This is a genomic window from Shewanella sp. GD04112, assembly GCF_029835735.1.
Taxonomy (GTDB): domain Bacteria; phylum Pseudomonadota; class Gammaproteobacteria; order Enterobacterales; family Shewanellaceae; genus Shewanella.
Genome location: NZ_JAOEAL010000001.1, coordinates 516,863 through 632,205, shown reverse-complemented (window position 1 = coordinate 632,205; position 115,343 = coordinate 516,863). Strand labels below are relative to the sequence as shown.

Genomic DNA, 115,343 nt, shown 5'->3' with positions numbered 1-115,343 from the left:
ATCAGAAACGCGCGAAATTCAGCAAAGGCATAATCGGAATCACAGCCAGTGATGATATAAGCCGCTCCCCATACCGACCATAAGTAGCTACGACGCATCTGTTGGCCAAACAATTTATCGAAGGCTTTTAACTCCTCGTCACTCAGCTCTGCCAACTTTTGCTTTAATGCCTGCGCTAAAGATTCCTGGGATTGCGCGGGTTCACTGCGGGTCACTAAGTCCCAAAATTCTACTTCTGTCATCACTTAACCTAATATTGAATGCCTAAGCAAAGGCGTATTCTACATGATAATACGGTTATGCTGGACTCAGTTCAGGGCTTTTCCTACACTTGCTCCACTTAAAATCAGCCATAAACGCTAACCCTATGCCTAAACGCCTTATTCTACTGATTGCCCTCTACACCCTGTTTGCTGTGGCAGCACTACTACGTGCCGTTGCTACCGGTTCATTCGACCTCTTTAGCTTAGGTGTATTGCCGGTTTTGTTTGGCATACTCACACAGGCACCTTGGTCTAGCTTAGTGCTGAAAATTTATATTGGATTACAAACCTTAGGCCTGTCGGCATTGGGGATTACCGCGATTATCGCCTATCAAATTACCCCGCAAGACGTCAAAGTAGTGGTTGAAGGTCACAACATCCCTATGTTGCCCTTAGTCTTAAGCATCATCGCCTTATTGTTAGTACAGTATTGGGTAGCCTTTTCCCGCATCACCCATCATTATTTAACCGCAAAGGTAAAAGCGTAAGCTTGTTTATTGCTAAGCCCTTGTTTCTAGCCTAAGTTAACGGCTCCCTAAAAGACCTGATAAAGCCAGCCACTATGACTCATTTATCGCCTAGCGAACTCTCGATTCTCATTGTTGAGCCATCGGAAACCCAGCGCCGCATTATCATCAAGCGTTTACAGCAAGAAGGCATTATCAGCATCCAAAATGCCGCAAGTTTGACCCAAGCAAGGGAGTTGATTGCCCGCCACAAGCCGGATCTCATCGCCAGTGCCATGTATTTTGAAGATGGCACCGCGACCGAGTTTTTAAGCTACCTGCGCACCAACAGCGAATATAAAGACATTCAATTTATGTTGGTTTCGAGCGAATGTCGCCGCGAGCAATTAGAAATTTTCCGCCAGTCTGGCGTGGTCGCGATTCTGCCAAAACCTTTTAATGCCGAACACTTAGGTAAGGCGCTGAATGCGACCATCGATTTGCTCAGCCACGATGAACTCGACCTAAGTCACTTCGATGTGCATGACGTGCGTGTGCTCGTGGTCGATGACAGCCGCATGGCGCGCAATGTGATTAAACGTACCATTGGCAACCTTGGGATCAAGCAGATCACCGAAGCGGAAGATGGCGCTCAAGCCATTGAGTTAATGCGTAATAATATGTTTGACCTGATCATTACCGATTACAATATGCCCAGTGTTGATGGCCTAGCACTCACTCAATTTATCCGTAATGAAAGCCAGCAATCCCATGTGCCTATCCTAATGGTGTCTTCGGAAGCGAATGATGCTCACCTGAGCAATGTCTCTCAGGCGGGAGTCAATGCCCTGTGCGATAAACCCTTCGAACCCAAATTGGTGAAGCAGCTCTTATATCAACTGCTCGAAGAATAAAACCTAAGTCACGAATGGGGTAAATATTCTGCATTTTTGTTACTTATAGGACACAAGCCCGCAGCAAAGGGCTTTCCAACGGCTAAACCTTGTGGCATGTTAGGCACGCTGACTTAATAAATCTACGGAAAGAAGAGACAATAAAGATGAACAAAACTGAACTTATTGCCAAGATTGCAGAAAATGCCGATATCACTAAAGCTGAAGCAGCACGTGCATTGAAATCTTTCGAAGCAGCTATTACTGAATCAATGAAAAACGGTGACAAGATCTCTATCGTTGGATTTGGCTCTTTTGAAACCACGACTCGCGCAGCTCGTACTGGCCGTAACCCACAGACAGGTAAAGAAATCCAGATCGCTGAAGCCACTGTGCCTAAGTTTAAAGCGGGTAAAACCTTGCGTGATAGTGTGAACTAATTCGCTCGACATCATTCTATAAAACGCCTCCTTTGTGGGGCGTTTTTTTGCCCGGCGAAAAGCATGAAAGATGATTATTTGCACAAATACAGTGCGCGCACCGCTCCATTTTTGAGCATTTTAAAACATTTTATTAACAATGATTTTGTAACCATTTGTTTTTAATGATGTTCAAATAATGGCATGTGATTAGCAATTCCCTTATCAGAAAAAACCATGATGCACCAATGTCACCCGCTCGGTGGTGACATGAGTGAATCGATAAATAAGTCAATCGAGGGGATGAGAATGAGAAAATCACTGTACAGCGTTTTGGCATTATCGACGGGATTGTTACTAACCACCAACGCCTTTGCGGCCGTGTCCGGCAATATTGGCGGCACGTCTAACTATCTATGGCGCGGGGTCACTCAAACCAATGATTCGGTCGCTATCCAAGGAGGCATAGACTACAGCCATGACTCCGGATTCTATGCTGGCACTTGGGCATCGAATGTCGACTTTGGCGACGATACAAGCTATGAGTTGGATCTCTACGCAGGCTACGGCGGCAACATCACCGAAGACCTCAGCTACGATATTGGTTACCTCTACTACGCTTATCCCGATGCCGAAGGCAGCATCGATTTTGGTGAACTGCACGGCGCTATCACCTGGAAATGGTTTGAACTCAGTTACTCACAGGTGATCAATGCGGGTGATGATGTCGCAGCCGAGCCATTAGATAACAAGGATATGAGTTACCTTGCGGCCACAGCATCTTTCCCGCTGACGGATAAACTCAGCCTGTCTTTGCACTACGGCTACTCCAGTGGCGATGTGGTTGAATCTTGGTTTGGCGAAGATAACTACGCAGATTACAACGTTACTCTGAGTGCCGATACCAGCATGGGAACCGTGTCATTTATGGTGTCAGATACAGATCTGCAGGGTGATGATGCCAAGGTAGTTTTAGGCTATTCCTACGGCTTTGATTTATAAGATTAAGCGCGAGTAAAACAAAAACGTCGCGATAATCGCGGCGTTTTTTATTAGGCAATCACGGCGCGATTCGATTTACGCGCCGATACCATCTTCTCAATGTACTCTACGATGGGTTCAGTGACCGAGATCCCCGTGGTCTGTTCAATCCCTTCAATACCGGGCGCCGAGTTCACCTCAAGGATCAACGGACCGCGATTCGAGCGTAAAATATCGACGCCCGCCACCACTAAGCCCATGGCTTTCACTGCGGCGACCGCCATCTTGCGCTCCGCAGGGGTGATTTTCACTTTTTCACCGCAGCCACCTAAGTGCAGGTTAGAGCGAAAATCTCCTTCGGGTCCTTGGCGCTTCATCGAAGCCACCACTTTATCGCCGACCACAAAACAGCGAATATCGCTGCCGTTGGACTCCTTAATATATTCCTGCACCATAATATTGGCTTTCAGCCCTAAAAAGGCTTCGATCACGCTCTCGGCAGCGGTTTTAGTTTCGGCCAATACCACGCCAATCCCTTGTGTGCCTTCCAGCAACTTAATCACTAAGGGCGCGCCGCCCACCATGTTAATCAAATCGGGAATATCATTAGGTTTATTGGCAAATCCAGTAATAGGCATGCCAATGCCTTTGCGAGAAAGTAATTGCAGCGCGCGTAACTTGTCCCGTGAACGCGCGATTGAAATAGAGTCATTGGCGGCAAATACCCCCATCATTTCGAACTGGCGCACTACCGCGCAGCCATAAAAGGTCACGCTGGCGTGAATGCGCGGGATAATGGCATCGAACCCCGTTAATTCTTGGCCTTGGTAATGAATGCTCGGCTTGATGGAGTTGATATTCATGTAGCAATTCAAGGTATTAATAACCACAGCCTCATGACCACGGCTCTCGCAGGCCGCCACTAGGCGTCGGGTGGAATACAACTCAGGGAACTGGGATAAGATACCTATTTTCATTGCCAAATGACCAAATTAAACACTGTGATTGAAGCTCTGTGCACACTGCATCAGAAAGGGGCGCTGATATTTGTCTATTGCTGAGTGTAAAGCAAGAAAATATTCCTCACCAGACGAAAACCTCAGCCTTAGCCAAACGTAAGATAATCTTCACAATTTAGGGTCATTATTTTGTAAGTAGTGGAGTAATGTACTTGGCCTCAAATTCGCTCGCTTCTAAGGGCCGCGAAAATAAATACCCTTGGAGCACATTGCAATTTCGTGCGGTGCAAAACTCGGCTTGTTCAGCCGTTTCAATGCCTTCGGCAACCGATGTCACGTTAAAACCATAGGCGAAATTGAGTAATGCCGCGAGTAACCGCGTATCTTTGTCATCCTTATCGTAGGAGGCAATAAAGCTCTTATCAATTTTTAATACACTGATTGGAAAGAGTTTTATATGTTCTAGGGATGAAAAGCCTGTACCGAAGTCATCGAGTGCAAATCGCACTCCAAGTTGCGCAATTCTATCGAGCACCTTGGCATGTTCATGGGGTTCTTCAATTAAGCTGTTTTCGGTAATCTCAAGCTCTAGCGCTTTCGCATCTAATCCGGTCACCTCGAGGGCATGGACAATTTTTTCATATAGATCAATGTGTCCAATTTGCGATGCCGACAAATTCACTGCAATGGTAAAGCTATGTCCAACGGGGATTAACCGCGTGAGCCATTCCTGTGCTTGACGGCAAGCTTCGATAAGCACCCAGTCACCGATTTCTTCCATCAGACCAATTTCCTCTGCAATGGATAGGAATTGATCCGGTGCAATCAAACCATCTTGGGGATGCAACCAACGGATTAACGCCTCCATCCCTATCATTTGATGGGTTTGAGAATCTACTTGTGCCTGATAATAAACCTTGAATTCATTCTGCTTTAGCGCCATGCGTAAGCTGGATTCGATATGATTACGGTAACGGACTTCTTTATCTAAGGCCTCAGAATAAAACTGAATTTGGTTGCGCCCCATTTTTTTGGCGCGATACATGGCAATATCGGCGCATTTCATCAACTCAGAACTATCGGAGGCGGCCTCATTATAAAAAGCCAGGCCGATACTGGCGCCAATCATCACATCGTTTTCACCCAGGCAGAAAACCTCCTCAAAGGCCTTAAGCAGGCGATTGGCGACTATCATAGGGAAATATTTGTAGTCATTGTCGGTCACGAGTACCACAAACTCATCGCCACCTAAGCGGGCGATCACATCACCATCTCGCAGCACTGAGCTTAATCGCGAGGCGACTTTGACGAGTAAGATATCGCCAGTTTGATGACCTAAAGTATCGTTAATTGCTTTAAAATCATCTAGATCGAGCAAGATAACTGCGAGAAAGTCATTGCTGCGTTTTGCCCTTGCTATAGCGCGGTTCAAACACAGTTCAAACCCGTAGCGGTTCACTAATTTGGTTAGAGAATCATGCTCAGCCAACTCTTTGAGTTTTTGATGGCTATTTCTTAGGGCCAAGGCCATGGAGGAACGTTGTTTGGCGTAACGAATCGCACGGCTTAAGATCCGTGAATTGACTTCATCTTTTAACAGAAAATCCTGCGCGCCCAGCTCGATACAGCGCTGCGCCAGTTTCTCATCCTCATAACGACTCAACATCACCACCACAGTTTGGTCTTGAGTCATCGAATTGAGTTTGATCAGCACCTCTAAACCATTGGCATCGGGTAATAGATAATCCAACAAAATACCGTCGAAATGCCTTTCGAGAGCCAAGTTAAGGCCATCGAAAGCACAATTTGCCTCAACCACATTGAAGGCTAATTTGGACTGTCGCAGTGCCCGAATAATCGCAGTTCTATCGACTTCATCATCATCGATCAGTAGTAAATCCATATACACACCCTATACGGTTGGAAGCTCCACTATGCGCCAATAACCTTCCAACATATTGAAAATGTTGTTGAAACCATCCTTAATATCCGTTTTCACCATATAGCCTGCGACATGGTGACTATAAGCCTTCATCCGATCTTCATCGGTACTCGAAGTCGTGAGCATAAATACCACGGAGGAAGACAGGGTTGGGTCGGAGCGAATATGTTCAAGGAATTCAAACCCATTCATTCTGGGCATATTAAGATCGAGCAAAATAAGGTAGGAACCTTTTATCGTTTCACTGCGGGTCAAAATACTTAATGCTTCTAGGCCATCTCGTGCACGTACTAAGGGGTTGAGCAATCTCAGTTGCTTCATCGCCCGCTGCACCGCCATATAATCCACATCATCGTCGTCGACCAATAAAATCGTCACTTGTTTATAGTTATTGGTGCTGCTCATATCCCCTCCTTGTTGACTATGCGCATCGGCCAGCTAAATCGAAAACAACAACCGCGTCCCTCTGATTCTAGTTGAATTTTTCCACCAAGACTTTCTACCGTCTTTTTGACTAGCGACAAACCTAAACCGCTCCCCTCCACTTCATCTCTCGGCCTAAGCGTTTGGAACATCTCAAATACCTTGCCATGGTATTTAGTGGATATGCCAGGACCATCATCGATGACACTAAACCAGTAATGGGTGTTGGAGGCACTACACACCACTTTAATCACACCTTCAGCCTGATCATGGTGTTTAATCGCATTACTGAATAAATTCCTTATCACTAATTCGAGCAGAGTTTTTACGGTTTTAAATTGTGGGAAATTCCCTTCGAGCTCGAGGGAAAAGCCCTGCGGCGGTGCGACTAAGGCGAACATATCCTCAATCAGTTGCCGTGAATCGACATCGACAATCTCCGCATCGACTCGCCCAATCCGCGAAAACATCAGCAAACCATCGAGTAGCAATACCATACGTTGGATGCGACTTTGGATTAACCCTAAGTATTTTTGAACGTTTTCGTCCATGTTCTCGGACAAATCTTCACTTAACCAACTCGTTAGCTGTTCAATGCCCCGCAATGGCGACTTAAGATCGTGGGAAGCGATATAAGCAAACTGGTCGAGTTCCTTGTTGATCCGCTCAAGTTCAGCCGTATGCTCAATCCGCTGCGCTTCGATGCGTTTACGCTCCGACACATTGTTTATCGTTGCCAATATCGACACGCCATTGCTGAAGTGGATGGGTGTTAGCCCCACTTCAATCGCCAAGCGAGTTCCATCTTTGCAACAACCGAACAAGTCGTCTCGCAGTGACATGTTTTTCGCAATCGGTTGGGCGAGGTAACTGCCCATATGCCGCTGATGTATCTCCCTTAATCCCTCGGGTAATAACATATTGATTGAACGCCCGAGTAACTCATCCCGTGCGTAACCAAATAGGCGTTCGGCATGGGTATTCACTAAGGTGATAATGCCTTTTCTATCCACCATAAAGAGCGCACTAGGTGAAGCTTCAATCACGAGGCGGAAGCGTTTTTCATTGGCAATTAACTCTGCGGTTAACCTCGACTCTTGATAACGATTTCGCGCCATCGTCAGCACTGAGTAAAACAAGGCTAAGATAAACGCACTCCCAATCACCTGTAGCCATACACTCTGGGTTTGTTCCGCGCTTGAGATAAAGCGTGACTCGGAGGACACCTCTAAACGCCAAACTTGACCCTCCATGGTTTCTAGCTGGGATTGATAAAACACATCATTTGTAGAGGGCAAGGCTTTATGACTGCTAAACATCAGGCTCTCGTTATTGGCCTCCATGCCATCGTAAATCGCCAGTTTTAATCCCGAAAAACGTTTTCCCATAATGCCTTGCATCAGATCATTCATACGAAATGGGGCGTACACCACGCCGATGGCCTGCTGCTTACGCTCTTCCTCCGTCATCGGCTGACCACGGTATAAAGGGACATACATTAAAATGCCAGCCTGAGCATCATCCGGGGTTTCTTGCACTAAGGTGACCTTACCCGATGCGGTGGGAAGCCCTGTGGCAATGGCATGTAAGATGGCTGTTCTGCGGGTAGGCTCTGAGCACATGTCAAAACCAAATGCCCTTTGATTGCGCCAGTCAAATGGCTCTAGGTATTTGATGGCGCAGTAGAACTCCCGCTCACCTGTGGGAGTGACTCGATAATCGCTAAAACCTTCCTGTTGCACCTCTTGCGTAAAGGAATCTAAGTTGGCTGGAGTTAAGAGCTGCGCGAAGCCTAAACCTTGAATTCCTGGGTAATACTCGGTTAAGCGGGCATTAGAAACATAGAGTTGCCATTCATGGCGCGTCACCCCATCAGAGGCCAGAAATAATCCAACTCCGCCGCGTAATACTTGCTCATAGGCGGTCATGCGACTGCTGACGGCAGCAATAAGATCTTGAACATTATTGTTAAAACGCTCTTCACCCCGGTCTCGTAAATATTCTTCGAGGACATACCAGGATATCCCCATAAAAAAAACGGCGGCGAGTAACATCAACCAACTGGAACTGATTACGCTGGCATAAACATTTTTTGAGGGGCTGAAAGAATCGGGGAAACTATCCATGTCCATACACGCTAAATCCCTAGCACCAAATTGATGATAATGACTTCTCCAAGTGTTGTTGGTGTTTTAGGCAAATTCAAGTCAATCCGACCATTTAAGTAGGAATTAACTTAGAAAATAAAAATAATGAGTTATGCGCTTAATCACAAAATTCAGCACTCGCTGAAATAGCCCAAAATAGCGCGATAATATGACAAGCCTACGACGTCGCGTTTCGGCACCACGGGAAGAAAATTTTACGTTGACTCGCAAAATTTTTTGCTTTTCTGCCACACTCTTTTTAGATAGAAAGGCGTTAGGAACAACATGAGGAATTCGTTATGGCTCATATTACTGAAGTCGTGCCCAACGATACTGAAATTGAGGCAATGACCACCCCTAGAAACAGCAAAGCAGCCGAGGCAATGCAACATAAGCGCGAAATTAAGAAGCGCTTAGAAGATTACCTCGAACGCGCCGAGTTAAGACGTGCATTAGGAGATGACGACTTTTTCTAAGCTGCCCGTTCCCTTAAGGCGTTAGGTGACTCAAACCCGACGTTTTTCTAAAAGCCTCACCCAGCTCCTAGGGGCTGGGTGTACAATTTACTATTCTTTTGATGCTACTTTTTGCCACTCTTATAAGCCTGAGTTTTAATCAGCAGCCATTCTGCTTTTGCCCCGAGATACACATAAGCCCCTAAACCGACTAATAACCCTACCACGGCCAACATCATCCAAATCGCTGGCTCGATATATTGTTTCTCGCCCAGTGACGCCTTAAACATGGTCAATAACGCCTCAATCGAAATGGCGATCAAAATCGTTGAAACAAAGCGAGTGATGGTTCGGCGGGTGGAGCTGTGGCGAAAAATATCCTTATGCATTAACACTTCTTCCTCCAGAATGGTTTTCCCAAGGTCGAAGATCGCTAACGCTAGAGTCATAAAGATTATGATCCCAAAAGGTTGCAATGGATCTTGCCCGACATGATCCACCACAAATAACCCATAAATATCCCTAAGCGCCGTCCAAAGTAGCGCCATCACCAGCACAAAAAGCCCTGCGACTATCAAGCCATACACGGCTTTAAAGGCTGGCGTTACTCGCCGACGAGCACTGTCGCCCATCATAAACTCAATCATTCGTGTCAAATCCACATCGACGACCAGATAACCCAGCTTTTGCTCCTGCTGCACAATCGCTAAGGAGGCTGATAAACATAAGTTCCCGCTGGCATTGGATAAATAAGGGCGAGTGATATTGACGCCATCGGACTCATCCCGATTAGTAAAATAGGGCCGCTGACTGCGGTCGCGATTCCCCCCAAGGGGCACTAACTTGATCTGCTGATCGACCACTGTGATATTTTGGCTTATTTGCACTCCTTGGGTATCGAGCAAATACATCAGCTCGACAAAGGGGTAACTGCCCGCAATGCCTTTCATGGCCTTGATATCGACTTTAGGTTGGTGAAATAAGTCCGCATCGGCAATCCCCGTTAAAATGGACTCCATCAGCTCATGCACTGTGGTCTCGTATTCGTGATAACGCTCAATCACACTCAAATAGCTCATTGCAGCCATAACTCTCTCCCATCGACGTTATCCCATTGCTCAAACACCCAAAGCAGCTTTGATGCCAGCTAAATAAGTTAATGTTTAACAGTGGGTTATGAGATTAAGTTAACGCTATCTCGCGCTAAAATAAGCCGTATTGCACCAAAATGATTCATCAAATCGATAGTGTTTAAGGTATTTAATCGACAATATTCAATTGCTTGGGGGAAGAAACCTATAAATACAGCGGCTTTACCGCTATGATTAAGCTAATTTTTATCGTCCAAGTAGCAACAGGATTACGGGAATGTCAGAGTCGTTAGCCCAGTATCAAGAAGATTTACGCCGCCTTTCCGATGAGCTTATCCGCATCCAAACGCCGATTAAAATTTTAGATGCCATCAAATGGCCACGGGAAATGGAAGAGCGCTTTCTCTCCAGTAAAGGCACTGTTCTGCCAGCGATTAGCCAAGATTTTTATCAAAAAATTGCCTTGCCCTTCGATCCCGTTAAAACCCAAGCAGAGCTGCTTGCCTTAAAACAAGAAATCCACCGCCGTTTGGGTAAAAAAGACAAGCTGGGTAAGATCTTAGTTGCTAACGTCGACCAATATCGCTTAGTTGTCGATATGCTGGGTCATCGAGGAACCCCTGTCTTTGGTCAGCTGAGCCAAGAACTCTACGGCAGCGCCAGCCACAGATTACATGGCGATCGCCACACCCTGCGCCAATTGGGCGATAAACTCAGTTATATCTTCTCCCTGCCCGCCGCGCGGCATATGAATAAGCATCACCCCAAAATCATCAGTGCCCCCGAAGCCGTGAATGTACTGAGCCAGCGATTGGAAAAGTACTTTCACAGTGATGATATGCGGGTGCGGCTGAGTGACGGGATTGTGTCTGACGCCGCAGTGGGTGGCGATACGGTCAAACTCAACAGCAAAGCCATGTTCAGCGAGTCAGATCTCAATGTGTACGAAGTACATGAAGGTTGGGTGCATGTGGGTACCACCCTCAATGGTCGAGCTCAACCCCATGCGACTTGGCTCAGCGTCGGTTCTCCCCGCGTAGCCGCCACCCAAGAAGGGCTTGCCGTCTTACTCGAAATGCTCACCCTAAGTTCTAACCCAGGCCGCGCCCGCCGTATTAGCGATCGTGTCGCTGCGGTAGATATGGCGGAAAATGGGGCAAACTTTATTGAAGTATTTAACTATTTTAGAGAGTTAAATCTTAGCGCTAAGGACAGTTATCGAGTCACACAAAGGGTGTTTCGTGGCGGCATGGTCGAAGGCGGCAGCTTTTTTACCAAAGATATTTCCTATGTGCGTGGTTATGTCGAAAACATCAACTTTATCCGCAGCGCCATCACATCGGGTTTACCCGAACTGATCCCTATGCTGTTTTTAGGCAAACTCGCCATTGAGGACATCCCCGTGCTCTATCAAGCTTGCCAAGAAGGAATTCTGACGCCGCCTAAGTATTTGCCGCCGATGTTCGACAACTTCAGCGGCTTGTATGCTTGGTTTGGTTTTGCCTCAGGATTAGCAGGTATCGATCTGAAAGGGGTGCAACGTCACTTCACCCGCTTATTTAAAGACGTGCCCAGTATCGACCCAAGCCTCGAGTTACTCGACGACACTGAATTTGATAATAACTCGGACTAAACCCCCATTAACATTGAAGGCTCACAAACAATGTGAGCCTTCAATGTTAAGACTGAGTTTCTAAGGCTTAGTTTTCGATTTCGAATCCTTCGCCATTGCACTCTAAATACTGCTGGCAAGCAGGATAGATCCCCTTGCCACACTCGTAGAAAATAATCGCATTACCACCTAATTTCTGTACTTGAAGCTTTAAATCCTTTTTCAAATCATCAATATCAACTTTTACCGTTGGGTCGATCTCACTTTTACAATAGGTTGCAGACACTTCACCCAATCCTACGTATTTATGTCGCGATAACTCCGCCATTGTGTACACTTCCACAGTGCCAGCAATCGCATTATTTAACGCCACAGATCCGACATTGGTTCTAAACGTTGCCCCGCTACATCCGGCAAGTAAAAGAATACATACGAGCAAATAGCTTTTTCGAATTATCATTATTTCATTCCATTGAGCCTGTCTATCACAGCGAGATACAGTAGCTATAACTAAAGTGCTTAAAGGTGTAAACCAAGCATGCTTCAATGTCAATAATGCAACAAAATTAACTAATTAAGAACGTTATCTTGTCTAGTTAGTCACCCAAACTAATTTGGGTAAGGCATTTAAATCCAACATATCGCCACGGGTAGCGATGGCCAGCGCTTTAGGTTTGGTTTTCGAGTCTTGATTCATCACAGCGACTAATCCCTGCTGGGCTTCGGGTTCACCGTGAACAAGCACCAAGGGCGGCTGCGCTTCAAAATGTCGATACCAACGTAATAACTCCGCCTGATCCGCGTGGGCCGATAAGCCACCGACAGTGTGTAATTTAGCGGCAACTTTGATGCTATTACCATGGATAGTGAGTTCCTCGGCGCCATCAACTAAGGCGCGTCCCGGCGTACCAAGTGCTTGATAGCCGCAGATAATCACATCGCATTCAGGGCGCCATAGATTGTGCTCTAAATGACTACGGATACGGCCACCGTTACACATGCCGCTGCCAGCAATAATGATCAACCCTTTGTGCACATCGTTAAGGGCGATAGACTCCTCAGTCGTTTGGATAAATTCTACATTCGACAATAACGGATGTTGCCCCGGATGCTGGCGGGTAAAGCGCTTAAAATCATCGTCCATTAAGGGATAATTATTGACATACACCCGCGTCGCTTCAATCGCCATAGGACTGTCGAGACAGACTTTCCAGCGGGAGAGATCCCACTCTTTGGCATATAAATGAAATAGATACAAAAGCTCCTGCGCACGCCCCACGGAGAAAGCCGGCAACAGAATATTGCCGTGGCTCTCGGTCACCGCCTTGGCGAAAATCGCCTTTAACTCGTCCAGAGTATCTGTCCAACTGCGGTGGAAACGATTACCGTAGGTGCTTTCCATTAGCACTAAATCGGCGGTGTCGACTAAGGTGGGATTACGTAATATCGGCATGCCAGCTCGGCCAAGATCGCCACTAAATACCAGTTTTTTCTGCGCTTTCCCTTCTCCCAACCAAAGCTCTACCAGTGCCGAGCCTAAAATATGCCCCGCATCCGATAAGCAAATATCCACATGGGGGATCACTTGGGTGACTTGGCCATATTCAAGCGATACAAACTGAGTGATGGCCTGCTCCGCATCTTCTACAGTAAATAGCGGCTCTAAAGGCTCCAACTCATGCTTAGCACGCTTTTTATTGGTTCTTTCGGTATCGCGCACCTGCAACATGGCGGCATCTTTCAGCATGATGGCACACAGCTCTGCCGTCGCTTTATGGGTAAAAATCGGCCCGGTATAGCCCGCCTTAACCAACAGGGGTAAGCGGCCCGAATGATCAATATGGGCGTGACTCAAGACAACGGCTGAAATCGCAAGGGGATCGAAGCTAAAAGGTTCGTGATTACGTAACTCATCGGCCTTGCCACCTTGGATGAGACCGCAATCGAGCAGCATTTGCTTACCTGCCACTGTGAGTAAGTGGCACGAGCCAGTCACTTCCTCGGTCGCGCCCAAAAACTGCAATGTCATCTGCATAGCCTGCCTCCAGCATATTTATCTCTTTTAAAGATAGACTATGCCCTTATTCCTAAAAGAAAAAGGAATAATTGGTAAAGCATGATCAAAGCCAACTTTCGATGTAAAACCTTGGGGATCAATAACCTAACAGTGGGTACAACTGGCCCTGACGAACCGCTTTATCGGCTTGTGTCAGCGTGCCGTCCCGCTGCCATTGCTCCAGCTGTTTCTGCAATATTGGCTGTACTTCGGCGGCCGTCATGCCAGCACGAATATCCTTACTGTAGAGCAGTTTCAGCAAAATATAATCCAACCCTGTGAGTAAATCCTGCGGTGTTTTATCGTTAAAAATGGAAGGAAATACTTTCACCGAATCATTTGGCAGACCCAGCACTTGGGTGATTTCTTCCACCACGCAGGCCACCAATTTGCCATGCATTTGCGCTTGGTCGACGGGGATAACCACCCAAGCACGCTCAATCTCATTCTGGGAATTAAGCGCAAATTTGCCCATACAAACAGAGCCATGAATATTACTGGCCGCACTTGCCCCCATAAGACGCATCACCACATCGGCCCATTGGGATTGACGGGTAAAGACTAAGTGTAAATTGGCCTCTTCGAGCGAATCCACTTTGACAATACTGTGGCCGGTGATTTGTGCCAGATGGCTTAAATGCATCTGCACCAATTGTGCATGCAACCCATTATCGCCCACTTGATGCTCGACAAAGACGCGCACGGGCTGACGCCATTTCCGTACCCGATGTTTATCTTTATCGTATTCATTTTTAAGGGCTATCTCATCGAAAGCTTGGATAATATAAGCGGGATTTTTCCAATCTCGAATAGGTTTTGGCACCAGCTTAAGTGTTGCATCGGAGGTTATGGCATCGCTTGGTGTCGAATCGTTCGCGGCCTTCGCGGGCACGATAACGAATGGCAAAAACAGGGCGATTAAACCAATGACACCATGATTTTTGAAACGCTTTAACCCCGAGAGCATCCTATTCCTATCCTTGTCGAGGCAGCTTGATAGAGATCAGTGCCGTCATTGCAATAAAGGCCGTCGAAATCCATAGGCAGGCCACCAACCCATAACTCTGATACACCCAGCCCGAGAGCACGGTTCCGACTAAACGCCCCATGGCATTGGCCATATAATAGAATCCCACATCGAGGGATACCGCCTCTTCACTGGCGTAACTCACGATTAAATAGCTGTGCAGTGAAGAGTTAATCGCAAACAGCCCGCCAAATAACATCAGCCCCAAGATCAGACTGAGCTGTGGTGAGAAATCCAGATACAAACAGAGCGCAATTAATGCGGGAACAAAAGCTAATAAGGTCGACCAAACTAAGGTGGTATAGCCATCGGGGATACGCTGCAAAGTGCCAGCTTCCGCTCTGCTCGCACCGGTAATCTTCGGTGCTAAGGTTTGCACTATGCCGTAACCTATCACCCATAGCGCCAAAAAGCCGCCCACGGCCCAATGATCCCAGCCCCATTGGCTTGCCAGATACACGGGCAAAGCCACCACAAACCACACATCCCTTGCGGCAAACAAAAACAGGCGCGCCGCCGAGAGAATATTTACGCTGCGGCTCTTAGAAAAAATTTCGGTAAACTTAGGTTTGTTCTTCGCTTTTCCCAGATCTTTTCTCAGCAAGGCCAGACTCATTAACCACACCAGTGCAAGCACGGCCATCATGGCGGCAATCGCCATATTGAAACCTAATCCCGCTAACAAGGCGCCACCAAGGAAAAAGCCCGCTCCTTTAAGGGCATTTTTAGACCCAGTCAACAGGGCAACCCAATGGTAAAGCTTGCCCTGCTCGCCCTTTGGAACCAGCAATTTAATCGCGCTTTTTGCGCTCATCTTGTTGAGATCTTTAGCAATGCCCGAAAGCGCCTGCGCCGCCATCACCCAGGGCACGCCCGCGAGCCACAGCGGTAAAATGGCCGCTGGCACCAATAACATCCCTAATGCCAACACCTGCATGCCAAGGCCTAGATTCATGGTGCGATTGAGCCCTAGGCGAGCGCCAAGATAACCGCCCACCAGATTGGTTCCGACACCAAAAATCTCATAGAACAAGAACAACATCGCAATCGCGAATGGCGTATAACCGAGATCGTGAAAATGCAGCACCACCAACATCCGCAGCGCACCATCGGTTAAGGTAAAACTCCAATAATTGAAGGTGATCAGCAAATATTGCCGCACAGCTGCGGGCAATTGCATCAGTTGTTCAAATAGCTTGGCGGCAGGCACAGTGCTCTCCTAACGCGGCAAATCAAGCTGGCCAACTAAGCGGGCGAGCTCTGCCGTACGGTTGGCATATCCCCACTCATTGTCGTACCACACGTAAAGTTTTAGCTGAGTACCATTCACCACCATGGTCGAGAGCGCATCGACAATGCTCGAACGGGGATCGGTTTTATAATCAACCGAGACTAACGGCCGCTCCTCATAACCTAAAATGCCCTTGAGTTCACCTTCGGCGGCGGTTTGTAGCAGTGCATTCACTTCCGCTTCGGTCACGCTGCGCTCAAGCTCAAATACACAGTCGGTGAGGGATGCGTTAGCGAGCGGCACCCGTACCGCATGGCCATTCAACTTGCCCTTAAGCTCAGGGAAAATATGGGTAATTGCCGTCGCGCTGCCCGTGGTAGTAGGGATTAAACTTAACCCACAGGCGCGGGCGCGGCGCAGATCCTTGTGCGGCGCATCCAGAATCGTTTGGGTGTTAGTAATATCATGGATAGTGGTCATGGAACCGTGCTTGATGCCAATCTGCTCATGGATCACTTTCACTACCGGTGCAAGACAGTTGGTCGTACAGGAAGCCGCGGTCACAATCGGATGAATAGCCGGATCGTATAGTTGATGATTCACGCCCATCACCACATTTAACACACCTTCCTCTTTAACTGGCGCCGTTACCACCACACGCTTCACGCCTTGATCTAAATAGGCTTGCAGTAAGGCTTTAGTTTTCATCACCCCGGAGGCTTCAATCACCACATCGCATCCCGACCAATCGGTCTCGGCAATTGTCTTATTGCCTGTGGTGCGAATGGTTTTATCTTGGATTTGAATGCCATCGTGACTCGCCGTTACCGGATAGCACCAGCGACCGTGAACTGAATCGAACTCAAGCAAATGGGCCAAGGTAGCCGCATCCCCAGCGGGATCGTTAATCTGCACAAACTCAACATCATCCCATTCCCACGCCGCGCGCAGAGCCAAACGTCCCATGCGCCCAAATCCATTAATTCCGATTTTAATTGCCATGATTTATAAATACCTAGTTAACTTATAGTTTATTGATTTTTAATGTAATTATTTAAAAACAGATTAAGTCGCAAACCAATGACGGGTGCGATTGGCAAAGTACACCAAAGACAACATCACAGGCACTTCGACCAAAACGCCCACCACGGTCGCCAGTGCCGCCCCAGAATGCAAACCAAAGAGCGAAATCGCCACGGCTACGGCTAATTCAAAGAAGTTAGAAGAACCTATCATGCTCGCGGGCGCGGCAATCGCATGGGTCAATTTGAGTTTTAACGCCAGCCAGTAGGTCAAGATAAAGATGCCATAGCTCTGAATAATCAATGGGATGGCGATTAATAGAATGTTCTGCGGTTGGCTAAGGATGGTCTTGGCCTGAAAGCCGAACAGCAGCACAACCGTCGCTAATAGCCCAATCACAGACCAAGGTTTTAGTTTAGCCAATAACTGCGGCACCGCGCTGGCACCATGGCTTGCCTCGAGGCGCTTTCGAGTCAACACGCCTGCGACTAAGGGCAATAAGACATATAACACCACTGAAAGCAGCAGGGTTTCCCATGGCACTTGAATATCACTCACACCCAGCAACAATGCAGAGAGCGGTGCAAATAAAAACACCATAATGATATCGTTTACAGAGACTTGCACTAAGGTGTAGTTAGGATCGCCCTTCGTCAGTTGGCTCCAAACAAACACCATGGCAGTACAAGGGGCGACGCCAAGGAGAATCATCCCCGCGATATATTCACCCGCCGTTTGCGGGTCGACCCAATCGGCAAACACCAGTTTAAAGAATAACCAACCGAGTAAGGCCATGGTAAAGGGTTTAATCAGCCAGTTAATGGTCAGCGTTAGCAGTAATCCCTTCGGGGTCTTACTGACATTCTTGACTGCCGAAAAGTCAATTTGCACCATCATGGGGTAGATCATCACCCAGATAAATAACGCAATAATCAAATTCACATGGGCAAATTCAATCGCCGCAACGGCAGCAAATACATTTGGAGCGAGATTACCAAGCACAACCCCAGCGAGAATACTCAAGCCAACCCAGACACTTAAATAACGTTCAAAGATCCCCATAACGACCTCTACTTATCTCATATCGAATCCATTTCTTAACTTAACAGCAAGCTTTAGCACGTTCGGGACGAGCCCCCATGCTGCACAGGTTCTGCATACTCTCAGCTAAAAACGCGCTGTTGGCCTCACAACTTTGCGCCAACACTTGCTGACACCAAGCATTAAGCTCTGGATTAATTTGATAAAACACCCATTGGCCTTGGCGCCTATCGACTAAGATCCCTGCTTTTTTTAACTGCGCTAAATGCCTCGAGATCTTAGGTTGGATCTCCGACAGCGCGGCCATTAATTCACAGACGCACAGCTCCCCTTCCCGCTGGATCAGCAATAAACATTTCAGCCGAGTCTCATCGGCAAGAGCCTTAAAAAATGCCACGGGTTGCATCGAGTGCTCCCAAAATGATCAGATTACATATGGAATAAAGCATATATGAAAAAACGTATATGTTAAGTGATTTTTTGCAGTCTTTAGATGGAGAGGACTGATTGAGCTGATCTTGAAGTGAAACTTTGTAGCCTGATAAGAATTGGAGATATCACTTATAGGCATGGAGCGACAGCACTCTTATCTCAATCCCTTTTTGGCTACTTGTTTCGCTAGCCATTATTGCGCTGTCCATTGGGTGGCTAGGTTTTTTCCTAAGTTTTCGCTTAACTTTTCTCTTAACCTTTCCATTAACTTTGGCATAGCCTGCAAGTGGCATGGATTGCCTCAATATTCAGAGCAATCCATCCACAGTAGACATGTGACGATGGCGTAAGAGAATCCTAGCGAATATATCTTCTTCCCCTTAGGCGATCTCAAATTAACTGTGAATTTAAGTCAACTTTAGACCGAGTTAAAAACAGGACTAAAACCTATCGCCGCAGAAGGAAGAAATCAGCTTCAAGCGTTAGTTGATAATATTGCACCAAAGGTAATCAGACCCACACCACAGGCCAGATTAATCCTATGCAATGAAGACAAAAGTCAAACATCGCTAGCGAGTGACAAAAAACAGGTGTCAAAATTTAGACATTGCCATTTTTATTTGACTCACACCAATAACTGGCTGTTTCTGTATTCAAAAACATTTTCAACAATAAACTAACTGCTAAATGAATGAAAAACAGTCAAAATTCAGTCTGGTTTAACCAGTATATTTTTTGAGCAATTTTATTTCTTTCATTTCAACGATATCAGCTGAAACCCGCATTTTTACTGGGTTTCAGCCTATATACATTCATTTTTCTCTGTCCTAGAATGCCCCCGCGAAACAGCTCAAAAACTGTTTGCCTTGTTAAATGGAACTTATGTCCCCTAATTGAACGTTAGTGCCCATAAGTTTCACGTTTTGCCCTAAACCTGAAGAGATAAACAATGAAATACTCTGCCATGATGCTAAGCAGTTTACTGCTCACCAACACTGTCCTCGCTGCAGATATGCGTCCTTTTGAAGGCACGCTGTCCCTCGAGGTGGAAGATTTCCCGGAGCATGCCATTGAAACGTTTCGTCTCCACGGTAAACAAGGCGGAGTACATGATTTAGCCTTAGCATCGACACCTCGTTGGTTAAAACCCGGTCAAAGCGTCCGTGTGTTTGGCCATGCTAATGGTAAACAATTGCAGGTGAGTGATAGCAGCGTCAGCTTACTGCAAACCAATGAAACAACTTCTTCGGCTCAAACCGTCAACTCGGCCATCACACCGATCAGTGGCAACAGAAGCGTATTAGTGGCGGAAGTCAACTTTGCGATCAATCCGATCGTAAAACTGACTGAAGCCGAGATCCAAGATCTGTTGTTTAATCAATCTTCGGCCTTCTACGAAGAAAACTCCTATGGCACAGTGTCCCTCTCGGGCGACACTACCAGCCCAGTTACTGTCGATGTGGATGTCTCTGTATGTAACACTGACGCCGTCGCCTTAGCCGCAGACCAAGAACTCAGTGCCCGTGGCTTTAACCTCAATAATTACGACCATGTTATGTACTTGATCCCGACTCACCCTAAGTGTACTTGGTCTGGTAAGGCCAATGTGGCAGGCAAGCGTAGTTGGATCAAACGAGTACAGTTATCCACGATTAACCATGAATTAGGGCACAACCTTGGCTTATTCCATGCCAATAAAAAGGATTGTGGTGCCGTTACCACCGCTGACAGCAGCCAATGCACTATCACTGAATATGGCGACTATCTCAGTGCAATGAGTGGTACTAATACACCTAAGCATTTCAATGCATTCCATAAGGAGCAATTAGGTTGGCTGAGTGGCGATCGCATCAAAACCGTCACAGCCGATTCTCGGGTGACCCTATCACCCGTAGAGGCTGAAGGTAACTTCCCCCTGCTGTTAAAAATTCCCAATGGCCAAGATTTTTCAGGTAACGAGCTGTTTTACTATGTTGAATATCGCCAGCCAACCGGCTTTGATAGCTCATTGGCCACCGAAGCTGCCGCTATGCTCAATGGCGTAAGATTACGCGAAGGCGCTAGCAACAATGCCGCTAGCAGCTATTTGCTTGACCCAACACCAAACAGCAGCAGCTATGATTGGGATGACATCAGCTTGGCTCCAGGACAATCCTTCGAACAACAAGGTGTCCGTATCGATGTCGTCGCATCAGACGCTTCCTCTGTCACCTTAGATGTAGTCATGCAAAACAGTACTGCTCAGTGTATCCGTGGTACTAGCAGCTTGACGGTACAAGCGGCTGTCTCACAATTGCAACAGGGGCAACAAGGTTCAGTCGATTTGCTGCTCACCAACAATGACAGTAGCGCCTGCCCAGAAACCACTTACAGCCTGACAACCCAAGCCGATGCGGGTTTATACGCAAACTTAGCAAACAACAGTGTGACACTTGCGCCACAAAGCAATCTGCATCTGACACTGTCGTTAGAAGCGCTGCAAGCAAACGGTAGCAATACTTGGAAAGTGATTAGCAGCAACCAAACTAGCTCACAGCAAGCGGTGAGTTCAGGTAGTGTACTATTAACTGCGGCAACCAGTAATACTGCGCCACTCGCTGTGAATGATGATTTCAACGATATCAGCGCCAGCACGGTATTGAATGTGCTGGCCAATGACAGCGATTTAGATGGTGACAGCCTGTTTATCAGTGGCACCACTCAAGGACTGAATGGAAAAGTGACTGTCAACGCTAACAATACCCTGACCTATGTGCCCTCTAAGCGCTTTAAAGGCAGTGATAGCTTTAGTTACACAGTGAGTGATGGCAAACTGACCACAGTCGCAACTGTCACTATCAGCCCTAGCACCACAAGCGGTGGCACGACAGATACCAGCACAGGTACTGGTGGCAAAGGTAAAAATAGATAATATGAGCAAATAAAAAGGGCCGTAATGACGGCCCTTTTTGCTAATACACAACTCAGTTAACTATTCTTGCACGGGTAATGGACACAAGTCGCAGCTCGCGGTATCCGAGTTACCAATTGTCGCTAAATCGCCCGTATCGACCACAGGGGAAGTCGCCCTCGCCGTTGCGGTGTTAGACAAAGTACCGTCGGCACCTGTAGGTAATGTGCTTGGGAAGTAATGGCTTTGGGTTAACTCACAAACATTTCCCCCAAAGTTACCTTCCACTTCACCCGCCGTATTAGTACACATTAGGCTGTTACCATCGCAGCTATAACCCGAGCCGCAATCGTTGTTGGTCAAGCACTGTTTCGCAAAATCCAAACTGAATGTGGCATTTAAACTACTGTCCACAGAGTCGGTCAGAGAGACATCCAACGGTGCGTCCCCCGTGTTACAGACGGTAATGTCGTAGTCTTTTCGCAGAGCGACCAAACCGCTGTTTTCTGCCAATGAAACGCTACAGTTTTTCACAATGGACAACATTGGACTCAACGCCAACGAATCGCAGGTTGCAGTGTAGGGATCGGCGCTAATGCTAGCAGAGCCAAAGCTCACACTGGCATCGACAGTGTTAGTACCACCATTCACATCAGAGATGTAATACCCTGTATAGGTCAGCATTTCGTTAGGAGCCCAACCATCGGCACCATTAGCAAACGCACTCAAGGCTTGGCTAATGCTAAAGGCAGTACCGTTGCTAGGTGTATCGTTGATGGTGACAGTTTCACCGGCACCAATGCTACCGACCCCAGTATTAGTGAGTTGCAAGGTGTAATCGATACGGAATTGATTACTGCCGGTCAGCTCAGTCGCACTACAGGTTTTCGCAATCGCAATACTACAGAGAGGGAAATCGCCGCCTAAAAAGTCCTTTAATTGGGCGGTTTCAGAACGAGACGACCGGGTTTCAATCAAGAAGCTGCTAAAACAAGGGATCTCATTAACACCCGCCGCCAAAAAGGCTTGGGTTACATTCAAACGACCTTCGAAGAAGGATTCATAGGGATAAGTGTTAGGTATGCCCGCTTTGTTTTCATAGGGCCACAAACCATTGGCCACGCCAGCAAGTTCGGAGTTTTCATTGGTAATGGCGCAGGCAACGCCAGTATCACCTGCGGATAAACATTTGGCTCCGGCGTCGCCAGAGGCATAGAGCAGTTCTAAATGTTCAGAGACATCACCACCCGAATTCACCCAGCGCATCACTTGTACAAAGGGCACAGAGTTCGAATCCTGAGGGTATTCCATGATGATAAATAAGTCGTTTTCTTGGTGTTGTCCGGTAAATTGGTTACCAGGGCCTGGGCCGACTTTATCTTGGAAGAACCAAAATCCCATAATAGCGTCACCATTGTTGGCATAACGCTCTGCACCAAAGTAAAACACTAAGTCATCACTACCACTGCCGTTATTGATAAAATAGGCAGCTGCATATCCATTGCGCAGGTCATCCTTATCGGGTACGGCACCGTCTTTGTACCACCATTCGGTCACATCTAAGGTGTCTTTCGAGCCCCCTTTCCAAAAAATCGTTTGTGGTGGCAAGTCGGCAATCACTCCAGTGGTGACATTCGCTGTACTGCTACCTAAGTTAATCGTTTGCCAATCATCGAGCGTAGTCTGCTTGACAATATTACCATCCAGCTCGACCTTATCTACCGTAGCCTGTACACCGTATACCATCAATGTGCAGACCCAAAGTAGAAGGGTACGAAACAATAATTTGAGTTTCATAACATTCTCCTCATTTCCTGTGGACGGAATCCCGCTGCACCCACCAACCTCTGCATATGCGCATTCCGGATTGTGAACATCTGCACTAAGCAAGCCACAAGCCAAAATTTAATGTATTGATATATAAGAAATTAAAAGAGATGACTGAATAAGATGTGTCACAGCAGTGAAGCAGACTGTCGCAGGATAAATAGACGGGCTAAGGCACCTTGATCTGACACTTTTTCAGGAGTCGATAGAAGGTCGCTCTGGAGATATTTAATGAGCGGGCGGCGGCGGAAATATTATGTTTATGATCGCTAATGGCTTTCAGTAATACTTCAGCCTCATGCTCTGCGCGGCAGCGCGCGAGGTCTTGGCTGGTACGGTTTGCCGTGAGTGAATCAAGCCCTAACAACTGCGCAGTAATAATGCAGTCATCAGTTAAGACCATTGCCCGGCGGATCCGGTTACGCAGCTCGCGCACATTGCCCGGCCAATTGTAGTGTTTCATTGCACAGCGGGCATCGTCACTAAAATGAAACTGAGTACAGTTGTCCGAATGTTCTAACAAGAATTGTTCAGCGAGCAGCATGACCTCGTCGCTATACTGTCTCAAACTTGGCACATGCAGGCGTAACACGTTGATACGGTGGTATAAATCTTCACGAAAACGGCCTTCGTCAATCGCGGCCTCTAAATCCTGGTGGGAGGCAAATAGCAAACGGCAATCCACTTTTATGGGCGCATTGCCGCCAATTCGCATAATGTGTTTATCATCCAAAAAGTGCAGTAAGTTGACCTGTAAGTCTAAGGGGAGATCGGCAATTTCATCTAAAAACAGTGTCCCACCATGGGCCTGCTCTAAGTGACCGATATACCGTTTATCGGCGTCAGTAAAGGCACCTTTCTCATGACCAAAGAGGGTGGAATGGATAAGCCCTGTAGGCAGCGCGCCACAATTGACTGTGATAAATGGCCCTTCGTGCCTTTTAGATAAACTATGTAAGGTTTTAGCACATAGTCCTTTGCCAGAGCCCGTTTCACCGCTCAGTAATACGGTTTCATCCGACAGACTAAATTTATGCAGTCGCTGACGCAGCTGTTGCAATAAGGGATGCTCCCCCTTAATGGTCGTTAAAACCTTTGCAGGTCCCTTCCCTCCTTTCGATGGCGTCAGCTGCGCCATGCCCCAAGCGTGTCCAAGGGTATCGGCAAAGCGATTCCAATCAAATGGACGATGGTAATAATCAATAAAATTAGCGGCGCTGAGCCAGCTGCAATGCTGCTCCAAGGTGCTATCGGTAACGGCAATCCAATGCAAGGAGGGATATTCGGCTTGAATAATGGCAATTTCTTTCGCCAGCGCAGTTTGGTTAGTGTCGCTGATAAAGGCAATGGCGACACGCAACTCATATTTTTGCAGCAATACTAAGGCTTCGGCCGCCGACACTGCTTTTACACAGTTCCAAGCCGCTTGTTTCAGTTCTTCACTACACTCCGGCAGACATTGCTCGGGGTCGAGTACTAACAACCACCGTTTCCAACGTGTTTGTGCGGGAGCAGGCTTACCGATTTCATCCATAGGAAGGGGTGGGAGATGAGCCTATTACTAATCAAGTCTAGAAGGACAATGGCCTCCCGACAAACCTGACCAGCATGAGTTAACTGGCTTAAACGCAGTAATTGCTGACGTTAAGCAGTAAGCTTAGCGACTTGATAGGCACAAAGCATGGTATGGGATTGAAAGGATTAATAAACCGCGATGAAACAATCAATAATGCAAGTTGTTGCGCGCTGATAACACTTGGCAGTGAATAGTTTTTATCGAATAGAGACTAAGCCATCACGCCCTCCCCAGAGCACTAATGATTAGCTTGCAGTATCAAATCCACCTCGAATAAATCAACAAATTAAGGTTTTTGCTACTGCAAGCCTCTGCCGCTACGCGACTTAACCTGCCGGTTAAGCAATCACTTGATGGTAAGTTTCCACATGGAAAGACTCGACTAGCTCTGGCATCACCTCATGGAAATAATGCTGAATGGCATCCTTAGCGCAGTGCTCATCGAACGCGGCGATATCGACAAACTTCTCTACAAAAGTCACGCGGCGCGGTTCATCACGGCTGACGTTGAGCTCATAACGGATGCAGCCCGCTTCGCGACGCGTATCGGGGATCAGCGAAGCGAGCGCCGCAATCAAGGCCTCGGTTTTACCTTCTTTCGCTAAAAAGCTCGCGACGCAAACGAGTTGTTGTTGATTGATTTTATAGTCCGTAACAGTAGTCATTTGATTTCCTTAATAAGATTAAATTCAGCTAGTTAAAACCAGATCACTTAGGCTGGTAGCGCATATCAATATGGGGAATGCCATCTTCCAAATACATTTCGGAACAGGCGCTAAACCCGAGTTTTTGGTAGAAGCTTTTCAGATAATCCTGAGCACCGATTTGGATCCCCGCAGCAGGCCAAGTGCTAAGAGCGGCATCAATCGCCCGCTGCATCAAAGGCATAGCCAATCCTTTACCTCGTCCAGCAGATGACACAACGACTCGGCCAATACTGGCCTCGGGATAACTCAGCCCAGGAGGTAAGATGCGGGCATAGGTGAGTAACTCGCCAGCGGGCGATAGGCCGAATAAATGCTGGGTTTCAGGGTGTCTATCTTTATCGTCAAGCTCTGGATAAGCACAGGCCTGCTCGACCACAAACACATCGACTCTCAGTTTGAGAATCTCATACAAAGTGTTAGCAGTTAATTGATTAAATTTAAGATTTTGCCACTCGACTGAATCTGGTATCGACATAAAAAGGCTCTGCGTACGACCGGAAAAGAGCTCGAGTCTATCACAGGTCTACACATAAAAAAGCGCCTTAATCCTGGGGGAATTAAGGCGCAAGGGTTACGCATTGCGAAAACGAAATAAGCCTGCCTTATTCGACAACCGCATCGTGGGCGACTGGCCCTTGAGGTTTACGGATAAGCAGCACAGCCACCACGGCAATTAACAACAGGGCACCCATAATCAAAAACACATCGTTATAGGCTTGAATATAGGCCTGCTGACTCATGGTTTGCCCTAATAGCGCCTTGGCCTGCATGGAGGCGGTATAGGGATCCGAGCCACCCTGTTGCAACATGCTGGCACTCTGATTCAAATAGTCCTGCGCCTGTGTGCTGACCGCAGGCAGAGACTCCTTCACATGGGCCAAATGACTACGGGCCAAGTTATCGGTTAAGGTTGCCACCAACGCGATACCAAAGGCGCCGCCTAAATTACGCATCACGTTCAGTACGGTCGAAGCCGAAGGATTCTCATGGGGCTTTAAATGGGCCGTCGCTAGCATACCAATAGGCACTAAGATAAAGGGCTGGCCTAAGGCGCGCACCACTTGGGAGGCTATCATCTGCGGCCCGGCGTAATCGGCGGTCATTTGGCTATTCATGTAATAACTGAGGGCAAACATAAAAAAGCCGAAGGCGGCTAAGTAACGCCCGTCGAAACGTTGCATTAAACGCGGCACTAATGGCAATACCAAGAGCTGCGGGAAACCCATCCACATAATGACTTCACCGATTTCCAGCGGAGTGTAATCATGCACCTGAGACAAATAAAGTGGGATCAAATAGATAGCGCCAAAGAGTGCCATCCCCAGCAAAAAGTAAGCTATAGTTGAAAGCACAAAATCGCGTTTACCGAGCAGGCGTAAATTCACTAAAGGATCTTTACGTTTAAGCTGGATCCACACAAACAGCACTAAATTCACCGCGGCAATGATGGCGAGATTGCGGATTAAATCCGAGCCAAACCAATCCTTGCGGTTACCTTCCTCAAGCACCACCTCGAGGCAGCCCATGCCCAGCGCCATGGTGACAATGCCCGCTAAGTCGGCATTTTTCAGTTTGTCCCACACCACAGGGCGCTTTTCGAGGCCATAAGCCAACATCGCCATTACCAGCAATCCGGGCGGCACGTTGATATAAAACAGGTAATGCCAACTAAAATGCTCAGTTAACCAACCGCCTAGGGTTGGGCCAATCGAGGGTGCAAACGTCGCAGTCACCCCGAATAACGCCATACCCACAGCACGTTTATTCTCGGGTAAAAATTCTAAGATCAGTCGAAAGGCCAGTGGGATCAGCGCGCCACCAAAGAAGCCCTGCAACGCCCGAAAGGCGATCATGGCCTCAAGGTTCCACGAAATCGAACACAGGATAGAGGCAAAGATAAAGGCAGCAGTGGTCCACAGCAGATAACGTCTGACCGAAAGCCCAGTGCTTAACCAGCCCGAGAGCGGGATCGCAATCATCTCGGCAACAAGATAAGCCGTTGAAATCCAACTGCCTTCCTCCAGCGTCGCGCCGAGACTGCCTTGGATTTCCTTCATCGAGGCATTGGTGATTTGAATATCGAGGATCGCCATAAAGGCGCCAATCAAACCACCGAAAACGGCAATCCACGAACGGCGACTACCGCGCTCATATTCGCTCGGTGTAGCCCCCGCGGCGATCGCCTCAGGTGCCGCAGCAATTGTGCTCATGTTAACGACCCACTTAGCGACCGACGTTAGCAGCGATGGCTGTCGTCGGATACGACGCAGTATCGACCTTGACCACGGCACTTAAACCGGGGACGACACGCACCTCTTCTGAGAGATCTAAACGGATCCGCACAGGAATACGTTGTACGATTTTCGTGAAATTACCCGTGGCATTTTCGGCGGGCAGCAGACTAAATTTGGCTCCGGACGCCGGTGACAGACTATCGATAACACCTGTAAAGGTTTTGTCGGGAAACGCATCGAGACTGACCTGCACCGACTGTCCGGGCTGCATATGTTGGATTTGGGTTTCTTTAAAGTTCGCCGTGATCCACACAGCCCCATCCGGAACCAAACTGTAGAGTGCCTGGCCGGGCTGCACGTATTGCCCCACCATAGCGCCGCGTTTACCAATCACCCCAGAGAAAGGCGCGGTCACACGGGTATCATTAAGCTGAATTTTAGCCAGCTCCAATGCCGCATTCGACTGTTCAACCACAGAACCAGCCTGATTCAGCTGGGCATTAAATACGGCGAGCTCACGCTCTTTAGCCACTAACAGTGCCTTGGCTTCATCCAGCCCAGCGGCGGCAGAATCAAAACCGGCTTGTAATTGGTCGACATCGTCCTGTGAGCTGTAGTTGCTGACTTTTAACTTTTTAGCTCGGCTTAACTGTTGCTCGGCACGCAGTTTGTCGGCCTGCGCCGCAACCACGCCCGCACTCGCTTGACTGATCAACGCGTGCTGCAATTCCACCTTAGCGGCTAAGGTTTGCAGATCGGCCTTAGCACTGGCGAGTGACGCCTCGGCTTGGCTGACTTTGGCGCTAAACTGGTTATCCTCAAGCTGCGCCAATAACTCCCCCTTACGCACATGCTGGTTATCGGTCACATCGGATAACACCACATAACCCGGGACCTTCACGCTCACATGGGAAATATCGGCCTCAACATAGGCGTTGTCAGTGGTTTCGATAAAACGTACTTGCGTCCACCAGTAATAGCCGCCCCCCGCGACAGCGGCGAGTATCAGTGGAACGGCGATGATGAGCTTACTTTTGGACATGAATGACTCCTTGATTAGTGAGTGCTAGTGTACTACTGTCTCATCACGTTTATTAGATAGTTAAAAATCAACCCACTGTTTCACAGGTGTAACAATCATGGATCTCAATCGTGTGCAGATATTTGCCCAAGTCGTCGAGCAAGGCAGCTTTACTGGGGCCGCCAAGGCCCTAGGCTTAACTAAGGCCACCGTCAGTCGCAAGATTGCCGAACTAGAGTCAGATACTGGCACCCAATTGTTATTCCGCACGACCCGCGCCCTCAAACTCACCGAGGCGGGATCAAGTTACTACAATCGGATCAATAAGATCTTGAGCGATCTGCAGAGCGCCGAAAATCAACTCAGCGCCCATCAGCAATTGATTAAAGGCAACCTAAAAATAGTGTGCCCCATCGAATTAGGCCAATTGTTCCTCGGGCCTATCTTCGCCCAGTTTTTAACCCTTTATCCCGATATCACCATTGAGGCTGAGCTCACTAACCGCAAGGTGGATGTGATAGAAGAAGGCATCGATTTGTTATTCCAAATCGCCGACTCGAGCGATACTCGCCTGCAGAGTTATTCCTTAGTTAACGCCTACAAATCATTGATGGCAAGCCCAAGTTATTTAGCCGAACATGGCACCCCAAAAGTGCCGCAGGACTTAGCCAAGCATAAAGCGATTCGCTTACAGTCGGCGCATATTGAAGGGGCGTGGAAGCTGTTTGATGGCCAGTCTTGGGTGGTAATTGAACCCGTCACGCAGCTAACAGTAAACAATGTCACTATTGCCCGCGAAGCCGCCATTGCGGGGCTTGGCATTACGGCCGTGCCATCGATTATTGCGCAGGAGGCGATAGAGAAAGGTTATTTAGTGCCACTCCTCGACGATTACCCTATGGTGCAAACCAAAGTGGTACTCAGCTATCCCAAACGGGCGTATTTGCCGCGCAAATACCGTGTCTTTATCGAGTTTATTTATACCGCCCTGTTCAAACGCTGGGGTTCACAGGTATTAGAAGTGCCGGAATTTATCGGCCAGCAAGAACCCAATAACTCTCGTTCGACTTAACAATTGTAACCTTGCTGAGCTGAAATTAGCCGATGAAGGATAAATCCAGAATGTCAGAATTGCCTTAATCCTTAAGCCCCTATAAGCTTGGCAAGGTAACAGGCAGCAAAAGACCCTTAGGTTTTCCTGATACAGTTAACACAATAAAATTTAACATTTCATTTTTAATTTCGGAGGAAACCTAATGAGCTTAATTAAAGAGTTCAAGGCTTTTGCGTCCCGTGGCAATGTGATCGATATGGCGGTGGGTATTATCATCGGTGCCGCTTTTGGCAAGATAGTCTCATCCTTTGTGGCCGATATTATTATGCCGCCAATTGGGATCATCTTAGGTGGCGTGAATTTCAGCGACCTGAGCATAGTGTTGCAAGCCGCCCAGGGCGATGCGCCAGCGGTGGTGATTGCTTACGGTAAATTTATCCAAACCATTATCGACTTTACCATTATCGCCTTCGCGATTTTTATGGGCTTAAAAGCCATTAACAGCCTAAAACGCAAACAGGAAGAAGCGCCGAAAGCGCCACCAGCGCCGACCAAAGATCAAGAGCTGTTATCTGAGATCCGCGATCTGCTTAAAGCGCAGCAAGAAAAGTAAGCTAACGCTATTTTTTATCCGATTGATTGCAATAAAAAACCCATCGACTTCGATGGGTTTTGTTTTTATGCAAGCGCTTAGCTTACTCGGGCACGTCGTGCACTGTTTCGCTATAGTCTTGCACCACTTCGGCAACGCGGATGCGATAAGAGTTAAATAAGCAAGGCACAATGCCGGATTGCTCAGCAATGCTGTGGGCCATTTGATTACGCCATTGGGTAATAGAAGCCATATCATCCCAAAACGACAGGCTCAGCACCTTGCCATCGTCGGTTAAGCTCTGAAACCGTTCAATTGAAATCAGCCCCTGACGCCCTTCTAAATATTGGCGCATTTCGGCTGCCACGTGCAGATATTCTTCCTTGCCTTCTTTCGTGGGCACGACTTCAAAAATGACTGCGATCATAATGCTCTCCAAAGATAGTAATCCTTAATACCAGAGCTAAGCCTAGCCTAGATCGCGCACGATAGCTCACTGATTTTTAACTTTAACATTGAGCCTTGCCACAAAATGAGGTCAAGGCTCAGCATCCCACTAAGCTGACGACTTATCGTGGCGATATAACCAACGATACAGGGTCGGCAACACTAATAAGGTCAGTGCCGTAGAGCTAAACAGCCCGCCGATAATCACCACCGCCAGTGGCTTTTGGATTTCACTGCCCACACCCGATGACACTAAGATGGGGATCAAACCCAAGGCCGAGGTCAAGGCCGTCATCAGCACGGGGCGTAAACGGCCAACTGTGCCTTCGTAAACCGAGTCATAGAGCGACTCGCCGCTCTGCCTGCGCTGGTTAATCGAGTCCACTAACACCACGCCATTGAGCACCGCTACCCCAAACAGCGTGATAAAACCGATGGAGCTTGGCACTGACAGATAAGTGCCGCTGACAAACAGCGCCACGATACCGCCGATCAATGCCAGAGGAACGTTCGCCATGATCAATAAGACCTGCTTCACCGCGCCAAAGGAGAAGTACAACAGCAAGGCAATCAGAGCTATGGAGACTGGCACCACCAACATCAGCTTTTGTTGTGCCCTCTGCTGATTTTCATACTGACCACCCACTATCACTGTATATCCCGCGGGCAAATCGGCCTGAGGCACTAGCGCATAGATATCTTTGACCACAGATCCCATGTCCCGCCCCGCCACGTTAGCTTGCACCACCACGCGGCGCTGCACATCATCACGGCGAATATTCGGCGGCGCCATTTCCACCTCAACACTGGCCACTTCGCCTAACCGCACAGTGGCGCCATTGCTGCCGCTAAGGAGTAAATCCTTAATCACATCCGGGCTGCTGCGATACTCGGCAGCGAGGCGCAAATTGATGTCGTATCTCGCGTTACCGTCGATGACCTGTCCGGCGCTGGCGCCACCAATCCCTTGGCTGACCAGCGACATCACTTGGTCGACACTGATGCCATAGCGGGCAAGTTGTGCGCGGTCTGGCCGCACCACAAGTTGCGCCTCCCCACTCACCTGCTCGAGGGACACATCCACAGCACCAGGGATTTTTGCCACCAGATCGGTGAGCACTTGTCCCTTTTCAGATAAGACGTCTAAATCGGGGCCAAAAAGCTTAATCGCTAACTGTGCCTTTACCCCAGAGAGCAACTCATCGACCCGCGTCGCAATCGGTTGTGAGAAGGTCAACAGCAGTCCGGGGAAGACACTGAGCTTTTCCTCCATCAGCCGTTGCAGCTCCAAACGCGAACTAGCCGATTGCCATTCTTCGATGGGTTTAAGGCCGATATAGACTTCGATATTGCTGACGGGTTCAGGATCGCCGCCTAATTCGGGCGCACCGATACGGCTCAAGGCATATTCCACCTCGGGGAATTCCAGCAGCATAGCCTCAAGCTTTGGTGCCACATCTAAGGAGGTGCCAAGGCTCGCGGTCGGTGCCAGCGTCACCCTCAGGTTGATGGTGCCTTCTTCTAGTTCGGGCACAAACTCAGTGCCCAGCCTTGGTAGCAATACCATACTCATTGCAAACATCAGCAGCGCACTGATCATCACCAACTTCGGCCTAGCAAGGGTTGCACTCAGCAGCTTGCGATAGGCAGAGTCCAAGGGTGCTAAGACGACGCTCTCCTTCAGCACAACGCCACGCTTAAACAGATAAACCGCCAATGCAGGCACGGCAATCAAGGCCACCAGTAAGGCGGAAATCATCGCCAAAATAATGCTGACCGCCATAGGTTGGAACAACTTGCCCTCAACCCCTTCCAGCGCAAATAGCGGCGCAAACACCACAATGATGATGGCGGTCGCGAAGAAGATCGGACTGCAAACCTCTTTCGCCGCCAGCATGATGCGCACGGCCATGTTGTTATCCGCTTCTACAGCGTGAGCACTACCATCCTCATCGCCATGGTATGGATCGACTTCGCCATCCGCGCGGCTTCTCGCCTGGGCTAAATGGCGGCGATCTGGCTGAGTTAAATGTTTGAAAATATTCTCAACCATCACCACAGAACCATCGACCAACATACCAATGGCCACCGCTAACCCGCCGAGGGACATCAAGTTGGCAGACAGGCCATAGTAAGACATCACCATCAGCGCCAAACCGATGGATACTGGGATAGACAGCAGCACCAACAGGGTGGCGCGGATATTCACAAGGAACAGTGCCAAGATCACCACGATAAACACAAAGGCCATCAACAGCGCATCGCGCACTGTGGTAACGGCCTTATCCACTAAGTCCGCTTGGTCGTAAAACACTTCGAAGGACACGCCCTTGGGTAGCGCCTGCTCAATCAGATTAATCCGCGCATTGATATCATCAATCGTCGCCTTAGTGTTGGCGCCCATGCGCTTAAGCACCACGCCCGCCACCACTTCGCCCAAGTCTTGCGCCTGACCCGCTTCATCGCGGCGCGTCATAGTCACGGCCCCTACACGGATCTCACTGCCAAAATCGACCTTAGCAATGTCGCCCACTCGCACCGGCGTGCCACGCACTTCTGTCATCGGAATTTGAGCGATCGCGGCAAGCCCAGCTTCACCCGCGGGTAACATGCCATAACCCCGCACCACCAATTGCTCCTGACCTTGGTCCATAAACCAGCCACCAGCATTGCGGTTATTGCTCTCAAGCGCCTCGCTCACCTGCGCCATCGATAAACCATAGGCTCGCAACTTGTTAGGGTCGACCTGTACTTGATACTGACGCACCTCGCCGCCAAAGGATAAAACATCGGTCACGCCGCCCACGGGCATCATGATCAGTTTGACGAGGTAATCGTTAAGGCTTCGCAGCTCGGCGGCATTAATACCCGAGCTAGGGTCAGCCCGCAGAATGTACTGATAAATCTGCCCTAAACCTGAAGTATTAGGGCCAATTTCTGGCACGCCGACTCCGCTTGGGATCATCTCCCGCGCCGCCTGTAACTGCTCAAACACTTGCTGACGGGCAAAGTAAATATCCGTGCCCTCGGCAAATACCACGGTCACGATGGACAAGCCAGTACGCGAAAGTGAGCGCACCTCAGTCACCGCCGGCAAGGCATACATGGCCGATTCGACCGGATAACTGATGAGCTTTTCCACCTCTTCGGCGGCCAAGCCCTCGGCCGCGGTATTGATGGTCACCTGTACGTTGGTGACATCGGGAAAGGCATCCAGATTCAGTTTGGGCAACATGGCCACACCGGCGGCCACCACAGCAAGCAGTGCCAGCACTACTAATAGCCGATTTTTAATCGCGGCTTCGATTGCTTTTTGCAACATAAAAATTCCTCGCGCATTCGCCCTAAGCCTTTAAAAAGGCGTAAAAAGAGGGCTTGAGAAGGTTCGACTCATCGGCATTAGTGGGCATGAATATCAAAGCCAGCTTTGGCTTGCTCCGACGCCAAGAAAAATGCGCCTCCCACCACCACTTTTAGTTGTGCCTGCCGTGCCTTATCCAACTTGTCGCCGCGCACTAGGCTTAAGCCGCGCTGACGCTGCACTAGCTCGACCTCAATGGCTTCGAAACCATCTTCGTCTTGAATAAAGATCTGCCAATCACCATCCCTACTGCGGGTTAGCGCCGCATCGGGCAAGACGATTCCAGCAGAGAAGCCTGATGATAAGTCGCTTCCCTTAGGCGCATCGGCAAAATACAGCTCGGCAAATTGCCCCGCGTGCAACACATGCTCTGGGTTTGGCATGCTGACTAAAATCTGCTCGGTACGAGTCACGCTATCCAGCTCATGGGAGCGGCCGATAATCTTGCCCGCCAGCGTTTTATCCCCCACTTGCACCAACGCCGGGCCGCCGACATTCACATTGGCCGCCTGCGCTGGGGTTAATTGCGCTTCCACCCAAAGGTGCGACTCATCGGTCAACTGCATTAATGGTGTGCCAGCGGTGAACACTTGGCCTAGCATGGCGATATCCTGCTGCACACGGCCATCGATAGGTGCCAACAGTTGATAGCTGCCGATAGCTTCTGGGGTCGACTCTAAGGTGCGAATTTGCTCCGCCGTCATTTTGATCGCCTCTAAAATCGCTCGTTTCAGTTCGGCATCGACCTGCGCCTGCATTCTGCGGCTCACGCTAACCGCGCCCTCACTCATACGACGCACTCGGCTCCACTCGGCAGCGGCATTGATATATTCCGCCTGCGCCTTGGCGACTTCAGCGCCGCCTAAGGTCAGTAAGGGCTCACCTTTTTTCACCTCTTGGCCAGGCACCACATGGCGCGCCTGCACCCGCACATCCAGCTGCGGCGCTAAGGTCGCGGTTCTATCACGGTCAACCACTAGAGTGGCGGTCGCCATAGTATCGAGGTTGAGATTGCTAAAACTTAAGCTATCGCTGCTCAAGGGCAACAGGCGCACGCCTGCAAGTTCCAACTGCGCAGGCGTAAAAGTAAGTGCCTGCTCACCATGGTCATCTTCAGTCGCTGAAGCGCTTTTTTCTGCCTTATTGGTGACCTTTTCAGCGCCGTGATCATGGCCTTCACCCGCGAAAGTTGGCGCCGTCAGGGTTAAGGAGGTCAGCATTAAGGCCAATACTAAACGGGAAGGAGTAAATAATGACCTTAAGCCCGCAGCAGACACTGTGCCCAAAGTTTGGAAAGACGATTTTTGAGTAAATGAATTCATAGTATTACCTCACGATTACTTTGCTGGCACGACGTGTGTGGAAGAAGTGGACCTTGATTTGCCGACGGATGTGTCGGCTAAGGTGTCAATCATGGGCAGCAGCTGACCGCTGTCCCCCATCCAAGTTAACCAACTCTGATAAATTGCCGTTTCGAGGTTTAAACCGACCAAATAACTGGCCGCGAGCTGGCGCCGACTCTGCAAATACTCGCTGGTACTCACATCACCCGAACGCCACTGCTCACTTAAGGATTTAGCGGCTTTACTCCCCGAGGCTGCGACTCGCTCGCGCCAATCTTGGTAGCGCGCCAGTAAACGGGGTAAAGCATTGGTAAATTGTGCCTGTTTGGCCGTAAGTACTCGCTCACGGGCTAAGTAGTTCTGCTCCGCGATTGCGATACCCTTGTCGGCAACCGCCTGTAACTCACTGTAGTTATTCCGCACCTGCAAAGGGATGGCCACGCCGACGCCAAACTTGTTGTCATCGCCTTCCTTTTCAACACCGAGGTTGATGGTGGGATCGGCCGCCGTGTCCGCCTTAACCTTCATGGCATTGGCCTTGGCCAGCAGCACCTGTTGATGGGCACTGGTCAATGCGGGTAAATCCACTTTCGGGGTCATTTGCGTCACCCATTGACCAATCTCGGGGATAAACTCCCTAAATCCCAGCTTATCGACTCCGAGTAATTCGATGACTTTGCCATCGGCCACTAACGCCGCTTGCTCGGCCAGCGCATAGTCGGCGGTGTTACTCGCCAATTCGAGCTTTAGCAGTTGCAACTCAACATCGGATAAATCCCCCGCCGCAAAGCGCTGCTCGGCAATATTGAGCTGTGCCTGCGTAAACCTTAATTGTTGCTCGGCAAAGGTCAGCGCCTTATTGCTTTGCGCCTGTTCGGCCAGCGCCAATAGCCGATCGGCTAACATCTGACTGCGCTCTAGCTGTATATCCGCTAACAGGATTTGCGCCTCGAGCTGGGCAAGGCGAGTCGCGACGCCGCGCTTATCGCCCCAATCTAGGGTTTGACTCAGCCCTAGGCTGTAGGTATCTGTGTCGGCGTTTTGATAATTGAGTCCAAGCTCAGGGTTATAGATGGCGCGATCCGCTGCCGCAATGGCGAGCTCTGCCTGTTGCTGCCGAGCAATTTGTGCCTGCACTTCGGGTAACTGATTAATTTGCTTGAGTAACTCTGGCATCCACTGCTTGAGGGAAGCTTGAGTTTCTTCGGTTAATAGCTCACCTTGCGCTAATAAAGTGCCTTCGGCATTTAGCTCGTTCACTTCAAGGCCTGAGGTTGCTGCAACAGCAGAGTGAACCTGTCCGCCAACGAGCACGAGTGTGCTAAACAGGCCAAACAAGGTCTGGGCGATAATGGTTTTCTTCATCGCAATTCCTAACAATATCTAAATAGGACTGGCCCCACGCAAGAGACGTGTGAATACCAATCGAAAGCTCCCCAAAAGCGTAAAATGTCGAATAAGCTCAAAGCGCTAGCGCGAGCCATAGCCGTTTAGACCAGTTATCGATGCTGTGGGGATAAATTAAGGGCTTATGGCGGCGCACAATAACGAAGCGATAAGCAGATATTGAAGGTTAAGCGATGGGAGGGCGGTACTTAGGTAATTGATCGGGTGGGAAATAGGCTAAATCCGTTGGCACATAAGCCGTTTCAAACGCGATAGACGTTTGGTTGTCGGAATGGGATAGCAGCGCCACATGACCGCCATGACATTGGCAATCGAGGCAAAGATCAAAATTTTGAATTTCAGTGGTTTGCACTAAATGTGAATGACCACTAGCACTGGCAGTCGATACGCCCGCCTTGAATGCGGCTTCGCCAAACTGCTCGGCACTGAATCCGGGAGTCTGCTCATTGGGACACACACAATCCACACATTGGGCTAAGGTGGTCACGGGAGCACTAAATTGGAGATGGGGATGATTTTCGGCTTCTTCGGCGCCATTACCCGCATGTAACTGATGCGCACCCAAATTCGCGCCCGCAAATTGCAGCACGATAATGGCTATCAGTAGGGTCACCATTCGGCTAAAGAATGGCTTGGCGGTCGAAATCAAATATCACCTTTGGACAATTCAGTAGGTTGTTAAGCAATAGCTTGTGCAAACTTCAGACAGGGATTTTAAGCATAAGTTCACAGCTTGCAACTAAAAATCAGCCAAGCTGTGACACTATTCGCTTGAAAAGCTTACTTAAACACGCAGTGTTTAGCGTAATCGGCAGCTTCGTTCGCTGTCCAATCACCTGAAGGTTTATCCTTCATTTGCTTACACCAAGCATCACTACCTACCTCTGGCGCACAGGCACTCAAGCCTGCGGTAAAGGCCAACACTATGGCGATAGCGCCTAATTTAGCGGTCGGTTTGGCAGTCATAGTTTTCAACAAAGACATAGTTAATTCCTTATAAGTAATACCCACCATGGGCCGTTAAAAAGTTGAACGTTTCGCAATCCAGTCGATGGCTTTGGCTTTTTGTTCTAAAGGGAACCAAGCCACTTCGCCCTGCATAAAGGGACCGAGTAAACGCACGGCGTTACCCACCCAATCCGGGCCACCAACAAATACTAGGGCTTCAAAATTAGGGAGTTGGACTTCGCCGCTGCCCGTTAGCGACTCAAATTCCCAGCCTTCGAGTAAGACGTCCGCCTCGATATACAGGCAAACTTGTCCCCAATCCTTGCGGTAACTCTTAATGGCCGGCTGTAAACGGGTACGATAATCGGTTGAAGAGAGTCGACCACTGGCGAAAAGACTGATAACACCCTTAGCAATATCGGGGATTTGGCATAACATAAAGGCACTCCGAAACGAGAACACTATTTTGCAAACGGGCAAACACGCCTGCCCAGCAAGAATGCGCCGATGATAACAAATCTATTGAAAAGCCATAAGCAGTTATTGCTGGCTTCTCAAAGCAATTGGACAAAACCCTAAGTCTGCCATGATAAAAATCTCAAACCGTGTGGAACTTCCGGAAAATGAAATCGAGTGGCAATTTATCCGCTCAAGCGGCGCTGGCGGGCAAAATGTCAATAAAGTCTCCACCGCCGCCCAATTGATTTTTGATATTAAAAACTCGTCATTACCCGAGTTTTATCAGCAGCGCCTGCTGCAAAAAGCCGATCATCGGATTACCGCCAGTGGCAAAATCATTATCAAATGTCAGGCGAGTCGCAGCCAAGAGGCGAATCGGCAAACCGCATTGGAGCAATTTATCGCCCTGGTTGCCAGCGTGGCCGAAGTGCCCAAAAAACGCATTCCAACCCGTGCGACCAAAAGCAGCCAAACCAAACGCTTAGATGCGAAAAAACAACGCAGCGCCACTAAAGCCATGCGACAGATTAAGTTTGATTAACCCGGCCGACAGCGCTGTGACATTCATAATGCAAAATCCGCCCGAACAGGTTAAGTTAATGGCATTCAACCCCTTAAGGCATGTCGTAAAAGGAAAGCGTAATGAATCATAAAGTTCTGCTCATCAATGGCCCCAATTTAAACCTCCTTGGCCGCCGTGAGCCCAGTGTTTACGGTCATCAAACCTTAGCCGATATCGTTGCTATTTTGAGTGAACAAGCTCAAGCAGCAGGTGTTGAACTTGAACATATTCAATCGAATGCCGAATTTGAGCTGATCAACGCTATCCATGCTACCGATGCGCAGATGATCATTATCAACCCCGCAGCCTTTACCCACACCAGTGTGGCCCTGCGTGACGCACTGCTTGGGGTAGATATTCCCTTCTTTGAAGTGCATTTATCCAATGTCCACGCCCGCGAGCCCTTCCGCCACCACTCCTATTTGTCCGATAAGGCCATTGGAGTGATTTGTGGTTTCGGCGCCCAAGGCTATGAGTTTGCCCTCGCGGCGGCGATTAAGAGATTGAAGGCATAAACGCGATTAGCGTGAGTACAGGGAGCCACAAGCCATGGCGGTTGACCTTCGAAAGATCAAAAAACTGATTGAATTAGTGCAGGAATCTGGGATTGCAGAACTGGCGATTACCGAAGGGGAAGAGTCCATTCGTATCACTCGCTACGGCCCGCACACCGCAAGCGCACCTGAAGGCGCGCATCATCTTGCGCCCTCTTCAGCACTGACGCCAAAGCCAGCCAAAGCCCGTGACGCCCTGCCTGTGATTGAAGGTTTTGTGCAGCTATCGCCCATGGTCGGCACCTTCCATGCCTCACAAGGCCAAACCGAAGCGCCCTTGGTGCGCATAGGTCAAAGGGTGGCGCGCGGCGACACGCTTTGCATTATCGAAGCCATGCGGATGCAAAATCCTATCGAGGCCGAGCGTGACGGCATAATCGGCGCTATTTGGGTGAAAGATGGGGACGATCTCGCCTTCGACCAGCCGCTGTTCACCCTGATCTAAGCCTAAACGTCCAGAGAACACCAAGAGGTAAAGATGATACTGATTACTGGCGCAAGCAGTGGCTTAGGCGCGGCATTAGCCGCCCTGTATGCCAAGGATAACCAAGCACTTACACTGACGGGGCGCGATGCCAATCGCCTGCATACCGTGGCCAATGCCCTCAGCCCATTTTCGACCCAAAGCATCAGCGCCATCAGTGCCGATTTAGCCGACGAAGCGAGTGTCGAAGCGCTATTCGATGGCCTCACCGATACCCCCAACACGGTTATCCACTGCGCTGGCAGTGGTTACTTTGGCGCACTGGAAACCCAAGGCGCGAGTGAGATCCAGGCGCTGCTGAATAACAATGTCACTTCAACGATTCTGCTGGTACGTGAATTGGTGAAACGCTATAAACAGCAAGCTGTTAAGGTTGTGATCGTGATGTCCACTGCAGCCCTCGCCGCCAAAGCGGGTGAATCGACCTACTGCGCCGCCAAATGGGCGGTAAGGGGCTTTATCGAATCGGTACGTTTGGAGCTCAAACAGAGTCAGATGAAGTTGATTGCGGTTTATCCCGGCGGTATGGATACCGGCTTTTGGCCGAGTAGTGGTAAGAGTCTAGATACCTCAAGCTTTATGTCCGCCGATGAGGCCGCAAGCATGCTAAAACAAGCACTGCTCGCCACTGAACATGGTTATATCGCCGATATCACCATTCAACGGGGTTAACGAATTAAGACGGCGAGTTAACGATAAACACATGGGCGGCCAAGACATCAAGTTGCCTTGGCCGCCCATTTTTTTGAATCAATCCCTTAGTCGATGCAATTAGCGGTGCACAGCGCACTGCTTCGGCGGCTCTCCCTATGGGTTAACCACCACATAACTAAACCACCGAGGGATAACAGCGCTGCCGCATAGCCAGTCGCGGCGATGCCTTGGCCTGATAAGATCACTAAGCTGCCAACCCATGGGCCAATCGCATTGGCAAGGTTAAAGGCACATTGTACTAAGGCGCCTGTCATGGCCTGCCCATCGGGGGCCACATCCATTAATCGCGCCTGTACTATGGTTGCCAGACCAATCCCCGAACCCACAAAGAATACAATCGGCATTAATGCCCAATAAGAGCCCGTCAAACTCGGATACAGCGCCAACACTAAGGTGCTTAACACCAGCGACCAAAATGCCGCCGCCAGCGCCGACTTATCCGCCGCCCAGCCACAGACTAAGGTGCCTAAGGTGGCGCCAATCCCAAAGACCGCCATCATCACCGGGATTTTAAAGGGCTCGACTTGGGTGACTTGGATCAGCGTCTCGGCCAGATAGGTATACACACAGAAAATCCCGCCAAAACCGATAGCCGCAATGCCGAGCGTGAGCCAAACTTCACGGTTCTTCAGGGTTTGCAGCTCTTTTTTTGGGCTGGCATTTTGCGGTACAGCGACATTTGGCGCGAGAAAATACAGCATAACAGCAGTCACGGCGGCAATAATCGCCACTATGCCGATACCAGAGCGCCAACCGACGGTTTGTCCCATCCAGGTCGCGAAGGGCACGCCAACGATAGTGGCTAAGGTTAAGCCGATAATCACCCGAGAAACCGCTCGAGCCTTCATCTCGGGAGGCACTAAGGACGCCGCCAGTAACATAGCCACCCCAAAATATGCACCATGGGGCAAGCCGCTTAAAAAGCGGAAAAAGACTAACCAATTCAAGCTGGGTGCCAGGGCGCTTAAGCCATTGGCAACCGCCATCATGGCGGCCAAGGCGATTAACAGCGTGCGCCGCTTAATCCTCACCCCCAGCACCATGATAATGGGCGAGCCCACCACCACCCCAAGGGCATAGGCGCTGATGGCATAACTCACATGAGCGACATCAACACTTAAATCACTGGCGATATAAGGCACTAAGGTCATGGCGGCAAATTCTGTGGTGCCTAGGGCAAAGGTGCCTAATGCCAAGGCGAGTAACACCCAAAGCGCGCTGCTTTGAGCCTGAGTCTGGGGTTGAACTGCTTGCAAACGATTTCTCCGCGATTCTATAAAACGACAACTGGCTAAGAAAAAAATAGGAGCCCACTCGGGGCTCCCGTCAATAAGGCCTAAAACAACATTACTTCACTAACTGCTCTTGATAGGTTTGGCTATTCCAATCGAAGGCGTAAAGCGTACCTTGCCACTCATATAAGGTACGGCCATCCTGTTGCACTATTCTGGCATTGCTCGGCAGGCTCGACACACTGCGCGCCGCCCGTGCACGGGGCACATTGGCAATTTGCTCCGCCGAGGCTGTTGATGCCCTAGCCGTCGATGCACCTGTCTGTGATATCACAGTCGCGCTATTCGTTGGCATATTCGACACCATACGGCCTTCACTCGGCGAATATTGCATACTCGTTGTGACTCGCACTGGGGGCGAAACTGCCACTGGCGTATCATCATAGGCCATAGGAATCGACAAGCCTATGCCCGAATAGGGTGAATTCCAATAACGCGAGCTATTCCAGCCCCAATCGTTCCAACCGTTATTGTTCCAACCGTAGCCGAGATTCCAACCCGTGCCCCAGCCCGTCGCTAAGCCGACACCTAGGCCCAATCCCCAAGGATAATAAGGGCGGTAATAGGGACGATAGTGGCGGTGGCTATCCCCATGTTTATGGTGATTATTGTAATGATTGTCGTGCCGACCATGACTCTCGCTATGGCGATCATTACCACGATCGCGCGCCGCCGCCAGATTCGGCACGGCTAAGGTGCAAATCAGTAAGGCGCCCAGTAAAGACAAGCTAAAGCCTGTTTTATGCCAAGGCTCAGCCGACTTAGGTAAGCAAACTGATTGAAGTTGAAGATATTTATCTTTAACAAGGCATGGAAAGAGTGTCATATAAACCTCGAAATACCGGGCTCTGGTCAAATAAACATCGACCTAGGACAAGCATTTTACGCTTCCAAAGCTGGAAGATCACTGAATAGGTTAACCCTAAAACAGAAAAATGCTATAGTGCGCGCCACACGGATTTCCACTGCAGAGGCTATTTCCACATGAGTTTTAAGGATTTACGCAGCTTTATTGATCATCTGGAAGCCAATGGCGAACTCAAACGCATTAGCTACCCCGTTGATCCTCATTTAGAAATGACAGAGATCGCCGATCGCGTTCTACGCGCCAAAGGCCCTGCACTCCTATTCGAAAATCCAACGAATCATTCAATGCCAGTGCTGGCCAACCTCTTTGGTACCCCAAAACGCGTCGCCATGGCGCTGGGCAAAGAAGACCCGCTCGCGCTGCGCGATGTAGGTGAGCTGCTGGCGTTTTTAAAAGAACCCGAGCCACCACGCGGCTTTAAAGACGCGATTTCAAAAATCCCCATGTTCAAGCAAGCCTTGAATATGCCGCCTAAGACAGTGCGTAATCCCGCCTGCCAGCAAGTGGTAAAAACGGGCGATGAAGTCGATTTAACTCAGCTGCCGATTCAGCATTGCTGGCCGGGCGATGTCGCACCTTTGGTCACTTGGGGCTTAACCATTACCAAAGGTCCGCGTAAGAGTCGCCAAAACCTTGGGATCTACCGTCAACAGTTGCTCGGCAAGAATAAACTCATTATGCGCTGGCTGTCCCACCGTGGTGGCGCCCTCGACTTTGCCGATTTTAAAGAGCAATTCCCCGGCGAACGTTACCCTGTGGTGGTTGCCTTAGGCTCTGATCCTGTGACCATTTTAGGCGCAGTCACCCCAGTGCCCGATGCCATGAGCGAATACGCCTTCGCGGGATTGCTGCGCGGCGAGCGCACCGAAGTCTGCAAGGCTTTAAGCTGTGATTTAGAAGTACCCGCCAGCAGCGAGATCATCCTCGAAGGCTATATCGATCCCGACGAAATGGCCGAAGAAGGCCCCTACGGCGACCACACGGGTTACTACAACGAGACGGATAAATTCCCCGTCTTTACCGTGACCCATATTACCCACCGTAAGGATCCGATTTACCACAGCACCTACACCGGCCGTCCACCGGATGAACCCGCCATGTTAGGTGTGGCACTCAACGAAGTGTTTGTGCCGATTTTGCGTAAGCAATATCCTGAAATTATTGATTTTTACCTGCCTCCCGAAGGTTGCTCCTATCGGATAGCGGTGATCTCGATTCGTAAACAATATCCTGGCCATGCTAAACGGGTGATGATGGGCGCTTGGTCCTTCCTGCGCCAATTTATGTATACCAAGTTTATTGTGGTGGTCGACGACGATGTGAATTGCCGCGACTGGAACGATGTGATTTGGGCCATTACCACCCGTATGGATCCTAAGCGCGACACCGTGATGATCGATAACACGCCTATCGATTACCTCGACTTTGCCTCCCCCGTGGCGGGCCTCGGCTCCAAAATGGGTCTCGATGCCACTAATAAGTGGGAAGGTGAAACCAACCGCGAATGGGGCACACCGATTGTGATGGATCCTAAGGTTAAGCAAAAGATCGACTCAATCTGGGATGAGTTAGGCATAGACGACAGCCCAACCCTATAATTCAGCTTAAGCACGACTCTCGTACCCACTTAAGCCAAGAGAATAGGCCGCTAACGGCCTTAATGTGACACCTAACGACAACAAATGATGAAAGGTGCAAAGGAAGTTTGATGAAAACCATACGTTGTAAGATAGAGAAAGTAACCCCCTTTAACGACGCCGTATATCAGGTGTGGTTAAAGCCCGACACCCCCTTGGAATTTCAAGCGGGACAATACCTGTGTGTTGTGATGGGTGAAAAAGATAAACGTCCCTTCTCTATCGCGTCCGCCCCTAATGCCGAAGTGATTGAGCTTCATATTGGTGCGGCCGTCAGCGAAAGCTATCCAATGCAAGTGGTTGAAAGATTGCGTAATAGCACGCATATCGACATCGAAGCTCCCGGCGGCGAAGCCCATTTACGCCACGACAGCCAGCGCCCACGTTTATTGATCGCTGGTGGCACAGGCTTCTCGTACATCAAGAGTATTGTCGAGCAACAAATCGCCCTAGACCAACAGGTCGAAACCACCCTCTACTGGGGTTGCCGCACCCAAGATGCGATGTACTACGAAAGCATCGCCCGCCAATGGCACGACGCTCACCCTTGGTTACACTTTGTGCCCGTGGTGGAAGAAGCCCCAGCCAACTGGCAAGGTAAAACCGCCAACCTGCTCGCGCAAATCAAGCAAGATTTTATTAGCCTAAACGGCTATGACATCTATATCGCAGGTCGTTTCGATATGGTCGGCGCCGCCCGCGAAATCTTCCGCGAAATGGGTGTCGATGAAGCCCATCTCTACGGCGATGCCTTCGCGTTTATCAAATAACGCGTGATTTGTCGCTTGGCTGATTAACCTTTGCCAACCTAGGTTTAAAACAATAAACCCCAGTTTGCACTGGGGTTTTGTTTTTAAGGGCGATTTGATTAAGTGTAAGGATTAAGCACTGTCATTCCAGTGACACACAGCGAGTACATCCATGTATGCTCGATGGCGGCATCCATGCCGCCAACGGTCACTTTCATGCCAATGCTTAATCTCTCAAGCCCAACGAAATCTTAGACTCTTCAGCTAAATCAGATATCTAAAGGGTTTCACTAAGGAAAAAAGATGATGCGACTGACTCTGCTTACAACTTTTCAATTCCATTAAATGAAGCGGCTAATTGTTGGAGCTCACCCGTTTCATGCAGCCACAAATACACAGAGTCCAAAATCCGGCCTGATTCTTTGATAAAAACCATTTGGTCGCCTAACCCATTGCCCGCAATCGCGACGGCATTATCGGGGAAATGGTGGAACCCTTTGCACGACTCAGTTTCATAAAGGATATGATTGCAAGTGCGGGAAATCCGTTTCCTATCGGAAGTATCTTTAATCGGATACAACTCCCAATCATCTTCTGCTCTAACGGCTTCTCCACCATTATCTAATTTCATCGCTTCACGGTACTCTCGAGGCAGTGTCGCCCCCAACTCTTGTTCCGTTAGCGCTAACTGTTCTTCCGATAAATCAAAAGGCACCAGTCTCTCCTTCGCTATTTCAATATCCTGACAATTTATTTATCGATTAAACAATGCTTTGCCACAAATTAGATTCACTCAAATCAAAGTCAACGTCGTGGAGTGAAGCGCCTAGAGGAGTTGAACGCCCTCTTGGGTACATTGCAACCTTTTGCATCACATATATCCCATCAGCACCAGATCTAATACTGGATAAATAATCCAAAATTATAGATTTAACATGAAACTCTATGGTAGAAATAATTAATTAACACTAAAGAGTGGATTAGATATGAATGATCAAAATCAAGTCACAGTGGTCGATTTAACCTTACCTGTTATTGAATTTAACTCTGAGAGAGTTTTAACCTTAGACTCCTTAGATAAACTTCACCGAGTCTCACCCAATACAACCTACAATATATTTAATCAGAATCAATCAAAATTGCAGATTAATAAACATTACTATATTGCAACAGTAAATGACCAGGCATTTGTTGCAAATTATCGTAATCCTATACCACCCAGTGGATTAATATTAATTACGCAACGAGGTTATTCTATGCTTGTAAAAGCATTTACTGACGATTTTTCTTGGCAAGTGCAAGAGCAATTAGCTGATGCATATTTTGATGCACAACGGTTACTTACGCCAGCAGAACAGCTGCTTAATCAAGCTCAGGTATTAGTTCAACATGACAAAAGAATGAGCATGCTAGAAGAAGCACAACGTACAACTTTAAACTACATACATGAAACAAAAGTAGATGTTAGAAAGGCAAATGCTCGAGCAGATGAAGCATTTACGGCAGCAACAGCCGCACTATCTCATAAATTTGGAGATAAAGATTTTTATACTATTATGGCGTTCTGCAGGGTAAAAAATATTCAAATTGATTTATCATTAGCAAAAATAAGAGGCATACAGGCCTCTCACTATACAAGGAAAATTGGTGGTCAAATACATAAAGTCCCAGAAGAAAGGTTTGGTGAAGTTAACTCATATCATATTTCAGTATTGGAACATGTATTTAGCGATCTTTTATCGAGTAAATAGCAATAAGACGGTTTTGATTTAGTCATGTTGATGAAAATCTAACGTCCGAAACTATTATGCTTTTAAAGAAGAAAAGAGAACGCCAAATTTTAAGAGTTACACCTTCCCCTGCGAAGTTGTCGAAATACGCAGATAAAAATGCCGTGGCGACATCATGGATGATGGCGCAGGCTCGAGGGGACATGGATGTCCCATCTGAGCCGTTAGGCAATTTTTATTGGAGTATGAGACAGGTAACTAATGCATGTAACTTCGCTAGGGGCGTCATGGAGCATCCAAGGAGGATAGGACGAGCAGTCCTCCTTGGTCGGGTGTGGGGTGAAGCCCCACGACTTTGACTTTGATTTAAAAGCTAGAAGCGAGAAATTACACCCAAACCTACAATTAACACTCTAAGCTCAAACGCTGTTTGCTTCTCAAGCCTAGCGGCGTTTAAGCGCCCTACACTTGTGGTCTATGCAAATCAAACCTTTGCTCTTCCGAGATCCCATAGTAGGCGGATGGGCCGCCGGCGCGCAGTACGGGTTCAGCGAGGGCGGTTTGATACACACCTTCACTATTGAGCAAATGCTTGGCGATATGCACGGCAACGACTTCACCTAAGACGAGCCAAGTATCAATCTTGTCCCCATTAGCGGCAGTTAATTGAATACATTGAGAAAGCTTACATTCAAAGTTTACTGGGCTTTCGGCCACCAGCTCGGCTTGGACGATAGTGCCCGCCTTGGGGGTGAGTCCGGCAAAGGCAAACTCGTCCTCCCCGCGGGGCAACATGGCGGAAGTTTGATTCATTTTCTCGGCAAGGCTGCGGGTGGTGAGGTTCCAGACGAACTCGCCGGTGTCGACGATATTGGCGACACTGTCCTTCCAGCCCGTGCTGGCAAAGCCGATGATAGGTGGTTTGTAGTTGAAACAATTGAAAAAACTATAGGGCGCGAGATTGCGTTGCCCCAGGGCACTGCGCGAGGAGATCCAGCCTATGGGTCTGGGAGCGACAATCGCATTTAAGGGGTCGTGCGATAATCCATGTCCCTTGCTCGGCTCGTAAAAATAGCGTTCTGTAGTCATCTTCTTCCCTTGTCGATTTGTGCCTAATAAAGCATAGCATCCACTAATGCTATTCATATTACCCCGTGAACAGTTCGAATAACAGGAAGATATTAACCCAATAAAAAGAGGGACATACGTCCCTCTTTTTGACTGGAGAATTAAGCTAATTAAGCACGAGTGGCTTTTTTAGCGCGGCGAATAAATGCCATAGAAAGCAAGCTGAGTAAGCTCCATCCTAAGGCACCGCCGGAGCTAGATTCTGGCTCTGGGGTTTCAGGAGTCACAGGGGTGACTGGCGTAGGTTCAACGCCATCAGACTCTACCGTCAGCATAAAGCTAGTGCTGGCAGCATCAGAGCTGATTTCATTATCACGCACAGTCACTGTGACTAAGGTGTCACCGTGGAAGTTAGTTTCTGGGATCAGGGTAAACTGACTACCCTTGATCTCGGCACTAATATGTTCACCCGTGACTTCAACCGTGTTCGGAACCTTGTTCGCATCCACATAGGATACACTTAGCCCTTCGAGACGGGTGTTTTCGGCCACGACTTGGTTAGCGATTGGCGCTAACTTGATATTGCCATTCACAGCAATGCTGTGGACCAACGTGGTTGGCGTTGCACCCTCAAGATCGTAGTTCAGTTCAAGATCCAAGGTTTTTCCTGTTGCTTCAGGTTGAACAGCCACTTTAAAGCTGACTTCCATACGGCTCTGCTCAGGACCCACATAGTCATAACAGACCACCAGATCGTTTTGCAGTTTTTCGTCTAAGTTATCGAAACCTAAGACTTCGTAGAGGTTGCCATTTTTTGGACCGACGGTTTTTGACCATGGAGAGTCAAACCCTTCCACAAATACCGCGCCTTTTGCCACATTTGCACCCAAGTTGCTATAGGCGTAAATGATTTCGTATTGACCCGGACGATCATCGATACCGCTGCGTAAAATGGTTTCAAAGTCAAACTCTTCACCCGTTTTACTGTCGGTCACATTGTCGAACTCGAGGAACAGTAGATCGCCCAGATCTGGACGATCTTCAGCATACTGAGTCGCAATGGTTAAACCCCATGGCTCAGAAGGATCACGACGATACTTGCTGGTGAAAGTGCCACGCCAGAATGGTGCCAAGGCTTCGTTCAAGAATCCTGGGCCACGGTGTTGCGACATGTACCAGTAACCCGTGTTGAACTGCAACGCCCCCACGGTATGCATACGCATGTAGCCCGCGTTAGGTTGGTTGTAGACTTCAAACTTGGCGTTTTGCTTGTAGAACAGCCAATTGATAGGCACATCGAATGCGTTGTTGAAGTCACCGACAAACCAGTCTGCGTTAGGCGAATGCGGAACTCGCCCCACAGGTCGATATAACCGCCTTTCGAATATTCATCGATCAACGGTGTATGACACATCTTATCGGTTAAGCTGGTACTGACCTTGTACTCACGTCCAACGTTGCGTGTCGACAACTGTAAACCACTCAGGGTTAGGTTGTGCTCATCGGCAACGATCGCTTTGGTCACATCATCGTTATTGGTTTTGATCGTTCCCGTCGCGAGACGCATACCTTCCGGTAGTTTCATCTCGAACTTGTAGTTACGATCCTGTGTCTCTAGGTTAGGCGCAATGTTGAGCTTAACATCGATGACATCCATGCTACGGGCCTTGTCTTGGCTCACGGACCAAGTTACCGCATCGTCGGCACGACGAATATCCAGCGCGGTAAAGCCTAATGTACCTTCGGCACCTGGCATATTGCCAAGGTCGAAACCACCGTAGTAAACATCGCCAGCTTTGGTTTCAGGAATGTTCCAGTTAAGGCCAATCTCATAGTTGCCATTACCGTCGTGGGATGCCGGGCCGGACATGCTCAAGTAGCCCTTGTCATCGTTTTCCATCACTAGGGCATAGCCAGTTTCAACAGCGACATCACCTTGACCCGCACCATAGGCCATAGCGGTTGCCACCCAGTAAGTACCTGGGGTTGGGCTCTCAAAGCTACAGTAGTTATGTTCAGACTGGCTAGTTGAGATACACATTAACTCATCGATATATTCCGCGCGAATCGCAGAACTCGTTGGGTTATCGCCCTCTGGTACGAAGGTATTGCTGCCGTTCTTATCCAGACCTACCATGATAAAGGGGTGCAACTGGGTATAGCGTGGGTTTAGGTTTTCCAGCGTCGAGACAAGCTCTGCCTTTTGAACTTCCACCACGAAACGTTTAGTACCTTCAGGCACCACCACAGGGCGAATATCCCAACCCTTGTCTATATTCGCTTTGCTTAAGATCGCGCTCACTGCGGTTAATTTGTTTGAGCTGATCTCTGGCTTCACCGGGCCATAGAAACGTGGGGTCAGTTGGCTGTAGGAGTCAGTGTTCACTACCAAAGACTCTGTACCTTGATCGCGAGTGATTTCAAAACGGTGCGCAACAGGTAACTGATCGGCCACGCTCGCCACAACCACCGGCATGTGTACATCTGGTGAGCTGCCATTGATTTCTCTTAATAACACTTGGCCATTGAAGAAAGCATTCTTATTGAGCACTTCGCTCCAAGGCGCCGAAGGATCTGCTGGCTCCACCTTATGCTCGATAAGACTTGGCGTTTTCGCAGTGATAATAATGCTTTGCGACTCACCCGCCTTCAGGCTGAAGGACGCTGGCGATACTGATACCTCAAAACCTTCTTCCTTGCCGACACCTTCAACTGCCCAATTGCCATCACGGGTCGCCTTAACGGTACGCATCCAGCTACAGGTTTTCTCGCATTCCATTTCCACCATAGAAGGCAAGTTCAACCAGTTCACCACACCGCCATTGGTTGGATCGGCATTACGGTAGTTGTCGATGGTTTCATCCATCACCAAGCCAGTATCCGCAGCACGCGCCACATTGATCGCGCCCGCACCCGCCATAAAGTTGTAGTAAGGTTCAACCAACTCATAACCGGTATTCAATACCACGGGACCTGCGGTCAGCATGAGTGCAGACTGGATTTCGGCAGGCGTCCAGTCAGGGTGTAACTGAGTCAACAGCGTCATCGCACCAGTAACGTGTGGCGCGGCCATTGAGGTACCGCTCATAAAGGTCCAGTCGGACGCCGTTGGATTATTGGTGAAAGGCTGATCGTCGGCGTTGGCCGCGTAGATATCCACACCTGGCGCCGTTAAATCAGGCACTAAGGTGTTGTTAGTCCGACTTGGGCCTAGTGAGCTAAAGGTCGCTAGGTTATTACCCGCTGCAGCATCAAAGCTGTAATCGTTGGTAAAGTCGGTAATAGTCGCCCGTGCTGTACCCGGGTTTTTCAGTACCCAGTTACGGATCTTAAGGCGATCGGCATACTTCACTTGGATACCAGGGATCACGTACATATCCGCTTCGAGGTTATCCACCGAAGAGCTCATATTTTGCAGGATCACGCCACCAGCGCCGCCCGCTGCCACGTTTTTCGCTTTTTCGATACGGGCAATATCACCACGTTCACAGACAACGATTTGATCCGATGTAAAGGTGCCCGCAGGGAAAGGCACGTTACAACTTGCCGCGGTATAGCTGTCTTTGGTGTTTGGATCGGCATATTTCTCCGCCAGCACCACTTCACCGGTAATCGCGCCAGAGAAACTGGTGCCTTGAATCGCCGTAGTCGGTTTACCCGTGCCTTCAAAAGCGATAATGCTCTTAATACCCGCCTTGAGTTTACGGTCATGGGTGGTTGCGCCGACTGTAGTTACCCAAGGTGATGAATGGTCAGCCGTCCAATAGGCACCGCTGTTACCCGCAGCAGCTGCAACGGAAATCCCCGCTTCACGGGCTGACAGGAAGGCCAGCTCCATTGGGTCACCCCAAGGCATGTTTTCAGCGCCACCGATAGAGAAGTTAATCGCATCCACACCGTCGGCAATCGCATCTTCAAATGCCGATAAAATGGCCGACTCAGGACACCCCGCATAAGGGTCGCCACTGCTACCCGGCCAACAAACTTGGTAAGCAATGATATGTGCACGCGGGGCGACGCCACTGGTTTGTGGGAAGGTGAAAGGTACATCCACACCATCGCTGACCTTATCGCCAGTAAAACCTTGCAGAGGCGTATCTTTTAGGGTGTTACCCGCAACGGTACTGGCCGTATGGGAACCATGGCCCGCATAGTCTTCCGCGTTCGCAGGACGAATACGTTTTGTCGCACCACTTGAAGTTTGGAATTCAGGCGCCGCATACACATCGGTGATTTCAGGGTAAGAATGCAGACCCACTAACTTGTTGTTACACAGTTCAGGGAAAGCGCCACAATCGCCAATCGCCTGACCTTTGTATGGGTTTAAGCGTGCATATTCTTCATCGTCGGCAAAGGCGACATGGTCGGTGTTGATGCCCGTATCGATAATACCGACGACCATGCCTTCACCCTTCACCGGCAAACCGCCTTGCGTAGCGGTACCTTGCCACATTTGGTCGGCACCAATGAACTCTGGACCACGGTCGGTGCGCAGTTCAAAAATACGGTTAGGGGAAATACGCTTCACGCCAGATTGGTGCGACATACGAATCGCATCTTCCTGCGTCATCTCAACGACTAAGGCGTTGCTGGCGATAGTGAATTGTTTGTTGATTTTCAGGTTCACGCCCGCTTGACGCACATGCGAGACAAACTTGTCTTGCTTGCCTAACAAGTAACTCTTGTAGGACTGTGCCGTCGCCGTGTTCACGCTGACGCGACCCTTAGCAATCACGGAACGGTTAACTGGTGCCTTAGTGGCTGCAAAGCCAGGGATGTCGCCTTCATAGGTTGCTAAAGGCTCAGCCTCTAACTGAACGATATAAGTTTGTATCCCCTGAGAATTAGCTTCGGGTTGAAAAATCTCTTCGGGAGTACGGGCCTTCTTAACACGGTTGACTTGTCCCGGAGTACCGACATAAATATCACCACTGAGCTCAGCCTTGCGCTCATTAGTGACTCTTAGTACATCTTCGGCGGTGAAAGTAGGAGTATAAAAACTGCTACCTGCGACCTTCTCCATCCCTGGATCGGCCAATGCAAACGTACAAGCACCACTCACATAGAGCGCAGTCAGGCTCGCGATAGCGGTACGTTTGAACTGCTGATTGTTCATAGCATTTCCTTCAGAATTATATAGTTATATTTTTATGCACTGGCGTGCACCACTAGATATAACAAAATCCCATCAAAAAATGCGTACCATTATGTAACACCACAAAAACACAAATTAAACATTTGAATGCGTGTTAGCTACAGCGATAAATTTCGAAAAATCATAAAAATACGCCGTAAATTCAACTTGTTCAGACTATTCTGCTAGAGTGTTGCAGATTAGGCATGGATAAAGCTCATCAGTCGGGCAAAGGAGTGAATATGAATCCGATAAATGCAGTCTGGAAACGTTGGCTATTGGCCCTAGTGTTAGCGGTCACGGGTTGTGCCAGCGTCGCCCAGGTGGATTTTGATAATCTTTACGGTAAAAGCTCGCCGCAAACGCGGGCCGACAATCAGCTTAATTCTAGTGAACTCACTACACAAACAAAGACTTATCACTCGACTGTTGAACCTATTATCAATGGTCGCTGCGTGGTTTGCCATGCCTGTTACGATGCACCCTGTCAGCTTAAAATGACCTCTAGTGAGGGCATTGAACGGGGCGCCAATAAGGAAAAAGTCTATCAGGGTACCCGCTTGATGGCGGCAACACCGAATCGGTTATTTGTCGACGCCCATACGCCAGAAGCATGGCGCGAACGCGGTTTTTATCCCGTGCTTAATGAGCGCACCCAAACCCCGCAGGCCAATACCCAGGCCTCAGTGCTGGCGCGGATGCTAACGCTAAAACAGGCCCATCCCCTGCCGGACACTAAACTGCTCGATAAAAGTTTCGACTTTAGCCTCGATCGGGTTCAGCAGTGCGCCAGCATTGAGGAAATGGACAAATACGAGCAATACCAGCCGCTTGCGGGTATGCCCTACGGCTTGCCTGCGCTCAATCAGCAGGAACATAAGGTATTAATGCAATGGCTCGAACAGGGCGCTGTGTTGCCAACGCCAGCTGCGCTTAGCGCCGAGTTCAGCGACGAAATCGTTCGCTGGGAGCAGTTTTTAAATGCCGACAGCCTCAAGGCGCAACTGAGCGCCCGTTATATTTACGAGCACTTGTTTGCCTTCCACCTGTATTTTGAGTCGTTAACTGCGGCCAATGCCCCTGCGATTTACTTCGAGTTAGTGCGCTCACGCACGCCGCCGGGCAAACCGATTGATCTGATTGCCAGCCGCCGCCCCTTCGACGATCCGCAAGTGTCGCGGGTGTATTACCGCTTTCAGCCCTATCGCGCCACGATCGTCGATAAAACCCATATTCCCTACGCTTTGAATAACACTGTACTGCAAAACTGGCAGCAGTGGTTTATCGACGCAAAATACCAAGTCAGCTCGCTGCCCAGCTATAAACCGAGCGTGGCGGCCAATCCCTTCGAGGCCTTTATTCAGCTGCCCGCAGGCTCACGCTATCGCTTTATGCTCACCCGCGCCCAAGACACTATTATGGGCTTTATCAAGGGGCCAGTTTGCCGTGGTCAGGTCGCCCTCAATGTGATCAACGATAGATTTTGGGTTTACTTTGTCACCCCAGAATATATGGACGATAGCGACTTTACCGACTTCTATCAGGGCCAAATCGAGAACCTTCGCATGCCCGCCGAGGAAGAAAGCACCGCCCTTGCCGTGACTTGGGTGAAATACGCCGCCAAACAGGGCGAGTATATGCGGGCACGAAATCAGTTTTTAAATCATAAGTTTAAAAATGGTCGCCACCTCACCATCGACGGTTTATGGGATGGCGACGGCAGTAATGATAATGCCAGCCTGACGGTGTTTAGACATTTCGATAATGCCACTGTGGTCAAAGGTTTAGTGGGAGAATCCCCCAAAACGGCTTGGGTGATCGACTATGCCCTGCTGGAGCGTATTCACTATCTCTTGGTCGCGGGTTTCGATGTGTATGGTAACTATGGCCACCAGCTACTCACCCGCCTTTATATGGATTTTTTACGCATGGAGGGCGAGTCTAACTTCTTGACCTTGTTGCCCCAAGAGGAACGCCGTAAGCAGTTTAAGGATTGGTATCAGGATGCGGGCACCCAGCTGACCGCCTTTATCGCGGGAGACATAAATACCTTCAATCAACCCACGGGGGTGCTCTACTACACGGACGATCTTAAGGCCGAGCTCTACCAAAAACTGGCCGCTAAGGTCGGCGAGGTTCAGCCCCAACGTTATCAAATCGCACTCAGTCAGTTGCAACCTAATAGCAAGGCTTTGTTGCAGGCGCTAGGCAGAGTCAAAGGTACGCAAGCGACTCTTTTGCCCGAGCTGACGATGATCATGATTGAGCCGCAAACCCCAGGCAAAGCGGAAATCTTCACCTTAGTGCGTAACAGTGCCCATCGGAATATTTCGAGCCTATTCAATGAGGAAAGCAACCGCGATCCCGCCAAGGATGATGTCACGCTAGTGCGCGGACTTTTGGGCAGTTACCCCGAAGCCTTCTGGCATATTAAGGAGCAAGATTTAGCCAAAGTCGTGGCTAAGGTCGAAAGCATGCAAACCGAAAAAGACTACGAGGCGTTATTGGATTTGGCGGCGGTGCGCCGTACCGATCCGCGTTTCTGGGCCTTTAGTGACAAACTCAACCAAGCCTTTTTCGACAGTCACCCGATTGAGAGCGGTTGGCTGGACTACAATCGGCTGCAAAATCGCTAACAAAAAGGGAACCCTGGGGTTCCCTTTTTTTTATGGACTTACGCTTACCAGATCTTCACGCGATCCTCTGGGGCTAAGTACAGCTTATCGCCGGGCTTCACATCAAAGGCTGTGTACCAAGCGTCTAAGTTACGCACGGTCAGCGCGCGGTACATGCCAGGGGCATGGCCATCGGTCGCCACGCGGGCACGCAAGGCTTCGTCACGCATCTTAGTCGCCCACGTTTGCGCGAAGCCGATAAAGAAGCGTTGGTCGCCACTAAAGCCATCGATAACCGGTGCAGGTTTGCCGTTAAGCGAAGCATGGTAGGCATCGAGCGCGGCCGCTAAGCCCGCCACGTCGGCAATATTTTCACCTAGGGTCAGCTTGCCGTTGACATGCAGATCCGGGAATGGTGCATAGCTATCAAACTGTTTTGCCAATGCCTCACCCTGCTTAGCAAACTGAGCAAAGTCCGCTGGCGTCCACCAGTTACGCATAGCGCCAGTCGAGTCGAACGCCGCGCCATTGTTATCGAAGCTATGGCTGATCTCATGGCCAATCACAGCGCCAATCGCACCATAGTTATAGGCGGCATCGGCCTTAGCATCGAAGAATGGTGGCTGCAAAATCCCCGCTGGGAAGTTAAGCGCGTTTTGCACTGGCAGGTTAACCGCGTTAACCACTTGCGGCGTCATCCACCACTCGCCCTTATCCATAGGTTTGCCGATTTTGGCGAGTTGATGGGCGTATTCCACCTTTTCACCATTGATAGCATTGGCATAGGCATTGGTTGGCGATACCGCATAGGCATCGTAATTGCGCCATTTATCGGGATAACCCACGCCCACGGCGATGGTCGCAACCTTAGCTAAGGCTTCCTGCTTGGTTGAAGGGTCCATCCATTCGAGTTTTTCGACTCGCTTACCAAAGGCACTGACGATGTTATCCACCATAGTGCTAACTTCGGCCTTGGCCGAAGCAGGGAAATAATGCTCGGCATAGGCGCGGCCCACGGCATCACCCAGGTATTCATCCAAGGCACTCAAGGCGCGTTTATCACGGCTGCGCTGCTCAGGGGTGCCCGATAGCTTAGTGCCGTTAAAGGCAAAAGAAGCGTTATCGATAGCCGAAGGCAATACATCGGCGTGGCTGTTGATATGGTGGAACACCAACCAGTCTTTCCACGCATCTAGCGGCTCAGAGGCCACCAGCGCCGACAGTCCCGTAATAGCACTGGCGTGATAGGCGGCAAATCTGTCTTGCTTGCCAAGCTGCGCGGCATCTAAAAAGGCTGTCCAGTCGATGCCAGGGGCTTTAGCGTCAAAGTCAGCGCGGCTCCACACACCCGATGCCTTAGTGAAATCTTCACTGTCTTCACGGCTAGCGTGGGCGCTAGCAATCTTGTGTTCGAGGGCAAAAATGCGATCGGCACGGGCCGCGGCATCGCTGATGCCCGCATCGGTCAGCAGGGTCTCGATATAGGCACGGTAAGCGGTGCGGATCTCGCCCATTTTAGGGTCGTCCGACAGATAGTATTCGCGCTCGGGTAAACCTAAACCGCCTTGCAGAATATAAGGCAGCACTTCGCCCGGCGTAGCTAGACCTTGAGTCACGAAAATACCGAAGAGGTTTTCGGTGAAAAAGTCGGTGGCATTGAGAGGGTCCACATCGGCACGCAGGTTAGCACCGAGCGCCGCAGATAGTGCGTGTTTATCCGCAATGGCTTGATAGCGGGCTAAATCGGCTTCCATTGGCTTCATGCCCGCCGCATCGATTGCCGCAGTATTAGTGTACGCCTTGTAGAAATCGGCAATGCGTGCATCATCGCTGCCAGCGGCGTGTTCCGCCTTGACCAAGTCGGCGATCAGGCTGGTTTTATGCTTTTCCGTCTCTTGGAAAGCCACTAGAAATGCACCCGTGCTTGAGCGATCGGCGGGGATCTCTGTGGTTTTCATCCACTCGCCATTGGCGTAGGTATAAAAATCATCGCCGGGTTTAACCTTAGGCGACATGGCCGCGAGGTTAATGCCAATTGGCATGGCGGCTTGGCTGGCAGCAGGCGCTGCGCTGGTTTGTACTTTTGCTGCATTGTCGCTGGCGGCAGCGGCGGTTTCCTTGGTGTTATCACCACAGGCAGTTAACCCTGTCAGTACTGTCGTCGACAGTAATATGGCGGGGATCAGGCGGTCCGACATGAGAGACTCCTTCCGTTGTTATTCTTGTATTTTTGGTATTTTGGCTATTCGAATGCTTTCCAGCATGGCGAGGCAGTGTAACTGGCGATATGGTGAGATGTAAAAGAAACTCACGCTTTATGATAGAAAGTTAATGCAAAGTCTTTAATACAGTCTAATTACAGCACTGAGTAGGTAAACACCCCTAGCCCAAGCCAAGATCAGTATTCGCGATGCCAAATAGAATGAATTAGCTTGGCCAATAACACAAAGCCACGACAGATAGCTACTGAGCGCACTTACACCCAGCGCATATCGAAGCCCGCTGCTCCCCGATTTGGCAGCGGGTATTTTTACCCCAAGGCGGACTCGCTTTGTATTCTGCGCCACCTTTCTTTAGAATTGCCGCTGTTATCCATGAATCGATTTTGCAAATCCATTCGTAAAACCCATTGATAAAATCTAAGGCTTCCCGATGAAACTCACTTGTTTAACTCAACCTATTTATGACCACTTGTACCGTGATATCAGTGAGTTTCGCAGCACCTTCGACCTCGCCGTCAACGATGCTAGCTCCTTGGATGAAAAGGCCGATACGCTACATACTTCACTGATTATTGAAGAATTAACCGAACTTGCCGAAGCCGATAGCCGTATCGAACAGGCCGATGCCATTGTCGATTCTGTGTATGTATTAATGGGGCGTTTAGTGCATTTAGGCGCGGCCCAAATGAGTGACCGCCTAGAGATCAGCTACCTTATCGACTTGCTGCTGTGTGTGGCTAAAAACCGCGAAATCGACTTTATCGCCTGCTGGGATGAAGTGCATTCGAGCAACATGAGCAAAGTGTGCCGCAATGAGCAGGAACTGACAGAGACTATCGCCTTCTATGCCGAGCAAGGCGTTGAAATCGTTGGCAGCAAAAAGGGCGAGTTTATCATCGCCAAATGCGCCAAGGATGTGGAAATGGCCGGTAAAGTCGTGCGCCAAGGCAAGGTATTAAAATCGGTGTACTATCGCCCTGCGGATTTAACTCAGTTAGTAAAAGCGTAAAACCGCAAACCTAGGCTGCACAGCATGTAGAAACAGCATGCAGCCTAGGCCACTTCCTTAGTCCGACGCGTCTTGCTCGGCATCCTTGCGGTATTCCAAAATATCCCCCGGCTGACAGGCCAAGTATTCACAGATACTCGCCAAGGTATCGAAACGCACCCCTTTGACTTTGCCCCGTTTTAACAGCGACAAGTTAGCCTCGGTAATGCCCACCGCTTTGGCCAGCTCCTTAGAGCTCACCTTTCGCACCGCCATCATGACGTCTAAATTAACGATAATATTCAAAATCAAACAAACTCTTGGTTTTCCGCCTCATAATCACGGGCGGCTTTAAGCAAATACACGATCAGCAACATCAGTAAAATCGTCGATATATTGCCAAAATCGAGCACCAGTTCGATACGACCTTCTTCAAAAAATGACTGATGATAGATACCTATCCCTAAGGTTTGCAGCATCTCGAACACTAAGGCCGCCACTTTTAACCACACTAGCCATAGGTAACATTTCATACTCTCATCACTGAAAAACAGGCCGCGCTGATAGCAGGATAAGAGCCGTTGCAGCCAATAGACTCCTAATAAAAATGTGATAAATAAAGGAGTTAGCATTGCAAGCAACAACATTCTGTTGGCGCTTGCGAGGTGCCATAACTCAAGCAACTGGGTGTTACTGCTGTTGAAGCGAATATCGTCGTAGGCCCAATAGCAATAAAACAGGTAGCCGACAATGGCCACCGCCGAAAAGAGCACCAGCCAGCGGCAAAACTCACTGATTTTTATTAATTTTTTAAAATTTTGATTCATCAACTCACCCAAACATCACCCTAGATAATTCTTAGCGAACGAGCACCAGTATAATCCTTCGACAAAAAATATTACAAAGAAATATAAATTTATTGTTTTACGATAATTAATTTTCGTATTAGCATGTTTTCAATTTCAATACACTCAGGTGACGACAATGCAAAAATTTCCATTCACGAGTCAGTTATGCAGTGCTGCCATTGCCGCCGCACTGTTACTGACGGGTTGCAGCGCCGCTGATACCCAAAATGCACAACCTCAAGTTGCCGCGACACAGCAAACCGAAGCGCCGTTAATTCCTATCGAAAACTTCTTTAACGAGCAGAGCATTCGCCATCTGAAAATGTCAGACGATGGCAAGTGGCTCGCCTTTGTGAAGGAGTACCAAGGGGCTAGCAATATCTTCCTGATGGCAGATAAGGCCGATCTTGCCAGCGCCACGCCACTGACCACCTCCGCCGAACCGATTCGCGACTTCGAATGGTCCGCAAAGGGCAATGATTTGTTCTTTATGAAGGACAAAGGCGGTAATGAGAACACCCAGATTTACAAGCTGAGCTTTGAAGAACACGCGGGCAAGATCACCGCCAAAGAGCAACGCTTAACCCATAAGGACGATGTGCAATACAGCGTGCTCGAGCAGGTAAAAGACAATCCTGATTTACTGGTTGTTCAAGCCAACCACGATGATTCGAGCCGTATGGATATTTATCTGCTCAACATCCACGATGGCAAGTTAACCCCTATCCTGAAGAACGAACTGAGCTTTACTCAAGTGAAGTTTAACAAGCAGGGTAAACCTGTGATTGCCAGCAGCAGTAATCTCGATAACACCAATGCCTTGTATGTGTTGATCGACGGCAACTGGCGCAAGATCATCCAAAGCGCTAAGGGTGAGAGCATCGATATTCTTAAAGTAAACGATGACAAAAAACTCGCCTATATCAGCGCCAATATCGGTGATCGCGATAAGCAGGAATTGCTGAAAGTCGATCTGATGACGGGTAAATATGAGACGCTGCACAAGGATCCCGACAACGAGGCCGACGTCTATTCGGTGCAATTTAACGATGCGGGCGAGCCCTTAGCCGTGGCTTACTACGGTGGTCGCTTACGGGTTTATCCCTTAGATGCCGAGTTTGCCCGCCATTGGGGTGTGATTAATCGTCATTTTAATCAAGATGTTGAAATCACGATTGGCGAGATGAACGAGAAAACCCATCTGTGGCAAATCCATGTCGCCAGCGACAGAGCCGCGGGCGCGGACTATCAATACAATGCCGCCACAGGGGATATCCATCTGTTAGTCGACATTCCGGCCAGCATTCCAGCGGATCAACTCTCGCCGCGCCAATCAATCGTGTATACCGCGCGGGACGGGGTGAAAATCCAAGCCTATTTAACACTGCCTAAGGGTAAACAGACGCAGCTGCCGACCATTATCCTGCCCCACGGCGGCCCTTGGGCACGGGATTTTTGGACGCTCGACTCGGGTTATTTCCACGCGATTGCCCAGTTTTATGCCAACCGTGGCTATGCGGTGTTGCAACCTAACTTCCGTGCATCGACAGGGTTCGGTAAGAAATTCTTAAACTTGGGTAACAATAATTGGGGGATTGGCAGCATGCAGCACGATCTCACCGACGGTGCCAACTACTTAGTGGCGCAGGGTATTGCCGATAAACAACGTTTAGGGATCTTCGGTGCCTCCTACGGTGGCTATGCGGCGCTGTCTGGCGCGACCTTTACGCCTGACTTGTACCAAGCGGTGATCGCCTATGTAGGGCCATCGAGCCTAGTGACGCTGATGAATTCCTTCCCCGACTACTGGCGCCCCTATTTAGGCCAATGGTTTGAGTCGGTAGGTGACCCACAGATTGCCGAGCAAAAGCAAGATATGGAAAAACGCTCGCCAATTAACTATGTCGATAACATCAAGGCACCATTGATGCTGATCCAAGGGGCGAATGACCCACGCGTCACCCAAATAGAATCGGACAATATCGCTAAGAAGATGTACCAAAAGTCTTTGCCTGTTAAGTACATACTTGCAAAAGATGAAGGGCATGGATTCAGTAAGCGAGCCAATAAACTGGCCTCGATTGTCGCCACCGAGCAGTTTTTTGCTGAGCACTTAGGTGGGCGTGTCGACACCAATGTGAATCCTGAAATCCTAAAACACTTGGACGGTTTAAACGTCGATATCAATAAACTCTAACGCGCTAAGGGCAAGCTAAGGCTTGCCCTTTTTATTGTGCCTTTATCACTCGGCGACCACGGCATCGACGGCGGCGGGTAGACGTAGCTCCACTCGAGTCAATAACTTAGTATCATCCACCACGAGATTAGCCTCGCCCTTTTGCGCCCGAGCAAACAAACGGGCCGCATAGGTGCCTATGCCTAGCCCCTCAGCCTTGCCTTGAGTGACATATTTTTCCCAAAACTGTTCACGGATATCGACGGGCACGGCGCCTGTGTTTTCAATAGCGATCAGTACATCACCTTCCTGGCGCGATAGCGAAATCGCCACCTTAGTCTTAGGGCGCGCCGCCTCGAAGGCATTTTTTAGCAGATTGAACAGCATAGGATGGCAGAGCTTAGGGTCGCCCATCACATCGAAGCTGCTGCAAGGGTCTTCGTCGGGTAACAAATACGCCACTAACTGTTTGCTGTGAAAGGTTAGCTGCGCCGCCTGCAGCAACTGCTTAAGCATCTCATGCACCGAAAACCATTCGGCATCCAAGGCATATTGCCCCGCCTCGATACGCAGAATATCCGAGGTCAAATTCACGGTGTTGATCGACTGTAGGGCCAATTCATCGACCAAATTAATCTTGGGCAGCCACTCCTTAGGACAGCTTTTATCCTGCGCGAGCTTTTGCGCCAGCGCGCTGATGGTCGCCAGCGGATTTTTAAGATCGTGGCTCATGATGCCATCGGCATTGTCTTTGAGTTGTGCCAGACGCTGCATCTCGTCGCACTCTTGCTGTAATGCCCGCTGACGCTGCATTTGTGCTAGCACATTCGCCAGTTTGAGCTTTAAGATCTCTGGCTGTACTGGCTTAGTAAGGTAATCTATCGCGCCGCCTCTAAGCCCCTGTAGATGATGCTCAACCTCGCCGAGGGCGCTGACAAAGATCACTGGGATCTGCGCCGATTTAGGCTCAGATCTCAAGGCTTGCAGCACTTGATGCCCATCCATCTCGGGCATCATCACATCTAACAACACCGCATCGGGCGGCGTCGCCGATTGGCAAATCTTTAGCGCCGCCTTACCGTCCTTGGCAAACAGCACCTTATATTCGTCATTTAAGAGCCCCGCCATAAAGGCCAGATTATCCGGCATATCATCGACTACCAGCACCACATTCAAGGCGGGCGCGGTTTCAGTTGTCGCCGTTGTTTCTACTTTGGCCGCCATCGCTGAAGATAGCGCAACTTGAGGGCGTTTATGCCGACGCGTGAGCGCCTGTAACACTCTGCCCTGCAAGGTTTTAGAGTTAAAAGGCTTAGCGATAATGTCTGCGACATGGTATTTCATTGCCACGTCCACTAAACCTCGATGGGCATTGGCCGTCACGAGGATAATGGGTAAGTCCCGCCATTTTTCCTGCTGGCGCAGACTCTCGAGTAACTCTTGGCCATCGCCATCGGGCATGCTCCAATCCAGCAGCAACAACTCGACCTGATGACGCTGTAAGACATCCAAGGCTTGGCGACCACAATCGGCCTGTAACACTTGACCAAAACCGAGTTGCCGCAGCTGCTCGGCCATAATCTTACGCAGGGCATCCATATCCTCGACGATCAAACACTGCATCTGACCTAACTGCATACTTCCTCCTGCGCTAATTTAAGTGTGTGCAGTCGCGTTAATGCCTGTTCAAAATCAAACAGTTCAACATCCATTTTTAACTGTTTAAGCACACTCGCCTGGGACTGAAACTGCGGCGCATGGATAAGCTTATTCACCCATTCCAAGGCATTGGTGTTGTATTCCAGCAGGCTGTTTTCTAATTGCTCCATCAGCCCACTTAAGGCGTCATCATCCAGACAGATTTCATCCTTAGTGCTGAGCTGTTGATGCCAAAGATCCAAGCCATTGACCAAACACTGTAATTCGGTTTGTAGCGCCAACAGTTGATCGTGTAACTCCACGGTAAAACTCTGCTGCGCCGAGTGGCATTGCTGCTCGAGTTCACCGGCTTGGCGGCTGATCTCCACCGCCCCAACATTGGCGGCAACGCCCTTTAAGGTGTGCAAGCTTAAGCGCAGCTCATCGGCATTTTCGTCCTGCCAAGCGCGCTGTTGCTGCCCGAGCAGTGTCTTGCTGGTGTTGATAAATAGCCCCAACAAATGGCTGTAGAGCGACTCATTGTGATCGCAAAGCGCAAGACCATTGTGAGTCTGTAAGCCATCGAGCTGCGGCAGGCCATGGCCTGTGCTCGCTCGCTTTAATACCAAGGGTACAGGTTTACGCTGCTTTGGCGTTATCCAGCGCGCCATCACAGTGTAGAGATCCTTCACATGCACAGGTTTAGTGATTTGGTCATTCATCCCCACCGCCAGCGCTTTTTCAATGTCGCCGGACATCGCATTGGCCGTCATGGCCAAAATCGGCAGATTGGCAAATTCAGGCAATTCGCGGATCCTGCGAGTCGCCTCGTAACCATCGAGCACTGGCATCTGGCAATCCATAAGCACACAGTCGAAGTACTGCTGCTCAATGCGCTCAATGGCCTCAAGCCCATGATTCGCCACAGTGACATTCACGCCCGCTTGGCGTAATAGCTCTACCGCCAGCTCCTGATTGAGCTGATTATCCTCAACCAGTAACACCTCAGCCCCCGCTAACTGAGTCTTCAGGGCGTGCAGAGAGTGGTCCTGCTGCACCTGTCTGCCATGCTCATTGTTGTGTCCCAGCAGGGATAACAGGGCATTACCTATGGCGATAGGCGTCAATGGTTTCGTTTGTGACAGCACCCTTGGGTTATTTTCAATCAGCGGCCTTAGGGTGTCTTGGTCACTGAGGTTACCAATCAGCAGCATCCGCGAATCGGGATTGGCCATTAGCGCAGCCAGTAACGCTGGGCTAAATGCACTGTAATCACAGAGCACAAGCTGGCGTGAGTCTGAGTGGTTAAGCGATTCAATCACGCTATCAGGGTCGGCCACTGAGACCTGCATTTGGGCCGATATCCCATGTTCTGTGAGTAACGTTTCTAATCTAGGGTGCAGCCCGACTAACTTAGCGGTTTCGCCCGCTAAGGCATCGAATAGCGACTTAGGCTCATAGGTATCTGCACAGTTGAGTGTGATCCTGAGGTAGAAGCGGCTACCCACACCAAACTCACTCTCGCACCACACCTCGCCGCCCATCAAATGGGCGAGACGCTTACAAATGGCCAAGCCAAGCCCGGTGCCGCCATACTCCCGAGAGGTCGAGGCATCGACTTGTTCGAATGAGCCAAATAGCATCCCTTGTTTTTGCTCGGGAATACCAATGCCAAAATCTTCCACGCAGAAGGTCAGTTCGACCTCATCCCCCTGTTGCGTACTCTGACAACTTAACACCACACTGCTGTCATCATGGGAAAACTTGACCGCGTTATTGCAGTAGTTGATCAGGATCTGCCCCAAGCGCAGGCCATCACCATGGTAATAACGGGGCAGCTCGGGCGGCAGATCGAAGATAAACGCCATGTTTTTCTCTTCGACCTTGTAACTCACCACATTGGCCAAGTTAGACAGCACATCGTCGAGATCGAATACAGTGCATTCGATATCCATCTTCTCGGCCTCAATCTTGGAAAAATCCAAAATATCGTTGAGTATGCCCAGCAGCGAACCTGCGGCTTGATGCACCTTGCCCACATAATCCCGCTGCTTACTGTTCAGCTCTGTCTGTAGCACGAGATACGACATCCCCAGAATCGCATTCATCGGCGTGCGGATCTCGTGGGACATATTCGCTAAAAAGTCCGACTTGGCGTGGTTCGCAGCCTCAGCCGCCTCTTTGGCAATGGCCAGTTCGTCCTGAATCGACTTAGTGTCGGTAATGTCTAAGGCCCAACAAAGGTTAGCATTTTGGCCATCCTGCACTGTGTGATAGGAGGTCAGCAGCACATCGCGGCGCTGGCCATGGGCATCAAACAGTTGCGTCTCAAATACGGTACTGTCTTGGCTTAAATCCAATTCGCGGATATGGCAACGGTAGTCATCGGGCTGCACAAAAATCCGATAAACCGATTGCCCCACCTCTAGCCCCGTCATCTCGGTAATTTGCTCATTCACATAACGGCAAACCCCTTCGATACAGATCCAGACACCGATCGGGCTTCTACCTAACACGTGTTTGAGCAGATCCCGCTCACGTTCGAGCAAAGCATTCATCAGCTTTCGTTCCGACAGATCGTGATAAGTGCCCAATACAAACAGGGAGCCATTGAGCTCAATGCGCTTAAGCGTGACCTCAACATTGACGATTTCCGCCATTGAGGTCACAAAATCGGCTTCGAATCGCAACTGCCCCTGGTCCAGTACAGTCTGTAGACGTTGCTCGAACAGGGTCTCGCTGTCGGTTTCGCCCAAGTGCGGTGGATAATAAACTAGAGTGCGACGACCAATAAGCTGATGTTTATGCTGATATTTAAGTAGTGATAACAGGGCTGAGTTACATTCAATAATCACCCCTTGCCTATCGGTAATCACACAGGCGTCGACCGCCGAGTCGAATAAGGCTTGGAATTTATTCATACTCAGGCTGAGCTGCTCTTCGGTGTGGATCCGCTGTGCGATATCTTTATTTAACCTTCTGTTTCGCAAGCTAAACATCAGCAGAACAAGCACGACTGCCACGGCAATTCGCACAGCCCAGTCAAATACTTGCTGCTTCTTGAGCCCCAGTTCATATTGCACGTTTACCCAGCGGTGCTGAATTTCACGTACTTTATCCTGGGGGATTTGAGCCAGAGCCTTATTTAAAATGCTCTGTAGCTCGGGCCAATCCTTACGCACCCCCATAGAGATACCAAAGCGGTAGTCACTGGCAGACACAATTTGCAGTCGATTAAACTGTGGCGATTGCAATAAGTAAGCAGTGCTTGGGAAATTCACAAAGGCAGCATCGACTTGGTGTTGCTTCACCGCCGTTAACGCTTGCTCAAGATTTTCAAAGGGGATAAGGACGATTTCAGGATAATCTTCAAGCAGTTGCGTTTGTGTCACATCGCCCGAAACCACACTGACTGACTTGCCCTTTAGCTGCTCTAAACTGCTAGGATGCTCTCCATCGACATGGGTGACTATCACTGCCGGATATTGATTGATGGCATCGGTAAATAACATCCATTGTTCACGGCCAGCATTGGCCGAGGCCAGCGATAACATATCCACATCGTGCCGCTTAAATTCATCGATGACTTGCTGCCAAGAACCTTCGTTATAGGTTTGGAAGATCAGCGGTACGACGCGGCTGATCTCGGCGAGATAATCCGCCATCATGCCACGGTGGATGCCGTTTTCATCAATAAAATCAATAGGGGCGGAATGAGGATCTATCCCAACCTTGACGATAGGATTGTTGTTGATAAAGGCCCTTTCCTCCACGCTTAGCAGAGTCATAAAGCGGTGAACATCCATATTCGGGATTAAGCTGCCTAAGCGAAAATCCACCAAAAACAGATTCGTATTCAGCGCAAGAGACACCCGAGAAAAGTCAGGTTGCAGTGAGTCAAAATCGAGTAACTCATAGTAATCGTTATAGTTATTGGGGCTGATGATCAAAGGCAAAACCTGAAACTCGAAGCCCTTAGCGCGAGTATCCACTCCATTTAAATAATCAAATAGCAGCACAAGGCCAAAGGCGCCTTGAAACTCCACCCCGCCGACACCCGCGGCGACAGTGCCCTTTTGGATCCCTTGTGCCAATTGATGATTCCAACTTAGCGAACCAATATGGGGCATAGGGCGCGAAGTATCAGCTTCGGCCTCATGGGTCACCGCCATGGCCATAGTAGTGTTCATTGCAATCACGGTATTAATATTAGGATCTTGCTGTATCGCCTTAAGGTAAGCGTCACGCGCCGCCGAAGCGCTCCAATCGGTATTAACGACCTTGAATTTGGCATTGGCAAATTGCTTGCTCACGGAATTTTTGAGTTCAGCGGTACGCTTTTGCACATCGAGATTGTCTTTACTTCCCGCGAGTAGCAACAGGTTCATCTGCTCGGAGCTGGCTTCCTCCTCAAACATTTTTTCGAGCAGATTTTGCCCCAGATTACTGCTATTCATCGTCACCTTACCGACCCAGTTAGGATTTTGGGTTCTTAAGGCCAATGAGCTTTGGGAAAACTCGGAGTTAATGGTCACTACAGGGATATTGTTGCGTTTGGCCTCCACTAAGAGGTCCTGCCCCATACCCAAGATAGGGACAAAAATAATCCCAGCAACGGCGCTATCTATCGCCTCATGCCCCAGAGTGAGTAAGGTTTCCGGTGTGCCATCGCCGTAGACGATGTCGAGCTGGATATTAAGATCCATGGCGGCAATCTTGGCAAACTTAGCGACTTGATTCCAAAAGGGTCTATCCGCCTCCAAAATCATACTCACCCTATGGCTATGGGCGAGTTTTTGCGCCGGCGTCAATTGGGATAAAGCCTGACGATGCTCTTGCTGTGACATCTCATTGGCAGCAACCGTATTTGGCCATAAGCACAGTAAAGACGCCGACAGGCTCAAGAGACAGGCAAAATACCCCAGCGAGGAGATAACGCGCACGCTAGGTTTTACGCTTTGACGCTGGCCGCCAATGGCCGTAAAGATGTGTCGAATGGCCTTATCTAAACGACCCGAAAGAATGCCAAAAACGGCCATAACTTTTCCTCTTAGGTTAAGTTTCTTACCGTCCCGCTGGTATGAATGGTGTACTTAAGAATGAGAACAGACGAAATGCGAACGCTAAAACACTGTGGATTCAATTGAACCCGAGGTAACGGATGGAACAGGCTTGGCCATTTGATCCATGAGGCCAATGGCACCTTAGCTCATAAAACAGGCAGTAATTGTAGAAAAAACCACTCACACTAAAAAGCATTAATCCCTAAAAGTGTGAACAAAACAGATCAAAAGATACAACGTGATACATTTTTTTGGGTTATTATCTGGTCAGAACAAGATTTAACCAGCTGTTAAATCCGTTATCTTATTTTCCGTCAAGCTCATAGCTACCGCCATCATATAACCTGAACGATGAAAACATAGCCATCATAATTTTATGATGATTTTCATATTGTTATAAAACACTTTCATGGAATTAAGCAGCACTACCCGCCTAGTTTGGCACTGGCATTAACGGGGACGAATTGGGGTTTTCTCAGTCTCGCCACCGGATTAATACGGGAAACAAACCGACTCAGTAGAGGCGAAACCATGACTTCACTTGTCACTAAACCCATATTATTAGTGGTGGATGATACACCCGATAATATCCAGATTATTCACGGGATCTTGTCAGATCAATACACGATCCGCGCCGCAACCTCAGGTGAAAAGGCGCTTAAACTGGCCAGCACCCATCCCCTCCCAGAGCTTATCTTACTCGATGTGATGATGCCTGAGATGGACGGCTTCGAAACCTGCCGCAGACTCAAACGCGATCCTGTGACCAGCAAGATCCCCGTGGTGTTTGTGACCGCCAAGACAGATACCATAGACGAGCAAACCGGGTTTGAACTCGGCGCCGTGGACTATATTTCCAAACCCATCAGCCCAGCGGTACTCAAGGTTCGGACTCAAACCCATTTAGCCTTGAGCAATCAGGCAAGGCAGCTCGAAGCACTGGTTCAGCAACGAACCCAAGAGCTTGAATCGACGCGCCATAAGATTATTCAAAAGCTTGGGCTGGCGGCAGAATATCGGGATAACGAAACGGGATTACATATCTCCCGCATGAGCCATTATGGGCGCATTCTGGCCGAGCAAGTCTGCGACTCCCAAGCTTGGTGTGAGATGTATTTTACGGCGCTGCCGATGCACGACATTGGCAAAATTGGTATCCCAGATTCGATCCTATCGAAACCGGGTAAGTTAACCGATGATGAGCGCCAGCAAATGCAGCAACATACCAGTTTTGGCGCGCAGATCCTTGATGACGAAAACGATCCCTTGTTATCCCTTGCGCAGGAAATCGCGCTCTACCACCATGAACGTTGGGACGGAACAGGTTATCCCCACAGACTGGCGGGTGAGCAAATTCCTTTAAGTGCCCGCATTGCCGCCATCGCCGATGTCTTCGATGCACTCACCTCAGACCGTCCCTATAAAGTGGCCTGGAGTACACAAAAGGCATTTGATTATATTGAAGAAAATGCTGGCACTCAGTTTGATCCTAAACTCACTCGCGCCTTTATCGAGTGCAAAGCGCAGGTACTAGAAGTACAGCAACGCTTTGCAGAGCCCAAAACAACCACTGTTGTCGCTTGAATGCCTGACTAAAGTGGGAGCAAGAGGTAAACTCATAGTCATAGGGGCTAGAGATGGGGCTAATAGATGAATCCAGCAAAGGTAGTGCGCAACGAGGTAAAGCGATTAACAGATTTACCCAATATTGGTAAGGCCTGCGCAGCAGATTTACGATTACTCGGCATCGAGAGCCCAGAACAACTGTTAGGGCAAGATCCCTACGAAATGTACTCACGTATCAATAGATTAACTGGGCAAATCCAGGATCCCTGCATGCTGGATGTGTTTATATCTGTCACCCGCTTTATGGCGGGTGACGACCCTAAACCTTGGTGGTATTACACCGAAGAGCGTAAACAAGCGCTCACTCAGCTCTAGCTTGAATGACCTTGCTCCCTTGGGGATTCAAGGGATTCGGTCACCAGCGTATGATCAGGCTCATCCCTTAACCACTCGCGCCAGATAGCAATCAGCAACGCCATCAATACCGGGCCGACAAACAGGCCAACGAACCCCATGGTTTTCACCCCGCCAATCAGCCCGAAGAAGGTCGGCAGGAAGGGCAATTTGATTGGCCCGCCCACCAGATTAGGCCTTAGGGTTTTGTCGACAATAAACAGCTCGATACTGCCCCATAGGAATAAGCCCACTCCCGCCGTCATATCGCCGGTGCCGACTAAATACAGTGAGATCAGGGTGAACATGGTTGGCGCGCCGCCGGGCACTAAGGCCATAAACGCGGTCAACACCCCAAAGGCCACGGCCGAAGGCACGCCGGCAATCCAGTAAGCAATCCCCAACACTATGCCCTCGCCGATGGCGATAAGCGTCATGCCGATAACGGTTGAGCTCACAGTCGCAGGCACCACACGGGAGAACCGATGCCAGCGTGCAGGAAGAATGCGCTCGCCGACAATATCCAGCTGTTTGGCGACAGACTCGCCATCTTTATATAAGAAAAATAAGGTGATCAGCATAAACAGCAAGGTCAGCAACAGACCTAAGGTATTCCAACCCAATTGCAGTACCCAGCGGGAAATACCACTCAGATTCTGACCGCTAATGGCACTGACTATCTTGCCCAGTTCATGGGGTTCACCGATAAACTGCTGCCATTGCAGGGTAAGCCACTCGCCAATCCAAGGTAAATCCTTAATCCACAGCGGCACGGGAGCGCCATGCTGGTTGGCATACACCAGCCACTCCACCCAGGCTTTAATTTCTTGTAATGCATAGGAAAATACAAAAATCAGCGGCGTGATAAGCCCAACAATAATCAAGACTAACGCGATTGTGGCAGACAGCGCCGAGCGACCACCGCATTTAGCCATTAATTTTTGGTACAACGGCCAACTGGAGAAGCAGACGATCAGGGCGGCCAAGGCGGGAACTAAAAAATCGATAAAAAAGAAAACACCAGCACACAGCAATAAAATCAATAGGGTACGACCCACCGCAGCATTACTGATAATCTGTGCCATCCACATACTCCCACAATAGAATCCAACAACAAGGTGGAAAACTCGGCAGAATGCCAAGCAACAACCAGCCTTTGGGCGTTCCCCATTCTGTGAGCCAGTTTATTGCGCAGTGCTTTCCATGGGCAACGACATTTAACTAAAGCGTGAGTAGTGTATCAGTGGTGCTGACATCCCCAAAGGCCTTCGAATGTCTCGAAGGCCAAATGGCTGAATCCCTATGGCGCGGCCTTGAGCCTAGCGACAATTTTATCTGGCTGGCTAAAATCGGTAATACGCTCAATGACTTTACCGTCTTTCACCCAAAGCAATGTCGGGATATTGCGGATACTAAAGTGATTAAACAACACGCCTAATTCATCGATACTGAAATCAACGCGTGAAGGATAGAGCTGTTTAAAATCGGCGAGGGCTTTATCGTCCGTCCACAGATGATTCACCACCCCATGCCAGGCTTTGTTCGGCAGCTGTTGCGCTAGCTTGTCTAAATCTTTCTGAGCGGCAACACAGGCCTTAGACATTTCAGGACGGCTCTCAGCCAAATACCAATCACACCAAGTGGCGGTAAAAAACAGTAAATGCTCACCTTGCTCCCAAGGTTTCAGCAACTTAGCCGTTTGTTCAGGGCTTGGCGCATCAGTGGTTTGTGCGGTGAGTTCTTGGCCATTGGCCAACATATCGATAAATTTATCGAGGTTCGCATCCGACTCATGGCTAGTGTAAACCACCTCGCCTGCGCGATTGATTAACACGCTATAAGGCGTCCCGACCAAGCCTAAAGCCACACCCAATTCGCCCTCGTTATCCAGCCAGACAGGCATAGTCAGACCGAAACGAGAGATGACTTCGGCAATCTTAGACTGTTCTTCGTTGATATTGATATTCAGGGCGAGGATATTGACCTTGTCCTGATACTTTTTCTGCAATTCCTCAAAATGCGGCATCTGCTCCATGCAGGGCTGACACCAGGTAGCCCAAAACTTAAGGTAAATCGGTTTATCGCCAGCGATGTTTTTTAAGGAGGTTTGCTGTTGATCTGGATAGGTTTTTAACACTATATCTTGATAGCTTTTATCGGCAGCAAAAGTAGAAAAACTGATAAGGGCGAGGCAGGTAACTATGATTCGACGTAACAACATTAGCGTTATCCTTTCAGGTAGAGATCGCTCGCAACCACAAGGGTTGGTCGTGATATTCAGCCAGTGACATAAGCAATTACTGAGAACAAATACCAAGTGAAACTGAGCGGCATGGAAAGACTGAGCCGCCCGGCCGCCAGTATAAATGAATAGGCCTATATTTTAGCCATGTAAAATATAAGCCTATTTGAGCAGAATCGACTCACTGATTGCACCGAGATAGCGAACTTATATTCTTCTTGCTACGACGCCTTATCTAACACAACACTTAGGGTTAAGGTATCGGCTAACGCTTGAGGATCCTCGACGACTAAGTTCACTACAGTCAATGACTCAGGTAATTGCCCCATAGCGCCGTAATAAACTTGAGGCTGCTTAAATATCAGCTGCGCATTCGCCTCACCACGGCCTAAGGTCAATATTTCAGGCGCGTCACTAGGCGTAACATCATCCTGTGAAGCCTGCGACACAGGACTGCTAAAGTGTCCTAATTTCAGTTCACTAATCTGCGTGAAATCAACGGCCATAAAGCCCCACATACCGTTATTAATGATGAGCTTATCTGCCCTTTGGTAGAGCGAGTAATAACGACTGATCCGATAATTCGCCGCCATTAATAGGATGGAATACAAAAGCAAACCTGAAATAAATAGAGCCGCTATATGGCTTATCCCATCGAGTAAACTGTAGCTCACCGCAGAAGCAGCCATTAACCCCACGATGACAACCAAGACATGCCAAGGCTTAGCGCTGAACAAGTTGAGTGAGCCAATGGCCTCTGGGTGGCAACGGGAAAAGTAGGGAATGGCGTAATACCAACTGGCGGGCTCAGTGGCGAGGATTAAACCCAATGTTAGCCTCTTCTCATCGGGTATGGGCGGCAAATCAGACTCTGACGGCTTGTTGGGATTAATTGACTCTCTTTTTACCGTTTCAGCACTAGGCTCTGGCTGCGCCATTGCAGCAAACTGCTCAACGATAGTTAATCTTGGATCCCCCGATGCCTTTCTCGCCTGCCATAACCCCTTAATAATGCTCACCATCAAGTACAGCTCGATAAGGAGTAATACCGCAATAATGGGGTAACGTAGCCAAGCGATAAACTCGAAATACTCAGCCACTTCATGCGGATAGCTAAGCCTCGCCATCAGGCTACTCAAACTTAACACAACCAACATCTTCCAGGGCTTTTGCGCACCTATTTTGATAATCCAATACCAATAAAGCACTGGCAACAACACAAAATAGAGTGCCGTCACTACGGCTAAGGATAAGGCTTCACGCGTGTTTGTAAGCTGCTCAGGCAGCAAATGAAAGCCTAGGACATATACCGCAATCGTCAGTAACAGAAAGGCAATGCGGTATTTAACTTGGCGTCTAAGTCGGATTTTTAGCATTTAACATCCCTATCAACGAGCATATTCAACTTAGGGATGTGACTCGATAACCCTCATCCCCATGATAATGAACACCAAACTCCTCAATTGGCTTAGTGGTGATATGGGGTGCGACGGCCATGGAGACAAGGTTGAGTGAGAAATAATCAGCCAGATAATGCTCCCATCAAGCCTAAAGCCAATTGCCGCGTCAGCTCGGCTGCAGGAATACTTTGGCAGCCACTGGCATTTTGTCCGCACCACAGCGGGCTAAAATCTCCAAATCCTTGTCGCTCCGCCGCCGCTCTTAAGCCTGCAACCGCCGAGGATGCCAAGGGGAAATCGGGCACAGCCTCATTTATCGGCCCCATCTCGGCCATAAAACGATTCACTATGCCGCGGGCGGGTCGACCAGAAAATAAATTAGTCAGTGCCGTATGCTGCGCGGCGTCGCTTTGCAGCGCCTCACGATGAATGCTGCTGGTATTGCACTCGGGGCAGAGTAAATAGGCTGTTCCCACTTGCACCGCCGAAGCACCCATTGCCATGGCAGCGCGCACTGTGGTGGCATCGACAATGCCGCCGGCGGCAATCACCGGAATATCCACCGCCGCAATCACCTGCGGTAATAGGCTAAAAGTCCCCAACTGCTCGGTTAAATCCTCGGATAAAAAGTGCCCTCTGTGCCCACCCGCCTCTAGACCTTGGGCAATAATCGCATCGGCGCCGCGAGCCTCGAGCCAAAGTGCCTCCTCGACTGTGGTCGCCGTGGAGATAACTTTTGAACCCCAGGATTTGATTTCCAGCAGCAACTCTTCATCGGGCAACCCAAAATGAAAACTCACCACCTCGGGCTTAAATTTGGCTAACACCTCGGCCTGCGCCTTGCTGTAGGGGGTGCGCTGGGCGCCAGCGGGCTGCGCATTCGGGTCGAGATTAAATTCAGTGAAATAAGGCGAGAGCTGTTCGAGCCAAGCCGCTTGCTTGGCCGCCTGCGGTAAAGGCTCACTATGGCAAAAGAAATTCACATTGATAGGTTTAGTGGTATTGCTGCGGATTTCGGTTAACTCAGCCTCAAGCGCCTCGAGGGATAGCATGGCGCAGGGCAAGGAGCCCAATCCACCTGCCTGCGATACTTCAATCGCCAGTGCACTACCCTGCACGCCCGCCATCGGGGCTTGAATAATCGGAAACTGGATCCCAAACAATTGTGTTAGTCGGCACGGCATACTTCACCTCCATTGAATAAATCCTGTAGCGACTCGCGCCTGTTTTGCTTACCGCGAATACGGCGATAAGCGAGCGGCCGAGTACGAGTTGTCACAATCTACCAGAAAAATGCATACGACATACAGCATTTGGCCGACAGTGAAAAATTGGCACTTTAAATCGGCCCTTTAAATTGGATGATAAAATGTCATCATTTAATGGATATTTCAGTCTAATTAAAAACAAAAATAATATAACTAAAATAACAATGACATTTGTATCAAAGTAAAAAACACTTATCGAAACTTCCTAAAAAATCACGTGATATCCGCCGCATTCACCAATTAAAAAACTATTTAGGGATATTTAAATCCCTTATGATTCGCCCCCATTTTTTGGAGGCCATAATGTTATTAAAATCCAGTCTATTTTCGACGACCATCATCCATCGACTCATTCTTTGTTTACTACTCGCGCTCACCACAACCGTTGCCCACGCAAAAGATGATGATAAGGATGATGAAATCACCCTAGGTCGAACCCTGTTACTCGGCATAGGTGATCATCCTGCCACCATCCCGCTTATCATTTGCAGACAAGCAAAGTACATTAAAATCAAGGCAGAAAGAGATGTCAGCGTTGATCGCGTCGTAGTGACCTATGGGGATGATAAAACCCGTACCGTTCGCTTTGATACCGATATCGAAAAGGATAAACACTCGGAGTGGAAATCACTCGGTGCGCGCCGCTGTGTGAAAAAAATTGAGGTATATGGAAATTCAGACCGCAGTAAAGCCGGAATTAAAGTCATCGGCAAAAAGTAGTGATGAATTAATAGTTCCCCCATTAACTTCGATTTGATGAAATAGTGAATGCGAGCACTCAATAAATGATCTTTCGTGCAATATTGCTGTTATTAATCGGTTTAAATTTAACGGCGTGTGTCACCTTTCCCACGCCAGAATCGGCACAGGTTAAAATATTATGGGAAAACTCTGTCGCCATCGAAAACTGTACCTATAAAGGCACTGTCATTGGTTCACAGGGACATTTCTATGACTATTGGTTACACAGTGATAGGGATATGGTGTGGGGCACACTCAACGAGCTGCGTATCAAAAGCCATGCACTCGGCGCAGATACGGTTTACCTCTATCAACCGCTTAAGTTTTTAGGCTCAGTGACTATGATGGGGAATGCTTACCAATGTGCAGAGACTCAATCTTCAGAGACCAAAGCTTCTGACGCTCTAGATTCAACAAGTCTGCCGACGCAGATAAATAGCGCATCAAGACAGTAGCTTGAGTGTGAGCAGGCTTTTGATGAGTTTGAGCGGCTATCAGGCGACACGCCTGATAGCACTCATATAAGCGGAGAGGAAAACTTAAAACAGGTAATCGGCGCCTAAACCAACAAACAGTGCTAATCCCGCCCAGTTATTGTTGAGGAAGGCTTTAAAGCAAGGAGCTCTTTCGCGGCCAAAAATCAACATCTGTTGGTAAGTGCTAAAACCAACAAAGGTCAGTAATCCTAGACCATAGAGCAGGCCACGGTCGGCACTCCAACCCGCGGCGATAAAACACAGCAGCGCGGCAAATTGAAATAACCCAATGATTTGACGGTCGTATTGGCCAAACAGAATGGCGGTCGATTTGATACCGACTTTTAAATCATCATCCCTATCGACCATGGCGTACATAGTGTCGTAGGCCACAGTCCAGAACCAATTGGCGGCAAATAACCACCAAGCTTCAATGGGCACTTCACCGGTTTGCGCCGCATAAGCCATGGGAATCGACCAGCTCCACACCACGCCCAAAAACATCTGCGGCATGTTCGTTACCCGCTTAGTAAAGGGGTAGATAATGGTGAGGATAATGCCGACAACAGAGAGCTTAACCACTAACCCATTGAGCAGTAAGACTAAACCAAAAGCGGCCAGACCTAAGATCACAAACAGCAATAGCGCTTCTTTGGTGCTGATTTCGCCACTGGCGAGGGGACGGGATTTAGTGCGTTCAACGTGGGAATCGAGGTCGCGGTCGGCATAGTCGTTAATAATGCAGCCACAGGCGCGCATGATCACCACACCGATAATAAAGATAATCAACACTTTAATATCGGGCATTCCACCCGCAGCTAACACCAGCGCCATTAAACAGGGCCAGAGCAATAACAAGGTGCCGATAGGACGGTCGAGTCGAGTCAGGCGGGAATACACGTCCCACTTCTGCTTTAGATTCATTAACTAGCTACTCCCAAACCTAATTTTTTATCTCGGTTGCTAGGCTAAGCATCATATACCCTAGCCACCTTTTAAGCGAATTTGTGCAGACTCAAGCTGTCACAAAATCATGACATTGGCGTCAATCAACGCGCCTCTAAACGCGCGTAGGCGACCACCAGCCACTTACTGCCAAAATCACTAAAATTCACCTGCACTCGCGCCTGCGCGCCACTGCCCTCAAAGTTAGTCACTTTGCCGTCACCAAATTTTGGATGATGCACTCTTTGGCCGACGCTAAAGCCAGTATCGTTGGCGACCGCCGACTTTTGCGCACTGAAGCGATTATTCGCCATCGGCGTTGACACCTGCGCCTTTAAGCGAATTTCGTCCACATATTGCGGCGGAATTTCCTTAATAAAGCGCGATGGACGGGCATAATCTTCGCGGCCATAAATACGGCGGGATTCAGCATAGGTGATATAGAGTTTTTCCATCGCTCGGGTCATGCCCACGTAACAGAGGCGGCGTTCCTCATCGAGTCTGTCGCCCTCTTCGAGCGCCATCTTACTCGGGAAAATCCCCTCCTCGACGCCCGCCATAAACACCATGGTAAACTCCAGCCCCTTGGCCGAGTGCAGTGTCATCAACTGTACGGCATCGGTAAAGGCATCGGCCTGACCTTCGCCCGCCTCTAAGGCAGCGTGGGATAGGAAGGCGTTAAGCTCGCCCATATCCTCAAGCTCCTCTGGCATTTCGAAGGTGCGCGCCGCGGTAACGAGCTCCTCTAAGTTTTCGATACGGGCGTGGGCCTTTTCGCCTTTTTCAGCCTCGTACATGGCCTTAAGCCCCGAGGCTTGGATCACTGTGTCCGTCATCCGGTACAGCGCCATATCCTGAGTTTCTTCCTGCAGGGTGACGATAAGATCCATAAAGCCACGTACCGCAGAGGCGGCGCGGCCTGCGAGCACCTTTTCATCCAGCAAACGTAAACAAGCCTGCCACAGGGTGAGTTCCTGCTGACGGGCGGTCGAACGCAGAATATCTAAGGTGCGATCGCCAATGCCACGGGGCGGCGTATTAACCACGCGCTCGAAGGCGGCATCGTCATTTTTATTGCTGATTAGACGCATATAGCCCATAGCATCTTTAATCTCTTGGCGTTCGAAGAAGCGCAGGCCACCGTAAATACGATAGGCTAAACCTTTGTGTAATAAGGCTTCTTCGAGCACACGCGACTGAGCGTTTGAGCGATATAAAATCGCGCAGTCACTTAAATTGCCGCCTTTTTCGTACCAATCATTGATACGGCCGACAATAAAGCGCGCCTCGTCCATTTCGTTAAAGGCGCAGTAGAGGGAAATCGGCTCACCATCTGCTTCGTCGGTCCACAACTCTTTACCTAAACGCTCGGGGTTATTGGCGATAAGGGCGTTCGACGCCTTCAAAATATTGCCCTTGGAGCGATAATTTTGCTCGAGGCGAATCGTAGTAGCCGTCGGGAAATCCCGCAGGAAACGGTGCAGGTTTTCAACCTGAGCGCCGCGCCAACCATAAATGGATTGGTCGTCGTCACCCACTATCATCACGTTGGCAGTTTGGCCGGCCAACACACGGATCCACGCATATTGGATGGCGTTGGTATCCTGGAACTCGTCCACCAGAATATGCTTAAAACGCTCCTGATAATGCGCCAGCAGATGCGGTTTATTGAGCCACAGCTCGTGGGCACGCAGCAGGATTTCGGCAAAGTCGACTAAGCCCGCGCGGTCGCAAGACTCTTGATAAACCTGATAAATCTTCAGCAGGTTTTGCTCAATCGGAAAACCACCCGCATCGATATGCTTGGGCCGTAATCCTTGGTCTTTCTTGCCATTGATATAGGCCTGCGCCTGACGGGGAGGATATTGTTTTTCATCCAGATTCAAACTTTTAAGGATGCGTTTCAGCAAGCGCACCTGATCGTCCGAATCGAGAATTTGGAAGCTTTGCGGTAGTCCCGCATCTTGGAAGTGAGTGCGTAACAGACGATGCGCTAACCCGTGGAAGGTACCAATCCACATCCGCCCCATATTGGTGCCAGCGACCTTCTCCACCCGCTCACGCATCTCGGCTGCGGCTTTATTGGTAAACGTCACGGCTAAAATTGAGTAAGGGCTCTGCTGTTCGACCTGCATTAACCACGCGATACGGTGGGTTAATACTCGCGTTTTGCCACTGCCTGCGCCCGCAAGCACTAACATGCTGGATTGCGGTGCCGCGACAGCCTCGCGCTGTTTATCATTCAGGCCGTCTAGTAAAGAAGATACGTCCATTCTCGCCTCCAAAAAATCGAGGGGGCAGTATAACAGAAGAAGCGCCCAAGGCATGCCACGAGTTTGAGCTCAATCACAGACAATTCATTTGACTCGAGGGCCAAGTTTGGCTTGAATTGATTGATACAATTTATTAACAACTAAAGTATGACTCGATGCCAAGGGACCTGAATGCATTATTGTTTTAACGCTTTTGTGTTGGATACCCAGAACCGAACCTTGTTCTGCAATAACCAAAGGCTTCACTGCGACGAACGCGTTATCCTGTTACTCGCACAGCTAATCGACGCCTATCCCGCCCATTGCGATCAGGCCTGCTTGCTCGAACACATCTGGCCCAATACCGTGGTGAGCAGTTGGTCGGTCGCAAGATTAATCTCGGATACCCGTAAACTATTCGAGTCAGCGGGCCTTAAGGTGCCCATCATTCAAACCTTGCATGGCCGAGGGTATCGGCTCTCCCCCGATATCGCCGCCATTATTCGCTCCGATGCCGTTGCCAATAGTTTTACCGCTCAAGACCACTCACTCGCAATAACAGATAACGCCACCAGCGCAGCCAACTCGAATACACTTCAACCCGCGCAAAAAAAGCCCTATTTCACCCTGCCAGGATTAGTCTTGATTGGTATCTTGTCGAGCGCAGTGCTTGCCCTACTCTTTTATAACCAAATCGAACGCAGCGGCCCATTAGTGTTGGCCGAGCCGCAAAACGTAAAAGCACGCATATTGTGGGTCGATGATCACCCTGAAAATAATCAGGCCGAGCGCCAATTTTTAGAGCAAAAAAAGATTGGGGTTTACACCACCAAAACCAGCAGCGATGCACTCACACTGCTGAGTTTATATAGCTACGATGCCATTATTACCGATATGGGCCGGGGCTCGGATCCCCTCGCGGGCCTAAAACTCATGCAGGCAATCCGCGAGCGCGGCATCAACACGCCCATTTACCTCTATACCATCATGCCCTCCGAGGCGCTAAGACAAAAAGCCCAGGAACATGGCGCGCAGGATATTGCCGTCGAAGCCGAAGACTTATATCAACACTTGATGCCGCTTATCCGTTATGCCGATGAAAGGTCGGAGTAAAACTGTTCTCAAGCAGCGTAAATCCCGCTGCAATCTATTGATAGTATTCACTTTCAAAAACATTCAATAAGTTTCAAAGACAAAATCCCTCCCGAGGATTTATATCTTGTTCAGGGTTCAGCCACTGATCCCTTCTGCATATTGCTTGCGCTCATGCCCCAAACGATAACTGACGACCATCCCGCCATGGGATAGCGAATCGTTGCTGATATTTGCTCAGTAGCCTAAAAGGAATTTACATAATGAAGCCAATCTATCGACTCACTGTTCCCATTCTCTTAGGTCTCACGCTCGGCGCCTGTGGCGGGAGTGATGATGACGATGAGGACCCTAGCCCCATCGAACCCCAGCAGTTTGCCATTAAGGGAACCGTAAAAGGGCTGACCAACACCCTAAAACTCACCCTACAAACCAATGGCCAGACAGTAGAAACCCTTTCCGTTCAAAGTGATGGCACAGATAAGGCCTTTGCATTTTCAAATATGCAGAATGAAGGCGTTAGCTTTGCCATTACCGTTAATACGCAGCCAACGGCGCAAACCTGTACCGTCGCCAATGGCAGCGGCACCTTAAGCCAAAGCAATGCCGAAACCGCCCTCGTCACCTGTGAAACCAATGCCAATGCCGAATTAACTGGGATCTTTAGGGACAGCCCAGTCGCCGGGATCCACTATCAAACCGACAGCCAGACCGATGGCACCACCAGCGATATTGGCGAGTTTCAATACTTACAGGGGGAACAAGTCACCTTTTCGGTCGGCGCGATTCAATTTCCCAGTACAGTTGCCGCGCCACTCGTCACACCCACCGAAGTTGCAGCGGGCAATGAGGTCACAAAGGTAAATATCCTGCAATTGCTGCAAACCTTAGATCAGGACTGTGATGTCGAAAATGGCATTCAAATCAAGACCTCACACCACGAGCTGCTCGCCAATACTGTGCTCGATATCAGCAGCGCCGATTTTGATAGCCAACTCAACACTGCCTTTGCCAACCTCGGCTCGGGTTTGAGTCTGATCAGCGAAGCCCAGGCCCTTAACCATTTCGATACTTCCAACCGTAATCTGCTGCTAGGTAGCTGGCTGCTGTCGGAGGGAGAAGGTCAAAGCAACATACTGACCTTTATCGACCATAGCCGTTATATATTGATCCACGAGCATGCGGGTGATGGCGATCAGGGCGCAGCCTCGGTCGAATACGGAAATTACACTTGGGATAGCGTGACAGGTAGTTTCAGTGTGAGTCTCATCGCTCAATCCGATGGTTCCGGCGGCCTGTACGATGAAAGCAGCGTCGTTAACAAGGCGATGGTAAGCCTCAACACCCTCACACTGAGCCTCACCGACAATGGTTCGTCAAGCATCACACTCATGCGTATTGAAGATGCTAGCGATGCGTTAATCGGCACCTGGCATGTGTACGATCCCGAAACCGATAACGACAGCTTTGTGACTTTCCTGCCCAATCAAGCCTATGCGATTGTGCATACCGCCAATTCCGACAGCTATGAGGGACAATCCCCCCAAGCGCAATCGGGGGAGTTTGGTCATTACGTCAAAGATAGTAGTGGCTATAAGTTTACCGCCAGTGTCGAGTCCGACGGCCCTAATGGCCTCTATGATGCACAGTCAGCCGACGCCCATCAGTTTTCGTCCATCAGCATCAGCCAATGGGGCGAGATGATGGCCACTGAAAATGGCCCAGACGGCGGTACTTTCACCTTAGATAAGGTCGGCAGTTTTGTGACTGAGTTAGTCGATAAGCCTTCTTCCGCCGCAGGTACCAGCCTTGGACGCATCACCTCGGTACGGGATATCGAAGGCTTTAGCTACGACGCCACAGTCAATCGCCTGCTGCAATTCGACTTAACCTTTGCCACAGATACACAAAACCGCTGCACCACTGAGTTCGCCAATGGCCAATGCGGCGCACGTTACAGCATGCTGGTGCAGAATGTATCCGAGAATGATATGGGGGATGTGATTGGCGAAATCAGCCTGAACGAAGTCACCAGCAATGCCCAAGTGAACAGCGATTTTTATATGACGACCGCTGGCACACTGCACTTTGCCTTTAGTGGCAGTCAGACGATGACCATCAGCCCCTTGTTAGGCAAATCTTGCCAAGGCAATCAACGCGCCTTAGTGAGTTTAACCGATACCAGCAATAACCAATCGCTTTGGTTAGTCGAGCTAACCCCAGCCGCCCTATAGCTAACGCTATCTTCCCTTTGCCGGGCTATGTTCTTCCGTAGTCCGGCATTTTTTTATTCTAAAAACTATGAAGTCTAGCGAAAACCGCAATTAGCTATCGAACTGCTTGAAATCGAGCCATATATGGGCTGATTTAATTTCAATTTATTACCTTCAATAATGATTAAGCACTTTCATTCCAGTGACACGCCGTGAATATGTCCCTATAGGCTCGACGACGGCATCTGATGTAAAAGGATTTACGAATGTCGCGATCACATGGATGTGAAAGAGCGACCATGCCGTCAACGGTCACTTTCATGACAGTGCTTAATCTTGCCAACCCCAACAGTAATCTGAACCCTTTTTTACAAGCATTCACCGTGTAAATTTAATGATGGATGGCTCGTTAGCTTGAGCGGCTTATATTCATGATGGAACAGTTTTTAATTGGCAGGATTATATAAACAAAAACCCGCAAAGTGCGGGTTTAAAATTTTGTTCTGAAGTTATCAGCGACGACTTTATATTTGATAATCAGACTATAATTATTTGCACGACTTCGTTCATGTGCTTTTTCACTAAGGAAATCTATTACACGTATTGCATCTTCATCAAAATAACCGAATGTATACACAATATAAGAATTACTTGTCTTTGCTGCATTCCAAGTGTCTGGACAAGAAATACCCTTAACAAATATATGAATATGGTGTATTTCAGAATCTTGAACATGACTAGGATCACGGTATGGTGCATCTTTTCCAAGATAAGCAACGCGTTTAGTCTTTTCTGAATTAAAGTAAAGCTCTAGATCTTCCTTTAGTTGAGTCAGCTTGAACCCCTTGGCTGCAAGCTGGCTTTCTAAATTGTCTTCAAATGTTACTGTTGCAGCCACTACACGTCCCTATGAATGGTGTTAATGTGTTGGGTACAAGTTTTCGCTAACTTGATAAGCGGCAGTAATAAACTGTTCAGTTGGTTCAAAAGCAGAATTATTAATAGTTTCTACTTCACCCATTTTATCTTTATAAAAGGCAACAATATTACTGATGTTTTTACGCACCTGACCATGTATGGCAACTAAATGTCTGAATGATTCATACACTTCATCACCATGTTCTTCTTTGATAGAATCAGCTTCATTCACTAAAACTCCCTTCATAAACTCACTCATTCCACGTGAGAATAGTTCAAGATTTTTTAGTTGTTCATACTGACTATGGTCAACGGTTTCAATATCATTACAAAGATTGTAATGATGTTCTCTGAAACTTTTAAGGATACACGCAAGCTCTTCCCTGCGACTTTCTATGGAACTCAGCACAGAAGTTGCGCTAGTCACGTCTTCACAATGGCGATTACAAACGGTGTGTTGCTTTGATGCAAGCATGCTAGCTTCAACAGTAGGAGTTGAAGCAAAGGCTGACATGATGGTGGCGATTAGCATAGCAGATCCCCCCTTCATAATAATTACTCCGTATTTATTATAGCAGCTTAGACACAAAAGGCCTGTTACGTAGCGTAAACAGACCAACTTCTAAGGCCGCGACATTATCCATTTCCCTGACTAAAATACAAGCGATTTAGACACGTTTCTGTCAAAAAACCTTGTACCTTATTATCCACTCTACACGAGAAATACCAAATTACAAATAGATAACAAAAGATATTCTGATATCTATGACAGAGTGTAAACGCTTGAAATACTGTATTTATATACAGACAAAGGGTGAAACAGGACATCCATAAACCTTCGATGCTTTTAGTGGTCAACAGACAACTCAACAATCACAGTAATACACCATCCCCTCGGCGTTGCCGCAGGGCATTTGCGGTCGTTGCGTGAGCGAGGCATGGATGCCGAGATAGCGTCAGTCGAATCAGGGACGAGCGTCTGACGCGATAGCATAAGGGCGCTTAATGCCCAAGGGGCTTTCAACTCCGTTAGGGGCGGCAAGGGAGATCCAAGAGGGAATTGCTGTTGATCCCCTCTTGGTCGGGTGTGGGGTGAAGCCCCACGACTTTGACTTTGCTTTTAAAAGCAACCACCCATGCTTACTGGCAAAGCCTTAAAACTTTGCACTCACAACAATCCCGTTGAAATTAAGACAATCTTTAACTCTTTGCTGCTGAACCGCGCTAAGGGTGTCGATATCATGAAAGGCAAACTCTGAGTGTTCATGACTTAAGCGAATTACCGCATCGGCAGATGCAAACTCACAACGAAAGATAAAGGCTTGGGATTGATAGGCGCTGTGATAATACACGCCGCTCAGGTAGTGGACGTTCACCGCCAGCCCCAGTTCCTCTTGGCATTCACGCAGCAGGGCTTCGTGAATCGTTTCGCCGGGCTCTAAAGCGCCGCCGGGTAACCCCCAGGCACAATTGCCGTAATTAGCCTTAAGAAGTAACACTTGGCCCGAATCGTTAGTGATCACCCCATGGCTACTGAGCCGAAACCTATCTTCAAATGCCATGTTTCAATCCCACGCTAAGGCTGTGTTATCACGAGTTGTGGTTAAAGGTATTGCAGCTGGCAAGCTTGCCTGAGGCAAAACCCGTCTTAAACCATTTTACCCTGTCAGCCGAACTGCCATGGGTAAAGGCTTCGGGTTGTACGGCTCGGCCAGCCATTTTTTGCAAGCGATCGTCCCCCACGGCACTCGCAGCAGCGATGCCTTCTTCAACATCTCCGGCTTCGAGCAAATTGAGCTGCCTGTCGACATAATGTCCCCACACGCCAGCATAACAGTCGGCTTGCAATTCGAGGGCAACACTCAGTTGATTGGCCTGCGCCTTGCCAGCGGCTTGCTGCGCCTGACGGACTTTAGTGCTGGTCCCGAGTAGGTTCTGCACATGGTGACCCACCTCATGGGCAATCACATAGGCGAAGGCGAAATCCCCCGGCGCCCCAAGTTTTTTCAGCTCCTCGAGAAAACTCAAGTCGATATAAACTTTGCTATCAGCGGGGCAATAGAAAGGCCCTGATTGCGCCTGTCCCATACCGCATCCCGTTGAGGTCATATTGCGATAGAGCACCAGTTTGGGCTCGACATATCGCCCCTGCAACAATTGATTCCAGACGGTTTCGGTGGTGCCGAGGATCGCCGCCACAAACTGGGCATTTTCATCTTGAGCGGCTGTATTGCTGGCCGATTGTGATTGGCTGAACCCCGCTTGATGGCTCGGGTCTAGGGACAATCCGCCGGTAAAATATTGAAACGCAAAATACAATCCGCCTAGCAGCAATATCACTCGGCCGATTTTGGTGCGAAGTAAAAAAGGCAGCAAGCGCAGCAGGAGCGCGCTGGGCACGCCCGCGGACGCCATCTGTTGGTCACGTCTGTCTTCGATATTGGAGCTGCGGTCACTGTCACGCCAACGCATTGGATTTCCTAGGCTATGGGTATGGGAGCTAGATTTCAGTGTAGCCGTTATTTGGGATCATTCTGCTCGGTGGGCGCCGCTTTTAACGAGCGCAAAAACAGCCCTAGCCCACCAAAGGCTAACACTAAAATCACGATCAAATCGAAGGCCGACATGGCCCTAAAGTGAAACTGAATCGAGCTTATTACGCCGACAATTAAGGCGACTAAGGAGCCTAAGGTAAGCAGCCAACCGAGCTTAGTCTTGGCATCAAAAAACACCATCACTATCCCGAGGATAAACGGCAACATCACCATACCTGTGGTGATCGAGAATCCCTGCCCAAAGGCATTCATACGGTAGAGTCCATAGCCCAGTCCAAAACTGGAACTTACCTGTATCGCATTGAATAGCAGATAAAATCCTGCACACATCATGGCAAGCCCAATAAAAAATTGGCCAATACCGCCCTGTGTTCCTCCCGCTCCCTTCATACCAATCCTTTTCTATTGACGTTGTTGAATCGCTTTGTCGACAGCTTCTTTAAGCTGTTGGTCCTCTGCAGCCTTTTTGGCTTTCTCGTGGGCTGCTAACTGTTTATCCGCCTCGGCCACGCAGCGCTGTTTATCTAGCATGGGTTCATAGGGGTCGACATCCGTCCGGGCAGAACAGGCTAACTCGGCACAGGCAGAGGTCAACAGTGATGCGGACAAGACTAACATAATCAAAGGGGTTTTCATCTTCGGCTCCTCAACAAAATAGCTACACTTAACCAAGCTAACATTGGCAAGCTTTACTTGAGCTGTATCGATTATGTGCTCAACGATATTGACACAGATCCACGAAAGGCAAACACTGAGTGATGTTTTTTTATCCACCCATGACCGACGCCCCATTGGTTCATCACGGGGCTAATTAAGACAAGGACTGCGCTTGAATACTCAACTCTTAGGTAAAGGTGAGCAACAGGTTCACTTAAATCTTAAATATGCCAACCGCCACGGACTGATCGCAGGCGCTACTGGGACGGGGAAAACCGTTTCGCTGATGACCCTCGCCGAAGGCTTCTCCCGCCAAGGTGTGCCGGTATTTATCACCGACATTAAAGGTGATATCTCTGGGCTTGGCGTCGCGGGCACACCAAACGACAAACTCTTCCAGCGAGCCGCCGAAATCGGGATTGAGGAATATCAAACCGAGGCTAATCCTGTGGTTTTCTGGGATTTGGCAGGAGAGCAAGGGCACCCCTTACGCACAACCGTGAGCGAGATGGGGCCGACCCTGCTCGGGCGCATTCTCGAACTCAATGACACCCAAAGCAGTATTTTAGACATAGTGTTTCAACTGGCTGACGACCAAGGTTTATTGTTACTGGATCTCGACGATCTTCGCGCCATGCTGAACTTAGTCGCCGATGAGCGCAAAGATATCTCCGCCAAGTATGGGCTGATCAGCGCCCAGTCCCTCGCCGCCATTCAACGCTCGGTCCTCGGCTTAGAGCGCGATGGCGGCAAAGACTTTTTCGGCGAACCTGCGCTACAACTCGAAGACTTGATGCGCACTAACTTACAAGGGCGCGGCATTATCAATCTGTTAGCCGCTAATAAGTTAATCCTGACCCCTAACCTCTATTCCAGTTTCTTACTCTGGCTGCTATCAGAACTGTTTGAAAACCTACCCGAAGTCGGCGATCTCGATAAACCCAAGTTAGTCTTCTTTATCGATGAGGCACACTTATTGTTTGAAGGCTGCCCAGCAAGTTTGCTTAAACGCATAGAGCAGATTATGCGGCTTATCCGCTCCAAGGGCGTCGGAGTGTATTTTTGCTCGCAGTTTCCTGACGATATTCCCAATGAAATCTTAGGTCAGCTCGGTAATCGGATTCAGCATGCCCTCAGGGCGTATACCCCAAGGGATCAAAAAGCCGTTAAAACTGCGGCGGAGACCTTTGTGCCCAACCCTAAATTGGTGGTCAGCGAGGTGATTTCACAACTCGCCGTGGGCGAAGCTTTAGTCTCGACACTCGCCGAGAAAGGTGTGCCTACTATGGTGGAACGCGCCCTGATTGCACCGCCCCGCTGTCGCATGGGGCCCGCAAGTGCGGAGGAGTTAAACGCCATTCGTGCCAAGAGTCCCATTGGCGGCAAGTACGACACTTTAATCAACCGAGAGTCCGCCTACGAGCGGCTCAATCAACGGCACGCCGAAGCGGCCAATGGCGCCGCTAGCACCAAAACCGCGAATACGCCCGCCACCCAAGAGGCGGAGCAAGGCTGGTTTAGTGAACTGATCTTTGGCAATAAACGCCGCCAAGGATTGGCCGAGACACTCTCCAAACAAGCGGCGCGAACCGTGGGTAATCAACTCGGTAAACAAATATTGCGCGGACTACTCGGCGGCATACTCGGCAAGTCGACCCGCAGGTAATGGCGCTGGGCTAAAACCGTGCGCCAAACCGCATATTTTATATACACATTGGCACTACCATTAGCGTGAATTATTCTAAGTAGTGAGTGGATCTTAGTTAGGATTTAGGTGATAAGATTATTTTGCAAGTACCGCTCAGAGAGGCAAATAAATTCAAGTAATTTACCAATAGTTTTAAATAGTTGTGATTTAAAAATGGTGTAATTCGAGTTTAATCGTTTCGCTTTAATCAGGACATCATGGAACGGGTTTTACGCAAATGGCTTACATGATTAGCCTGATGAACAACCACTGAAAGTACATGGAGTTAACTATGAGTAAAGAGCAAAAAAATCGCAAAGAGGCCAAGAAAAAGCCGTTAATGACGATGAAGGAAAAACGTGCCGCAAAACACGCCAAAAACGCGTCTAAAGGTCTCCTCGATAACGTTAAATAATATTGTGGCACTTTAGGGTGCGCCTCCAATATCGACAATTAAGGGTTAACTGCGGTTAGCCCTTTTTATTGGCTCACTCTCGGTTTTTGGTTATTTATCCCGCAAACAACACAGATTAAGTTATCAATAAGGTGATGATTTAATTAGCCTAAGCCCTTAACTGAAAATGTCACCTAGACTAAAGCAACATGCACATTGCTTGAGTCTTTTGCTAAGGTTTTATTTACCTAGATCACCCAGAACCACAATCGCAGCTAAGTTACCGATTTATCAGCTTATTCCATTTTAGCCATCAGAGCACCCGACGCTCGCTAGCCCTATTGGAATATTGGTTATTCGCCTAATAAATCACGATTTAGACTGCATATAAACTCGTGACAAAGCCTGTATTTTGAGCAGATTTGGGTATATAAGTAGTGATACTAAAGTAGCAATCAAACAGTTCGATTTACCTTACCCTATATAACACAATAAAAAATAAGGATATTTCAGCATGAAAATCAACAAACGTTTTATCGCCGTTGGCGCAGCATTAACGCTCTCACTCAGCGCAGCCTCAATGGCGGCCGCACCTGCCTTTATCAATATCTTAACTGGCGGCACCAGTGGCGTGTATTACCCCATTGGTGTGGCACTGTCGCAGCTCTATGGCTCAGGCATTGAAGGCGCCAAAACCTCTGTGCAGGCCACTAAAGCCTCGGTTGAAAACCTCAACTTGCTGCAAGCGGGCCGTGGTGAATTGGCCTTAGCCTTAGGCGATTCTGTGGCTGCTGCCTATCAAGGCGATGCCGATGCAGGCTTTAAAAAGCCATTAGATAAGGTGCGCGTACTCGCAGCCGCTTACCCTAACTACATTCAAATTGTGGCCAATAAGGAATCTGGCATCAAAACCTTAGCGGATTTGAAAGGTAAACGTATTTCTGTCGGTGCACCGAAGTCAGGTACTGAACTCAACGCCCGCGCCATTTTTAAAGCCGCGGGTTTAAGCTACGAAGACATGGGCAAAGTGGAATTTTTACCCTATGCCGAATCGGTCGAGCTGATTAAAAACCGTCAGTTAGATGCGACCTTACAATCTTCGGGCTTAGGTATGGCAGCTATCCGCGATTTAGCCGCGACTATGCCAATCAACTTTGTGGAAATCCCCGAAGATGTGATCGGCAAAATCAATAACCCAGCCTATCAACATGGTGTGATCCCAGCAGCCACCTACGAAGGCCAAACCGCTGATGTCTCTACGGTTGCGATTCAAAACCTCTTTGTGACTCAAGCCGGTGTGTCTGACGATTTAGCCTATCAGATGACTAAACTGATGTTTGAGCATTTAGACCGCCTCGGCAACGCCCACTCAGCGGCGAAAGCCATTCAATTAGACAAGGCAACCAAAAACCTGCCTGCGCCACTGCACCCAGGTGCTGAGCGTTATTTCAAAGAAGTTGGCGCACTCTAAGGGTGTAACCTCAATCTGTGCGACCCGTTTTTGACCTAAGCACTTGAGTGATAGCGTCACTCAAGTGCTGCGTCGCCCTCTGTAGTCTAATGCTGTGAGGCATAAATATGAGCTATTCCGAACAAGGACTAGGCGCCAAGACCAGTGACTGGCCCAAGGCGCTGTTTTATACCGCGCTACTTTTCTCTATTTTTCAAATCATTACCGCCGCCTTTCATCCCGTATCGACCCAAGTTTTGCGGGCAACCCACGTTGGCTTTTTACTGTTAATCGTATTTTTAAGTTATCCGGCGGTGGGCAAGTCTCGCCCTTGGCAACCCTTAGCCTGGGTGCTTGGCCTTGCGGGCATGGCAACGGCCGCCTATCAATGGTTTTTTGAGGCCGATTTGATCCAGCGCTCCGGTGAACTTACCGATGCCGATATGGTGATTGGCGTGGTGCTGATTGTCTTAGTGTTTGAAGCCGCGCGGCGGGTGATGGGCTGGGCACTGCCGATTATCTGCTGTATTTTCTTGGCCTACGGCTTATTCGGCCAATATCTCCCCGGTGACTTAATGCACCGTGGCTACGGCGTGGACCAAATTATCAATCAGTTATCCTTCGGTACCGAAGGGCTCTACGGCACACCAACCTATGTGTCGGCTACCTATATCTTCCTATTTATTCTCTTTGGTGCCTTTTTAGAGCAGGCGGGGATGATCCGTCTGTTTACCGATTTTGCGATGGGATTATTCGGCCATAAACTCGGCGGCCCGGCGAAAGTGGCCGTGGTATCTTCGGCGATGATGGGCACAATTACGGGCTCGGGCGTTGCCAACGTGGTGACCACGGGGCAATTTACCATCCCCTTGATGAAGCGCTTCGGCTACCGCCCCGCCTTTGCTGGCGGTGTAGAAGCCACTTCCAGTATGGGCAGCCAAATTATGCCGCCCATCATGGGCGCGGTGGCCTTTATCATGGCCGAAACTATTAACGTGCCGTTTATTGAAATCGCTAAAGCGGCGTTAATCCCCGCGTTATTGTATTTCAGCTCAGTGTTCTGGATGGTGCATCTGGAAGCCAAACGCGCCAATCTCTGCGGTTTGCCTAAGGATCAATGCCCCGATCCTTGGGCGGCAGTGAAGGAGCGCTGGTATCTGCTGATCCCACTGTTTATTTTGATTTACTTGCTGTTTTCGGGACGTACGCCGCTCTTCTCCGGCATGGTCGGTTTAGCGCTGACTTCGATTGTGATCTTAGGCTCTGCGATTGTGCTGCGCCTACCTTCTAATGCGATGCGCTTTGCCTTTTGGATTGCCCTTGGGGTGTTGTGTGCCGGCTTCTTCCAGATGGGAATCGCCGTCGTCTTCGGGGTCATCGCCTTACTCGTCGCTGTCTGCTGGTTTATCAAAGGGGGCAAAGATACCCTGACCATCTGCCTGCACGCTTTAGTCGATGGTGCTCGCCATGCGGTGCCCGTGGGGATTGCCTGCGCTCTGGTTGGGGTGATTATCGGTATCGTCTCGCTAACGGGGATTGCCTCAACCTTCGCCAGTTACATCCTCGCCGTGGGTCAAGATAACCTCTTCCTCTCGTTGGTGTTAACTATGCTCACCTGCATGGTGTTGGGCATGGGTATCCCAAGTATCCCTAACTATATTATTACCAGCTCGATCGCCGCCCCCGCCCTGCTGGACTTAGGTGTGCCGCTGATCGTCTCCCATATGTTTGTGTTTTACTTCGGGATTATGGCCGACCTCACGCCTCCCGTCGCCTTGGCCTGCTTTGCCGCCGCGCCAATCGCAAAAGAATCGGGGCTGAAGATCAGTCTATGGGCGATTCGCATCGCTATCGCTGGCTTTGTGATCCCCTTTATGGCGGTTTACGATCCGGCGCTTATGCTACAAAGTGATAGCTGGCTTGCCATCGGCTTTGTGATGTTAAAAGCCACCGTAGGTATTGGTATCTGGGGCGTGATCTTCACCGGTTTCTTACTGCAAAAACTCTATTGGTGGGAACGGGTTATCGGCTTCCTCGCCGGAGCCAGTTTAATCCTTGCCACACCACTCAGTGATGAAATCGGCTTTGGTCTGGCGCTACTCTTTATCGTGCAGCACAGCCTAAGAGCACGCAAACTGAAACGTCTTGCCGAGCAGGGGTAAGGTTTTGAGTGTATGCAAAAGTAAGGCATTAAGATGCTAGGTCTATGTTTAGGCCTAGCGGGCACTCTGTGGGCGCAAGTGCCCACAGAGCAGTTCACCCTGGCGTGGAACCACAGCATAGAAAAAATCCGCTGGGAAGAAGACTATCAAGTCACCACTCAAGGATTACAACTCACTGAGGCCAGAGTCAAAGGCACGGGCGCGGGAATGGAAATCCCCGATGACGCTGTGTTTAGCAATGGCAGTTGGCATTATCAACCTAAGTTGCCCGTGCTGCCGAGATTACACTTAGGGCGCACACCCGAGGCTGGGGATTTTGAGCTGTGCTTCACTCAGGCTTTGGGGGAGACGCAGTGCCAAGCTATGAGTCATTGGATTGGCCCGCCGAACACACACGATGCCGCCGTTGAGGTGTGGGGCTGTCAGCTGTGAAATATCACTTTATAAAAACGCGCAAGCTAGGCGCATCTGCCGCCGATTAACGGTCAATAGCGCTCTCATCCCGAGAGAAGCTGTAGCCGTTTTTCCCTTGGTGTTTAATACGATACATAGCGGCATCGGCGCGATCGCAGCTTTGAGCAAAACGATCACCATACTCAAAAATATCGATACCAATACTCAGGCTAATCGCCACCTCGCAACCATCGAGTAAGAAACGTTGTCGATAAACATCCAACAAGGATTGCGCGAGCATGCCTAAGACTTCGATATCTGAAGTGGGCAGGACAATCACAAACTCGTCCCCGCCGAGCCGCGCGATCTTCGCCTGTGCGCCCGAATGCTCCACTAATGAATGCGCCACATGCACCAATAAGTTATCGCCAAACTTGTGGCCATGGTGATCATTTAAGGCTTTAAAACCATCAAGATCGATAAAGAATAACGCCCCACGCTGGCCGGGTTGCAATAACTCATCGAAGGCCGTGGTGATGGCTTGGCGGTTCATCAAGTTGGTGAGAGGGTCGCTATGGGCTAACCGAGCTAAATCCAGCTCATAGCGCTTTTCTTGAGTGATATCGATATGGCTGCCCATCATCCGCAGCGGCGTGCCATCGGGTAGACGCTCAACAATGCGGCCACGATCCGACACCCAAGTGATGCTGCCATCTTTGTGCAGCATGCGATGTACGACCTGATAATAATCGGCCTTGCCATTCACATGATCTTCAAAGGCTTTGATTACCCACTCTTTATCCTCTGGATGAAGTTTGCTTTTCCAGCTGTCGACATGGGCGCGAAGCTCCTCGCGGCTAAAGCCGAGCAGCTCGCCCCACTTCACATTGAACAGGGTGAGATTGCCACTGGGAACATGCTGCTCCCACAAACACAAGCCATTGCCATCGAGGGCGGCAAAGAGTTTTTCTTCGGCGCGATTATTGAGCGCCGTTAACCGCGCATTTTCACGTTTAAGCTCGGCGATTTCGGCCTGAAGTTGCTTTATTTGTGCTGCAGAATCCGCTACCACGAAAAGTCTCTGTTGTTAGGTTGGAGGATTTTCGTCCAGTGTAAAACAGTTAAAGCCGAAGGGACATAGTAAAAAGGATAAAGCTAAAGGGGAGCAGGCAAGCCACACAAAGGAGTCAGCCAGATGCTGACCCCATCAAGCTGACGCTTAATCGCGGGTGATCACTTCAAGCAATTCAATCTCAAAGGTGAGGTCAGAATTTGGCTTGATATGGGCACCAATTTGGCGCTCGCCGTAGGCTAAATGCGCAGGGACGAATAACTTACGTTTTCCGCCAACCTTCATGCCCATCAGTCCTTGATCCCAACCTTTAATCACTCGGCCAGTGCCAATCACGCATTGAAATGCCTGACCACGGTCATAGGAGGAATCAAACTGAGTGCCGTCCTGTAAAAAACCGCGGTATTGAGTGGTGATCAACGCGCCTTTTACGGCCTCTTTTCCTTCGCCGATAACCAGATCGACAACTTCTAATTCAGTCATTTAATTAATCTCTTCGTCTTCACTTACATACAAGTGATCCATCAAAGTGTCTATTCTAACATCGCCAGCCGAGCTTGTCGGTGCAGCTCCCCCATTTTGTGGTGCAGGTTTCGATACGCCTTTACCTCCCTTTAAATTTGCCACGGCGTCCCCATATCTACAGCATGCATTGAGCTAAGGAGCCATTCCATGATTATCGCCTGCCCCCACTGTGACACCTTAAACCGCGTGCCCCAAGAGCGGTTAACCGAGCAGCCTACCTGCGGCAAATGTAAACAGAATCTGTTTGCGGCGGCGCCCATTGAGCTCACGAGCGCCAATTTTATCAATCATGCTCACAAGTCAGAGTTGCCAATTGTTGTTGATTTTTGGGCGAGCTGGTGCGGCCCCTGCAAAAGCTTTGCGCCCACCTTTTCGGCGGCAGCCAAAGCATGGGAACCACAATTTCGCTTCGGCAAGATTAATACCGAGGAGCAACAGGCGTTGGCGGCGCAATTTGGGATCCGCTCTATCCCTACGCTGATGATATTCAAACAGGGGCATGTTATCGCCCAGCAAGCGGGCGCCTTACCCAAGTCGGCGCTCGACCAATGGCTGCAGAGTTATTGTTAGAATCTATAGTTGCGCCCATAAAAATACCCAGCCTAGCTGGGTATTTTTTGGATGAATCAGGCGCGTTTACACTTCCCAGAAGGTGTGGGCAATAATGCCCAGCACTATCATGCTGAGGAAGTTAACTATCATACCCACTCGCACCATTTCCGATTGCTTAATATGGCCAGAGCCGTAAACAATGGCGTTAGGCGGCGTCGCCACAGGCAACATAAAGGCGCAGGAAGCCGCAATACCAATCAGCACTGAGAGCATCACTGGCGATACCCCTAATGCTTCGGCAATCGCCGCAAATACCGGCACTAACAGCGCCGCGCTTGCGGTATTACTAGCAAACTCGGTCAGCATCACCACAAAGGCGATTACCGCGAACACAAACAGCGACATATGGGTGCTACCAAAAATATCCGTCATCCAGTGCGCGAGGAACACGCTGGTACCGGTACTTTTGAGCACGGCACTCAAGGTTAAACCACCACCGAACAGGATCAATACGCCCCAATCTGTGGTCGATTCGATCTTCTTCCAGCCTACAAGCCCGAGTCCCGCCAGCAACACCACAGTACCAAGGGCAACTATGGTATCAAATTGCGTGATCCCACCGAGCGCTTTGGCCAGCGGCACACTGAAAATCCAGCAACAAACCGTCGCGAGGAAGATAACTAAGGTGAGTTTGCCTTGGAAAGTCAGTTTTTGTTCTTCAACATCCAACTTACATTGCGCAGATAGATCCGGCTTAAAGTACCAGTAGAGTGCCAAAAGCATCATAGGCAACATCAAGATCACCGTAGGAATACCAAACTTCAGCCAGTCGCTAAAGCTTAGGCCGACCTGCGCCGCGGCAATCGCGTTTGGCGGGCTGCCGACTAAGGTACCAATGCCACCAATGTTGGCGGAATAGGCAATCCCAAGCAGCAAGAACACATAAGTGCTGTGGTACATCTTGCGATCGAGCTGCTGCAAAATCCCCAGCGCGAGTGGCAACATCATCGCCGTGGTTGCTGTGTTACTGATCCACATAGACAGCAACGCCGTCACGCCAAACAGCATTAAACAGGCAATACTGAGTTTACCCTTGGAGGCCAGTAATAATTTTTGCGCTATCAGGGTATCGATCTTTTGATGGTGCAGCGCCGCAGCTAATACAAAGCCACCGAAAAACAGATAGATAATCGGGTTGGCAAAGTTACTCATGGCTTCTTTGGTTTCAAACACTCCAAAGAATACCGCCAAAATCGGCACTAAAATCGCCGTGATACTGATGTGAATCGCTTCGCTTAACCACAAGATGGCGGCGAACACTAAGATAGCCAGCCCTGTATTGACACCTTGGTCAAAGGGTAAACCGTAATACAGCGCGAATAGCAGCAGAATATCCGCCACTAAGATCAGCATTTTTTTCTTTTCAAGCCCGGCATTCGCGGGCGAATGATTGGGGGGAACCGACGTTGATTGCTCTAAGGACATGGTGACAACCTTCATACCATTATTTTTTTAGGCAAATTTAGGGCATAGGTCACACTTGGCAAAGCAGTTTATTTTGTACTTTTGCCACTAAGCAACCACAAACACTGCTGACAAAAGGCGCAAAAATGCCATTTTCGAGATAAAAATCACCTGTTTTTGATCTGAACTTATGTACAAAATTTTCAAACGCACAAAAATACCGCAAAAGTATGCCAAAGCTGTAATTGAATAAATGTTTAAAACTGTGACACGCGTCAAACTTTAGTTTTTAACCAAGTGATAAAGGCTGAATTTAATCTTAAAAACAGCAGTTAAAACCAAAATATCTAAATCATTTACACTTTTACTACTAAAAATTCCGCAAAAGACAATCGCCGCATATTTTCCAATTTATTCACATTTAAACAACCTCTCAATTTAACGGCTCACCGAACAACAACCGTCAGAGTCCCGAGATGACGCCAATTTTCAAACTATCACGCCCTTCGAATGACGCTACCCAGTTGTGTCAGCTTGAATGCAAGCAAGAGATTCTTTAACCTAAAACCAACAAAGATTGCAGAGCGTGCAAACTCACTCTATATTGCAGCTAGAACCTTATTTAGGCATTTAAAATGTTGCTTTAAATGACCAAAGGCGTTTAAGGGAGGGGATAGCGATGGACAGATATTTTAACCCCTTGGGTTTATCTGATAGTGCCAAGGAACATCAGATTAGCTTCCCCGTGGACTTTGTGCAGGCGCTTACCGTGGCGACCTCACTCCAAGAAGTGCTCGATACGGTTTCCCAATGGATCTATCAACTCTTTGATGCACAACGAGTCAGCATCACCTTAAAGGACGATGCCGACTACCTAAAAATCTATTCCATCAGTGGCGATAAGGCTATTCCACTCGACTTTAGAGTCCCGATTGCTAACACTTTTGTTGGTCGCGTATTCACTAACAAGACAGTACTGATTTGCGATGATCTGACGACATCCGCAGATCTGGACTGCATCATGCTTGCCCAGAGCGGCATGAATACTTGCATGAACGCGCCACTCCTCTATGGAGATATTTGTTTGGGCACACTTAATGTCGCCCATCAGCAATCCAACTATTACACCGATTTACACGCCTTAGAGTTACAGTGCTTAGCCAATTGGATTAGCCTGAACATCAGCCTGCGTCTGCAACTGAAAGAACTCGAATACCTTGCCTCAACGGATCATTTAACAGGCGCGGCCAATCGACGGGTGTTTACCCAAAAAATCCAACAAGCCATCGCGGTGTTCCATGAACAGGGACAAGCCTTTTACTTTGCTTTGATGGACATAGATCATTTTAAGATGCTCAATGACCAATTTGGCCATACCGCAGGGGACTATGTGTTACAGCGGATTGTCGCGATTACCGAAACCCTGATGACGAGTCCAGGAAAATTCTTTCGGATCGGCGGTGAGGAATTTGCGATAATCTTCCTCGAGCAAACTGGGTATGATGCCCTGCAGTTTTTTAACGATATCAGGGAAGCCATTGCCAAGGCCTCCATGGAGTATGATGATGTACAACTCAGCGTCAGTGTCAGTATCGGCTTTACCGCGATGAGCCCATTGGACGAGGCGCCAGAATCCCTGCTACGCCGCGCGGATAAGGCGCTGTATCAGGCAAAACTGGCGGGGAGAAATCGTGTAGTGATGTTTAACAGCACTCAAGTATAATTACCCAACATGTTTAATAACCGTTCATTCAACGCCGAAAAAATGCACAACAAAATCGCAAGTCTGTAACATTTGCAGCTCATTATCTCTATGAATAATAAACACAAATATTATTCACCATCTCAGTCAATCTAACTCACTTTACCCTGCACAAAATTCGGCCTAAAGTCGCGCCCGTAATCTCACCTCCCGCTAATGATTTATCCATTTTGGTACCGCTTGTGGAAAATAGTGCATTAACTCAATCGACTCAAAAGCCTGGGCTATTTGTGCCTGTAGCAGGCTTAAGCCTATTTGCCCTCGCCTCGGGCTATTTGATGAGTTTGATCCCGCTCTCCCTCAGTTACTTTGAGCTCAGTCTCGATCTCGCACCATGGCTGGCGAGTATTTTCTACCTAGGCTTATTACTGGGCGCACCTTGTATCGCCCCCATAGTGGCGCGCATCGGCCACAGTAAAGCCTTTATTCTGTTTTTGAATGTCTTATTGTGCAGCGTTGTGGTGATGGTTTTGCTACCACAGAGCAGCGTTTGGTTAGCCGCCCGTTTGGTCGCTGGCCTCGCCGTGGCGGGGATTTTTGTGGTTGTCGAATCTTGGTTGCTAATGGCCGATACCCAAAAACAGCGGGCCAAACGCTTAGGACTTTATATGACCGCCCTCTACGGCGGCACGGCGATAGGACAACTCGCGGTCGATTATTTAGGTACCACGGGCAACCTCCCCTATTTAGTGGTGATAGGTTTACTGGCCGCCGCCAGCTTGCCCGCGTTATTAGTCAAGCGTGGTCAGCCGCAATCGAGCGAGCAACACTCGATTGCCCTGTCAGATCTTAAAAACCTGAGTAAACCCGCCGTGGTCGGTTGTTTAGTCTCGGGATTATTGCTCGGCCCCATTTACGGCCTATTGCCAGTGTATGTGTCGCAGGACATGGGATTTGCCCAGCAGACGGGGCAATTTATGGCGTTAATCATTATGGGCGGCATGATAGTTCAGCCCTTGGTGAGCTATTTATCTCCACGCTTCCAGAAGAGTGCCTTAATGGCCGCCTTCTGCTTAATTGGCGCGGCGGCACTCTTCTTACTGACGCAAAAATCCCTTGTTGGACTCTGGCTAGGCTTTGTGTTGCTGGGCGCCTGCGCCTTTGCCCTCTACCCTATCGCCATCAGTCTGGCCTGCGATCATCTGCCCAGCAGTCAAATTGTGTCTGCAACCCAGATTATGTTGCTCAGTTATTCCGTCGGTTCGGTTATCGGCCCGGTTGCCGCCAGTCGCTTTAATCATATCGAACATGGCTTGCTACTCTACTTAGCCGCAAGCTTTGTGCTAACCTTTGGTTATCTTGGCGCGCACTTACTGCTACGGAGCAAACCCCGCTTACCGACGGCAAAAGCATAGTACTGGTTGACCGAGTGAATAAAAATGGGCGCCGATAAGGGCGCCCATTTTGTTAGGAAGTTTGTTGCGTTAACGCTGCTACAGGCTCTGCGCTAGGAATCGCCCAGACACTGTCCTGCGGACCATTGAACACGCGCTGGCGCGTGAGTCGATATCCATAATAGAACACACAGCTAAAGCCGAGCGCCACTAGATCGACTCCAAGCGTTGCCGCAGAATGGGGCGCCCATAAGCCTAAACTTGGCACTAACAGCCCAATCACAGAAGTAATAGGCATGGCCAAAGTTGCTAAGGCGCACAGGGGTAAAATCAACAGTGCCGCCCTCGCCGCGCCGCGCCAGAAGGCATAAACCACTAAAGCAGCGAACACCAGATAATACAGCCACAGGTAGAGGTGATTAATATTACTCACATGCACGTAAAACCACTTGCCCAGCAACATGCTCACCGCCAGAGCAGCAACCGAACCCAAGCAAATCCCCACGGTGGCGCTCGCCATTAACCGACTGGCACGGGTCTGCTCACTCGCCTGTTTTTTGCGTCGCTTTTCCAACCACAGCAAATTACCACTATAAAATAAGAAGGCGCCGCTCAAGCCTAAGAAGAAATATACCCAACGCCCGAGATCGCCCCCATAACTGCCAAAGTGCAGCCCAAAGAATACCGCGACCGATCTGGCCCAAATGCCATTTTCACTCTCATCAATCGTGCTATTCGACACTTTAAGACTATAAGGGTGCATGTATAAGTAGTCGGTGACTGGCCCACGCATAAAACCATTGGGGTTATATAAGCCTAAACGCAAGGTCGCACGGGGATTATTCAAGTTCATAAAGGTCATTTCATGCACTTGATACTCGGGCGCCAACTCCTGCACCTTTGCTAGAACGGTTGTAATCTTAGGTAAATCGGCTATGGTGTAAGGCGTTCTGTCGGGCGCTGGCTGGGCAAATAATGGTTTTTCACCATAAACCATATGCTTAAGCCCATCATAAAGCTGATCATGGAAGGCAAACACTATCACGCTCAGACTGATCACTAAGTGAAATGGCAGGCTGGTGATGCCGACTAAGTTATGGGCATCGAGCCAGAAACGGCTCTCGCCCTTATCTTTACGCAGGGCAAAAAAGCTTTTGGTTAAGGTGGGCAATAAGAAGATCACCCCAGAAACAAGTGCCAAGAAGTATAGGAAGGCGGCAACACCCAGCACATAAACACCCGCCTGATCGTGGCCGACCTCACCGGCAATCCCCGCAGTACGGTGTAATTGGTCAATCAGCTCGGCCAACTCGCTTGGCGTGCTGAGTTGGGTGACTAATTGCCCCTGCTCGTCGAGGCTGGCATGCCAAAGCTGATTACTCATGCTGAGTTCACGCTCCGAGCCCTGCTGATACCAGGTCATCGGCGACTGATACTCATCATTCAAGCGCAAACTAAAGCCGTTTTTCGCCTTATCGTTCCGCGCTAACGCCTGCGACACTAAATCATCGAGCCTATCGCTTGAGACTTGCGGTAAAGTCACAGAAGGCGGCATTGACCAAGCGTCAATCGCCCCCTTAAACATAGTGAGCGAACCAGCATAAAAGCCGATAAACAATACGATTCCGGCGATGATCCCAGTCCAAATATGGATAGACTGATACACCCGTAACACATCACTGCGAACTTTCATCCCTTATCACCTAAAGGTATATAACACTATATAAGTCAAAATGTTAAACAGGCCCAAATAGCCGATGGCCCTGAGTCCAGTTTTAAACAAATAGCTAAAACTTAAGATCAGTAACCAAATGGGCGTAATCAACCACATATTGAACTGCACCTTAGTGTCGGCATCGATTCCGCCCGGGCCAAACCAAGCAAATAATCCCACTAGGCCTAAGGCTAAGGTGAAGCCTAAAATCAACCCTGCCAGTGACTTAGTCCACCAGTCTGGCTGTAATTTGTCATGCTCAGCTAAACGCGCCATGGCTTATTTCCGCCCGATAAGTGAGATAAAAGGCACTAGCCCAATCAACAACATCAACAGGGCTAACCAAATAAAAATCGCGGCGCTAAGGGTAAAAAGGCTGAGCCAGCCAATAAGGCTAGCGACAGCCATGCCGTAGGCGAGTAAACGCCAAGGCCGCTTAGGAAGGGAGCTTGCCAATAGTTTTTGCTGCTTGTTGGTCAAATAAAATAACAAGCAGGCTACAAGCGTCGACAACAAAAAGACGAGTTGCAACACGGGATCGTATCCTCTCACCACAAAGTGTTAGCGTATTAGCTGTCATGTTTCTTGGTCACACCCTGCGACCAGTGCCAAATAACACAATGAAAGCCATAGAAAAACTGAGTAAATTTGCGGGACTCTAGCTTTGATGAGAACAGTTCGCAATAAGATTTACACTGTAAGTATGGAGAATAGGATCAGAGTCACGTGACAACGACTTTGCTTAGGGATGATTGCTATGCATTAACCATTAAGTTACATTTTGCGGCAAAATGTAATCTAAATGGTTAAAAAACAAACCGTATTCTACCCCGATAAGTTTAAATTCCACCTATCGCAACATATCAGCAAAGGAAGCTACATGATTAAAAGTGAACTCAATCTGCCGAGCTCCATCGGCCTCTCTAAAATCATCCCTGTGGTGATTTTATTGATCCTGTTTATCTCATTATTTGGTAGTTGGTATACGGTCGACCAAGGTGAACGTGGGGTAATCCTGCGCAACGGTAAGATCATCGGCACAGCCGAGCCAGGACTGGGCTTTAAGCTGCCGCTGTTTGATACAGTCGTAAAAATCTCGACCCAAACCCACACCACCAGCTACAGCTCATTGCAGGCCTATAGCCGCGATCAGCAACCCGCGACCCTTAATGCATCGGTAACCTTTAACGTGCCGCCGGATCGCGTCGAAGAAGTCTATGCCAACTTTAAGAGTATCGATGCCATGGTAGCGCGCCTGCTCGACCGCCAAGTACCGACGCAAGTCGAAAACATTTTTGGTAAATACACCGCGATTTCGGTCGTGCAGGAGCGGATCAAATTCGGTATCGATGTCACCAGCGCCATCACCAACTCAGTCAAAGGCCCCATCGAAATCACTTCGGTGCAGATTGAAAATATCGACTTCTCTAACGCCTATGAAAAGTCAGTAGAAGATAGAATGCGCGCCGAGGTTGAGGTACAGACTCAACTGCAAAACCTCGAGAAAGAAAGAGTCAGCGCCCAAATCGCCGTGACTCAAGCGCAGGCAGAAGCCGACTCGCAGCTCGCCCGCGCTAAGGCCGAGGCTGAAAGTATCCGCATCAAAGGGGATGCAGAAGCCTCTGCCATTAAGAGCCGCGCCGAGGCACTGGCACAAAACCAAAACCTTGTCGAACTGACCAAGGCCGAGAAGTGGGATGGCAAGCTGCCCACCACAGTGCTACCGACGGGCACCCTGCCCTTTATCGATGCTAAGAAGTCGAACTAATAAACGACTAAGCATCGCTAGTAAGCTATTTGCCACTAGCAATACGCATTAGGCTTTACCATAAAAAATCCCCAGTCATTGCTGGGGATTTTTAGTTAGCGTCAGCGCTATGAACAGCAGTCACTGCGGCGCAGCCAACTGCGGGGGATTTTCTCGAACACCACCTTCGACATCAGCAAGGCGAGCACTATGCCAGAGGCTGCGACTAACCACTCGGGCAACATTTGGTGCTGCTCGCCAATCTGTGGCATCACCTCAAAACCAAAGTTGGCCACTAGATAGTTCACTAAGGCACCAGCAACTAAGGCAACACCTAACACGCCGCCAAGATAGCCGTAGAGCGCACGCTTACCCAGCTCCTTAGTCACTACGCCTAAGGTCGCGATATTGGTCGCAGGGCCTGCCATCATAAACACCAGCACGGCGCCGGGAGATACGCCAGCGAGCAACAAGCCCGCCGCAATCGGCGTCGAAGCCGTGGCGCAGATATACATAGGTACAGACACTAGCACCATCACCAGCATGGCCAGCAATCCATCGCCCCACTTAGCTAAAAAGTCAGCAGGAACATAGGTTTGTACCAATGCAGCGAAGAATAAACCCACCAGCAACCAGAGGGTCGTATCACGCACCAGATCCGTCGCCGCATATTTAAGCCCAAGCCCGATACGCGCAATCACAGATTCTGACTTAAGCTCAGTCGCCATATCCTGCGTGGACGCGCAGCAGCTTTCACCTTCGGCTTGATGGCTGTCAGTCGCCTTCGAACTAGAGCTGCCACAACAGGCGCCTTTCTTCACCACCACGATTTTTTCGGGCGCGGCGGTTTGAGTGCCACAGCATGAACCCGCGCTTTCAACCTTAACAGGATTAGCCTTAGCTCCATCACCATTAGCAGTATTAACCATACTGACAGTGCCCATGCTTGAGCCGCCAGTTGCCATTAGACTTGGCGCCGCCATAGGTGTCATTTTGATTTTGGGCTCAGTAGATGGTGCTTTCGCACCATCACTGCCGCAGCAGGAAGATTTAACCGGCGTGATTGCAGGCGCCTTAGTCGATGCGCAGCAGCTTTTTACCGCTTCGGCTTTTACCACTGTCTCTGCCGACGAAGATTTTGAAGCACAGCATGAAGCAACAGGAGCAGTGCTAGCGAATGCCTTACCTGACTGGGCCTTGTCTGACAGGGCCTCGGCCTTAGCCGCAGGTTTGCCATCGTCATCATCACGCCCTACTAAAAGACCCGCGACAATAGCGCTAGTGATAGCCGCAATCGGCCGCACTATCGCCATAAACGGGCCGAGTAAGACATAGGAAACGGTCACAGAGTCGACCCCTGTCTCAGGTGTCGAGACTAAAAAGGAAGTGGTTGCCGCTTTCGATGCGCCTGAGCGACGCAGCCCAACGGCAGCAGGGATCACGCCGCAGGAACACAGAGGTAAAGGCGCGCCCAATAACGCCGCCTTCACCACGGTTTTAAAACCATGTCCGCCGAGCTGTTTTTGCATCCACGCCATAGGCACAAACACTTTAAGTAAGCCCGCCAGAATCAAGCCGAGCAACAGCCAAGGGGCGGAATCTAAAAACAGATCGATAAAATTCTTCAATAACATAATTAATTCCCTGACTTATCTAGGGTTGTGGTGCAATCTGCGGCGCCATGGTCATGCTCAACGCGTACTCGTTCGGTACTCGACTCCAGCGCCTCTAAAATCGAGCAATGTTCGGCGCTACGCGGCCCGCCGCAGCAAGCATCCGACAGACTCTGTAAGCTGGTTTGAAAATGCAATAACTCGGCAATTTTGGCTTGCACCTGCGCCAGCTTGAGGTCGACCATGCCCTTAACATCAGCACAGGCCCAGTTGGATTTGTCGAGATCGATAGACAACAACTCACTGATTTCACTTAAGGTAAAACCCACCGCCTTCGCCCGCAGAATAAAACGCAGCCGCGCCGCGTCGGCATCGGTATAGACCCGATAGCCAGAGTCGGTACGGCTCGAAGGCGAAAGCAGGCCGTGTTTCTCATAGAATCTGAGGGTGTCGGCCTTAACCTCGCATAAATCGGCTAACTCACCAATTCGGTACATAGTTAATCCTTTGCAGTTTTACTCGAATCATCTCAAGCAACACTGACAATCAATATGATGAAGCGAGTATAAACCTTAGAGCCTACTCCAAGGTCAAGGGCTATTTTGAAATTTACACCTCGCCCAAAAATCATTCCACTTTGTTCTGATATCAATATTGTGAAATCGCGCAGAAAAAACACCCGTAAATCCAGTTTTACGGTAGAATACGCGCGCCTGACGCTGGGACAAAAAATATAAGTAGGACCAAGGGGCTTTTGGAAAGCAGAATCCGATGGAAGTTGTTCTGTTTTCCGAAAGATCCTTGAAACTAAAATAACTGGACCCTGTACCCAAATGACTGTTGCAAATAATGCCAGACCCATTCGTCGCGCGCTGTTAAGCGTTTCAGATAAAACCGGAATTCTCGAATTCGCCAAAGCATTACACGCCCAAGGCGTTGAACTGCTGTCAACGGGCGGCACCGCTCGCTTGTTAGCGGATAACGGCGTGCCTGTTATCGAAGTATCTGACTATACAGGACACCCTGAGATCATGGATGGTCGCGTTAAGACCCTGCACCCTAAAGTGCATGGTGGCATTTTGGCGCGTCGCGGTCTTGATGAAAATGTCATGGCTGCCAACAACATCAATGCAATCGATCTGGTTGCAGTTAACCTCTACCCCTTTGCCGATACCGTTGCTAAAGCTGGTTGCACCCTAGAAGATGCGATTGAAAACATCGACATCGGTGGCCCGACTATGGTGCGCGCCGCGGCGAAAAACCATAAAGACGTGACTATCGTGGTAAATGCGGCCGACTATAACCGCGTATTAGCCGAAATGGCTGCCAACAATGGCAGCACGACTCATGCAACACGTTTCGATTTAGCGATTGCCGCCTTCGAACACACTGCGGGTTACGATGGCATGATCGCCAACTACTTCGGCACTATGGTTCCTGCACACAGTACTGACGAGTGTTTCGAAGATTCTAAGTTCCCACGCACCTTCAACACCCAATTAGTGAAGAAGCAAGATCTACGTTACGGTGAAAACAGCCACCAAACTGCGGCCTTCTATGTCGACACTAAGATCGACGAAGCCTCAGTCGCAACTGCAGTTCAACTGCAAGGTAAGGCATTGTCTTACAACAACATCGCCGATACCGATGCCGCCCTTGAGTGCGTGAAAGAGTTCAGCGAGCCAGCCTGCGTTATCGTTAAACACGCTAACCCATGTGGTGTTGCACTGGGTAAAGACTTACTCGATGCCTATAACCGCGCCTACCAAACTGACCCAACTTCAGCCTTTGGCGGCATTATCGCCTTCAACGGCGAGTTAGACGCAGCAACCGCTAGCGCTATCGTTGAGCGCCAATTCGTTGAAGTGATCATCGCGCCAGTTGTCAGCCAAGGTGCCCGCGATGTAGTGGCCAAGAAAACCAACGTGCGTCTGTTAGAGTGCGGTCAATGGGATACTAAGACCAAGACCTTAGACTATAAACGCGTGAACGGTGGTCTGCTGGTGCAAGACCGCGACCAAGGCATGGTTGGCTTAGATGACATTAAAGTCGTGACTAAGCGTCAACCGACCGAGAGCGAGCTGAAGGACTTAATGTTCTGCTGGAAAGTGGCTAAGTTCGTTAAATCTAACGCGATTGTTTACGCAAAAGACGGCATGACAATCGGTGTTGGCGCAGGCCAAATGAGCCGCGTCTACAGCGCTAAGATTGCGGGTATCAAGGCCGCCGATGAAGGCCTAGAAGTGGTTAACTCTGTGATGGCGTCCGATGCCTTCTTCCCATTCCGCGACGGTATCGATGCCGCAGCGGCAGCGGGCATCAGCTGCATCATCCAGCCAGGTGGCTCAATGCGCGATGCTGAAATCATCGCCGCAGCCGATGAGCACGGCATGGCCATGGTGATGACTGGCATGCGCCACTTCCGTCACTAATGCCGCCTACAGCCAGCACGCCATGTGCTGGCTGTTTCGTTTATCGCACTCTGTAGCGCTAAGAATCTAACCACAAGAATTTAAAACTCAAAGGGATGACTTAACATGAAAGTATTAGTTATTGGTGGCGGCGGCCGCGAACATGCCCTAGCTTGGAAAGCGGCACAATCACCTCAGGTAGAGCTGGTTTATGTTGCGCCGGGTAACGCGGGCACCGCTCTCGAGCCAAAGCTTGAAAACTTAAATATCAGTGCAACTGACATTCCTGCCCTGCTCGATTTTGCTAAAACCAATCAGATCGAACTCACCATCGTTGGCCCGGAAGCGCCGCTGGTATTAGGTGTGGTCGATGCCTTTAACACTGCGGGTCTGCCCATTTTTGGACCAACCAAAGCGGCTGCGCAGTTAGAAGGTTCTAAAGCCTTCACTAAGGACTTTTTGGCTCGCCACAATATTCCTACCGCGGGTTATAAAAACTGTACCGAAATCCAAGACGCTAAAGCCTTCGTACGTGAACTGACAGGCAAGACGGGTTACCCAGTCGTCATCAAAGCCGACGGTTTAGCGGCGGGTAAAGGCGTGATCATCGCCCAAGACCAAGCCGAAGCGGATGCCGCCATCGAAGATATGCTCGCGGGCAACAAGTTTGGTGATGCCGGTTCTCGCGTAGTTATCGAAGAATTCTTAAAAGGCGAAGAAGCCAGCTTTATCGTTATGGTCGATGGTAAAAATATCCTCGCGATGGCAACCAGCCAAGACCATAAAGCCCGCGATAACGCCGATCACGGTCCAAACACTGGCGGCATGGGCGCTTACTCTCCTGCACCAGTGGTCACCCAAAGCGTACACGATTGGACAATCGCTAACGTTATCCGCCCAACGGTGGATGGCATGGCAGCTGAAGGCAATGTTTACACTGGCTTCCTGTATGCGGGTCTGATGATCGCACCAGACGGCAGCGCCAAAGTGCTGGAATACAACTGTCGCTTTGGCGACCCAGAAACCCAACCTATTATGATGCGCCTCAAGTCAGATCTGGTTGAGCTGTGTTTAGCCGCCACCCGTGGCGAGCTGGATAAAGTTACCGCCGAGTACGATTCACGCGCCGCAGTCGGTGTTGTATTAGCCGCTGGCGGTTACCCAGACGACTACCGCAAAGGCGATGTGATCCAGGGTTTAAGCCTAGGTAATCATGATGCCAAGGTCTTCCACGCGGGTACTGAGATGAAAGACGGCCATGTGGTCACCAACGGCGGCCGCGTGTTATGTGCGACAGCCTTAGGACACACTGTGACCGAAGCACAAAAAGCCGCTTATCTGCTGGTTGATGAAATCCACTGGGATGATGTGTATTTCCGTACCGATATCGGCTATCGCGCCATTGCCCGTGAACAACAGGGCTAAAGGCTAAATCATTCAAAAAAACCGGCTGTCAGCCGGTTTTTTTATGCCTTAAAATTGACGATCGTCAATTTTAAAGTGATGATTTATATAGATTTTAAACAAGAAACATCTACTTTTACCCAGATTATTCCTATACAATGCTACGCAAATGTTAATTACCTACAAATGCTAAGGACTCTCCATGGAGATTAGACTCATTTCTGCCACCATCGCCTTAATACTCGCGGGTTGTGGCGGTGGCTCAGAGGACTCGGGTAGCACAACACCACCGACAGAGCCGCCAGTCCAACCTCCAGCTGTGACTCAATATACGGCGAGTACAAGTTCAGTCTTGGGTGGCAAACTCGCTCCCACCAGTCAAAAGGTCGATGCGGGTAAAAGTGCCAGCTTTAGTGTTCAAGCCGATAATGGCTTTGTGCTGGATAGCATTAGCGGCTGTGGCGGTACGCTAACAGAACTGACCTACACCACTGCGGCGATGAGTGCCGATTGTGCTATCACCCCAAGCTTTATCAGCAATGCTGAAAATGCCATTCGCCATCAAGACCATACCCTTGCCAGCGCCCATGAGCTGATTGATTTCAGCACAGCCGAACTTGCCAAAGTAGATGCTGCCCGCAAGGCGCAAATCACCGAACTCTATCAAGGTGTGGGTAACAGCATCAGTTGGCATCCGACCCACGATTCCATCACCTTTTCGAGCTTTATGCCGGAAAACACTTTTACCTTACTGCCATCGAATGTGGATGGCAGTGGCGCCAGCGCCGTACGCGGTTTAGTGATGGCGGGCGAACAACAGGGCCAGCGTTATGCCGCCATGGGTGGAAACCTGTTTGCGGTTAATAATTCAGATCAGAGCGATAAGCTGCTGAAAAACCTTATCGGATGGCTAACCAAAGGCGGCGATCAACAGGATGGCCTTAGCATAGTCACGGCACAAATGCCGAGCCGTGCCGACAGCTGGTATTTCCCCCATAACGAAGGGATCCGCACTTGGCTAAGCAAGTACTACCCCGATGCTCACAGCATCAATGCCGCCAATAGCTGCGACTACAGCGCCCTCGCCAACTGTATCGATACCTTAAAGCCGGACTTAATTGTTATCAGCGATATTGATCGAGATGGCCTAGGGTATGCGGGCATTCAAGCGGCCATTGCTAAAGCCAAGGCCGCGGGAATTCCGCTGCTGGTCTCAAACTACTGGCGTAATCAAAGCCCTATGCTCTCGCCACTCTATCTTGAGATGGGGCTCTCTACCGCGGGTAACTATTGGTCCAAACTCAACGCCGATAATCTGAGTGTGAGCACTATTCTGGCGGAAGATAAAGCACTAACAGATGTAGAAAAACTACTTGCCAACCTGCGGGAACAACGCTTCGACACGCAAGTCCTCAATGACTGCAGCGGCAACTATTTAAGCTGTAACAGCAGCGCCTTTGTCGAGGCCTTCAAGGCGGGCGCGGATTGGTATCGCAGCAATGCCGAAACCTTAGATAACAATGATATCGATGCTTTTAACAGCCCTAATTTCAGCTTGATGAAAGCGGGGTTACTGCTCGCCGACAAGTATCGCAGTGAAATCGATTACCCTATCGCCTACACCGAATCCGCCCAGTGGCAGCAAGCCCTGTTTGCCGATTGGACTGTCAGCTACGCCCGCGCCCACAACCTCGCCCAAGCTGACTTAGGTGAGTATGTCACCGACAGGGCTAATCTAAGCAAGGGCAGCAATGCCCATTACGCTTATCCTGCCACAGTGACGGAACGTAAGAGCATCACAGTGCCTTACTCTGGCCAGTGGACAACCACGGGCTGGTACGCCTTACCCGGACAAACCATCACCCTCAGCCGCTTAGATAACACAAACGCGAATGTCGAAATTAAGCTGAATTATCATAGACGTAATACTAACCGCGCCTATGAACAAAAGGTTTATCGCGCGCCATTGGAGCTAGCTCAGCAGCGCCTCAAGCTCGCCAAAAGGCAAAGCATTGAGTTTTCAACCCCCTATGGTGGCCCCATTTACCTCTATATCAGTGGTGGCGAAGGAGCGCTTAGTGTCGATGTGCAAGCCAAAAATGTGGCTAAGCACCCCAGCATTATGGATTTTTCCAATCCCGCGGAAATAACGGCCTTTAACGATAAGATCCAAAACACTGAGTTGCCCCATGTGGATCTTCGTACCGATGGCGCCGAGCAACATTTGCGCCGCGACCGTTTTATGAATGCGATTGGCGGTAAGATCCCGGATGTTAATGCGTTGCTTAAGAGCATTGTCGAGGATCATATCAACAGCGTGTATACCCTCGCAGGACTGAAAATCCAAGGTAAGAGCTTAAGTGAGTCTCTCCCCTCGGATGTGCTTGCAAGCTGTCAGGCACTGTTTGGCGCCGATTGCACCGATGCCAGTTTACATACCCGCAGCATCATCCAACACGCTAACTATGATCAAAACGCCCACTGCGGCTCGGGTTGTAGCGGTAATCCATGGGATGCGGCTTGGAATATTTCACCCACGGGTTGGGGAGATAATCACGAGCTTGGCCACAATCTGCAAACCAACCGTCTAAACGTGCAATATGCCACTGCCGCCAATAGCGACAATTGGACAGGCTATGGCAGCCGCGCGGGGGAAAACTCCAACAATATCTTCCCCTATGTGGTGTTGTGGAAAACCCATTATTTGCGTGATGGTAATACCAACACCATCACCGATGGTCATATGAATCACAAAGATCTCTTCTATGTGTTTATGTCCGATGCCGCTGGCACCACGGATACCAGTGGCAAACGCGTGGTCTTCGGCGCCAACTGCAAAGTGCTCGATGCGGGCGAAGACAGATACACAGCCCCTTGGGCCAGCAATGCCTACGCGGTACACAACGGCTATCGCATGGCGTTTTACATCCAAATGGCGCTAAAAGCCCATGGCATGACACTCAGCGACGGCACCAGCTTAAGCAATGGCTTCAATATCTTCACCCTGCTGTACCAGCACAGCCGCATCTTTGGCAAGTACGCCAATAATGCCAGCGACTGGGAGGCTAACCGTAGCAAACTGGGCTTTGAACTCTTCCCATACGAGGGCCATAGTGTTTACGGCGGCAAAACGGTGAGAGATATTCCAGGCAATGACTTTATGCTGGTATCACTGAGTAAACTCACAGGCAAAGATTGGCGCAGCCATTTTGATATCTTGGGCCTGCGTTACTCAAGCCTCGCCGCGGCGCAGGTGATGGCAAACGCCAGCCAAGGTACGGTGCCTATGGGCATGTATGAGCTTGAAACCGACTTGCCACCAGCGAACATGAGCCAAGGCTTAAGCTTTATCCCGCTGTCACTTAGCGATGGCAGCACATTGTGGAAGGGCACAGGCTCACCTAGCCAATGTGCTAAACCTTAATAGGTCATTGATGTCGATAGCCTGACACCTAAGCCCAATCACCAATAAACCTCGCCTATGCGGGGTTTATTTTTGCCCTAAAGCGTGAGCTAACGCACACAAGTCCCCCTTTGGCGGGCGCACTATCTAGACCCAACAAAAAATATCAGGGGTTATTTATGGGATATTCGATCAAAGACATTATTTATCAAGGGGAAAAGTCCGGCGTACACAATTGGCAAACGCTATCGGGACAGAATTTTTACTGGCACCCCGACTGGTTGCACATTGCTGAGGACCTCACAGGCCACAAAGCCACCGCCCATATTCAAGCCGATGGCGATAAGGCGACCCAAAGCGAGGCCGAGCAAGCCATAGTGAAACACCTCAACCGCGGCAAATAAGTGTTAATGGCCCGACGCAATCGCCTTACGGGCGATTTTATCGATTAAACCCGGTGCAATCAGCTTTAGCCAGCGCCCGAGTCGGCCACGTAGCGACGTAATAAGCTGCCGACCTCGGGTCGCGATCACTGGGAGCATCATGTTCGCGCATTGCTCGGCGGTGATAATTTTGGCTTCCTGCATTGGGGATTTACCAAGGGGCTTACCCTCACCGTCGAGGGCACGCTTATGAATTTGCGACACGACAAAATCGGGACAAATCACAGTCACGGCGACATTATCATCCGCCAGCTCAATCCGCAGCGAATCAAAAAAGCCGATAACCGCGTGTTTAGAGGCGGCATAGCCACTGCGTGTCGGCACGCCCGTTAACCCTGCCACAGAAGCGACCACCACCACCTGACCTTGGCTCGACTTTAAATAGGGTAAGGCGGCATGAGTTAAATATGCTGGCCCTAAATAGTTGACTCGCATGATATCTTCGAGCACAGACAACTGATTGAGCTCATCGAAACGTGACCACATGGTCATACCCGCGTTATTTACGAGAATATCGAGGCGGCCATAATGGGCAATAGTGGCTTGAATTAAGGCTTCGCATTGAGAGGCGCTACTGACATCGGCGGCAAAAACAAAGGGAGTCGGACCATAGTTCGCAATTTCGAGGGCAAGGGACGCTAAACGTGTTTCATTGCGGGCACTGAGCACCAGTTGGCACCCCACCCGTGCCATAGCGATCGCCAGCGCGCGGCCAATACCTTCCGAAGCGCCCGTAATAATGACTACTTTCCCCGTCAGTCCATCCATAACTATTCCCTTGTTACCAATGTGTTAATTATGCTCCGAGGTAAATTGGCATAATCATCTTAAAAGCGCAATCCCCTAGGCGCGTTGTGCCGCCTGCATATCAAACTGCTGGCAATAACTGGCCAAAGGTTGCGGTCGTCCGATTGCATAGCCTTGAGCGTAGTTAATACCAATCACTTGTAATCTATCGATAATCTCTTGGTTTTCGACAAACTCGGCAACCGTCTCAATTCCCATCACTCGACAAACATCTTGAATAGATTTAACGATAGCGTAATCCTTGGCGTTGACCGCTAAACTCTTCACGAAGCAGCCGTCAATTTTGACATAGTCCACCGGCAGTTCCCGCAGATAACCGTAGGACGCAAAGCCACTACCAAAATCATCCAATGCGAAGGAAAACCCGAGTTTACGCAGCTGCCTGAGCATTTCCATGCCACGCTGACGGTTTTGAATCGCCGTAGTCTCGGTGATTTCAAAGCAGACACATTGGCTCGGAATATCGAAAATATGTTGCTGCTGAGCTATGTATTCCACCATGCCTTCGGCGCCTAGGCTATTGCCAGAAAGGTTGATTGAAATACAGTGATCTGGCCACAACTGTGGATTTAACGACAGCCATAAAAAGGCTTTACGTATCACCTCTTTATCGATTTCAGGCATTAATTTAAAGCGCTCCGCCGCCGCAATAAACTGCGCTGGCGCTAAAATACGACCGCAGGGCTCTTGGATCCTCAGCAGGATCTCCATCCGTTGCCGTTTGGAACTCGCCCCTAAACCGCGGATCGGTTGGTAGTAGAGCAGCAGTTCGTTTTCCTCAATCGCTTGCGCGATACGCACCGCCCATTTTGGTGCGTTACGCTGATAAGTCAGCTCTTTATCTTTATCATCGTAAAAATGGATTTGGTTTGTGCCCTTAGCTTTGGCAGCGATACAGGCAATATCCGCATCCTTGAGCAGCTCCAAGGCATTGATATAAGGCGCACGGCCAAAGGCAACCCCGATACTCAAGCCGACCTTATAGTTACAGTTTTTATCGTGCAACACCTGCAGCGAAACCTGGGCAATGATCTGTTTTAACTGCTGCGCCACAGATAAAGCGGTGCTATCGCAGATCACTAAGCCAAATTCATCACCCCCGAGGCGGGCTAACAAGGTCTGCGGCCCGAGACAAGATTGAATCGCTCGTGCAACTAAGGCCAACATGCGGTCACCGGCTGTATGCCCACAACTATCGTTAATCAACTTAAACTGTTCTAAATCCAGATAACATACCGCGATGCGCTTAGCCTGACTGGCAAACTGCGGTAACTGCTCTTCAAAGGCTTGGCGATTCCATAAGCCAGTAATGCCATCGAAATTCGCGCGTTTTTGCAACTGGCGTTTAAGCAATTCTTCTTGGGTGATATCCCGCAGCACCACCACAGTACCAGTAATTTCTTTATCATGATTCAACACATTACTGATGCTGCGCTCAATAATCCGTGGCGTGGCGGTTAAAAGCTTGATCTTGGCGACTTGCGGCGTGGTCTCCCCCAAGCGCATACAGTGGAATACTGCTTGATTTAACTGCTCCCCCGCTTTTAATAACGACGCTAAACTCTGACCCACTGCGTAACAACTGGCAACATCGAGCAAGGATTCGGCCTTGGGATTCATGTAGATCACTTTGGCATCG

The 115,343-nt window shown here is 49.4% G+C and carries 97 protein-coding genes (2 of these 97 running past the window's edge); 38 read left to right on the top strand and 59 right to left on the bottom strand.

Going from position 1 to position 115,343, the window contains the following annotated elements:
- A protein-coding gene (locus N7386_RS02795) for a DUF4240 domain-containing protein (protein WP_279766988.1) crosses the window boundary here: on the bottom strand, window positions 1-242 show its 5' end (the start). The gene continues 268 nt to the left of window position 1, outside the view; only the first 242 of its 510 coding nucleotides appear in the window; the start codon lies at window positions 240-242; the stop codon falls past the left edge of the window.
- A 125-nt stretch (window positions 243-367) separates the two neighbouring features.
- Between N7386_RS02795 and N7386_RS02790 the strand changes: the two genes are divergently transcribed.
- The 4 genes from N7386_RS02790 (at window position 368) to N7386_RS02775 (ending at window position 3,023) form a co-directional block, all read left to right on the top strand.
- The gene (locus N7386_RS02790) at window positions 368-751 is read left to right on the top strand and encodes a hypothetical protein (RefSeq protein ID WP_086902963.1); all 384 of its coding nucleotides are present in this window, start codon (window positions 368-370) and stop codon (window positions 749-751) included.
- 74 nt (window positions 752-825) lie between these two features.
- Complete coding sequence (locus N7386_RS02785) at window positions 826-1,623, top strand: response regulator (protein WP_086902964.1); 798 nt, start codon at window positions 826-828, stop codon at window positions 1,621-1,623.
- A gap of 146 nt (window positions 1,624-1,769) precedes the next feature.
- Window positions 1,770-2,042: an HU family DNA-binding protein gene (locus N7386_RS02780; RefSeq protein ID WP_011715748.1), complete on the top strand. Its 273-nt coding sequence runs from the start codon at window positions 1,770-1,772 to the stop codon at window positions 2,040-2,042.
- 288 nt (window positions 2,043-2,330) lie between these two features.
- Window positions 2,331-3,023 (top strand): TorF family putative porin, encoded by a 693-nt coding sequence (locus N7386_RS02775; protein ID WP_011715747.1) that lies wholly within the window; start codon window positions 2,331-2,333, stop codon window positions 3,021-3,023.
- 50 nt (window positions 3,024-3,073) lie between these two features.
- Here N7386_RS02775 and rimK read toward each other — a convergent pair whose 3' ends face one another.
- The 4 genes from rimK to N7386_RS02755 form a co-directional block, all read right to left on the bottom strand.
- Window positions 3,074-3,979: a 30S ribosomal protein S6--L-glutamate ligase gene (gene rimK, locus N7386_RS02770; protein ID WP_011715746.1), complete on the bottom strand. Its 906-nt coding sequence runs from the start codon at window positions 3,977-3,979 to the stop codon at window positions 3,074-3,076.
- A 166-nt stretch (window positions 3,980-4,145) separates the two neighbouring features.
- Complete coding sequence (locus tag N7386_RS02765; protein ID WP_279766987.1) at window positions 4,146-5,864, bottom strand: GGDEF domain-containing response regulator; 1,719 nt, start codon at window positions 5,862-5,864, stop codon at window positions 4,146-4,148.
- Window positions 5,865-5,873: 9 nt separating this feature from the next.
- Window positions 5,874-6,308, bottom strand: coding sequence for a response regulator (locus N7386_RS02760; protein ID WP_279766986.1), 435 nt, complete (start codon window positions 6,306-6,308; stop codon window positions 5,874-5,876).
- Complete coding sequence (locus N7386_RS02755; RefSeq protein WP_279766985.1) at window positions 6,305-8,458, bottom strand: CHASE domain-containing protein; 2,154 nt, start codon at window positions 8,456-8,458, stop codon at window positions 6,305-6,307. The genes N7386_RS02760 and N7386_RS02755 overlap by 4 nt, the downstream gene beginning before the upstream one ends.
- Before the next feature lie 314 nt (window positions 8,459-8,772).
- Between N7386_RS02755 and N7386_RS02750 the strand changes: the two genes are divergently transcribed.
- Entirely contained in the window at window positions 8,773-8,949 is a 177-nt protein-coding gene (locus tag N7386_RS02750) for a hypothetical protein (RefSeq protein WP_011621344.1), read from the top strand.
- Between the two features lie 104 nt (window positions 8,950-9,053).
- Here N7386_RS02750 and N7386_RS02745 read toward each other — a convergent pair whose 3' ends face one another.
- Window positions 9,054-10,016 (bottom strand): PDC sensor domain-containing protein, encoded by a 963-nt coding sequence (locus N7386_RS02745; protein WP_086902969.1) that lies wholly within the window; start codon window positions 10,014-10,016, stop codon window positions 9,054-9,056.
- Window positions 10,017-10,296: 280 nt separating this feature from the next.
- On the opposite strand from N7386_RS02745, the gene N7386_RS02740 reads away from it, so the two are divergent.
- Window positions 10,297-11,652, top strand: a complete 1,356-nt coding sequence (locus N7386_RS02740; protein ID WP_086902970.1) for a flavohemoglobin expression-modulating QEGLA motif protein — start codon at window positions 10,297-10,299, stop codon at window positions 11,650-11,652.
- A gap of 67 nt (window positions 11,653-11,719) precedes the next feature.
- Here the strand turns inward: N7386_RS02740 and N7386_RS02735 are convergent, their stop codons facing one another.
- From N7386_RS02735 to N7386_RS02705, 7 genes are all read right to left on the bottom strand, one after another.
- The gene (locus N7386_RS02735) at window positions 11,720-12,091 is read right to left on the bottom strand and encodes a hypothetical protein (protein WP_240520040.1); all 372 of its coding nucleotides are present in this window, start codon (window positions 12,089-12,091) and stop codon (window positions 11,720-11,722) included.
- A 132-nt stretch (window positions 12,092-12,223) separates the two neighbouring features.
- Window positions 12,224-13,666: an MBL fold metallo-hydrolase gene (locus N7386_RS02730; protein ID WP_279766981.1), complete on the bottom strand. Its 1,443-nt coding sequence runs from the start codon at window positions 13,664-13,666 to the stop codon at window positions 12,224-12,226.
- Between the two features lie 118 nt (window positions 13,667-13,784).
- Window positions 13,785-14,654, bottom strand: coding sequence for a DUF2927 domain-containing protein (locus N7386_RS02725; protein WP_279766980.1), 870 nt, complete (start codon window positions 14,652-14,654; stop codon window positions 13,785-13,787).
- Window positions 14,655-14,661: 7 nt separating this feature from the next.
- Window positions 14,662-15,924 (bottom strand): organoarsenical effux MFS transporter ArsJ, encoded by a 1,263-nt coding sequence (gene arsJ / locus N7386_RS02720; protein ID WP_279766979.1) that lies wholly within the window; start codon window positions 15,922-15,924, stop codon window positions 14,662-14,664.
- 9 nt (window positions 15,925-15,933) lie between these two features.
- Complete coding sequence (locus N7386_RS02715; protein WP_279766978.1) at window positions 15,934-16,947, bottom strand: ArsJ-associated glyceraldehyde-3-phosphate dehydrogenase; 1,014 nt, start codon at window positions 16,945-16,947, stop codon at window positions 15,934-15,936.
- A gap of 63 nt (window positions 16,948-17,010) precedes the next feature.
- Window positions 17,011-18,030 (bottom strand): ACR3 family arsenite efflux transporter, encoded by a 1,020-nt coding sequence (gene arsB / locus N7386_RS02710; protein WP_279766977.1) that lies wholly within the window; start codon window positions 18,028-18,030, stop codon window positions 17,011-17,013.
- Between the two features lie 40 nt (window positions 18,031-18,070).
- The gene (locus N7386_RS02705) at window positions 18,071-18,415 is read right to left on the bottom strand and encodes a metalloregulator ArsR/SmtB family transcription factor (protein ID WP_011715734.1); all 345 of its coding nucleotides are present in this window, start codon (window positions 18,413-18,415) and stop codon (window positions 18,071-18,073) included.
- 975 nt (window positions 18,416-19,390) lie between these two features.
- Between N7386_RS02705 and N7386_RS02700 the strand changes: the two genes are divergently transcribed.
- Window positions 19,391-21,352, top strand: a complete 1,962-nt coding sequence (locus N7386_RS02700) for an Ig-like domain-containing protein (RefSeq protein WP_279766976.1) — start codon at window positions 19,391-19,393, stop codon at window positions 21,350-21,352.
- A 60-nt stretch (window positions 21,353-21,412) separates the two neighbouring features.
- On the opposite strand, the gene N7386_RS02695 is transcribed toward N7386_RS02700, so the two are convergent.
- The 6 genes from N7386_RS02695 to N7386_RS02670 form a co-directional block, all read right to left on the bottom strand.
- The gene (locus tag N7386_RS02695) at window positions 21,413-23,128 is read right to left on the bottom strand and encodes a hypothetical protein (protein ID WP_279766975.1); all 1,716 of its coding nucleotides are present in this window, start codon (window positions 23,126-23,128) and stop codon (window positions 21,413-21,415) included.
- A gap of 199 nt (window positions 23,129-23,327) precedes the next feature.
- On the bottom strand, window positions 23,328-24,641 hold the full coding sequence (locus tag N7386_RS02690; RefSeq protein ID WP_279766974.1) for a sigma-54 dependent transcriptional regulator: 1,314 nt from the start codon (window positions 24,639-24,641) through the stop codon (window positions 23,328-23,330).
- 431 nt (window positions 24,642-25,072) lie between these two features.
- Window positions 25,073-25,399: a putative quinol monooxygenase gene (locus N7386_RS02685; protein ID WP_088211834.1), complete on the bottom strand. Its 327-nt coding sequence runs from the start codon at window positions 25,397-25,399 to the stop codon at window positions 25,073-25,075.
- A gap of 43 nt (window positions 25,400-25,442) precedes the next feature.
- Complete coding sequence (locus N7386_RS02680; RefSeq protein WP_279766973.1) at window positions 25,443-25,916, bottom strand: GNAT family N-acetyltransferase; 474 nt, start codon at window positions 25,914-25,916, stop codon at window positions 25,443-25,445.
- A 127-nt stretch (window positions 25,917-26,043) separates the two neighbouring features.
- Window positions 26,044-27,651, bottom strand: a complete 1,608-nt coding sequence (locus N7386_RS02675; RefSeq protein WP_279766972.1) for a DHA2 family efflux MFS transporter permease subunit — start codon at window positions 27,649-27,651, stop codon at window positions 26,044-26,046.
- Window positions 27,652-27,664: 13 nt separating this feature from the next.
- Window positions 27,665-28,717, bottom strand: coding sequence for an HlyD family secretion protein (locus N7386_RS02670; protein WP_279766971.1), 1,053 nt, complete (start codon window positions 28,715-28,717; stop codon window positions 27,665-27,667).
- A 97-nt stretch (window positions 28,718-28,814) separates the two neighbouring features.
- Between N7386_RS02670 and N7386_RS02665 the strand changes: the two genes are divergently transcribed.
- Both N7386_RS02665 and mscL read left to right on the top strand, forming a co-directional pair.
- Window positions 28,815-29,768, top strand: a complete 954-nt coding sequence (locus tag N7386_RS02665; RefSeq protein WP_011715723.1) for a LysR family transcriptional regulator — start codon at window positions 28,815-28,817, stop codon at window positions 29,766-29,768.
- Window positions 29,769-29,952: 184 nt separating this feature from the next.
- Complete coding sequence (gene mscL, locus N7386_RS02660) at window positions 29,953-30,363, top strand: large-conductance mechanosensitive channel protein MscL (protein WP_011715722.1); 411 nt, start codon at window positions 29,953-29,955, stop codon at window positions 30,361-30,363.
- 82 nt (window positions 30,364-30,445) lie between these two features.
- Here the strand turns inward: mscL and N7386_RS02655 are convergent, their stop codons facing one another.
- The 7 genes from N7386_RS02655 to N7386_RS02625 all read right to left on the bottom strand — a co-directional run bounded on the left by N7386_RS02655 (window position 30,446) and on the right by N7386_RS02625 (window position 38,286).
- The gene (locus N7386_RS02655; protein WP_011627310.1) at window positions 30,446-30,769 is read right to left on the bottom strand and encodes an antibiotic biosynthesis monooxygenase; all 324 of its coding nucleotides are present in this window, start codon (window positions 30,767-30,769) and stop codon (window positions 30,446-30,448) included.
- A 129-nt stretch (window positions 30,770-30,898) separates the two neighbouring features.
- On the bottom strand, window positions 30,899-34,111 hold the full coding sequence (locus N7386_RS02650) for an efflux RND transporter permease subunit (protein ID WP_279766970.1): 3,213 nt from the start codon (window positions 34,109-34,111) through the stop codon (window positions 30,899-30,901).
- A 77-nt stretch (window positions 34,112-34,188) separates the two neighbouring features.
- Window positions 34,189-35,472: an efflux RND transporter periplasmic adaptor subunit gene (locus N7386_RS02645; protein WP_279766969.1), complete on the bottom strand. Its 1,284-nt coding sequence runs from the start codon at window positions 35,470-35,472 to the stop codon at window positions 34,189-34,191.
- A 15-nt stretch (window positions 35,473-35,487) separates the two neighbouring features.
- Entirely contained in the window at window positions 35,488-36,858 is a 1,371-nt protein-coding gene (locus tag N7386_RS02640) for a TolC family protein (RefSeq protein ID WP_279766968.1), read from the bottom strand.
- A 208-nt stretch (window positions 36,859-37,066) separates the two neighbouring features.
- Window positions 37,067-37,516 (bottom strand): hypothetical protein, encoded by a 450-nt coding sequence (locus tag N7386_RS02635; protein ID WP_279770949.1) that lies wholly within the window; start codon window positions 37,514-37,516, stop codon window positions 37,067-37,069.
- Window positions 37,517-37,680: 164 nt separating this feature from the next.
- Entirely contained in the window at window positions 37,681-37,884 is a 204-nt protein-coding gene (locus N7386_RS02630) for a DUF3012 domain-containing protein (RefSeq protein WP_279766966.1), read from the bottom strand.
- A 36-nt stretch (window positions 37,885-37,920) separates the two neighbouring features.
- Window positions 37,921-38,286, bottom strand: a complete 366-nt coding sequence (locus N7386_RS02625) for an STAS/SEC14 domain-containing protein (protein ID WP_011621315.1) — start codon at window positions 38,284-38,286, stop codon at window positions 37,921-37,923.
- 148 nt (window positions 38,287-38,434) lie between these two features.
- Here N7386_RS02625 and arfB point away from each other — a divergent pair, with 148 nt between their 5' ends.
- From arfB to N7386_RS02605, 4 genes are all read left to right on the top strand, one after another.
- Window positions 38,435-38,848: an alternative ribosome rescue aminoacyl-tRNA hydrolase ArfB gene (gene arfB / locus N7386_RS02620; RefSeq protein WP_279766965.1), complete on the top strand. Its 414-nt coding sequence runs from the start codon at window positions 38,435-38,437 to the stop codon at window positions 38,846-38,848.
- 101 nt (window positions 38,849-38,949) lie between these two features.
- Complete coding sequence (aroQ, locus tag N7386_RS02615; RefSeq protein WP_037428701.1) at window positions 38,950-39,384, top strand: type II 3-dehydroquinate dehydratase; 435 nt, start codon at window positions 38,950-38,952, stop codon at window positions 39,382-39,384.
- Between the two features lie 34 nt (window positions 39,385-39,418).
- Entirely contained in the window at window positions 39,419-39,868 is a 450-nt protein-coding gene (gene accB, locus N7386_RS02610; RefSeq protein ID WP_279766964.1) for an acetyl-CoA carboxylase biotin carboxyl carrier protein, read from the top strand.
- Window positions 39,869-39,901: 33 nt separating this feature from the next.
- Entirely contained in the window at window positions 39,902-40,579 is a 678-nt protein-coding gene (locus tag N7386_RS02605) for an SDR family NAD(P)-dependent oxidoreductase (protein WP_279766963.1), read from the top strand.
- 86 nt (window positions 40,580-40,665) lie between these two features.
- On the opposite strand, the gene N7386_RS02600 is transcribed toward N7386_RS02605, so the two are convergent.
- A complete protein-coding gene (locus tag N7386_RS02600) occupies window positions 40,666-41,877 on the bottom strand; it encodes an MFS transporter (RefSeq protein WP_279766962.1) in 1,212 nt (403 codons plus the stop codon).
- Between the two features lie 91 nt (window positions 41,878-41,968).
- On the bottom strand, window positions 41,969-42,739 hold the full coding sequence (locus N7386_RS02595; protein WP_279766961.1) for a hypothetical protein: 771 nt from the start codon (window positions 42,737-42,739) through the stop codon (window positions 41,969-41,971).
- A gap of 158 nt (window positions 42,740-42,897) precedes the next feature.
- On the opposite strand from N7386_RS02595, the gene ubiD reads away from it, so the two are divergent.
- Window positions 42,898-44,379 (top strand): 4-hydroxy-3-polyprenylbenzoate decarboxylase, encoded by a 1,482-nt coding sequence (ubiD, locus tag N7386_RS02590; protein WP_279766960.1) that lies wholly within the window; start codon window positions 42,898-42,900, stop codon window positions 44,377-44,379.
- Between the two features lie 110 nt (window positions 44,380-44,489).
- The gene (gene fre / locus N7386_RS02585; RefSeq protein ID WP_220057213.1) at window positions 44,490-45,188 is read left to right on the top strand and encodes an NAD(P)H-flavin reductase; all 699 of its coding nucleotides are present in this window, start codon (window positions 44,490-44,492) and stop codon (window positions 45,186-45,188) included.
- Window positions 45,189-45,489: 301 nt separating this feature from the next.
- On the opposite strand, the gene N7386_RS02580 is transcribed toward fre, so the two are convergent.
- Window positions 45,490-45,882 carry an SMI1/KNR4 family protein gene (locus N7386_RS02580; RefSeq protein ID WP_279766959.1) on the bottom strand — a complete coding sequence of 131 codons (393 nt, stop codon included), beginning with the start codon at window positions 45,880-45,882 and terminating at the stop codon, window positions 45,490-45,492.
- A 271-nt stretch (window positions 45,883-46,153) separates the two neighbouring features.
- On the opposite strand from N7386_RS02580, the gene N7386_RS02575 reads away from it, so the two are divergent.
- The gene (locus N7386_RS02575; protein ID WP_279766958.1) at window positions 46,154-46,918 is read left to right on the top strand and encodes an ORF6N domain-containing protein; all 765 of its coding nucleotides are present in this window, start codon (window positions 46,154-46,156) and stop codon (window positions 46,916-46,918) included.
- 441 nt (window positions 46,919-47,359) lie between these two features.
- Here N7386_RS02575 and N7386_RS02570 read toward each other — a convergent pair whose 3' ends face one another.
- The 3 genes from N7386_RS02570 to N7386_RS02560 form a co-directional block, all read right to left on the bottom strand.
- Window positions 47,360-47,986, bottom strand: a complete 627-nt coding sequence (locus tag N7386_RS02570; RefSeq protein ID WP_279766957.1) for a flavin reductase family protein — start codon at window positions 47,984-47,986, stop codon at window positions 47,360-47,362.
- 149 nt (window positions 47,987-48,135) lie between these two features.
- Window positions 48,136-49,188 (bottom strand): hypothetical protein, encoded by a 1,053-nt coding sequence (locus N7386_RS02565; protein WP_279766956.1) that lies wholly within the window; start codon window positions 49,186-49,188, stop codon window positions 48,136-48,138.
- A complete protein-coding gene (locus tag N7386_RS02560) occupies window positions 49,107-53,081 on the bottom strand; it encodes a S8 family serine peptidase (RefSeq protein ID WP_279766955.1) in 3,975 nt (1,324 codons plus the stop codon). Before N7386_RS02560 ends, N7386_RS02565 begins: the two co-directional genes overlap by 82 nt.
- A 260-nt stretch (window positions 53,082-53,341) precedes the next feature.
- On the opposite strand from N7386_RS02560, the gene N7386_RS02555 reads away from it, so the two are divergent.
- Window positions 53,342-55,735 carry a fatty acid cis/trans isomerase gene (locus N7386_RS02555; RefSeq protein ID WP_279766954.1) on the top strand — a complete coding sequence of 798 codons (2,394 nt, stop codon included), beginning with the start codon at window positions 53,342-53,344 and terminating at the stop codon, window positions 55,733-55,735.
- 44 nt (window positions 55,736-55,779) lie between these two features.
- Here the strand turns inward: N7386_RS02555 and N7386_RS02550 are convergent, their stop codons facing one another.
- Window positions 55,780-57,912 carry a M13 family metallopeptidase gene (locus N7386_RS02550; protein ID WP_279766953.1) on the bottom strand — a complete coding sequence of 711 codons (2,133 nt, stop codon included), beginning with the start codon at window positions 57,910-57,912 and terminating at the stop codon, window positions 55,780-55,782.
- 454 nt (window positions 57,913-58,366) lie between these two features.
- Between N7386_RS02550 and N7386_RS02545 the strand changes: the two genes are divergently transcribed.
- Window positions 58,367-58,945, top strand: coding sequence for a nucleoside triphosphate pyrophosphohydrolase family protein (locus tag N7386_RS02545; protein ID WP_086902998.1), 579 nt, complete (start codon window positions 58,367-58,369; stop codon window positions 58,943-58,945).
- Window positions 58,946-59,002: 57 nt separating this feature from the next.
- On the opposite strand, the gene N7386_RS02540 is transcribed toward N7386_RS02545, so the two are convergent.
- Together N7386_RS02540 and N7386_RS02535 are read right to left on the bottom strand one after the other, a co-directional pair.
- The gene (locus N7386_RS02540; protein ID WP_086903013.1) at window positions 59,003-59,230 is read right to left on the bottom strand and encodes a helix-turn-helix transcriptional regulator; all 228 of its coding nucleotides are present in this window, start codon (window positions 59,228-59,230) and stop codon (window positions 59,003-59,005) included.
- Window positions 59,231-59,232: 2 nt separating this feature from the next.
- Window positions 59,233-59,751 (bottom strand): DUF2975 domain-containing protein, encoded by a 519-nt coding sequence (locus N7386_RS02535; protein WP_109286855.1) that lies wholly within the window; start codon window positions 59,749-59,751, stop codon window positions 59,233-59,235.
- Window positions 59,752-59,908: 157 nt separating this feature from the next.
- On the opposite strand from N7386_RS02535, the gene N7386_RS02530 reads away from it, so the two are divergent.
- Window positions 59,909-61,969: a S9 family peptidase gene (locus N7386_RS02530; RefSeq protein ID WP_279766952.1), complete on the top strand. Its 2,061-nt coding sequence runs from the start codon at window positions 59,909-59,911 to the stop codon at window positions 61,967-61,969.
- A 45-nt stretch (window positions 61,970-62,014) separates the two neighbouring features.
- Here N7386_RS02530 and N7386_RS02525 read toward each other — a convergent pair whose 3' ends face one another.
- Both N7386_RS02525 and N7386_RS02520 read right to left on the bottom strand, forming a co-directional pair.
- Complete coding sequence (locus N7386_RS02525) at window positions 62,015-63,586, bottom strand: response regulator (protein ID WP_279766951.1); 1,572 nt, start codon at window positions 63,584-63,586, stop codon at window positions 62,015-62,017.
- Window positions 63,577-68,625, bottom strand: a complete 5,049-nt coding sequence (locus N7386_RS02520) for a transporter substrate-binding domain-containing protein (RefSeq protein WP_279766950.1) — start codon at window positions 68,623-68,625, stop codon at window positions 63,577-63,579. The genes N7386_RS02525 and N7386_RS02520 overlap by 10 nt, the downstream gene beginning before the upstream one ends.
- Before the next feature lie 555 nt (window positions 68,626-69,180).
- Between N7386_RS02520 and N7386_RS02515 the strand changes: the two genes are divergently transcribed.
- Both N7386_RS02515 and N7386_RS02510 read left to right on the top strand, forming a co-directional pair.
- On the top strand, window positions 69,181-70,233 hold the full coding sequence (locus N7386_RS02515; RefSeq protein ID WP_279766949.1) for an HD domain-containing phosphohydrolase: 1,053 nt from the start codon (window positions 69,181-69,183) through the stop codon (window positions 70,231-70,233).
- 66 nt (window positions 70,234-70,299) lie between these two features.
- On the top strand, window positions 70,300-70,590 hold the full coding sequence (locus N7386_RS02510) for a helix-hairpin-helix domain-containing protein (protein WP_011715686.1): 291 nt from the start codon (window positions 70,300-70,302) through the stop codon (window positions 70,588-70,590).
- Here the strand turns inward: N7386_RS02510 and N7386_RS02505 are convergent.
- From N7386_RS02505 to N7386_RS02490, 4 genes are all read right to left on the bottom strand, one after another.
- The gene (locus tag N7386_RS02505; RefSeq protein WP_279766948.1) at window positions 70,587-71,693 is read right to left on the bottom strand and encodes an AI-2E family transporter; all 1,107 of its coding nucleotides are present in this window, start codon (window positions 71,691-71,693) and stop codon (window positions 70,587-70,589) included. The genes N7386_RS02510 and N7386_RS02505 overlap by 4 nt on opposite strands.
- 215 nt (window positions 71,694-71,908) lie before the next feature.
- Window positions 71,909-72,829 (bottom strand): redoxin family protein, encoded by a 921-nt coding sequence (locus N7386_RS02500; RefSeq protein ID WP_279766946.1) that lies wholly within the window; start codon window positions 72,827-72,829, stop codon window positions 71,909-71,911.
- 242 nt (window positions 72,830-73,071) lie between these two features.
- Window positions 73,072-74,226: a hypothetical protein gene (locus N7386_RS02495; RefSeq protein WP_279766945.1), complete on the bottom strand. Its 1,155-nt coding sequence runs from the start codon at window positions 74,224-74,226 to the stop codon at window positions 73,072-73,074.
- Between the two features lie 146 nt (window positions 74,227-74,372).
- Window positions 74,373-75,434 carry a nitronate monooxygenase gene (locus N7386_RS02490; RefSeq protein WP_279766944.1) on the bottom strand — a complete coding sequence of 354 codons (1,062 nt, stop codon included), beginning with the start codon at window positions 75,432-75,434 and terminating at the stop codon, window positions 74,373-74,375.
- Window positions 75,435-75,821: 387 nt separating this feature from the next.
- Here N7386_RS02490 and N7386_RS02485 point away from each other — a divergent pair, with 387 nt between their 5' ends.
- Window positions 75,822-76,238 (top strand): DUF2541 family protein, encoded by a 417-nt coding sequence (locus N7386_RS02485; RefSeq protein ID WP_126512337.1) that lies wholly within the window; start codon window positions 75,822-75,824, stop codon window positions 76,236-76,238.
- Between the two features lie 65 nt (window positions 76,239-76,303).
- Complete coding sequence (locus N7386_RS02480) at window positions 76,304-76,714, top strand: DUF4156 domain-containing protein (protein ID WP_279766943.1); 411 nt, start codon at window positions 76,304-76,306, stop codon at window positions 76,712-76,714.
- An 84-nt stretch (window positions 76,715-76,798) separates the two neighbouring features.
- Here N7386_RS02480 and ubiA read toward each other — a convergent pair whose 3' ends face one another.
- Both ubiA and uvrD read right to left on the bottom strand, forming a co-directional pair.
- Entirely contained in the window at window positions 76,799-77,659 is an 861-nt protein-coding gene (gene ubiA, locus N7386_RS02475; protein WP_086903820.1) for a 4-hydroxybenzoate octaprenyltransferase, read from the bottom strand.
- A 125-nt stretch (window positions 77,660-77,784) separates the two neighbouring features.
- A complete protein-coding gene (gene uvrD / locus N7386_RS02470; protein WP_011715677.1) occupies window positions 77,785-79,953 on the bottom strand; it encodes a DNA helicase II in 2,169 nt (722 codons plus the stop codon).
- Between the two features lie 171 nt (window positions 79,954-80,124).
- On the opposite strand from uvrD, the gene N7386_RS02465 reads away from it, so the two are divergent.
- Both N7386_RS02465 and N7386_RS02460 read left to right on the top strand, forming a co-directional pair.
- Window positions 80,125-81,045, top strand: a complete 921-nt coding sequence (locus tag N7386_RS02465) for a response regulator (protein ID WP_279766942.1) — start codon at window positions 80,125-80,127, stop codon at window positions 81,043-81,045.
- Window positions 81,046-81,287: 242 nt separating this feature from the next.
- Entirely contained in the window at window positions 81,288-83,258 is a 1,971-nt protein-coding gene (locus N7386_RS02460; protein WP_279766941.1) for a hypothetical protein, read from the top strand.
- 469 nt (window positions 83,259-83,727) lie between these two features.
- On the opposite strand, the gene N7386_RS02455 is transcribed toward N7386_RS02460, so the two are convergent.
- The 6 genes from N7386_RS02455 to N7386_RS02430 form a co-directional block, all read right to left on the bottom strand.
- A complete protein-coding gene (locus N7386_RS02455; RefSeq protein WP_279766940.1) occupies window positions 83,728-84,135 on the bottom strand; it encodes a type II toxin-antitoxin system YafO family toxin in 408 nt (135 codons plus the stop codon).
- A gap of 21 nt (window positions 84,136-84,156) precedes the next feature.
- Complete coding sequence (locus N7386_RS02450; protein ID WP_279766939.1) at window positions 84,157-84,687, bottom strand: hypothetical protein; 531 nt, start codon at window positions 84,685-84,687, stop codon at window positions 84,157-84,159.
- Window positions 84,688-85,309: 622 nt separating this feature from the next.
- On the bottom strand, window positions 85,310-85,717 hold the full coding sequence (locus N7386_RS02445) for an NUDIX domain-containing protein (protein WP_279766938.1): 408 nt from the start codon (window positions 85,715-85,717) through the stop codon (window positions 85,310-85,312).
- Window positions 85,718-85,745: 28 nt separating this feature from the next.
- Window positions 85,746-86,627 carry a zinc metallopeptidase gene (locus tag N7386_RS02440; protein WP_279766937.1) on the bottom strand — a complete coding sequence of 294 codons (882 nt, stop codon included), beginning with the start codon at window positions 86,625-86,627 and terminating at the stop codon, window positions 85,746-85,748.
- Between the two features lie 47 nt (window positions 86,628-86,674).
- Window positions 86,675-87,100 carry a hypothetical protein gene (locus tag N7386_RS02435; protein WP_011621267.1) on the bottom strand — a complete coding sequence of 142 codons (426 nt, stop codon included), beginning with the start codon at window positions 87,098-87,100 and terminating at the stop codon, window positions 86,675-86,677.
- 12 nt (window positions 87,101-87,112) lie between these two features.
- Entirely contained in the window at window positions 87,113-87,346 is a 234-nt protein-coding gene (locus N7386_RS02430) for a hypothetical protein (RefSeq protein ID WP_011621266.1), read from the bottom strand.
- A gap of 193 nt (window positions 87,347-87,539) precedes the next feature.
- Here N7386_RS02430 and N7386_RS02425 point away from each other — a divergent pair, with 193 nt between their 5' ends.
- The 5 genes from N7386_RS02425 to N7386_RS02405 all read left to right on the top strand — a co-directional run bounded on the left by N7386_RS02425 (window position 87,540) and on the right by N7386_RS02405 (window position 93,492).
- Entirely contained in the window at window positions 87,540-89,033 is a 1,494-nt protein-coding gene (locus N7386_RS02425) for a helicase HerA-like domain-containing protein (RefSeq protein ID WP_279766936.1), read from the top strand.
- A gap of 313 nt (window positions 89,034-89,346) precedes the next feature.
- Window positions 89,347-89,469 carry a hypothetical protein gene (locus N7386_RS02420; RefSeq protein ID WP_039978852.1) on the top strand — a complete coding sequence of 41 codons (123 nt, stop codon included), beginning with the start codon at window positions 89,347-89,349 and terminating at the stop codon, window positions 89,467-89,469.
- 493 nt (window positions 89,470-89,962) lie between these two features.
- Window positions 89,963-90,919, top strand: a complete 957-nt coding sequence (locus N7386_RS02415; protein ID WP_011627359.1) for a TAXI family TRAP transporter solute-binding subunit — start codon at window positions 89,963-89,965, stop codon at window positions 90,917-90,919.
- A gap of 107 nt (window positions 90,920-91,026) precedes the next feature.
- Window positions 91,027-93,060, top strand: coding sequence for a TRAP transporter permease (locus N7386_RS02410; RefSeq protein ID WP_086903812.1), 2,034 nt, complete (start codon window positions 91,027-91,029; stop codon window positions 93,058-93,060).
- Between the two features lie 33 nt (window positions 93,061-93,093).
- The gene (locus N7386_RS02405; RefSeq protein WP_086903811.1) at window positions 93,094-93,492 is read left to right on the top strand and encodes a DUF1850 domain-containing protein; all 399 of its coding nucleotides are present in this window, start codon (window positions 93,094-93,096) and stop codon (window positions 93,490-93,492) included.
- A gap of 46 nt (window positions 93,493-93,538) precedes the next feature.
- Here N7386_RS02405 and N7386_RS02400 read toward each other — a convergent pair whose 3' ends face one another.
- Both N7386_RS02400 and N7386_RS02395 read right to left on the bottom strand, forming a co-directional pair.
- Window positions 93,539-94,525, bottom strand: a complete 987-nt coding sequence (locus tag N7386_RS02400; protein WP_086903810.1) for a sensor domain-containing diguanylate cyclase — start codon at window positions 94,523-94,525, stop codon at window positions 93,539-93,541.
- A 147-nt stretch (window positions 94,526-94,672) separates the two neighbouring features.
- Window positions 94,673-95,008, bottom strand: coding sequence for an FKBP-type peptidyl-prolyl cis-trans isomerase (locus tag N7386_RS02395; RefSeq protein WP_279766934.1), 336 nt, complete (start codon window positions 95,006-95,008; stop codon window positions 94,673-94,675).
- A 189-nt stretch (window positions 95,009-95,197) separates the two neighbouring features.
- Between N7386_RS02395 and trxC the strand changes: the two genes are divergently transcribed.
- Window positions 95,198-95,620, top strand: a complete 423-nt coding sequence (trxC, locus tag N7386_RS02390; RefSeq protein ID WP_086903809.1) for a thioredoxin TrxC — start codon at window positions 95,198-95,200, stop codon at window positions 95,618-95,620.
- A 66-nt stretch (window positions 95,621-95,686) separates the two neighbouring features.
- Here the strand turns inward: trxC and N7386_RS02385 are convergent, their stop codons facing one another.
- Window positions 95,687-97,087 (bottom strand): DASS family sodium-coupled anion symporter, encoded by a 1,401-nt coding sequence (locus N7386_RS02385; RefSeq protein ID WP_086903808.1) that lies wholly within the window; start codon window positions 97,085-97,087, stop codon window positions 95,687-95,689.
- A gap of 658 nt (window positions 97,088-97,745) precedes the next feature.
- On the opposite strand from N7386_RS02385, the gene N7386_RS02380 reads away from it, so the two are divergent.
- Window positions 97,746-98,789 (top strand): sensor domain-containing diguanylate cyclase, encoded by a 1,044-nt coding sequence (locus N7386_RS02380; RefSeq protein WP_279766933.1) that lies wholly within the window; start codon window positions 97,746-97,748, stop codon window positions 98,787-98,789.
- A gap of 221 nt (window positions 98,790-99,010) precedes the next feature.
- Window positions 99,011-100,183: an MFS transporter gene (locus tag N7386_RS02375; protein ID WP_279766932.1), complete on the top strand. Its 1,173-nt coding sequence runs from the start codon at window positions 99,011-99,013 to the stop codon at window positions 100,181-100,183.
- Between the two features lie 52 nt (window positions 100,184-100,235).
- Here the strand turns inward: N7386_RS02375 and N7386_RS02370 are convergent, their stop codons facing one another.
- From N7386_RS02370 to N7386_RS02360, 3 genes are read right to left on the bottom strand one after another with little or no spacing between them, the layout of a single operon-like run.
- Window positions 100,236-101,855: a PepSY-associated TM helix domain-containing protein gene (locus tag N7386_RS02370; protein ID WP_279766931.1), complete on the bottom strand. Its 1,620-nt coding sequence runs from the start codon at window positions 101,853-101,855 to the stop codon at window positions 100,236-100,238.
- Between the two features lie 6 nt (window positions 101,856-101,861).
- Window positions 101,862-102,152 carry a hypothetical protein gene (locus N7386_RS02365; RefSeq protein WP_011715658.1) on the bottom strand — a complete coding sequence of 97 codons (291 nt, stop codon included), beginning with the start codon at window positions 102,150-102,152 and terminating at the stop codon, window positions 101,862-101,864.
- A 3-nt stretch (window positions 102,153-102,155) separates the two neighbouring features.
- A complete protein-coding gene (locus N7386_RS02360) occupies window positions 102,156-102,410 on the bottom strand; it encodes a hypothetical protein (RefSeq protein ID WP_011715657.1) in 255 nt (84 codons plus the stop codon).
- A 346-nt stretch (window positions 102,411-102,756) separates the two neighbouring features.
- Between N7386_RS02360 and N7386_RS02355 the strand changes: the two genes are divergently transcribed.
- Complete coding sequence (locus N7386_RS02355; protein WP_088211892.1) at window positions 102,757-103,644, top strand: SPFH domain-containing protein; 888 nt, start codon at window positions 102,757-102,759, stop codon at window positions 103,642-103,644.
- Between the two features lie 107 nt (window positions 103,645-103,751).
- Here N7386_RS02355 and N7386_RS02350 read toward each other — a convergent pair whose 3' ends face one another.
- Together N7386_RS02350 and zntR are read right to left on the bottom strand one after the other, a co-directional pair.
- The gene (locus N7386_RS02350; RefSeq protein ID WP_279766930.1) at window positions 103,752-105,257 is read right to left on the bottom strand and encodes a permease; all 1,506 of its coding nucleotides are present in this window, start codon (window positions 105,255-105,257) and stop codon (window positions 103,752-103,754) included.
- A gap of 2 nt (window positions 105,258-105,259) precedes the next feature.
- Window positions 105,260-105,733 carry a Zn(2+)-responsive transcriptional regulator gene (zntR, locus tag N7386_RS02345; protein WP_220054528.1) on the bottom strand — a complete coding sequence of 158 codons (474 nt, stop codon included), beginning with the start codon at window positions 105,731-105,733 and terminating at the stop codon, window positions 105,260-105,262.
- 336 nt (window positions 105,734-106,069) lie between these two features.
- On the opposite strand from zntR, the gene purH reads away from it, so the two are divergent.
- The 4 genes from purH to N7386_RS02325 all read left to right on the top strand — a co-directional run bounded on the left by purH (window position 106,070) and on the right by N7386_RS02325 (window position 112,858).
- Window positions 106,070-107,668, top strand: coding sequence for a bifunctional phosphoribosylaminoimidazolecarboxamide formyltransferase/IMP cyclohydrolase (gene purH / locus N7386_RS02340; protein WP_023268923.1), 1,599 nt, complete (start codon window positions 106,070-106,072; stop codon window positions 107,666-107,668).
- Window positions 107,669-107,773: 105 nt separating this feature from the next.
- Entirely contained in the window at window positions 107,774-109,072 is a 1,299-nt protein-coding gene (gene purD, locus N7386_RS02335; protein ID WP_279766928.1) for a phosphoribosylamine--glycine ligase, read from the top strand.
- 181 nt (window positions 109,073-109,253) lie between these two features.
- Complete coding sequence (locus N7386_RS02330) at window positions 109,254-112,475, top strand: ImpA family metalloprotease (RefSeq protein ID WP_279766926.1); 3,222 nt, start codon at window positions 109,254-109,256, stop codon at window positions 112,473-112,475.
- 158 nt (window positions 112,476-112,633) lie between these two features.
- Window positions 112,634-112,858: a hypothetical protein gene (locus tag N7386_RS02325; protein ID WP_088211897.1), complete on the top strand. Its 225-nt coding sequence runs from the start codon at window positions 112,634-112,636 to the stop codon at window positions 112,856-112,858.
- A gap of 3 nt (window positions 112,859-112,861) precedes the next feature.
- Here N7386_RS02325 and N7386_RS02320 read toward each other — a convergent pair whose 3' ends face one another.
- Entirely contained in the window at window positions 112,862-113,665 is an 804-nt protein-coding gene (locus N7386_RS02320; protein ID WP_086903796.1) for an SDR family oxidoreductase, read from the bottom strand.
- A gap of 75 nt (window positions 113,666-113,740) precedes the next feature.
- Window positions 113,741-115,343, bottom strand: partial view of an EAL domain-containing protein gene (locus tag N7386_RS02315; RefSeq protein ID WP_279766925.1) — the 3' portion only. It continues 968 nt past the right edge of the window; the window shows 1,603 of its 2,571 coding nt (coding positions 969-2,571); its start codon lies off the right edge, out of view; it ends in the stop codon at window positions 113,741-113,743.

What these genes read in the sequence shown, in the direction of transcription:
- N7386_RS02560 (WP_279766955.1), bottom strand. Translation starts at nt 53,081, where the DNA reads ATGAACAATCAGCAGTTCAAACGTACCGCTATCGCGAGCCTGACTGCG.
- N7386_RS02535 (WP_109286855.1), bottom strand. Translation starts at nt 59,751, where the DNA reads ATGAATCAAAATTTTAAAAAATTAATAAAAATCAGTGAGTTTTGCCGC.
- N7386_RS02495 (WP_279766945.1), bottom strand. Translation starts at nt 74,226, where the DNA reads ATGCTAAAAATCCGACTTAGACGCCAAGTTAAATACCGCATTGCCTTT.
- N7386_RS02555 (WP_279766954.1), top strand. Translation starts at nt 53,342, where the DNA reads ATGAATCCGATAAATGCAGTCTGGAAACGTTGGCTATTGGCCCTAGTG.
- ubiA (WP_086903820.1), bottom strand. Translation starts at nt 77,659, where the DNA reads ATGAATCTAAAGCAGAAGTGGGACGTGTATTCCCGCCTGACTCGACTC.
- N7386_RS02715 (WP_279766978.1), bottom strand. Translation starts at nt 16,947, where the DNA reads ATGGCAATTAAAATCGGAATTAATGGATTTGGGCGCATGGGACGTTTG.
- N7386_RS02320 (WP_086903796.1), bottom strand. Translation starts at nt 113,665, where the DNA reads ATGGATGGACTGACGGGGAAAGTAGTCATTATTACGGGCGCTTCGGAA.
- N7386_RS02415 (WP_011627359.1), top strand. Translation starts at nt 89,963, where the DNA reads ATGAAAATCAACAAACGTTTTATCGCCGTTGGCGCAGCATTAACGCTC.
- N7386_RS02385 (WP_086903808.1), bottom strand. Translation starts at nt 97,087, where the DNA reads ATGTCCTTAGAGCAATCAACGTCGGTTCCCCCCAATCATTCGCCCGCG.
- N7386_RS02630 (WP_279766966.1), bottom strand. Translation starts at nt 37,884, where the DNA reads ATGTCTTTGTTGAAAACTATGACTGCCAAACCGACCGCTAAATTAGGC.
- N7386_RS02380 (WP_279766933.1), top strand. Translation starts at nt 97,746, where the DNA reads ATGGACAGATATTTTAACCCCTTGGGTTTATCTGATAGTGCCAAGGAA.
- N7386_RS02695 (WP_279766975.1), bottom strand. Translation starts at nt 23,128, where the DNA reads ATGAAACTCAAATTATTGTTTCGTACCCTTCTACTTTGGGTCTGCACA.
- N7386_RS02450 (WP_279766939.1), bottom strand. Translation starts at nt 84,687, where the DNA reads ATGCTAATCGCCACCATCATGTCAGCCTTTGCTTCAACTCCTACTGTT.
- N7386_RS02640 (WP_279766968.1), bottom strand. Translation starts at nt 36,858, where the DNA reads ATGAAGAAAACCATTATCGCCCAGACCTTGTTTGGCCTGTTTAGCACA.
- N7386_RS02460 (WP_279766941.1), top strand. Translation starts at nt 81,288, where the DNA reads ATGAAGCCAATCTATCGACTCACTGTTCCCATTCTCTTAGGTCTCACG.
- N7386_RS02565 (WP_279766956.1), bottom strand. Translation starts at nt 49,188, where the DNA reads ATGCGTATGCATACCGTGGGGGCGTTGCAGTTCAACACGGGTTACTGG.
- N7386_RS02575 (WP_279766958.1), top strand. Translation starts at nt 46,154, where the DNA reads ATGAATGATCAAAATCAAGTCACAGTGGTCGATTTAACCTTACCTGTT.
- purD (WP_279766928.1), top strand. Translation starts at nt 107,774, where the DNA reads ATGAAAGTATTAGTTATTGGTGGCGGCGGCCGCGAACATGCCCTAGCT.
- N7386_RS02595 (WP_279766961.1), bottom strand. Translation starts at nt 42,739, where the DNA reads ATGACACTCTTTCCATGCCTTGTTAAAGATAAATATCTTCAACTTCAA.
- N7386_RS02605 (WP_279766963.1), top strand. Translation starts at nt 39,902, where the DNA reads ATGATACTGATTACTGGCGCAAGCAGTGGCTTAGGCGCGGCATTAGCC.
- purH (WP_023268923.1), top strand. Translation starts at nt 106,070, where the DNA reads ATGACTGTTGCAAATAATGCCAGACCCATTCGTCGCGCGCTGTTAAGC.
- N7386_RS02485 (WP_126512337.1), top strand. Translation starts at nt 75,822, where the DNA reads ATGTTATTAAAATCCAGTCTATTTTCGACGACCATCATCCATCGACTC.
- N7386_RS02420 (WP_039978852.1), top strand. Translation starts at nt 89,347, where the DNA reads ATGAGTAAAGAGCAAAAAAATCGCAAAGAGGCCAAGAAAAAGCCGTTA.
- N7386_RS02650 (WP_279766970.1), bottom strand. Translation starts at nt 34,111, where the DNA reads ATGTTGCAAAAAGCAATCGAAGCCGCGATTAAAAATCGGCTATTAGTA.
- N7386_RS02790 (WP_086902963.1), top strand. Translation starts at nt 368, where the DNA reads ATGCCTAAACGCCTTATTCTACTGATTGCCCTCTACACCCTGTTTGCT.
- N7386_RS02680 (WP_279766973.1), bottom strand. Translation starts at nt 25,916, where the DNA reads ATGTCGATACCAGATTCAGTCGAGTGGCAAAATCTTAAATTTAATCAA.
- rimK (WP_011715746.1), bottom strand. Translation starts at nt 3,979, where the DNA reads ATGAAAATAGGTATCTTATCCCAGTTCCCTGAGTTGTATTCCACCCGA.
- N7386_RS02755 (WP_279766985.1), bottom strand. Translation starts at nt 8,458, where the DNA reads ATGGACATGGATAGTTTCCCCGATTCTTTCAGCCCCTCAAAAAATGTT.
- N7386_RS02500 (WP_279766946.1), bottom strand. Translation starts at nt 72,829, where the DNA reads ATGTTGTTACGTCGAATCATAGTTACCTGCCTCGCCCTTATCAGTTTT.
- N7386_RS02750 (WP_011621344.1), top strand. Translation starts at nt 8,773, where the DNA reads ATGGCTCATATTACTGAAGTCGTGCCCAACGATACTGAAATTGAGGCA.
- N7386_RS02520 (WP_279766950.1), bottom strand. Translation starts at nt 68,625, where the DNA reads ATGGCCGTTTTTGGCATTCTTTCGGGTCGTTTAGATAAGGCCATTCGA.
- trxC (WP_086903809.1), top strand. Translation starts at nt 95,198, where the DNA reads ATGATTATCGCCTGCCCCCACTGTGACACCTTAAACCGCGTGCCCCAA.
- N7386_RS02510 (WP_011715686.1), top strand. Translation starts at nt 70,300, where the DNA reads ATGAATCCAGCAAAGGTAGTGCGCAACGAGGTAAAGCGATTAACAGAT.
- mscL (WP_011715722.1), top strand. Translation starts at nt 29,953, where the DNA reads ATGAGCTTAATTAAAGAGTTCAAGGCTTTTGCGTCCCGTGGCAATGTG.
- N7386_RS02430 (WP_011621266.1), bottom strand. Translation starts at nt 87,346, where the DNA reads ATGAAAACCCCTTTGATTATGTTAGTCTTGTCCGCATCACTGTTGACC.
- uvrD (WP_011715677.1), bottom strand. Translation starts at nt 79,953, where the DNA reads ATGGACGTATCTTCTTTACTAGACGGCCTGAATGATAAACAGCGCGAG.
- N7386_RS02765 (WP_279766987.1), bottom strand. Translation starts at nt 5,864, where the DNA reads ATGGATTTACTACTGATCGATGATGATGAAGTCGATAGAACTGCGATT.
- N7386_RS02685 (WP_088211834.1), bottom strand. Translation starts at nt 25,399, where the DNA reads ATGACTACTGTTACGGACTATAAAATCAATCAACAACAACTCGTTTGC.
- arfB (WP_279766965.1), top strand. Translation starts at nt 38,435, where the DNA reads ATGATAAAAATCTCAAACCGTGTGGAACTTCCGGAAAATGAAATCGAG.
- N7386_RS02325 (WP_088211897.1), top strand. Translation starts at nt 112,634, where the DNA reads ATGGGATATTCGATCAAAGACATTATTTATCAAGGGGAAAAGTCCGGC.
- N7386_RS02445 (WP_279766938.1), bottom strand. Translation starts at nt 85,717, where the DNA reads ATGGCATTTGAAGATAGGTTTCGGCTCAGTAGCCATGGGGTGATCACT.
- aroQ (WP_037428701.1), top strand. Translation starts at nt 38,950, where the DNA reads ATGAATCATAAAGTTCTGCTCATCAATGGCCCCAATTTAAACCTCCTT.
- N7386_RS02740 (WP_086902970.1), top strand. Translation starts at nt 10,297, where the DNA reads ATGTCAGAGTCGTTAGCCCAGTATCAAGAAGATTTACGCCGCCTTTCC.
- N7386_RS02370 (WP_279766931.1), bottom strand. Translation starts at nt 101,855, where the DNA reads ATGAAAGTTCGCAGTGATGTGTTACGGGTGTATCAGTCTATCCATATT.
- N7386_RS02670 (WP_279766971.1), bottom strand. Translation starts at nt 28,717, where the DNA reads ATGTCCAAAAGTAAGCTCATCATCGCCGTTCCACTGATACTCGCCGCT.
- N7386_RS02785 (WP_086902964.1), top strand. Translation starts at nt 826, where the DNA reads ATGACTCATTTATCGCCTAGCGAACTCTCGATTCTCATTGTTGAGCCA.
- zntR (WP_220054528.1), bottom strand. Translation starts at nt 105,733, where the DNA reads ATGTACCGAATTGGTGAGTTAGCCGATTTATGCGAGGTTAAGGCCGAC.
- N7386_RS02725 (WP_279766980.1), bottom strand. Translation starts at nt 14,654, where the DNA reads ATGCTCTCGGGGTTAAAGCGTTTCAAAAATCATGGTGTCATTGGTTTA.
- N7386_RS02545 (WP_086902998.1), top strand. Translation starts at nt 58,367, where the DNA reads ATGAAACTCACTTGTTTAACTCAACCTATTTATGACCACTTGTACCGT.
- N7386_RS02675 (WP_279766972.1), bottom strand. Translation starts at nt 27,651, where the DNA reads ATGAGCACAATTGCTGCGGCACCTGAGGCGATCGCCGCGGGGGCTACA.
- N7386_RS02550 (WP_279766953.1), bottom strand. Translation starts at nt 57,912, where the DNA reads ATGTCGGACCGCCTGATCCCCGCCATATTACTGTCGACGACAGTACTG.
- N7386_RS02515 (WP_279766949.1), top strand. Translation starts at nt 69,181, where the DNA reads ATGACTTCACTTGTCACTAAACCCATATTATTAGTGGTGGATGATACA.
- N7386_RS02525 (WP_279766951.1), bottom strand. Translation starts at nt 63,586, where the DNA reads ATGCAGTTAGGTCAGATGCAGTGTTTGATCGTCGAGGATATGGATGCC.
- N7386_RS02365 (WP_011715658.1), bottom strand. Translation starts at nt 102,152, where the DNA reads ATGGCGCGTTTAGCTGAGCATGACAAATTACAGCCAGACTGGTGGACT.
- arsB (WP_279766977.1), bottom strand. Translation starts at nt 18,030, where the DNA reads ATGGGGATCTTTGAACGTTATTTAAGTGTCTGGGTTGGCTTGAGTATT.
- N7386_RS02410 (WP_086903812.1), top strand. Translation starts at nt 91,027, where the DNA reads ATGAGCTATTCCGAACAAGGACTAGGCGCCAAGACCAGTGACTGGCCC.
- N7386_RS02440 (WP_279766937.1), bottom strand. Translation starts at nt 86,627, where the DNA reads ATGCGTTGGCGTGACAGTGACCGCAGCTCCAATATCGAAGACAGACGT.
- N7386_RS02730 (WP_279766981.1), bottom strand. Translation starts at nt 13,666, where the DNA reads ATGCAGATGACATTGCAGTTTTTGGGCGCGACCGAGGAAGTGACTGGC.
- N7386_RS02530 (WP_279766952.1), top strand. Translation starts at nt 59,909, where the DNA reads ATGCAAAAATTTCCATTCACGAGTCAGTTATGCAGTGCTGCCATTGCC.
- N7386_RS02645 (WP_279766969.1), bottom strand. Translation starts at nt 35,472, where the DNA reads ATGAATTCATTTACTCAAAAATCGTCTTTCCAAACTTTGGGCACAGTG.
- N7386_RS02625 (WP_011621315.1), bottom strand. Translation starts at nt 38,286, where the DNA reads ATGTTATGCCAAATCCCCGATATTGCTAAGGGTGTTATCAGTCTTTTC.
- N7386_RS02635 (WP_279770949.1), bottom strand. Translation starts at nt 37,516, where the DNA reads ATGGTGACCCTACTGATAGCCATTATCGTGCTGCAATTTGCGGGCGCG.
- N7386_RS02395 (WP_279766934.1), bottom strand. Translation starts at nt 95,008, where the DNA reads ATGACTGAATTAGAAGTTGTCGATCTGGTTATCGGCGAAGGAAAAGAG.
- N7386_RS02330 (WP_279766926.1), top strand. Translation starts at nt 109,254, where the DNA reads ATGGAGATTAGACTCATTTCTGCCACCATCGCCTTAATACTCGCGGGT.
- N7386_RS02405 (WP_086903811.1), top strand. Translation starts at nt 93,094, where the DNA reads ATGCTAGGTCTATGTTTAGGCCTAGCGGGCACTCTGTGGGCGCAAGTG.
- N7386_RS02780 (WP_011715748.1), top strand. Translation starts at nt 1,770, where the DNA reads ATGAACAAAACTGAACTTATTGCCAAGATTGCAGAAAATGCCGATATC.
- fre (WP_220057213.1), top strand. Translation starts at nt 44,490, where the DNA reads ATGAAAACCATACGTTGTAAGATAGAGAAAGTAACCCCCTTTAACGAC.
- N7386_RS02350 (WP_279766930.1), bottom strand. Translation starts at nt 105,257, where the DNA reads ATGTTATTGAAGAATTTTATCGATCTGTTTTTAGATTCCGCCCCTTGG.
- N7386_RS02435 (WP_011621267.1), bottom strand. Translation starts at nt 87,100, where the DNA reads ATGAAGGGAGCGGGAGGAACACAGGGCGGTATTGGCCAATTTTTTATT.
- N7386_RS02465 (WP_279766942.1), top strand. Translation starts at nt 80,125, where the DNA reads ATGCATTATTGTTTTAACGCTTTTGTGTTGGATACCCAGAACCGAACC.
- N7386_RS02490 (WP_279766944.1), bottom strand. Translation starts at nt 75,434, where the DNA reads ATGCCGTGCCGACTAACACAATTGTTTGGGATCCAGTTTCCGATTATT.
- N7386_RS02665 (WP_011715723.1), top strand. Translation starts at nt 28,815, where the DNA reads ATGGATCTCAATCGTGTGCAGATATTTGCCCAAGTCGTCGAGCAAGGC.
- ubiD (WP_279766960.1), top strand. Translation starts at nt 42,898, where the DNA reads ATGAGTTTTAAGGATTTACGCAGCTTTATTGATCATCTGGAAGCCAAT.
- N7386_RS02760 (WP_279766986.1), bottom strand. Translation starts at nt 6,308, where the DNA reads ATGAGCAGCACCAATAACTATAAACAAGTGACGATTTTATTGGTCGAC.
- N7386_RS02480 (WP_279766943.1), top strand. Translation starts at nt 76,304, where the DNA reads ATGATCTTTCGTGCAATATTGCTGTTATTAATCGGTTTAAATTTAACG.
- N7386_RS02735 (WP_240520040.1), bottom strand. Translation starts at nt 12,091, where the DNA reads ATGATAATTCGAAAAAGCTATTTGCTCGTATGTATTCTTTTACTTGCC.
- N7386_RS02775 (WP_011715747.1), top strand. Translation starts at nt 2,331, where the DNA reads ATGAGAAAATCACTGTACAGCGTTTTGGCATTATCGACGGGATTGTTA.
- N7386_RS02655 (WP_011627310.1), bottom strand. Translation starts at nt 30,769, where the DNA reads ATGATCGCAGTCATTTTTGAAGTCGTGCCCACGAAAGAAGGCAAGGAA.
- N7386_RS02570 (WP_279766957.1), bottom strand. Translation starts at nt 47,986, where the DNA reads ATGACTACAGAACGCTATTTTTACGAGCCGAGCAAGGGACATGGATTA.
- accB (WP_279766964.1), top strand. Translation starts at nt 39,419, where the DNA reads ATGGCGGTTGACCTTCGAAAGATCAAAAAACTGATTGAATTAGTGCAG.
- N7386_RS02705 (WP_011715734.1), bottom strand. Translation starts at nt 18,415, where the DNA reads ATGCAACCCGTGGCATTTTTTAAGGCTCTTGCCGATGAGACTCGGCTG.
- N7386_RS02700 (WP_279766976.1), top strand. Translation starts at nt 19,391, where the DNA reads ATGAAATACTCTGCCATGATGCTAAGCAGTTTACTGCTCACCAACACT.
- N7386_RS02505 (WP_279766948.1), bottom strand. Translation starts at nt 71,693, where the DNA reads ATGGCACAGATTATCAGTAATGCTGCGGTGGGTCGTACCCTATTGATT.
- N7386_RS02745 (WP_086902969.1), bottom strand. Translation starts at nt 10,016, where the DNA reads ATGGCTGCAATGAGCTATTTGAGTGTGATTGAGCGTTATCACGAATAC.
- N7386_RS02355 (WP_088211892.1), top strand. Translation starts at nt 102,757, where the DNA reads ATGATTAAAAGTGAACTCAATCTGCCGAGCTCCATCGGCCTCTCTAAA.